This window comes from Micromonospora sp. NPDC005979 (genome assembly GCF_040614415.1).
Taxonomy (GTDB): Bacteria; Actinomycetota; Actinomycetes; order Mycobacteriales; family Micromonosporaceae; genus Micromonospora.
In genome coordinates, this window is sequence record NZ_JBEXUR010000007.1 from 180918 (window position 1) to 296260 (window position 115343).

General features: G+C 71.8%; 97 protein-coding genes and 2 pseudogenes (2 of these 99 cut by a window edge). 41 read left to right on the forward strand and 58 right to left on the reverse strand.

Annotation, left to right across the window (positions count from 1 at the left end):
- Nucleotides 1–38, reverse strand: partial view of a Na+/H+ antiporter gene (locus ABZ272_RS14270; RefSeq protein ID WP_355050371.1) — the 5' portion only. The gene continues 1537 nt to the left of window position 1, outside the view; 38 of the gene's 1575 nt are visible here — the first part of the coding sequence; the start codon lies at nucleotides 36–38; its stop codon lies off the left edge, out of view.
- 115 nt (nucleotides 39–153) lie between these two features.
- A complete protein-coding gene (locus ABZ272_RS14275; RefSeq protein WP_355050372.1) occupies nucleotides 154–3546 on the reverse strand; it encodes a BTAD domain-containing putative transcriptional regulator in 3393 nt (1130 codons plus the stop codon).
- A 64-nt stretch (nucleotides 3547–3610) separates the two neighbouring features.
- On the opposite strand from ABZ272_RS14275, the gene ABZ272_RS14280 reads away from it, so the two are divergent.
- The 3 genes from ABZ272_RS14280 (at nucleotide 3611) to ABZ272_RS14290 (ending at nucleotide 5652) form a co-directional block, all read left to right on the forward strand.
- Nucleotides 3611–4567, forward strand: a complete 957-nt coding sequence (locus tag ABZ272_RS14280) for an alpha/beta hydrolase (protein WP_355050373.1) — start codon at nucleotides 3611–3613, stop codon at nucleotides 4565–4567.
- A gap of 249 nt (nucleotides 4568–4816) precedes the next feature.
- Entirely contained in the window at nucleotides 4817–5266 is a 450-nt protein-coding gene (locus tag ABZ272_RS14285) for a hypothetical protein (RefSeq protein WP_355050374.1), read from the forward strand.
- Nucleotides 5263–5652: a hypothetical protein gene (locus ABZ272_RS14290; RefSeq protein WP_355050375.1), complete on the forward strand. Its 390-nt coding sequence runs from the start codon at nucleotides 5263–5265 to the stop codon at nucleotides 5650–5652. The genes ABZ272_RS14285 and ABZ272_RS14290 overlap by 4 nt, the downstream gene beginning before the upstream one ends.
- Nucleotides 5653–5664: 12 nt before the next feature.
- Here ABZ272_RS14290 and ABZ272_RS14295 read toward each other — a convergent pair whose 3' ends face one another.
- From ABZ272_RS14295 to ABZ272_RS14305, 3 genes are all read right to left on the reverse strand, one after another.
- Nucleotides 5665–7824 carry a hypothetical protein gene (locus tag ABZ272_RS14295; RefSeq protein ID WP_355050376.1) on the reverse strand — a complete coding sequence of 720 codons (2160 nt, stop codon included), beginning with the start codon at nucleotides 7822–7824 and terminating at the stop codon, nucleotides 5665–5667.
- 7 nt (nucleotides 7825–7831) lie between these two features.
- The gene (locus ABZ272_RS14300) at nucleotides 7832–9034 is read right to left on the reverse strand and encodes a low temperature requirement protein A (protein ID WP_355050377.1); all 1203 of its coding nucleotides are present in this window, start codon (nucleotides 9032–9034) and stop codon (nucleotides 7832–7834) included.
- Between the two features lie 74 nt (nucleotides 9035–9108).
- Nucleotides 9109–10029, reverse strand: a complete 921-nt coding sequence (locus tag ABZ272_RS14305) for an SDR family NAD(P)-dependent oxidoreductase (protein ID WP_355050378.1) — start codon at nucleotides 10027–10029, stop codon at nucleotides 9109–9111.
- A 131-nt stretch (nucleotides 10030–10160) separates the two neighbouring features.
- On the opposite strand from ABZ272_RS14305, the gene ABZ272_RS14310 reads away from it, so the two are divergent.
- Nucleotides 10161–10988, forward strand: a complete 828-nt coding sequence (locus tag ABZ272_RS14310; RefSeq protein ID WP_355050379.1) for a helix-turn-helix transcriptional regulator — start codon at nucleotides 10161–10163, stop codon at nucleotides 10986–10988.
- 6 nt (nucleotides 10989–10994) lie between these two features.
- Here the strand turns inward: ABZ272_RS14310 and ABZ272_RS14315 are convergent, their stop codons facing one another.
- The 3 genes from ABZ272_RS14315 to ABZ272_RS14325 form a co-directional block, all read right to left on the reverse strand.
- Nucleotides 10995–11762, reverse strand: a complete 768-nt coding sequence (locus tag ABZ272_RS14315; RefSeq protein WP_355050380.1) for a TetR/AcrR family transcriptional regulator — start codon at nucleotides 11760–11762, stop codon at nucleotides 10995–10997.
- A 91-nt stretch (nucleotides 11763–11853) separates the two neighbouring features.
- Entirely contained in the window at nucleotides 11854–13488 is a 1635-nt protein-coding gene (locus ABZ272_RS14320; RefSeq protein ID WP_355050381.1) for an MFS transporter, read from the reverse strand.
- Nucleotides 13482–14177: an SDR family oxidoreductase gene (locus ABZ272_RS14325; protein WP_355050382.1), complete on the reverse strand. Its 696-nt coding sequence runs from the start codon at nucleotides 14175–14177 to the stop codon at nucleotides 13482–13484. The genes ABZ272_RS14320 and ABZ272_RS14325 overlap by 7 nt, the downstream gene beginning before the upstream one ends.
- 144 nt (nucleotides 14178–14321) lie before the next feature.
- Between ABZ272_RS14325 and ABZ272_RS14330 the strand changes: the two genes are divergently transcribed.
- From ABZ272_RS14330 to ABZ272_RS14340, 3 genes are all read left to right on the forward strand, one after another.
- Nucleotides 14322–15614 (forward strand): sensor histidine kinase, encoded by a 1293-nt coding sequence (locus tag ABZ272_RS14330; RefSeq protein ID WP_355050383.1) that lies wholly within the window; start codon nucleotides 14322–14324, stop codon nucleotides 15612–15614.
- Nucleotides 15602–16267 carry a response regulator transcription factor gene (locus ABZ272_RS14335; RefSeq protein ID WP_355050384.1) on the forward strand — a complete coding sequence of 222 codons (666 nt, stop codon included), beginning with the start codon at nucleotides 15602–15604 and terminating at the stop codon, nucleotides 16265–16267. The genes ABZ272_RS14330 and ABZ272_RS14335 overlap by 13 nt, the downstream gene beginning before the upstream one ends.
- Nucleotides 16268–16367: 100 nt before the next feature.
- Nucleotides 16368–17429 carry a Gfo/Idh/MocA family oxidoreductase gene (locus tag ABZ272_RS14340; protein ID WP_355050385.1) on the forward strand — a complete coding sequence of 354 codons (1062 nt, stop codon included), beginning with the start codon at nucleotides 16368–16370 and terminating at the stop codon, nucleotides 17427–17429.
- A gap of 3 nt (nucleotides 17430–17432) precedes the next feature.
- Here ABZ272_RS14340 and ABZ272_RS14345 read toward each other — a convergent pair whose 3' ends face one another.
- The 3 genes from ABZ272_RS14345 to ABZ272_RS14355 all read right to left on the reverse strand — a co-directional run bounded on the left by ABZ272_RS14345 (nucleotide 17433) and on the right by ABZ272_RS14355 (nucleotide 19597).
- Nucleotides 17433–17675 carry a hypothetical protein gene (locus ABZ272_RS14345; RefSeq protein ID WP_355050386.1) on the reverse strand — a complete coding sequence of 81 codons (243 nt, stop codon included), beginning with the start codon at nucleotides 17673–17675 and terminating at the stop codon, nucleotides 17433–17435.
- 473 nt (nucleotides 17676–18148) lie between these two features.
- Nucleotides 18149–18370, reverse strand: a complete 222-nt coding sequence (locus ABZ272_RS14350; protein WP_355050387.1) for a hypothetical protein — start codon at nucleotides 18368–18370, stop codon at nucleotides 18149–18151.
- Between the two features lie 156 nt (nucleotides 18371–18526).
- Nucleotides 18527–19597: a hypothetical protein gene (locus ABZ272_RS14355; RefSeq protein ID WP_355050388.1), complete on the reverse strand. Its 1071-nt coding sequence runs from the start codon at nucleotides 19595–19597 to the stop codon at nucleotides 18527–18529.
- A gap of 4 nt (nucleotides 19598–19601) precedes the next feature.
- Between ABZ272_RS14355 and ABZ272_RS14360 the strand changes: the two genes are divergently transcribed.
- Nucleotides 19602–20576: a hypothetical protein gene (locus ABZ272_RS14360; protein WP_355050389.1), complete on the forward strand. Its 975-nt coding sequence runs from the start codon at nucleotides 19602–19604 to the stop codon at nucleotides 20574–20576.
- 11 nt (nucleotides 20577–20587) lie between these two features.
- On the opposite strand, the gene ABZ272_RS14365 is transcribed toward ABZ272_RS14360, so the two are convergent.
- Both ABZ272_RS14365 and ABZ272_RS14370 read right to left on the reverse strand, forming a co-directional pair.
- On the reverse strand, nucleotides 20588–23254 hold the full coding sequence (locus ABZ272_RS14365) for a LuxR C-terminal-related transcriptional regulator (RefSeq protein WP_355050390.1): 2667 nt from the start codon (nucleotides 23252–23254) through the stop codon (nucleotides 20588–20590).
- Between the two features lie 86 nt (nucleotides 23255–23340).
- Nucleotides 23341–24432 carry an NYN domain-containing protein gene (locus ABZ272_RS14370; protein ID WP_355050391.1) on the reverse strand — a complete coding sequence of 364 codons (1092 nt, stop codon included), beginning with the start codon at nucleotides 24430–24432 and terminating at the stop codon, nucleotides 23341–23343.
- Nucleotides 24433–24650: 218 nt separating this feature from the next.
- Here ABZ272_RS14370 and ABZ272_RS14375 point away from each other — a divergent pair, with 218 nt between their 5' ends.
- Nucleotides 24651–26690, forward strand: coding sequence for a glycosyl hydrolase family 28-related protein (locus ABZ272_RS14375; RefSeq protein ID WP_355050392.1), 2040 nt, complete (start codon nucleotides 24651–24653; stop codon nucleotides 26688–26690).
- Nucleotides 26691–26731: 41 nt separating this feature from the next.
- Here ABZ272_RS14375 and ABZ272_RS14380 read toward each other — a convergent pair whose 3' ends face one another.
- From ABZ272_RS14380 to ABZ272_RS14395, 4 genes are read right to left on the reverse strand one after another with little or no spacing between them, the layout of a single operon-like run.
- Nucleotides 26732–27361, reverse strand: coding sequence for a hypothetical protein (locus ABZ272_RS14380; RefSeq protein WP_355050393.1), 630 nt, complete (start codon nucleotides 27359–27361; stop codon nucleotides 26732–26734).
- 15 nt (nucleotides 27362–27376) lie between these two features.
- Entirely contained in the window at nucleotides 27377–28471 is a 1095-nt protein-coding gene (locus tag ABZ272_RS14385) for an SRPBCC domain-containing protein (protein ID WP_355050394.1), read from the reverse strand.
- A 48-nt stretch (nucleotides 28472–28519) separates the two neighbouring features.
- Nucleotides 28520–29566, reverse strand: coding sequence for a nitronate monooxygenase (locus ABZ272_RS14390; RefSeq protein WP_355050395.1), 1047 nt, complete (start codon nucleotides 29564–29566; stop codon nucleotides 28520–28522).
- A gap of 34 nt (nucleotides 29567–29600) precedes the next feature.
- Nucleotides 29601–30713: a hypothetical protein gene (locus ABZ272_RS14395; protein WP_355050396.1), complete on the reverse strand. Its 1113-nt coding sequence runs from the start codon at nucleotides 30711–30713 to the stop codon at nucleotides 29601–29603.
- Between the two features lie 279 nt (nucleotides 30714–30992).
- Between ABZ272_RS14395 and ABZ272_RS14400 the strand changes: the two genes are divergently transcribed.
- The 7 genes and pseudogenes from ABZ272_RS14400 to ABZ272_RS14430 all read left to right on the forward strand — a co-directional run bounded on the left by ABZ272_RS14400 (nucleotide 30993) and on the right by ABZ272_RS14430 (nucleotide 38604).
- Entirely contained in the window at nucleotides 30993–31460 is a 468-nt protein-coding gene (locus ABZ272_RS14400) for a hypothetical protein (RefSeq protein WP_355050502.1), read from the forward strand.
- Nucleotides 31460–32851 (forward strand): hypothetical protein, encoded by a 1392-nt coding sequence (locus tag ABZ272_RS14405; protein WP_355050397.1) that lies wholly within the window; start codon nucleotides 31460–31462, stop codon nucleotides 32849–32851. Before ABZ272_RS14400 ends, ABZ272_RS14405 begins: the two co-directional genes overlap by 1 nt.
- Nucleotides 32848–33084: pseudogene (locus ABZ272_RS14410) on the forward strand (VWA containing CoxE family protein); the annotation flags it as partial. The gene ABZ272_RS14405 and the pseudogene ABZ272_RS14410, both read left to right, overlap by 4 nt.
- Nucleotides 33085–33255: 171 nt before the next feature.
- Nucleotides 33256–34317 (forward strand): annotated as a pseudogene (locus ABZ272_RS14415) (VWA domain-containing protein); the annotation flags it as partial.
- A gap of 14 nt (nucleotides 34318–34331) precedes the next feature.
- Nucleotides 34332–35444 (forward strand): AAA family ATPase, encoded by a 1113-nt coding sequence (locus ABZ272_RS14420; RefSeq protein WP_355050398.1) that lies wholly within the window; start codon nucleotides 34332–34334, stop codon nucleotides 35442–35444.
- Complete coding sequence (locus tag ABZ272_RS14425) at nucleotides 35441–38266, forward strand: hypothetical protein (protein ID WP_355050399.1); 2826 nt, start codon at nucleotides 35441–35443, stop codon at nucleotides 38264–38266. Before ABZ272_RS14420 ends, ABZ272_RS14425 begins: the two co-directional genes overlap by 4 nt.
- A 65-nt stretch (nucleotides 38267–38331) precedes the next feature.
- Entirely contained in the window at nucleotides 38332–38604 is a 273-nt protein-coding gene (locus tag ABZ272_RS14430) for a hypothetical protein (protein WP_355050400.1), read from the forward strand.
- Between the two features lie 409 nt (nucleotides 38605–39013).
- Here the strand turns inward: ABZ272_RS14430 and ABZ272_RS14435 are convergent, their stop codons facing one another.
- Nucleotides 39014–39235 carry a hypothetical protein gene (locus tag ABZ272_RS14435; protein ID WP_355050401.1) on the reverse strand — a complete coding sequence of 74 codons (222 nt, stop codon included), beginning with the start codon at nucleotides 39233–39235 and terminating at the stop codon, nucleotides 39014–39016.
- Nucleotides 39236–39445: 210 nt separating this feature from the next.
- On the opposite strand from ABZ272_RS14435, the gene ABZ272_RS14440 reads away from it, so the two are divergent.
- On the forward strand, nucleotides 39446–39655 hold the full coding sequence (locus ABZ272_RS14440; protein ID WP_355050402.1) for a hypothetical protein: 210 nt from the start codon (nucleotides 39446–39448) through the stop codon (nucleotides 39653–39655).
- 84 nt (nucleotides 39656–39739) lie between these two features.
- Here the strand turns inward: ABZ272_RS14440 and ABZ272_RS14445 are convergent, their stop codons facing one another.
- Nucleotides 39740–41008, reverse strand: coding sequence for an Nramp family divalent metal transporter (locus tag ABZ272_RS14445; protein WP_355050403.1), 1269 nt, complete (start codon nucleotides 41006–41008; stop codon nucleotides 39740–39742).
- A gap of 179 nt (nucleotides 41009–41187) precedes the next feature.
- Between ABZ272_RS14445 and ABZ272_RS14450 the strand changes: the two genes are divergently transcribed.
- The 3 genes from ABZ272_RS14450 to ABZ272_RS14460 are packed head-to-tail and all read left to right on the forward strand — an operon-like array spanning nucleotide 41188 to nucleotide 43483.
- Nucleotides 41188–41595, forward strand: a complete 408-nt coding sequence (locus tag ABZ272_RS14450) for a GntR family transcriptional regulator (RefSeq protein WP_355050404.1) — start codon at nucleotides 41188–41190, stop codon at nucleotides 41593–41595.
- A gap of 20 nt (nucleotides 41596–41615) precedes the next feature.
- Nucleotides 41616–42506 carry an ABC transporter ATP-binding protein gene (locus ABZ272_RS14455; protein ID WP_355050405.1) on the forward strand — a complete coding sequence of 297 codons (891 nt, stop codon included), beginning with the start codon at nucleotides 41616–41618 and terminating at the stop codon, nucleotides 42504–42506.
- Nucleotides 42503–43483 carry a transporter gene (locus tag ABZ272_RS14460; protein WP_355050406.1) on the forward strand — a complete coding sequence of 327 codons (981 nt, stop codon included), beginning with the start codon at nucleotides 42503–42505 and terminating at the stop codon, nucleotides 43481–43483. The genes ABZ272_RS14455 and ABZ272_RS14460 overlap by 4 nt, the downstream gene beginning before the upstream one ends.
- A gap of 57 nt (nucleotides 43484–43540) precedes the next feature.
- Here the strand turns inward: ABZ272_RS14460 and ABZ272_RS14465 are convergent, their stop codons facing one another.
- On the reverse strand, nucleotides 43541–44368 hold the full coding sequence (locus ABZ272_RS14465) for an ABC transporter permease (RefSeq protein WP_355050407.1): 828 nt from the start codon (nucleotides 44366–44368) through the stop codon (nucleotides 43541–43543).
- Nucleotides 44365–45330: an ATP-binding cassette domain-containing protein gene (locus ABZ272_RS14470; RefSeq protein WP_355050408.1), complete on the reverse strand. Its 966-nt coding sequence runs from the start codon at nucleotides 45328–45330 to the stop codon at nucleotides 44365–44367. Before ABZ272_RS14470 ends, ABZ272_RS14465 begins: the two co-directional genes overlap by 4 nt.
- Nucleotides 45331–45422: 92 nt before the next feature.
- Here ABZ272_RS14470 and ABZ272_RS14475 point away from each other — a divergent pair, with 92 nt between their 5' ends.
- Nucleotides 45423–45761 (forward strand): hypothetical protein, encoded by a 339-nt coding sequence (locus ABZ272_RS14475; protein ID WP_355050409.1) that lies wholly within the window; start codon nucleotides 45423–45425, stop codon nucleotides 45759–45761.
- Here the strand turns inward: ABZ272_RS14475 and ABZ272_RS14480 are convergent.
- From ABZ272_RS14480 to ABZ272_RS14505, 6 genes are all read right to left on the reverse strand, one after another.
- Nucleotides 45758–46963 (reverse strand): ROK family transcriptional regulator, encoded by a 1206-nt coding sequence (locus ABZ272_RS14480; protein ID WP_355050503.1) that lies wholly within the window; start codon nucleotides 46961–46963, stop codon nucleotides 45758–45760. The two genes, ABZ272_RS14475 and ABZ272_RS14480, sit on opposite strands and share 4 nt — an antisense overlap.
- Before the next feature lie 169 nt (nucleotides 46964–47132).
- A complete protein-coding gene (locus ABZ272_RS14485; RefSeq protein WP_355050410.1) occupies nucleotides 47133–48239 on the reverse strand; it encodes a sugar-binding protein in 1107 nt (368 codons plus the stop codon).
- A gap of 51 nt (nucleotides 48240–48290) precedes the next feature.
- Nucleotides 48291–49589 carry a multiple monosaccharide ABC transporter permease gene (mmsB, locus tag ABZ272_RS14490; protein WP_355050411.1) on the reverse strand — a complete coding sequence of 433 codons (1299 nt, stop codon included), beginning with the start codon at nucleotides 49587–49589 and terminating at the stop codon, nucleotides 48291–48293.
- Nucleotides 49586–51133 carry a multiple monosaccharide ABC transporter ATP-binding protein gene (mmsA, locus tag ABZ272_RS14495; protein WP_355050412.1) on the reverse strand — a complete coding sequence of 516 codons (1548 nt, stop codon included), beginning with the start codon at nucleotides 51131–51133 and terminating at the stop codon, nucleotides 49586–49588. Before mmsA (ABZ272_RS14495) ends, mmsB (ABZ272_RS14490) begins: the two co-directional genes overlap by 4 nt.
- Nucleotides 51134–51184: 51 nt before the next feature.
- The gene (locus tag ABZ272_RS14500) at nucleotides 51185–51409 is read right to left on the reverse strand and encodes a hypothetical protein (RefSeq protein ID WP_355050413.1); all 225 of its coding nucleotides are present in this window, start codon (nucleotides 51407–51409) and stop codon (nucleotides 51185–51187) included.
- Nucleotides 51410–51957: 548 nt separating this feature from the next.
- The gene (locus ABZ272_RS14505; protein ID WP_355050414.1) at nucleotides 51958–53136 is read right to left on the reverse strand and encodes an alcohol dehydrogenase catalytic domain-containing protein; all 1179 of its coding nucleotides are present in this window, start codon (nucleotides 53134–53136) and stop codon (nucleotides 51958–51960) included.
- A gap of 157 nt (nucleotides 53137–53293) precedes the next feature.
- On the opposite strand from ABZ272_RS14505, the gene ABZ272_RS14510 reads away from it, so the two are divergent.
- Together ABZ272_RS14510 and ABZ272_RS14515 are read left to right on the forward strand one after the other, a co-directional pair.
- Nucleotides 53294–54973 carry an ATP-binding cassette domain-containing protein gene (locus tag ABZ272_RS14510; protein WP_355050415.1) on the forward strand — a complete coding sequence of 560 codons (1680 nt, stop codon included), beginning with the start codon at nucleotides 53294–53296 and terminating at the stop codon, nucleotides 54971–54973.
- Nucleotides 54963–56411, forward strand: a complete 1449-nt coding sequence (locus ABZ272_RS14515; protein ID WP_355050416.1) for an aminotransferase class V-fold PLP-dependent enzyme — start codon at nucleotides 54963–54965, stop codon at nucleotides 56409–56411. Before ABZ272_RS14510 ends, ABZ272_RS14515 begins: the two co-directional genes overlap by 11 nt.
- Before the next feature lie 14 nt (nucleotides 56412–56425).
- Here the strand turns inward: ABZ272_RS14515 and ABZ272_RS14520 are convergent, their stop codons facing one another.
- A complete protein-coding gene (locus ABZ272_RS14520) occupies nucleotides 56426–56824 on the reverse strand; it encodes a hypothetical protein (protein WP_355050417.1) in 399 nt (132 codons plus the stop codon).
- Between the two features lie 293 nt (nucleotides 56825–57117).
- Here ABZ272_RS14520 and ABZ272_RS14525 point away from each other — a divergent pair, with 293 nt between their 5' ends.
- From ABZ272_RS14525 to ABZ272_RS14540, 4 genes are all read left to right on the forward strand, one after another.
- Complete coding sequence (locus ABZ272_RS14525) at nucleotides 57118–58374, forward strand: family 16 glycosylhydrolase (RefSeq protein ID WP_355050418.1); 1257 nt, start codon at nucleotides 57118–57120, stop codon at nucleotides 58372–58374.
- Between the two features lie 153 nt (nucleotides 58375–58527).
- The gene (locus ABZ272_RS14530) at nucleotides 58528–59550 is read left to right on the forward strand and encodes a DUF4331 family protein (RefSeq protein ID WP_355050419.1); all 1023 of its coding nucleotides are present in this window, start codon (nucleotides 58528–58530) and stop codon (nucleotides 59548–59550) included.
- Between the two features lie 107 nt (nucleotides 59551–59657).
- Complete coding sequence (locus ABZ272_RS14535) at nucleotides 59658–60203, forward strand: hypothetical protein (protein WP_355050420.1); 546 nt, start codon at nucleotides 59658–59660, stop codon at nucleotides 60201–60203.
- A 16-nt stretch (nucleotides 60204–60219) separates the two neighbouring features.
- A complete protein-coding gene (locus ABZ272_RS14540) occupies nucleotides 60220–61203 on the forward strand; it encodes a hypothetical protein (RefSeq protein WP_355050421.1) in 984 nt (327 codons plus the stop codon).
- Nucleotides 61204–61273: 70 nt separating this feature from the next.
- Here ABZ272_RS14540 and ABZ272_RS14545 read toward each other — a convergent pair whose 3' ends face one another.
- From ABZ272_RS14545 to ABZ272_RS14560, 4 genes are all read right to left on the reverse strand, one after another.
- Nucleotides 61274–61726, reverse strand: coding sequence for a pyridoxamine 5'-phosphate oxidase family protein (locus ABZ272_RS14545; RefSeq protein WP_355050422.1), 453 nt, complete (start codon nucleotides 61724–61726; stop codon nucleotides 61274–61276).
- 123 nt (nucleotides 61727–61849) lie between these two features.
- Entirely contained in the window at nucleotides 61850–64813 is a 2964-nt protein-coding gene (locus ABZ272_RS14550) for a fibronectin type III domain-containing protein (RefSeq protein ID WP_355050423.1), read from the reverse strand.
- A 198-nt stretch (nucleotides 64814–65011) separates the two neighbouring features.
- The gene (locus ABZ272_RS14555; protein ID WP_355050424.1) at nucleotides 65012–65242 is read right to left on the reverse strand and encodes a DUF2188 domain-containing protein; all 231 of its coding nucleotides are present in this window, start codon (nucleotides 65240–65242) and stop codon (nucleotides 65012–65014) included.
- Nucleotides 65243–65314: 72 nt separating this feature from the next.
- Complete coding sequence (locus tag ABZ272_RS14560; RefSeq protein WP_355050504.1) at nucleotides 65315–65974, reverse strand: M23 family metallopeptidase; 660 nt, start codon at nucleotides 65972–65974, stop codon at nucleotides 65315–65317.
- A 101-nt stretch (nucleotides 65975–66075) separates the two neighbouring features.
- Between ABZ272_RS14560 and ABZ272_RS14565 the strand changes: the two genes are divergently transcribed.
- From ABZ272_RS14565 to ABZ272_RS14575, 3 genes are read left to right on the forward strand one after another with little or no spacing between them, the layout of a single operon-like run.
- Nucleotides 66076–68475 carry a PEP/pyruvate-binding domain-containing protein gene (locus tag ABZ272_RS14565; protein ID WP_355050425.1) on the forward strand — a complete coding sequence of 800 codons (2400 nt, stop codon included), beginning with the start codon at nucleotides 66076–66078 and terminating at the stop codon, nucleotides 68473–68475.
- A 22-nt stretch (nucleotides 68476–68497) separates the two neighbouring features.
- A complete protein-coding gene (locus tag ABZ272_RS14570; RefSeq protein WP_355050426.1) occupies nucleotides 68498–69190 on the forward strand; it encodes a hypothetical protein in 693 nt (230 codons plus the stop codon).
- A gap of 13 nt (nucleotides 69191–69203) precedes the next feature.
- Nucleotides 69204–69782: a TetR family transcriptional regulator gene (locus ABZ272_RS14575; RefSeq protein WP_355050427.1), complete on the forward strand. Its 579-nt coding sequence runs from the start codon at nucleotides 69204–69206 to the stop codon at nucleotides 69780–69782.
- Nucleotides 69783–69882: 100 nt separating this feature from the next.
- Here ABZ272_RS14575 and ABZ272_RS14580 read toward each other — a convergent pair whose 3' ends face one another.
- From ABZ272_RS14580 to ABZ272_RS14595, 4 genes are all read right to left on the reverse strand, one after another.
- On the reverse strand, nucleotides 69883–71199 hold the full coding sequence (locus ABZ272_RS14580; RefSeq protein ID WP_355050428.1) for a hypothetical protein: 1317 nt from the start codon (nucleotides 71197–71199) through the stop codon (nucleotides 69883–69885).
- Nucleotides 71200–71212: 13 nt separating this feature from the next.
- Complete coding sequence (locus ABZ272_RS14585; protein WP_355050429.1) at nucleotides 71213–72739, reverse strand: alkaline phosphatase D family protein; 1527 nt, start codon at nucleotides 72737–72739, stop codon at nucleotides 71213–71215.
- Between the two features lie 113 nt (nucleotides 72740–72852).
- Entirely contained in the window at nucleotides 72853–73830 is a 978-nt protein-coding gene (locus tag ABZ272_RS14590) for a hypothetical protein (RefSeq protein WP_355050505.1), read from the reverse strand.
- A 5-nt stretch (nucleotides 73831–73835) separates the two neighbouring features.
- Nucleotides 73836–75110, reverse strand: a complete 1275-nt coding sequence (locus tag ABZ272_RS14595) for an MFS transporter (protein ID WP_355050430.1) — start codon at nucleotides 75108–75110, stop codon at nucleotides 73836–73838.
- 223 nt (nucleotides 75111–75333) lie between these two features.
- Here ABZ272_RS14595 and ABZ272_RS14600 point away from each other — a divergent pair, with 223 nt between their 5' ends.
- Nucleotides 75334–76710 (forward strand): DNRLRE domain-containing protein, encoded by a 1377-nt coding sequence (locus ABZ272_RS14600; RefSeq protein WP_355050431.1) that lies wholly within the window; start codon nucleotides 75334–75336, stop codon nucleotides 76708–76710.
- Between the two features lie 197 nt (nucleotides 76711–76907).
- Nucleotides 76908–77951: a hypothetical protein gene (locus ABZ272_RS14605; RefSeq protein ID WP_355050432.1), complete on the forward strand. Its 1044-nt coding sequence runs from the start codon at nucleotides 76908–76910 to the stop codon at nucleotides 77949–77951.
- A 109-nt stretch (nucleotides 77952–78060) separates the two neighbouring features.
- Here the strand turns inward: ABZ272_RS14605 and mmsB (ABZ272_RS14610) are convergent, their stop codons facing one another.
- The 18 genes from mmsB (ABZ272_RS14610) to ABZ272_RS14695 form a co-directional block, all read right to left on the reverse strand.
- Nucleotides 78061–79311 carry a multiple monosaccharide ABC transporter permease gene (mmsB, locus tag ABZ272_RS14610; RefSeq protein ID WP_355050433.1) on the reverse strand — a complete coding sequence of 417 codons (1251 nt, stop codon included), beginning with the start codon at nucleotides 79309–79311 and terminating at the stop codon, nucleotides 78061–78063.
- Nucleotides 79308–80846, reverse strand: a complete 1539-nt coding sequence (mmsA, locus tag ABZ272_RS14615; protein WP_355050434.1) for a multiple monosaccharide ABC transporter ATP-binding protein — start codon at nucleotides 80844–80846, stop codon at nucleotides 79308–79310. The genes mmsB (ABZ272_RS14610) and mmsA (ABZ272_RS14615) overlap by 4 nt, the downstream gene beginning before the upstream one ends.
- 82 nt (nucleotides 80847–80928) lie before the next feature.
- Complete coding sequence (gene chvE / locus ABZ272_RS14620; protein WP_355050435.1) at nucleotides 80929–82074, reverse strand: multiple monosaccharide ABC transporter substrate-binding protein; 1146 nt, start codon at nucleotides 82072–82074, stop codon at nucleotides 80929–80931.
- A gap of 209 nt (nucleotides 82075–82283) precedes the next feature.
- Nucleotides 82284–83279 (reverse strand): LacI family DNA-binding transcriptional regulator, encoded by a 996-nt coding sequence (locus tag ABZ272_RS14625; RefSeq protein WP_355050436.1) that lies wholly within the window; start codon nucleotides 83277–83279, stop codon nucleotides 82284–82286.
- A gap of 402 nt (nucleotides 83280–83681) precedes the next feature.
- Nucleotides 83682–85817, reverse strand: coding sequence for an RICIN domain-containing protein (locus ABZ272_RS14630; RefSeq protein WP_355050437.1), 2136 nt, complete (start codon nucleotides 85815–85817; stop codon nucleotides 83682–83684).
- 356 nt (nucleotides 85818–86173) lie between these two features.
- Entirely contained in the window at nucleotides 86174–87676 is a 1503-nt protein-coding gene (araA, locus tag ABZ272_RS14635; RefSeq protein ID WP_355050438.1) for an L-arabinose isomerase, read from the reverse strand.
- A 26-nt stretch (nucleotides 87677–87702) separates the two neighbouring features.
- Nucleotides 87703–88695 (reverse strand): galactofuranose ABC transporter, permease protein YjfF, encoded by a 993-nt coding sequence (gene yjfF, locus ABZ272_RS14640; protein WP_355050439.1) that lies wholly within the window; start codon nucleotides 88693–88695, stop codon nucleotides 87703–87705.
- Complete coding sequence (locus tag ABZ272_RS14645) at nucleotides 88692–89762, reverse strand: ABC transporter permease (RefSeq protein WP_355050440.1); 1071 nt, start codon at nucleotides 89760–89762, stop codon at nucleotides 88692–88694. Before ABZ272_RS14645 ends, yjfF begins: the two co-directional genes overlap by 4 nt.
- Entirely contained in the window at nucleotides 89759–91300 is a 1542-nt protein-coding gene (locus ABZ272_RS14650) for a sugar ABC transporter ATP-binding protein (RefSeq protein WP_355050441.1), read from the reverse strand. Before ABZ272_RS14650 ends, ABZ272_RS14645 begins: the two co-directional genes overlap by 4 nt.
- A 187-nt stretch (nucleotides 91301–91487) precedes the next feature.
- The gene (locus ABZ272_RS14655; RefSeq protein WP_355050442.1) at nucleotides 91488–92480 is read right to left on the reverse strand and encodes an ABC transporter substrate-binding protein; all 993 of its coding nucleotides are present in this window, start codon (nucleotides 92478–92480) and stop codon (nucleotides 91488–91490) included.
- A gap of 120 nt (nucleotides 92481–92600) precedes the next feature.
- The gene (locus ABZ272_RS14660; RefSeq protein WP_355050443.1) at nucleotides 92601–93293 is read right to left on the reverse strand and encodes an L-ribulose-5-phosphate 4-epimerase; all 693 of its coding nucleotides are present in this window, start codon (nucleotides 93291–93293) and stop codon (nucleotides 92601–92603) included.
- On the reverse strand, nucleotides 93290–94972 hold the full coding sequence (araB, locus tag ABZ272_RS14665) for a ribulokinase (protein WP_355050444.1): 1683 nt from the start codon (nucleotides 94970–94972) through the stop codon (nucleotides 93290–93292). The genes ABZ272_RS14660 and araB overlap by 4 nt, the downstream gene beginning before the upstream one ends.
- 602 nt (nucleotides 94973–95574) lie before the next feature.
- Nucleotides 95575–96363 carry an ABC transporter permease gene (locus ABZ272_RS14670; RefSeq protein WP_355050445.1) on the reverse strand — a complete coding sequence of 263 codons (789 nt, stop codon included), beginning with the start codon at nucleotides 96361–96363 and terminating at the stop codon, nucleotides 95575–95577.
- A complete protein-coding gene (locus ABZ272_RS14675) occupies nucleotides 96360–97328 on the reverse strand; it encodes an ATP-binding cassette domain-containing protein (protein WP_355050446.1) in 969 nt (322 codons plus the stop codon). The genes ABZ272_RS14670 and ABZ272_RS14675 overlap by 4 nt, the downstream gene beginning before the upstream one ends.
- 32 nt (nucleotides 97329–97360) lie before the next feature.
- Entirely contained in the window at nucleotides 97361–98203 is an 843-nt protein-coding gene (locus ABZ272_RS14680) for a DUF4097 family beta strand repeat-containing protein (RefSeq protein WP_355050447.1), read from the reverse strand.
- Between the two features lie 57 nt (nucleotides 98204–98260).
- Nucleotides 98261–98788 carry a hypothetical protein gene (locus tag ABZ272_RS14685; protein WP_355050448.1) on the reverse strand — a complete coding sequence of 176 codons (528 nt, stop codon included), beginning with the start codon at nucleotides 98786–98788 and terminating at the stop codon, nucleotides 98261–98263.
- Between the two features lie 66 nt (nucleotides 98789–98854).
- Nucleotides 98855–100066: an FUSC family protein gene (locus ABZ272_RS14690; protein WP_355050449.1), complete on the reverse strand. Its 1212-nt coding sequence runs from the start codon at nucleotides 100064–100066 to the stop codon at nucleotides 98855–98857.
- 95 nt (nucleotides 100067–100161) lie between these two features.
- The gene (locus ABZ272_RS14695) at nucleotides 100162–101130 is read right to left on the reverse strand and encodes an SDR family NAD(P)-dependent oxidoreductase (protein WP_355050450.1); all 969 of its coding nucleotides are present in this window, start codon (nucleotides 101128–101130) and stop codon (nucleotides 100162–100164) included.
- Nucleotides 101131–101213: 83 nt separating this feature from the next.
- Here ABZ272_RS14695 and ABZ272_RS14700 point away from each other — a divergent pair, with 83 nt between their 5' ends.
- The 3 genes from ABZ272_RS14700 to ABZ272_RS14710 all read left to right on the forward strand — a co-directional run bounded on the left by ABZ272_RS14700 (nucleotide 101214) and on the right by ABZ272_RS14710 (nucleotide 105217).
- The gene (locus ABZ272_RS14700; protein WP_355050451.1) at nucleotides 101214–102140 is read left to right on the forward strand and encodes an AraC family transcriptional regulator; all 927 of its coding nucleotides are present in this window, start codon (nucleotides 101214–101216) and stop codon (nucleotides 102138–102140) included.
- 162 nt (nucleotides 102141–102302) lie between these two features.
- The gene (locus ABZ272_RS14705; RefSeq protein ID WP_355050452.1) at nucleotides 102303–104498 is read left to right on the forward strand and encodes a hypothetical protein; all 2196 of its coding nucleotides are present in this window, start codon (nucleotides 102303–102305) and stop codon (nucleotides 104496–104498) included.
- A 68-nt stretch (nucleotides 104499–104566) separates the two neighbouring features.
- Nucleotides 104567–105217 (forward strand): class I SAM-dependent methyltransferase, encoded by a 651-nt coding sequence (locus tag ABZ272_RS14710; RefSeq protein ID WP_355050453.1) that lies wholly within the window; start codon nucleotides 104567–104569, stop codon nucleotides 105215–105217.
- 6 nt (nucleotides 105218–105223) lie between these two features.
- On the opposite strand, the gene ABZ272_RS14715 is transcribed toward ABZ272_RS14710, so the two are convergent.
- Complete coding sequence (locus ABZ272_RS14715) at nucleotides 105224–105754, reverse strand: adenylate kinase (protein ID WP_355050454.1); 531 nt, start codon at nucleotides 105752–105754, stop codon at nucleotides 105224–105226.
- Nucleotides 105755–105854: 100 nt separating this feature from the next.
- On the opposite strand from ABZ272_RS14715, the gene ABZ272_RS14720 reads away from it, so the two are divergent.
- The 3 genes from ABZ272_RS14720 to ABZ272_RS14730 are packed head-to-tail and all read left to right on the forward strand — an operon-like array spanning nucleotide 105855 to nucleotide 108413.
- Entirely contained in the window at nucleotides 105855–107198 is a 1344-nt protein-coding gene (locus ABZ272_RS14720) for a hypothetical protein (protein ID WP_355050455.1), read from the forward strand.
- Nucleotides 107195–107803, forward strand: coding sequence for a hypothetical protein (locus ABZ272_RS14725; protein ID WP_355050456.1), 609 nt, complete (start codon nucleotides 107195–107197; stop codon nucleotides 107801–107803). The genes ABZ272_RS14720 and ABZ272_RS14725 overlap by 4 nt, the downstream gene beginning before the upstream one ends.
- A 4-nt stretch (nucleotides 107804–107807) precedes the next feature.
- Nucleotides 107808–108413: a hypothetical protein gene (locus ABZ272_RS14730; RefSeq protein ID WP_355050457.1), complete on the forward strand. Its 606-nt coding sequence runs from the start codon at nucleotides 107808–107810 to the stop codon at nucleotides 108411–108413.
- A gap of 46 nt (nucleotides 108414–108459) precedes the next feature.
- On the opposite strand, the gene ABZ272_RS14735 is transcribed toward ABZ272_RS14730, so the two are convergent.
- Nucleotides 108460–111048 (reverse strand): LuxR C-terminal-related transcriptional regulator, encoded by a 2589-nt coding sequence (locus ABZ272_RS14735; RefSeq protein WP_355050458.1) that lies wholly within the window; start codon nucleotides 111046–111048, stop codon nucleotides 108460–108462.
- 253 nt (nucleotides 111049–111301) lie between these two features.
- Here ABZ272_RS14735 and ABZ272_RS14740 point away from each other — a divergent pair, with 253 nt between their 5' ends.
- Both ABZ272_RS14740 and prfH read left to right on the forward strand, forming a co-directional pair.
- Nucleotides 111302–112489, forward strand: coding sequence for an RNA ligase RtcB family protein (locus ABZ272_RS14740; protein ID WP_355050459.1), 1188 nt, complete (start codon nucleotides 111302–111304; stop codon nucleotides 112487–112489).
- Nucleotides 112486–113148: a peptide chain release factor H gene (gene prfH, locus ABZ272_RS14745; protein WP_355050460.1), complete on the forward strand. Its 663-nt coding sequence runs from the start codon at nucleotides 112486–112488 to the stop codon at nucleotides 113146–113148. Before ABZ272_RS14740 ends, prfH begins: the two co-directional genes overlap by 4 nt.
- Before the next feature lie 13 nt (nucleotides 113149–113161).
- Here the strand turns inward: prfH and ABZ272_RS14750 are convergent, their stop codons facing one another.
- Entirely contained in the window at nucleotides 113162–114055 is an 894-nt protein-coding gene (locus ABZ272_RS14750) for an alpha/beta hydrolase (protein WP_355050461.1), read from the reverse strand.
- A gap of 182 nt (nucleotides 114056–114237) precedes the next feature.
- Between ABZ272_RS14750 and ABZ272_RS14755 the strand changes: the two genes are divergently transcribed.
- Entirely contained in the window at nucleotides 114238–115065 is an 828-nt protein-coding gene (locus ABZ272_RS14755) for a PIG-L family deacetylase (protein ID WP_355050462.1), read from the forward strand.
- A gap of 97 nt (nucleotides 115066–115162) precedes the next feature.
- On the opposite strand, the gene map is transcribed toward ABZ272_RS14755, so the two are convergent.
- A protein-coding gene (gene map / locus ABZ272_RS14760; RefSeq protein WP_355050463.1) for a type I methionyl aminopeptidase crosses the window boundary here: on the reverse strand, nucleotides 115163–115343 show its 3' portion. The gene runs 638 nt beyond the window's last position; only the last 181 of its 819 coding nucleotides appear in the window; its start codon lies beyond the right edge, outside the window; its stop codon occupies nucleotides 115163–115165.

Here is a 115343-nt window from a genome sequence, read left to right on the forward strand (position 1 = left end):
GTGACGCCCAGCACCACGATCAGCACGAGCCCCTGCACGGCGTACCCCCTAGATCCCCGATTGGCGGCGCAGGCCGGTGGTTCCATCTGACCGCACAGCGGTGGCCGGTTCCACAGGAACCGGCAAGTCGCCGGCTGCCGAGCGCGGCAGTGCTCAGGTCGGGTCGACTGCGCGGACGCGCGCGGTCAGCAGGCGGGCGCTCCGTCGGTGCGCGGCGGCCTCCTCGTCGTGGCCGAGCGCGGCGGCGAGGTCGGCGAGGTGCCCGGCGACCGGTCCCGCGTCGAGCACGCCGCTGCCGGCGGCCAGTTCGGCGGCGGCCGGCCGGAGCGCGGCGGCGGCGCGCTCGATGGCGGGCCGGTCGTCCACGGCGAGCGCCGCCCGGGCGACGAGGCACAGTCGCACCTCCCGCAGCAGGTCGTGCGGCCCGTCCGGGAGGGCCCGCAGCGCCGACACGGCGGCGCCGCGGTCACCGGAGTGGGCGAGCAGCAGCGGTCGGACCCACGGCTCGTGCGGGCCCCAGTCCAGTCCCGCCCAGTCCTCGTCGCCGAGACCGTCGACCGGCCGCCCGGCGGCGGGGACCACCCGACCATCCGCCGGGTCGCCGACGGCGTCGGCCAGGCGCAGGCCGAGCAGGGCGAGCGGCAGCAGCCCCTGGGCCAGGCCCGGCATGCCGTCGGTCGGCAACCGCTCGGCGGCGGCCCGGTACGCGGTCACCGCCGCGTCCCGGTCACCGACCCACGTCCGGCGCAGCGCGGCGTACCAGCCGGTGAAGACGCCGACGAGCGGCAGCTCGTACCGCTGCGCGAGGCGGTCGGCGGCGCGCGCGTGCTCGTCCGCGCCGGTCCGGTCGGCCCGCGCACAGCAGGTTTGGAGCAGGATGAGGTGGCCCAGCACCTCGAAGGTCACCAGGTGCCGCCGGGCGGCGAGGTCGACCAGCTCGGCGCCGATCCGGGCCCGGGCGTCGGCCAGCCCGACGCGGTCGAAGGCGTGCATGAAGCGCGCGTTCAGCGCAAAGGCCAGCAGCCCGGGGTCGTCGAGGGTCCGGGCGATCCGTTCGGCCTCGACGGCGGCCCGGCGGCCACGGTCATCGGTGACACCCCGCAGTTCCAGCGCGAGGGTGCTCAGCAGCCGACTGCGGTGCGCCGATCCGGACGGGCCGAGGCCGGTCAGGGCGTGCTCGGCGGCGCGGACGATCCGCTCGGAGAGCAGGTCGTCGTCGTTGCGGGTCCAGATGGCGGGCACGTCGAAACCGGCCAGCACCTGGGCGGTCAGCCGGGCGTCACCGAGCGCCTCGGCGTCGGCGATCGCCTCGGCACGGTGACGCCGCGCCTCGGCCAGGCGACCTGTCACCGCCAGCGAGCGCCCGAGGCCGAGCAGAGCCGTCAGCCGCTCGCGCCGCTCGGTCCCCCCGGCCCGGTCGTACGCCTCGACGACCTGCGCCCACAGCCGCGTGGCCTCGTGCGGGTTGCCGCCACGTTCGGCCCGCTCGGCGGCCGTACGGGCGTAGTCGGCGGCCCGGCGGGCGGCTGCCGGCCCTCCGGCGGACAGCAGGTGGTGCGCGAGCGTGGCGGGGTCGACGGGCTGTTGCCGCTGCAACGCCTCGGCCACCGCGGCGTGCCAGGCCGCGCGACGCGACGCGGACAGGTCGGCGTAGAGCGTGTCGCGGACCAGGATGTGGGTGAACCGTAGCCGCCCGTCGGACGCCCGCTCGGTCAGGAAGCCGGCCTGCAACGCGCGGTCGACGGCGTCCAGCAGCGCGGCCGGGTCGTCGGTCAGCGCGCCGAGCACGGCGGGGTCGACGTCCCGGCCGAGCACCGCCGCCTGCCGCAGCACGGTACGGGTTGGTGGGGGCAGCTGCGCGAGCCGGTGCCGGATGACGTCGCGCACCCCGGGCGGTACCGCCTCCAGCGCCGCGCCGCCCGCCTCGGCGTACAGCTGGGCCAGCTCCCGGACGAAGAACGGGTTACCCGCGCTGCGGCGGTGGATCAGCGCGACGGCGGGCGGGGCCAGTTCCGTGCCGGCGACGGCGCGGGCCAGTTCGCCGGTGGCCTCCAAGGACAGTCCTGCGAGGTACTCCCGCACGGGTTCGAGCCCGGCGGCCCGGGCCAGGGCGGCGGTCAACCCCCCGGTGATCTCGGTGGCCCGGTACGTGCCCAGGACCAGCACCGGGCCGGTGGCGGGTTGCGGGCCGGCGAGCAGTGCGGTGAGCAGGTCCAACGTGTCACCGTCGGCCCGGTGCAGGTCGTCCAGGACCAGCAGCAGCGGGCCCCGGTCGGCGACGGCGGAGAGCACCGACGCCACCGCGCGGTGTCGGCGGAATCGGGCCACGGCGGGATCGTCGACGCTGTCGGCGCCGGCCGTCCCACCATCGGACGGCAGGCCGCCCGGAACGGACTGCACGCCACCCGGAGAGGACGACACGCCGCCCGGAGAGGACGACACGTCCGAGCCGGTGAGCGCCTCGACGATCTGGGTCCACGGCCAGGCGGCCGGGGCGCCCTCGTACTCGGGACTGCGCCCCCACGCCGTGGTCCAACCCTCGGCGGCCAACTGCCGCGTCAGCGCCTCGGCCAGGGCCGTCTTGCCGGCGCCCGGATCGCCGCTGAGCAGAGCGAGCGTGGGCCGCCCGGAACGGGTGGCGGCCTCGGCGGCACGCCGCAGTCGCTCCCGCTCCGCGTCCCGCCCCACGAACGGCCGCCGCGACGCCGATCCGCCGTCGAGAGCGGCTCCGGCCCGGTCCGGAACGGCCACCGTGGGGATGTCGGTGAGGTGTGGGGCCTGCGCGAGGATGTCGGCCTCCAGCCGGCGCAACTCGGGGCCCGGGTCCACCCCCAGCTCCGCCACCAGGACCGCGCGGGCCTCGCGCAGGGCGGCCAGCGCCTCGCCCTGTCGGCCGGCCCGGTAGCGGGCCAGGGCGAGCAGCCGCCAGGCGTCCTCGCGCAGCGGATGGGCGGCGAGGTGGCCGGGCAGGTCGGCGGCGGCCTCGTCCGGCCGACCCAGCGCGAGCAGCGCCTCGGCCCGGCGTTCCACGGCGAGCATCCGCAGCTCGTCCAGCCGGTTGACCTCCGCCACGGCCCAGCCCTCGCCCACGCAGTCCGCGTACGCGGGCCCACGCCACAGCCCGAGCGCCGCGTCCAGCGCCGCGAGGGCCGGCGCGGGCAGCTCCGCCGTCAGGAGCCGACCGGCCTCGCCGACCGCCGCCTCGAAACGGTCGGCGTCCACCGCGTCCGGGGTGGTCCGCAGCGCGTACCCCGAGGGCTCGGTGACCAGGAGGCCGGATGGCTGCCGGGGCGGCCGGTCGGGCTCCAACGCCCGGCGGAGGTCGGCGACGAACGTCCGGATCGCGCCCACCGCGCGCTCCGGCGGAACCTCCCACAGGTCGTCGACGAGACGTTCCACCGGCACCACCCGGCCACCGGCGATCAGCAACCGGGCCAGCACCAGTCGCTGCCGGTGCCCCCGCAGCGCAACCGGACCGGTCCCGGCGACGGCGGTCACCGGCCCGAGCACGCCGAACGTCACCGGTGCCGTCGGCTGCCTGGTCATGGCCTCAATCTAGCCCGCGCTGATCCGACGCTGACCGTCCGCTGATCACCCCCGGGCAGGCTCGATGACGTACGCCGGCGACGGGCATCCCCGCGCCGAACCCGCTCACCAGGAAGGCTCACCCGTGCAGCCGAGGATCAACGGATTCGACTACCAGCGCGTCACCGTCGCCGACGGCGTGACGCTCAGCGCCGCCGTGGGCGGCTCCGGGCCACCGATCGTGCTGTTGCACGGTTTTCCGCAGACCCACCTCATGTGGCGGCACGTCGCGGCCGACCTCGCCGCCGACCACACCGTCATCTGCCCGGACCTGCGCGGCTACGGCGAGAGCGACAAGCCCGTGGACGGCGACGGCACCGCGTACTCGAAGCGGACCATGGCCGCCGACGTCGTGGCGCTGGCCCGCGCGCTCGGCCATGACCGCTTCGCCCTGGCGGGGCACGACCGGGGCGCTCTGGTGGCGTTCCGCGCCGGCCTCGACCACCCGGCGGCGATCAGCCGGCTCACCCTGCTCGACGTGCTGCCCACCCTGGACATGTGGGACGTGCTGCACGGGGTCGACGCCTCCGTCGCCTTCCACCTGTACCTGATGGCGCAGCCGCCCGGCCTGCCCGAGAAGCTGATCGGCGGCAGCCCGGACGCATTCTTCGGCCACTTCCTCGACGTCTGGACCCGGGACCCGGACGCGCTGCCGGCGGACGTGCGCGCCGAATACCTGCGCGCGTCGCGCGAGGCGGTAACCTCGATCGTCGCCGACTACCGGGCGTCCGCGGGGATCGACGTCGCGCACGACGAGGCGGACCGGGCGGCCGGCAATCGGCTGCGGATGCCGGTGACCGTGCTTGCGCAGGACTGGGGGGCAGCTCTCGGCTACGACGCGGCAGCCGTGTGGCGGGCCTGGGCGCCGGACCTCTCGCACCAGACGGTCACCTGCGGGCACTTCATGGCCGAGGAGGCCCCGGCCGTCGTCGTAGGCGCGCTGCGCGCACACGGTGAGTTGGATATCCGACACCGAATGTAACGAGCGGTCGAAGGGTGGCCGGGTTGCCGCAGGCAGCCCGGCCACCGCACTCCAAAGGCTCTGACCTGCGGAAATGTGACGTTACACCAGGTGGACGCAAACCAGTCAGCGGTGATACACAGGCAGATATCGGCGACCAACGACGGCACGTCGGTGAGCTCCTCGACCATCGTCTTTCCACCACCGCCGGTCACGGGCCGACCCATCCCCGTGGCCGGCAGGCGGCAGGGTCTTAGCCAGGGAGTTGCCGTGAAGTATCTGCGTAGCCGGTTCCGCCAGCAGCCGTACGAGGTCGCTGTCCTGGGCATGGCGCCCGTCTGCGGCCTCCTCATGGTGCTCCTCGACGTGCGGCCGACCTCCGTTCAGACGTCCATGCCCACGCCGCTGCAGGTCGCCTGGGAGATCGGTCTGATCACGACGGGTGTCTGTGGGCTGCTGGGCCTGTCGTGGCCGGGCCGGCTCTCCACCGGGCTCGGCATGGAACTCGCGTCGGTCCTGGTGCTCGGCACGATCACCGGCATGTATGCGGTGGCCCTGGTCGCCCTCTGGAGCCAGCAGTCCCTGGTCGCCTCGTCGTTCATCGTCGCGGTGACGGTCGGATCGCTGTGGCGGGCCGGGCAACTCGCCGTCGACCTACGCCGTCTCGTCCGCGCATGTGAATGTGTGAGCTACGAAGAGCTACAGGGAAGTGTCCCGTGAACACCTCGCCGGCCCCTGCCGCGCCACACTGGGTGCAGGTGGCGCTCAGTGTGCTCGGCATCCTCGGCGGTTCGACCGGTCTCGCCGCGATCGCCACCGTGCTGGTGCAGCGGGGCAAGTTCAAGGCCGACGCCGCCGACACCCTCACCGAGGCCGCCCTGACCCTGGTGCAGCCGCTACAGACCCGGATCACCGAGCTGGAGGGCGAGGCGCTGCACGCCCGCACCGAGCTGGGAACGCTGCGCGAGCAGGTCAACCAGTTGCAGTTCGTCGTCCGGGTGCTGACCCGCACCCTGGACCGGTGGCGGGCGGCGATCCGCGCGCCGGACGCCACCCTGCGCAAGGTACGTGCGGTGGTGGCGGAGTCCGACCGGATCCCTGAGTAGTGCCCGCTCTGTTCACGTCGCGCCGGAGCGGCGGAGCTGGCCGACGAGGTCGCGTACGGCCGCCCGGAACGCCGGGTCGGACTCCCCCGGGTGGTGCCCGCGCAGCGGCGGAGGCCGACGCTCGCCGGGTGCCGGCAGCAGGCCATCCGGATCCCGCAGCCGCCGGTCGACGTGACCGGCGGGGTCGGTGGGGTCCGGCGAGGGATCGCCGGGTCGGTGCGCGGCGAAGATCCACCCGCCGACCGGATCGGTGTCCCGCCACAGGTTGACCCACCGCCATCCGACCCGCTCCCCCACCTGACGCAGCGTCCTGTCGTCGAGGTAGGCCGGAAAGAGCCGGGCGTAGAGGCGGTCCAGTGGGGAGCCGTGGGTCAGCAGCGCGACCCGTCGCCGCGCGCCCGGCGGCAGCCGCAGCACCGCGAGCGCCAGCAGCGCCGAGCCGTGACTGTGCCCGCACAGCAGCACTCCGGCGTGCCGCTCGGCCAGGTGGCCGATCCGGTCGGCCAACTCCGGTACCGCCCGGTCGGCGTAGCTCGGCGGCGCGAACGGGTGCGCGGCCCGGGGCCAGAAGGTGCCCAGGTCCCACAGGATCCCGACGTGCCGGCGGAACCACGCCGTCCGGTACGCGAAAAGGCCGCCGGACAGCAGCGTGAGAGCCACCGCGGCGACGAGATAGGTGCCCCCGGCCAGGCACATTTCGACCGCGCCGGCCGGCAGCCCGAGAACCCGCCGCGCCACGTCGTCCGGTTCGTGCCCGAACTGCCCGAGCAGACTCGTGGCCAGCCCGATCAGGGCGAGCACCGCGTAGGTGGCCGCCAGCAGGCCCAGCCACTCGGTGAACCGCGCACGGGCCACGGCCTTCGTCACCTGTCGCGAGCGTCCGGTCGCCTCCGGCGGCGGCGCGGGGAAGTCGCGGGTGGTGATCGCCGCCGCCGCGTGGCGGCGACGTCGCCGCGACAGGAGGGTCAGCGCGACGCCCGACAGCGCCGCCGCGACCACGTGCAGGAAGAAGGCCAGCACCGTCCAGCGGTACGGCAACGGCGGCCCGCCGTCACCGCGATATCCGCCGAGCAGTACCCCGCTCTGGTAGACCAGACCGGAGGCGAGAGCGCCGGCCAGGCCGACCGCGATGGCCGCGATGACCGCCGCGCCCGCGCCTCCCGGCAGCGCCCGGCGACCGCGACCCCGTTGCCCCAACACCAGTGCACTGAGCAGCACCAGCAACGCCATCTGGCCGAACAGCGTGCCGCCCGCGATCCCGCCGTAGCCGGGGAGTCCGGCCGACGCCGGCCAGCCCCGCCCGTCGCCCGCGACGACGACGAGGGTCGCCACGGTCAGGCCGGCCGCCACCACGGCGGTGGCACGCGCGGTCACGGTGGCCGTCCGCGCGGTCGCGGCCCGGTCGATCAGACCGGGGACGGCGAGCAGACCGACGCAGGCCACCAGGACCGCCGCGGTGGACGCCAGCAACAGGTTCGTCCCGGCCGTCGCGCCGCCGGCCCGCCGGGCCGTGAGCAGCAGCAGGTCGAGTACGCCGAGCGCGGCGGCGACGTGGATCGCCCGCAACCGCTCCACCAGCGGCTCCACGGCCCACAGCGGATTGCCGGCCGGCCCGGGACGCCGGGTCCCGAGCAGTCGCAGAAGCCCCACGGCGACGATCGGCAGCAACGCCAGCACCGCCAACCGCTGCCCGACGTGTCGGTCGTTCAGCCCGAACAGCGTGTCGAAGGGTGCCCGGCAGGGTGTCGCGCCCAGACAACGCCAGGCGAGCAGGTCGAGGGCGACCCCGGCGATGGACACCACGTACACCAGGGTGAGGTTGAGCGCGAGGAGCCGGCACAGGACGGTGACCACGGCGGCGCGCTCGCCGGTGGGTCGCATCCACACCGCCGCGTTGCTGAGCATGAACGGCAGCAGCAGGACCATGGAGACCGTCCGGCCCACCGTGCCCGAGGGCAGATCACCCCAGCGGTACGCCTCGAGCGTCAACCCCTCGGGGGCGTCGCGGCCCGGCCCGACCGGCCGGTAGAAGCCGCCACGATCGTCACCCGCGACCTGGCGCGCCGACGCCGAGCCCAGGACGGCCGAGGGCTCCGCCCCCGACACGCCGTGCACCCGCAGCTCCACCACGTCGCCGCGTCGCGCTGGGGCATCCGGCCGCGGTGCTGACATCGGCGGGTTACCCGGGCCGCCGGGGATCGGGCCCGCCGTCCCGCATGCTTCTGGTGGCGTAGCGCCGGAGGCCGGGCATCCCGTCGACCAGGACGATCAGCACCAGCACCCCGGCGACGACGGCGCTGTTGGCGACGTGCGGAAGCCGCTGGGTCGCGAACCCGCACACGATGATGGCCGGCACACCGACCAGGCGTGCCCACGGTCGGCTGCCGTCGACCACCCACGCGAGCAGGATCCGCGCGGTCAGGAACAGCGCTGGACCGACGATACCGAGGGCCAGTTGCGCCGTCTCCTCGGTGCGGGGGTCCTCGATCGTCATCTCCATGGCCACCGAGGTGGCCAGGACGCCGGTGATCATGAGCAGGTGCAGGTAACCGGCCAGCAGCGCCAGCTTGCTGCCGGGCGGGCCGGCCGCCATGATGCTCGCGCCCAGCCGCGAGCCGGCCGGCACCAGGTAGAGCCGGGCGAGGGCCACGGCGGTGACGAACGCCAGGGCGAAGGCCAGGCTGCTCTCCAGGTGCAGGCCGGAGTCGCTGTAGGCGATGCCGGCGAACAGGATCAGCTCACCCAACGCGATGATGAAGATCTGCTGGTACCGCTCGGAGAGGTGGTCACCGTTGACCTGGAGGTCCGGCCACGAGCTACGGCCGAGCCACGGGAACGGCCAGCGCAGCCGGGCCAGGGAGTACTCCAGCACCAGGGCGAGGGTCCAGAGCACCTCCCGGGCCGGGGCGACGGCCGCGCCGACCAGCCACATCGCACCGGAGATCGCGAACCAGATGGCCACCCGCAGGCTCCGCAGTTGCAGCGGGTGACCGCGCAGCGCCGGGATCAGCAGCGCGCCCCGACCGACGTGGATCGCCACGTAGGCCCCGGCGAACAGCGCGGCGTGCGAGTCGAACGCGGTGGGCACGGCCGCGGCCATCAACAGGCCGCCGAACATCACCCAGAGCAGGAGTACGACGATCAGCGGCGCCCGGGGATCGAACCAGTCCGCCGACCACGCGGTCACGAACCACACCCACCAGATCGCCGCCAGCATCACCATGACCTGGAAGCCACCGTTGACGCTGGGGTCGTCGACCACCGCCCGGGACAGTCGGGTCAACGCGAAGATGAAGGCCAGGTCGAAGAAGAGCTCCAGGAACGAGGTCCGCCGGGGGTTCTCCCGCTTCTGGAGCAGCCGTCCGGGAAGCGCGCTCGCCATCGCCCCCCTTCCCGGACGTCACCCGCCGACCCAGTCGTACCATCCGCGGGGCCCTGCTCGGGCGGGTTCCGGGGTCATCGGGCGAGGAGGTCCGCCGTCACGTTCCAGAGGCGCTCGGCGTTGCCCGGGTCGAGGGCGTACGCCGCCACGCCGGTGTAGTCGGCGGGCCGCTCGGTCCGGACGGGGGCCTCGGCGCAGTCCTCGAAGTAGCGTCCGCCGACGCCGTCGAGCAGCGGGGACGCCGCGAGCAGCACCGAGGTGGCGGCACCCTGCTGCGGGGTCTTCTGCCGCTCCTTCGGCGTACGCAGCCCGCCGGTGTGCTTCTGCAGCCCGGTCGCGATCGCGCCCGGGTTCAGGGCGTTGGCGTGGATGCCCTCGGCGGCCCAGCGACGGTTGGCCTCGACGGCGAGCAGGGCCTCGGCGCTCTTGGACTGCCCGTACGCCAGGAGCGGGTCGTACGGCCGGAACGCGAAGTGCAGGTCGTCGAAGATCACCGGGGAGAAGAGGTTGCCGCTGGAGCTGACCGACACGACCCGGGCGCCACCGGCGGCGGCGAGAGCGTCGTGCAGGCCGACGGTCAGCGCGTAGTGCCCCACGAAGTTGGTGGCGAACTGCATTTCCCAGCCCTCGGTGGTGCGCTCCAACTCGGGCAGGGCCATGATCCCGGCATTGTTGATCAGAATGTGCAGCGGCCCGTCCCAGCCGGCGACGAACCGGCGTACCGAATCCTGGTTGGCCACATCAAGCTCGCGGACCGTGACGCGGTCCGCGCCGACGCTGGCCGCGATGTCCCTCGCGGCCTCCGCACCGGCCGGGACGCGACGCACCGCGAGCACCACCTCGGCGCCGGCGGCGGCCAGCGAGCGGGCGGTCTCGATGCCGATGCCGGCGGCGCCGCCGGTGATGACGGCCCGCTTGCCGGTCAGGTCGACTCCGGCGAGCACCTCGTCGGCGGTCGAGGCGAAACCGAATGGCGTCGTGATTCGCTCGGTCATCTCTGTCCCATCTCTCGATCACGCTTACCTGACCCACTGTCACCCGGCCGGTCGGCGATATCCGGGTTACCGGTTTTCCTGGTAGTGGCAGGACCAGGCTGGGCGACGGCGGCCGCTCCTACGATGGGCTGGTGAGCACGGCCGGCCCGTTGGGCGAGTACCTGCGTGCCCGGCGCGAGCTGGTCGGGCCGGGTGACGTCGGTCTGCCGGCACACGGCCGCCGGCGGGTACCCGGTCTGCGACGCGAGGAGGTGGCCCTGCTCGCCGGCATCAGCGCCGACTACTACCTGCGGTTGGAGCAGGGCCGGGACCGCAACCCATCGGCCCAGGTGCTCGAAGCGCTGGCGCGGGCGCTGCTGTTGGACACGGAGGCCACCGCGCACCTACGCCGCCTCGGCGGACACGCCCCGCCCGACCGCCCGGCACGACGGCCGGAGCGGGTACCGGTGGGCATCCGGCAGCTGGTGGGTTCGTGGGCGCAGACGCCGGCCTTCGTGCACGGCCGACACCTAGACGTCCTCTTCGCCAACCCGATGGCGACCGCGCTGACACCGATCTACCGGGTCGGGGTGAACCTGCTGCGCGAGGTCTTCCTGGGCCCGCGCGTGCCCGCGCTCTACCCGGCCCCGGAGGCGGTCGCCGCCAGCGCGGTGGCGGGCCTGCGCGCACAGGTGGGGGCGGAGGTGGACGATCCACGGCTCACCGAGCTGGTCGACGAGTTGACGGCCGGCAGCGAGTTGTTCCGGCGGCTGTGGGCGCGCCACGACGTCACCGCCCGCGCGGGCGGCGGGTTGCGCGTATTCCACCATCCGCAGGTGGGCGAGTTGGAGCTGCGCTACGAGAAGCTGACGATCAGCGGCACGACCCAGTCGCTGGTCGTCTACCACGCCGAGCCGGGCAGCCCGTCCGCCCGCTCCCTCGCCCGGCTCGGCGACGCCGTGCCCGCGCTGGACGGCTAGCGGGGCCTACCGGTCGGCCGCCCGCTCGGCGACCACCACCGAGATGCCGTCGAGGACGCGTTGCAGGCCGAACTCGAAGGCGTACTCCGGGCCGTAGGCGGCGCCGTGCTGCTGGCCGGCCGCGGTGCCGACCCGAGACGCGGTCGGGTAGCTGTCGGGGTTCAGGAACGTCTCCAGCCAGGGCGCGTGCGACTGCCACCACTGGCCGTCGGTCATGCCGGTCTCCCGTTCCAGGTCGACCACCTCGGAGGCGGCGCGCGCGGAACTCTTCACGTGCCCGAGCACGAGGGTGAGCACCGCGTCCATCTCGACGTCGGTGAGCCCGATGTCGGCGACCGCGCCGAGTTCGTGGTCGTACTTGGCCATCAGGTGCGGCCCGAGCACCGGGCGGGTGGTCTCGGCCCGCACCATCCACCGGTGCCGCTGGTAGAGCGCCAGGTTGTCCCGGGCGATCCGTTCCAGCCGGGCCCGCCAGTCACCCTCGACGGCGGAACGCGGCATCTCGCCGTACGCGGTGTCGATCATGACATCGACGAGTTCGGCCTTGCCCGGCACGTACGTGTAGACCGACATGGTGCCCACACCCAGCGCCTCGGCGACCCGACGCATGGTCACCGCGTCGAGCCCCTCGGCGTCGGCGATGTCGATGGCGGCCCGGACGATCCGGTCGACGGTGAGCCCCTGCCCGGCGCCGCGGCTGGTCGGTTCCCGGGTGCGCCAGAGGATCGCCAGGCTGCGGGCCGGGTCCGCGGTCGGCTTGCGCTCAGTCGCCATGGTCCGGCCATCCTAACAACGCGGGCGTACGCGGTACGGTGCCGGCGCGATCCACCTGTGGCGGGCCGCCGGCACCGACGTGTACGACGCGTCAGATCCCTTCGCGGGCGTCGGACAGCCGCGGCCCGGCGGCGGCCGGCACGAGATGACGTGCCTCCGGGACGCCGTCGGTCAGCTCCCGGGCCCGCGCCTCGGCCTCGCGGTCCTCGCCGGTCAACCGGCCCCCGTGCTGGCGCAGGTGCTCGTCCCACGACGGCACCAGGTACACCTCGACGAAGCGGTCCGTCGTCTCGGCCGGCCGGAACAGCCCCCAGCGGATCGCGCCGGTACGCTGCCGGGCGGCGCGCACCACGTCCATTGCCGCGAGGAACGGCTCCGTGCGCTCCGGCCGGACGGTGTACTCGACAGTCACCAGCACCGGTCCCACGCCCGGGTCCGGCTCGTGCGCCAGGTGCAGTTGCGGCCAGTAGGCCGCCGGTTCACGGTTCACCGAGCGCAGTTCCGGCAGCGGCCAGATCCGGCTCGTCACGGTTCCGACGAACATCAACGCCGCCGCCGCGAGGTAGGCGAGGACCAGCCCGCCCATGTCGGCCACCAGACCCCACGCCAGGGCGCCGACGGCCTGCCCGCCAGCGAAACACACCTGGTAGACGGCCAACCCCCGGGCCCGTACCCAGCTCGGCAGGAAGAGCTGCATCTCGGCGTTGACGTTGGCCAGCACCGTCACCCAGGCCATCCCGGCCGGCAGCAGGGCGAGGAGCACCAGCGGTACCACCCGCACGGTGCCGAGAACCGTCAGCGCGCCGGTGAACAGCACCCCGGCGATCAGCAGGAGCTGGTTCGCCGACAGCCGGGTACGAATCACGGCCAGCAGCACGCCGCCCGCGATGGCACCCACCCCGAGGGCGGCCAGCAGCAGCCCGTACCCGCCGGAGCCCAGCCCGAGCCGCCGGGCCGCCACCAGCGGCAGCAGCGCCCACAGCGCGCTGGCCGGGATCACGAAGACCAACGCGCGGCGCAGCAGCCGGCGCACGATCGGCGAGTGACGTACGTAGCGGCTGCCGGCCCGCAGCGCGGCGGCGAACCGCTCGGGCACCTCGACGGCGCGGGCGGTGCCCGGACGCCAGCGCCACAGCGCGTACGCGAAGATGGCGAACGCCACCGCGTTGATCCCGAAGACCGGGGCGACGCCGGTCCGGGCGATCAGGACACCCGCCACCGCCGGCCCCACGGCCCGCGCCACGTTGACGCTGATCGAGCCGAGCGCGGACGCCGACCGCAACTGGTCCTGGGGTACCAACTCCGGGATCACCGCCGACCAGGCCGGCAGGGTGAGCGCCTGCCCGACCCCGAACGCGAAGGTGAGGGTGAGCAGCAGGGCCGGCGGCATCCGGTCGGTCAGGGTGAGCAGGGTCAACGCCACCGCCACCGCCACCAGGAACAGCTGCACGGCGATCAACAGGTGTCGACGGTCGAAGCTGTCGGCCAGCACCCCGGCGGGCAGCGCCAGCAGCAGGATCGGCAAGAGGCTGGCGGTCTGCACCAGCGCGACGAGGGTGGAGGCGTTGGCGTGGTGGATCAGCAGCCACTGCGCGCCGACGGTCTGCATCCAGGTGCCGATATTGGCGGCGAGCAGGGCCAGCCACAGGTTGCGGTAGACGGCGCCGCGCAGGGGCGCCCACGCGGAGGCCGGAGGGTCCCCCGCACCGGTCCGCGCCGTTACCACCGCCCGTCCGCGCGCAGTACGCGCTCGCCGGAGACGTAGAGGTCGTCGGGTTGCAGCAGCAGCAGCCGGACGACCTCGGTGGCGACCTGCTCGGGCAGGGCGTAGATCTCGTCGAGGAACTCGGCGCCGACCCGCTCCTGGAGGCGGGTCGGCATCGGCCCGGGATGCAACTGCATCACCTTGACCCGGTTGCTGTGCTGGGCCTCGGCCAGCGAGTCGACGAGGCTGCTGCCGTAGCTCTTGGTCGCCCGGTAGACCGGGATGCCGGGCCGGGGCGCGGCGAGTGCCATCGCCCCGATGTACACCACGTTCCCGTAGCCCTGCCGCTGGAGATGCTCCAGCGCCTCCCGCAGCAGGTACGTCGTCCCCAGGACGTTGATGTCCACGGCCCGCCGGATGTGCTCCACCGGCAGGTCCCCGAGGTCACCACCGGCCCACATCGACGCGCACGCCGCGACCCCGTCGACGGTGCCGTAGCGCCCCACCACCTCGGCGAACGCGTCCCGGACCTGCTCGTAGGAGGAGACGTCGCAGACCGCGCCGTCGCACCCCAGCTCGTCGGTGGTCGCGGCGACCTCGGCCGGAACATTGCCGAACACCACGACGCGATGCTCGTCGAGCAGCAGCCGGGCCACCGCGAAGCCCAGGCCACTGGTACCGCCGACCACCACGAAGGTTCTGGCACCCATGTCACTCCAGCCGCCGCAGGTAATGCCCCGCGCGTCCTTCCCGTTTCCGGACTCCGCACACCCCCGCCGGTAGTGCTGGGCCTACCTCGAAGAGGGGATCTGGACGGCTGGGACGGCCCCTGGTCGGCGATTAGCGTCAGCGGCATGACCTCGGAACACCCCCGTCACCTCGCCGCCGCCCTGCGAAGGCGCGACTGGCTGATCTCCGCCTGGCCCTGGCGCGCGCTGGCCTACCTGGTCACCACCGTGCCGATCGCCGGTGTGCTCACCGTCGGGCTGCTCGTCATCGGCGCGCCCCTGCTGGCCGCCGCCAACGCGCTGCGACAGCACGGCAGGCCGCCGTCGATACCGCTGATGCTGTTCCTGGCGGTCGGCAGCCTCACCCTGGTGGCTCTCGCGCCGCTCGCGAGCGTTCCGGTCGCCGCCGTCGAACGGTGGCGACTCGGCCTCGTGGACGGCCGCCCACTGCCGCCCGCTTCGCCGTGGTCTTCTCTGACCGCCCGCTATCGCAGCGCGGCCAGCTGGCGGGAGGTGGCGTACCTGTTCTGGCTGGGCGGTGTCGTGCCCGTCGCGTACTGGACGTTCCTGGTCCTGGTGCTGCTGGACCTCGGAATGGTCACCAGCCCCTGGCTGGCCGGCGACGCCGATCCGGTGGTGATCTGGCGCCCGATCGAGAGCACCGGCGAAGCCGTCCCGTACGCGATCGTGGGTGTGCTGCTCGTCCCGGTGCTCTGCTACGCGGCGGGGCTGCTCGCCGCCGCGCAGGCCATGGTCGCCCGGTGGGCCTTGACCAGCCCCGTCGACGCCGCCGCGATGCGCGAGGTCGCCCGATCCCGGACGCGGCTGGTCGGGGCGTACGAGGCGGAACGGCGGCGCATCGAACGGGACCTGCACGACGGCGCGCAGCCCCGGCTGACCAGCCTCACCCTCCAACTGGGCCTGGCCCGGCTGGACGTACCCGAGGACTCCCCCGCCGCCCGGCCCCTCGCCGTGGCGCACGACCAGGCGCGGGGGCTGATGGTGATGTTGCGACAGTTGGTGCACGGCATCCGGCCGCAGAGCCTCACCGACCTCGGCCTCGCCGACGCCGTCCGCGAGGTGGCCGACGCGTCTCCCGTCGCGGTCACGGTGCACGCCGACGTCGACGGAGACCTGCCGGAGAGCGTCGAGACCACGGCGTACTTCGTGGTGTCCGAGGCCTTGGGCAACGTGGCTCGGCACGCCGGTGCGACCCGCGCCGACGTGCGCCTGACCCGGGCCGGCGGCGACCTCGTCGTCGAGGTGTCCGACGACGGGCGTGGCGGCGCCGACCCCGCCCGGGGCACCGGCCTGACCGGACTCGCCGACCGGGTCGCCGCCGCCGACGGCCGGTTGCTGCTCGCCAGCCCTCCCGGCGGGCCCACCCTGGTCCGGGTGGAGCTGCCATGTCGCCGGTGACCCGGGTGGTGCTCGCCGAGGACGAGGTGCTGCTGCGCGAGGGCCTGGTCGCGCTGTTGACCCGCTTCGAGTTCGCGGTGTGCGCGGCCGTCGGCTCCGCGCCCGAACTGCTGGAGGCGGCCCGCGCGCACCAGCCCGACCTGGTGCTGACCGACATCCGGATGCCACCGGGTCGTCGTGACGACGGGCTGCGCGCCGCCGTCGCGCTCCGCGCCGAGCGGCCCGGCCTGCCGGTGGTGGTGCTCAGCCAGTTCGTGCAGACCGGGTACGCGGCGGCGCTGCTGGACAGCGGCGACGGCCAGCGGGTCGGCTACCTGCTCAAGGACCGGGTGGCCGAGGTGACCGAGTTCGTCGAAACGCTGCGCCGGGTCACCGACGGCGGCACCGCCATCGACCCGGACGTGGTGCGGCAACTGCTGCACCGGCCCCGCGACCCGCTCGCCGCGCTCTCCGCCCGCGAACGGGAGGTACTGGCGCTGCTGGCCGAGGGCCGCTCCAACGCGTCCATCGCCGCCCGGCTGCACGTCACCGAGGCCGCCATCGGCAAGCACGTCGGCAACATCCTGCTGAAACTCGACCTGCCGCCCAGCGACGACACCAACCGGCGGGTGCTCGCCGTGCTCACCTATCTGCGCGCCGACCCGGTGGGCTGACCAGCACCGGGCCCGGCCCGGGTCCGGGTCGGGCGCGGCGTAGATTCGACCACCGGCACCGCCGCCGAACCGGGCGCGGGCCAGGAGAAAGGGGTACGGCATGGCGGAGGCGCTGCGGGTCGGTCTGCTGGGGTACGGGCTGGCGGGTCGGGTCTTCCACGCTCCGTTGATCGCCGCGACACCCGGGCTGCGGCTGGACGCCATCGTGACCCGCGATCCACAGCGGCGCGCGCAGGCCGCTCAGCACTTCCCGGACGCCCGCCTGGTGGACGACGCCGGCGAGTTGTGGCGTACCCCCGAAGCTCTGGACCTGGTGGTGGTCGCGACGCCGAACCGGCAGCACGTGCCGATGGCGCGGGCGGCCCTCGCGGCCGGCCTGCCGGTCGTCGTCGACAAGCCCCTGGCACCCACCGCCGCCGACGCCCGAGCGCTCGTCGAGGAGGCCGAGCGGCGGGGCGTGCCGCTGACGGTGTTCCAGAACCGCCGCTGGGACGGCGACTTCCTGACCGCCCGCGCGCTCGTGGAGAGCGGTGAGCTGGGGCGGGTGCTGCGGTTCGAGTCCCGGTTCGAGCGGTTCCGCCCCACGATCAAGCCCGGTTGGCGGGAGCTGGCCGGGGTGGACGAGGCCGGTGGCGCCCTGTTCGACCTGGGCGCGCACCTCGTCGACCAGGCCGTGCAGCTCTTCGGCACGGTCGAGCGGGTCTACGCCGAGGTCGACCGCCGCCGCGCGGGCGCCGAGGTCGACGACGACGCGTTCGTGGCGTTGACCCACACCAACGGCGTGCGTTCGCACCTGTGGATGGGGGCGATCACCGCTCAGCTCGGCCCCCGCCTGCGGGTGCTCGGCGACCGCGCCGGCTACACGACCTACGGGCTGGACGTGCAGGAGGCCGCGCTGCACGACGGCGGCCGACCGGACCAGCCGGGCTGGGGCGAGGTCCCACCGGAGCGGTACGGCCTGCTCGGCGTCGACGGTGACCTGCGCCCGACGCCGACGCTGCCGGGGGCGTACCAGAGCTTCTACGCCGAGGTGGCGGCGGCGCTGCGCGACGGCACGCCGATGCCGGTGGACCCGCGCGACTCGGCCGCCACGGTCGAGCTGATCGAGCTGGCGCACCGGTCGGCGGCCGAGGGTGTGGTGCTGCCGGTCCCGACCGCCTGAGGCTTACTCCGTCACCTGCTCGGAAGGGGCCTCCTCCTGCTCGGAGGGGGCCCTGTCCTGCTCGGAGAGGGCAATTTCCTGCTCCGAGAGAGCTTCTTCCTGCTCGGAGAGGGCATCGTCCGGCACGCGGGCGTCGTCGTCGGTCAGCGCGTCATCCGACGGGGCGACGAGGTCGGCGAGCCGGCGTTCGGCCTCCCGAACCTCCTCGTCGAGCCGAGGGTTCTCCTCGTCGGGACCCTGCGACATGAGCGACCTCCATCGAACGCGGACCGCCCCCGTGTACCCGGCCTGCCGCAGGGAATGCGCCCTCCGGACCCGGCCGCTGGGCTTGATCGAGCGCGCTCGGCTTGATCACTTGATGCTCACCAGTTCCGTGAGTCCTTCTCGAACTGGTAAGCATCAAGTGATCAAGGACTACCAAGGGCGCGCGGATCAGGTGGGCGGTTTCTCCGTCCAGGACCACCGAGCTGTTCACCGCCGAACGCGTACTCGCCGCGCATTGGACGGATGCGCTCAACTCACCGTGGCGGGCAGGTGGGTGCCTGGAGTGCAGGGGCCGTGACAACTGCCCTCAGCTTGAGTGGGCATCGGCCCTCGCGGCAGAGGTCGCCGCGATCATGTCTCAGAAGGGGTGACCTCGGGGCGCGGGAAGGGGGTGGGTCGAGCACCGGGTGGGCCGGGGGGCGCGGGGGGCGTTGCCGGCCCGACCCGGTGCCGGATCAGCGCTGCTTCAGCTCGCGCCAGGATGGGTGCGTACCGCGCCAGGCGTCGGCGAGGATGGTCGCCGAGGCCCGGCTGGGGCACTGCTGCACCCGCTCACGGCCCGACGCCCCACCGATCTGGGCGCGGACCTCCCAACCTTGCCCGTCAGTACGGATGTACACGTCCCGGCGCCCGCGCGGGGTCGTGTCACCGTTCCACCAGTGTTCCTCCACCTTCATTCGCCGACCGTATAGCAATTTCCGCGCCGGGGGTACGGCGCAGGTGGGCAGATACGGGTTCTATAGCCGCAATTCGGGCGCAGATCCACCTGTGTGTCGGCGGGGAGGAACCGCAACGGCGATTCCTCCCCGCCTGAGCGATGGCTCAGGAGCGACTCAGATGCCGTTCAGCACGCTGGCCAGGGTGTTGGCCAGCTTGTCCTGCCCCGATGGACTGGGATGTGGCGACCCTCCCTCGGCGGTGATCTGGATGTCACCCGGTGTGAACGGCGGCGGAAGCGCCACCCGTACGGCCGGGTCGAACGGGACCCCCATCTGGATGGCCCAGTTGAGGTCGCTGATCACGCCCCGCACGGTGCCCACCCAGAGCGGATCGATCAACGGTGACAGCATCGACACCGGTTGCGGCGGTACGTAGGTCAGCAGGGCCGCCGGCAGGTACTGCTTGAGCTGCATCCAGCCGTACTGCCCGATGTCGATGTTGGCCGGCGTGATGTCGTAGTAGAGCATCCACACCACCTTGTCGGCGCCCGCCGCCAACAGGGAGTTGACGATGAAGGTGGCATCGGCGCTGACACCGGCGTACTGGCTCGGGCCGTCGTAGCGGGGCACCTGGACGTTGATGTAGTAGTCCTCACCGACCGGCAGGTCGAGCCAGAAGTTGCAGCCGCCGCCGTTGGTGATGATGCCGGCCTTGCCACCCTGGGCCGCCCACTCGAATCGGAACACGCCGTACGAGTTCAGGGTCTCCGCCGCGAACTCGTAGCCCCGGCACTTCGCCAGTCGGGTCAGCACCGTCGTCCAGTTGGTGTTGTTCACGCCGCCGGTCGTCACGTGGTACGCGTCGTGCTTGTCGCTCTTCGCCTTGGCGATGCGGGCCGTGGCGAGACCGAGCGGACTGGCCACCCGGGCCCACGCGTTGCCGCACGAGTCGGGGCCGGCCCGGCCGGCGATGATGTCGCCGGTGCCGTACCCGGTCCGCGCGTAGTTGTCGTAGTCGACGATGCTGCCGTTCATGTCGAAGTAGCGCCGGGCGTAGCTGTAGACGCCGTTGTTGCCGGGCATGCCCCGATCGTCGAACGAGGTGTTTGGGCAGCCGGGACCCATGAACCCGAAGCCGAACTGGTGGTGCGACGAGCTGATCGAGTCGCCCGTGACGGTGAGGACGGTGTCGTCCTCGACGGTCTGCACCTCGCGGCAGCGGATGCGGTCCTTGTTGGCGTCCACGAGGGTGGGGTTGCCGTTGACCTGCGGGCAGCCGGTCGGCGGTGGCGGTGGCGGCGACCCCGGCCCGCCGGTGGGCCAGGGCGGGCCGTCGGTGGGGTCGGTCGGGTTGCTGGGTGACGACGACCCACTGGGTGAGGCGCTGCTCGACGGTGAGGAGCTGCCCGAGGGCGAGGCACTGCCGGACGGCGAGGAGCTCCCCGACGGCGACGCACTCCCCGACGGCGACGAGCTACCCGACGGCGACGCACTGCCCGAGGGGGACGAACTGCCCGACGGCGAGGCACTGCCCGAGGGAGACGCGCTGCCCGACGGCGACGCGCTCCCGGACGGCGACGAGCTACCCGACGGCGACGCACTGCCCGAGGGAGACGCGCTCCCCGAGGGGCAGGGCGTACCGCTGGGCGACGAGGTGGGCGACGAGGTGGACGAACCGCTGGGCGAGGCCGGCGATGTGGGCGCTGTCGCGGTCGCGGCGGGGGCCCGTTGGGCGACTGCCTGGGCCGTCACCGGCGGCCGGGTCTGCCGGGTCGGCGAGGCCGAGGCCGAGGCCGACGCCGACGGCGACGGCGAACCGGTCGGGGTCGGGCAGTCGTCGGCTGCCGCCCGGTTCTGGGTACGGATCTGCGCGAGGCGCGCCTCGACCTCCGCGGGAAGCTTCCCGCCCGGCTTGACGCACGGGTCGAGCAGCCAGGTCGTACCCTCCAACTCGCGGGTGCAGGGCGCCGCGTCGTACGACTCGGCTGCGGGGGCGGCGCTCGCCGGGGTGGGTGAGGCGCCCCCGGCGGTCGCGGCGACCACCGCGGTGAGCGCGGCCACCGCCAGCGCCATCCCGGCGGCGAAGAGAACGTTCTGGATCGACCTCGTGGGTCGTGGTCCTGGTGGTCCGCTTGGATCCAACTGGCTCATTGCCGTCCTCCAGGGACTGAGTGCACCGGTAGGTTGTTACCGCACGGTAGGGACGCGCGCGGTAACCCGGTAGATCAGTCGGCCTTACCTACTGTCGAGCGGGGATCGCTCGCGGTGACCCTCTGGCGTACGCCCGACCGTCTCGTGACCGAGCACGACGGCCAGCTCCCGGCGGTTGCGGACGCCCAGTTTCGTGAAGACCCGGGCCAGGTTGTTGTTGACGGTGTTGACCGACAGTCCGAGCCGGTCGGCGATGCTGCGGCTGGACAGGGCGACCGCGAGCAGCGCGACGTCCCGCTCGCGGCGGGTCAGCGTCGCCTGTTCGACGCCCGGGGCGGTCGCGGCGAGCAGCGGCGTCCGTACGCCCCGGCAGGCCTCGGCCAGCGTCGCGGCCCGCTGCGCCACCGCCAGTCGAGGTCGACCCCGTCGGGCGTACGCCCGGGCGGCGACGCCGACCGCCTCGGCGGCGAGCAGGGTGTGCCCGCGGGCGACGAGGTCGTCGGCGGCTGCCTCCAGGGCCGGCCCGTCGTCGTGGAGCAGACCGTCGACCGCGCCGGAAAGGGTCGACGCCAAGCCGCCGAGCTGGTCGGCGAGGGTACGCAGCCGGTCCCGGACCGGCTCCGGGGCACCGAGGCGCGCGCACTCGTAGAGCGCCACCGCCTCGATGGTGGGCTGCTCGCTGCCGCGGGCCAGGTCGGCCGCGTGCCGGGCGGTACGGATCGCCGCGGTGAGGTCCCCCTCGGCGACCTGCACCCAGGCGCGGTTCAGCTCCACCCAGGCGTGGAAGATCCGGTTGGCGGTCCGCTCCCGGGCGTCCGCCGCGGCCAGCCAGCGCCGCGCGCCGGACAGGTCGCCGGACAGGGCCCGGACGCCGGCCAGCTCGGCCCAGTACGTCCGTACCAGGTGGTACTGGTCGTTCTCCTCGACCAGGGCGATGGCCTCGCGCAGGTCCGCCTCGGCGGCGTCGAGCTGCCCCTGCGCCTTGCCGATGATCCCCCGGAACCCGGCCCACACGGCGACCATCCCCCGCGCGTCGCTGGCGACCGCGGCGCGGTAGCCCTCGTCGGCCAGCTCGACGGCCTCGGCCAGCTCACCGGCGGCGTACCGGGCGTAGCAGAGCCCCAGCCCGACCTGGGCCTCGTTCCACGGCAGGTGTTCGGGTGCGGCGGCGAGCACGGCCCGGCCCCGCCGCGCCAGCTCCGCCGCGAGCCCGAGGCGGCCGAGCATGCCCGCCGCCGAGGCCGCGCCCATGGTCGCCCAGCTTGCCGCGCGTACGCCGGTGTCGGGGCGGGCGAGCACGGCCTGACCGACCGCCAGGGCCGCCTCGCACCGACCGTCGTAGAACAGCACCCAGGACCGGGTGGCCTCGGCCAGGTCGTGGCCGGGCGAGCCCTCCGGCACCATCCGCAGCGTCTCGTGCGCCTCGTCGATCCGGTCCAGCCCCCAGTACAGCAGCCCGGCCCGGGTGATCGCCCAGATGGCGAGCCGCTTGCTGCCCGGGGGCGGGGCCGGCGGGAGCATGTCGAACGCCTCCTGGCTGCGTGCCTGGTACTGCAACACCCGGGCCAGCAGCCACTGCGCCTCCCACCCCGGCCCGGCGTCGTACGCCGTGCGGGCCAGCCGCTCGGCCAGGTCGATGTCGAACCGGTCGATCGCCTGGCGGGCGGCGGCCAGCGCGATTTCCGGGTGCCGGACGCTGCCGGAGCGCAGTTGCCACACACCGGCGACCAGCGCGTCGTCGCGGCGGCGCAGCGGCATGCTCGCCAACACGTCGGCGAGCTGCCCGAACACGGTCCGGGACCGGCTGGCGGGCATGCTGGCGCGCAGCGCCTCGCCGTAGAGCGGGTGGGCCATCCGCAGGGCCGTACGCGCGCCCGAGCGCTCCGCGACCACCATGCCGCTGCGCTCGGCGGCCTCGATGGCGGTCGGGTCGACGAACCGTTCCAGCAGGGCCAGGGAGAGTGGTTCGCCGCAGGCGACCACCTCCAGCACCTGCCGGGCCGCCGGTTCGAGGGCGCGCAGCCGGGCGCTGACCAGCTCGGCGAGCCGGGGGCTGCCGGAGGCGGTGCCGCGCCAGCGCCAGACGCCCCGCACCTCGTGCAGGCCGCCGGTCTCCATCGCGTCGGCGAGCAACTCCCGCAGCAGCAGCGGGTTGCCGTCGGCGAGCTGCCGCAGCCGACGCCGGCTGAGCGCGTCGAGCGGACCCGGCGCGGCCTCGTCGAGCAGGTGGTCCACGGCGGTGGACGGCAGCGGACGCACCTCCAGTCGCCGACCGGAACCGGTCCACAGTGAGGTGAGCGCGTCGGAGAGGGGTTCGCCCGCGCGGACCGTCGCCACCGCCACCGCCAGACCGTGCACGGCGAGCTGGTGCAGCAGTCCGGCGGACGGTTCGTCGAGCAGGTGCGCGTCGTCGATCCCGATCATGACGGTGCGTCCGGCGCTGCGCCGGGCGAAGTCGCGCTCCACGGTGACGACCAGCCCCATCGGGTCGGCGTGCGGCCGGGTCGGCGCGGGGATGAGGTGCGAGACCGCGCCGAACGGGATCGAGCGGGCCGCACCGGTCGCCGACACCCAGTGGCACTCCACGCCGCTGTCACCGGCGCGCGCCAACGCCTCCCGCAGCAACCGCGTCTTGCCCACGCCGGCGTCGCCCACCAGCACCAGACCGGGTACCCGCGCCGCCACGACGTCCTCGATGGTCTTCAGCTCGACGTCGCGGCCGACGAGTGTCCATTCCCCACGTCCCGGCATGACGACCCTCACCTCGCCCTCGGGGCAGCCCTGCCGTCCACCCTATGGGCAGTCCCGACACTTCCGCTCGACAGCGGTCGATGCAGTCAGGACGAGGTGGTGAGCAGGTAGTCGTCCGCCTCCGGGCTCCACCGCAGGTCGACCGCGCCGCTGGTGGCGGCGGCCTTGCAGAACTGCAGGAAGCTGCGGTAGCCGAGCTTCTTCTCGCTGAAGTCGGGCCGGACCCGGCGGAGCTGGTTCTTCAGGCCGGAGAGCGCCACCGGGTTGCCGGCGCTGCCCAGGTCGCCCACCACGCCCCGGAGCAGGCCGAACGCCACCTCCCGGTCGCCGTGCTCGGGCAGGGACACCTCGGGGTCACCCTTGGCGGGCCCCTCGGCCAGGTCGACCACGTTGTGCTCGGCGAGGTGGCGCAGCAGCTCGCCGAAGGTACGGAAGCCGTAGTCGGACTCGCTGAAGGTCGGGTCCTTGCGCAGCAGGGTGCGCTTGAGCCGGGACGCGGTCACCTCGCCGCTCGCGCTGCCCTGCAGACCGGCCACCGTCTGGGCGACCTGCACGGCGAGCGCGTCGACGTCCCGGCCGGGCTCCTCCCCCACCGGCGGCTCCTCCACCTCCGGCTCCCGCTGCTGCTCCGGCTCGGTCGGCCGCTGATCGGGGCCGGTCTGCCGGACCGGCCGGGCGTGCCGGGCGCGTACGGGCGGGATGTCCACGCCCTCCAGCCGGTCGTAGTACAGGAACTCGTCGCAGGCCGGTGGCAGCAACGCCGACGTGGACCCCTCCACCCCGACGCCGATGACCCGCTTGTTGAGCTCACGGAGCTTGTGGACGAGCGGCGTGAAGTCGCTGTCGCCGCTACAGATGACGAAGGTCGAGATGTAGTCGCGTTCGAACGCCAACTCGATCGCGTCGACGGCCATCTTGATGTCGGCGGCGTTCTTGCGGGACGCCCCCATCCGCTGCGGGATCTCGATCAGCTCCACGTGGGACCGCGTGAGCATCCGGCGGTCCTCGTCGAAGTACGACCAGTCGGCGTACGCCCGGCGCACCACGACCCGCCCACGCTCGGCCAACGCGTCGGCGATCGGCCGGAAGTCGAAGGCCCCGCCGCCACGATGGTCGCGGGCCCCCAACGCCAGGTTCTCGTAGTCGAGAAAGAGGGCGATGCGATCTTCGTGCTCCACGCGGCTCACCCTACGCCGGCCGTACCGGTTCGGGGCGCACTCGACGCGCCGCACCTCAACTCGCTATCCGTCCATTTCTTGCGGTCCAATAGTCGCCTCTTTTCATTCTTCGATTGACGTCTTGCAGTGGGATGTTCGGTGCTGCATCATGACGCTCAATGTCGGGCGTCGGGGGCGCCGGGCGGACCTCCACCACCACCCACCCAGGAGGGTCACCGATGTCTCGCAGCATCCTGCCGGCGCGCGGACGACCGGGCCGCCGCCCGGTCGCCACCGCCGTCGCGCTCGCGACCGGCCTCGCCGTGCTGGTCGCCGGACCCACCGTCGCCGCCGCCGGCCCGGCCACGCCATCCGGCACGCAGCCGGTCGTCACCCGGGCGGCCCTCGATCCGGCACTCGTCGCCGGGCGCGGGGCCGACGTCGACTTCGTCGAACAGGAGGCCGAGAACGCCCGCACCAACGGCGAGATCATCGGCCCGGACCGGTCCGCCTACACCCTGCCCTCCGAGGCGTCCGGCCGCCGGGCCGTCCGACTCACCCCGGGCGAGTACGTCGAGTTCGTCCTGCCCAGCGCCGCCAACGGGATCACCGTGCGGTACAGCATCCCGGACGCGCCGTCCGGCGGCGGGATCACCGCGCCGCTGACGATCGCCGTCAACGGCAAGCACGTGCGCGCCATGACGCTGACCTCGCAGTACTCGTGGCTCTACAACCAGTACCCGTTCACCAACGACCCGCAGGCCGGCCTGCTGCACCCGGACTGGTGGATCACCGAATGCCAGTGCGTGCCGTCGGCCACCACGCCGTACCCGAGCATCAGCACGCCGTTCCGGCCCACCCACTTCTACGACGAGCAGCGACTGCTGCTCGGGCGCACGTACCGGGCCGGCGACAAGGTCCGGCTCACCGCGCCGACCGGCACCGCCGCCGCCTGGACGGTCATCGACCTGCTCGACTCCGAACTGGTCGCGCCGCCGCGCGTACGGCTGCTCGCGGCGAACGTCCTCGCGTTCGGCGCCGACCCGACCGGCCGACGGGACTCCGCCGACGCGATCGACAAGGCCGTCGCCTTCGCCCGCCGCACCCACCTGAAGGTGTACATCCCGCCGGGCACCTACCAGGTCAACCGGCACATCATCGTCGACGACGTGACGATCGAGGGCGCCGGCAACTGGCACACCATCATCAAGGGCCGCGAGGTCGCCCTGTCGACCCCCGCGCCGGACGGCTCGGTGCACACCGGCGTCGGGTTCTACGGCCGCGACGCCGCCGACGGCGGCAGCCGCAACGTGCACCTCTCCGGCTTCGCCATCGAGGGCGACGTGCGGGAGCGCATCGACACCGACCAGGTCAACGCGATCGGCGGAGCGATGAGCGACTCCACCATCGACGGGCTCCACCTGCGCCACACCAAGGCGGGCCTGTGGTTCGACGGTCCGATGCGCAACGTCCGGGTCACCAACACCATCGTCGTCGACCAGATCGCCGACGCGCTCAACTTCCACACCGGCGTGACCGACTCCCTGGTGGCGCACAATTTCGTCCGCAACACCGGCGACGACGGCCTGGCGATGTGGTCGGAGAAGACGGCCAACGCCCGGAACACCTTCGACCACAACACCGTGCAGTCGCCGACGCTGGCCAACGGAATCGCCATCTACGGCGGCACCGACACGACCGTCTCGCACAACCTCGTCGCCGACCCGGTCCGCGAGGGCAGCGGCCTGCACGTCGGCGCCCGCTTCGGCGCGGAGCCGTTCGCCGGATACCTGCGGTTCACCGGCAACACCACGGCCCGCGCCGGCACGTACGAGCTGAACTGGAACATCGGGCTCGGCGCCATCTGGATGTTCGCGCTGGACCGCAGCATCGACGCGGCCATCGAGGTGACCGGTGACGCGTACCTGGACAGCACCTACAACGCGATCATGCTGGTCAGCGACTGGCCGGTGAAGGACCTCTACTCGATCACCAACGTGAACTTCCGCGACGTCCGGGTCGACGGCACCGGCACCTCGGTGGTCAGCGCCCGTACGGCCGGCTCGGCCTCGTTCGCCAACGTGGACGCCCGCAACGTGGGCGCGGTCGGCGTCAACAACTGCGGGTCGTTCCACTTCACCCCGACCGGGTCGGAGTTCACGCTGACCGACCTGGGCGGCAACGACGGCGGCTGGCTCGCCCCGTGGCTCCTGCCCAACACGATCACCTGCGACGACCGGCCGCCGGTCTCGCCACCGCCGCCTCCGGCACAGTGGTGAACGCGGTGGGCGGCCCGGTCGACCGGGCCGCCCACCGCCGTCTAACGCGTGCGGACGTACGCCAGCGGCACCGTCGTCGGCTGCCCGTCCCAAGAACCGCGCAGGGTGCCGCCCCGAACCTCGCCCGCCCCGGCGACCGGCCGGCGGACGACGACCAGCTCCACCGCGTCGGTGACGATGACGGTGTCGTCCCCGTCGACGACCCGCCGAACCGCGCCGACCTCCGGCACGTCCCCGCCGCCGTCGACGTCGATCGTCATCGCCGGCGGTCGCACCTCGCGCCGACCGTCGACCTCGAAGTACTGCTCCGCCTGACCGGCGCCGCTCAGGACGGCGTGGGTCAGCGCCGCCGCGTACACCGGGTCGGCGCAGGCGTCGTACACCCAGCGGCGGCCGAGCGTCGAATGATCGGTGGTACCGACCAGCCACTCGTCGGCGTCGTCGAGCGGCGCGGCGCGGTAGGTCAGTGGAACCTGGTGGACCGGCCCGTCGGCGGCGGCGACCAGGATCGTCTCCATGCCGACCTCGCCGGCCGGGTCGTCGAAGCGGTACGCCCCCCTACTCACCACCTCGACGCCGGCCGGTCCCCGGTACCAGGGTCGGTCGGGCAGCCAGGTCGTCAGCAGTTCGAGCTTCGTGGGGCGCAGTGTCGCCCGGTGCAGCAGTGCCATGCGTCAGGAGCCTAGTCAGAACCCCGCGCACGGGTTGCCGCCTACGGTGCACCCCTCCGGCTCCCGGGCCTTGGGTCGGCTGTCGCGGACGTCGAAGCGGATGGTCCGCGACCCGCCGGCCGGCAGGGCCTCGCCGGTGAAGGTGAGCGCCTGCCCGTCCCGGGACGAGTCGGCCCCGTCGACGTCGTCCACGCTGCTGCCCTCGGCCAGGGTCACCACCACGACCCACTGCTCGACGGGCGCTGGCCCCGGATTGTCCACCACCACCTCCCCGGTGTAGCCGAACAGCCGACTGGAGGCGGTGTCGTACCGCGCGACCAGCGGGGGCGGGGGCGGCGGCCCGGTGGGAGTGGGAGTGGGCGACGGCTTCGCCGACGGGGTACGCGTCGGTCGGGCGCTGGTCGGCGTGGCGGTGCGCGACGGGCGCACGGAGGGCGTGACCTTCGGCTGACCGGAGGTCGCCGCCGCCTCCACGAGGCTCGGCTCCGGTGTCGTCGGCGTCGGCGACGAGGTCGGCGTGGCCACCTGGTCCGGGTCGCCCGGCAGCGTCAGCCACGCCGCCGTACCCGCCGCCAGCACGACCCCGACGAGTCCGGCGACGACCGCCCGCCGACGACGACGCCGGACCGGGCCGGCCGCCGCGATCACCGGCAGTTCGGTGGTCATTCCGGCCTCGCCTCGGCGCAGGTCGACCTGCTGGAACGCGAGCCAGTCCAGAATGGCCGGCAGACGCACGGTGAGCGCCTGACGCAGTTGCTGTTCACGGGCGTCGCGCTGCTCGTCCGACCAGGCGCCGTGGGTCGGCACCTCCCGCACGGCCAGTCGACTGCCCTCTCTGGTGGCGGTGACGGTGCAGGTCAGCTCGCTGAGCCGGCCGGCCTCGTCGCAGCGCAACGCCAGCAGCTCCGGCACCTGCCGCTCGGTCACCTCGACCTCGACGTCGGCGTCGAAGCCGGGCAGGTCGGCCGTGTGCACCAGCAGCCGGTCCGGTACTCCCTCCACCATGTCCGCCTCGGCGAACCAACGGCCGAGCAGCTCCCGATCCGTCAGTGCGAGCCAGACCCGGTCGGACGGGTGGGACAGGTCGACGTGCGCGCCGATCTCGATCACGGCGAGACTCTAACGGGTGGCCAGGAGACTCCGGGGTCGGAGGCCGGCTCAGCCCCAGCGGCCCGCCCGCTCGACGGCCTCCGTCAGCGCCACCCGGGCGGCGGTGCTCAGCTCGACGACCAACTCGGCGGCAGGTACTTCCCGGGCGAGGGGGTGCGCCTGCCCGGCCCACAGGTTCGCCACCGAGGCGTCGCCGTCGCGTCGGGCGGCGGCGAGCAGCGGACGGGTCAGGTGCAGCACCTGCGGGTAGCCGGCCGGCGCCTGCGCGTCGTGCGTCCGCAGGAAGTCGTTGACCACGCCACGGGCCCGCTTGCCGGTGTACGCCCGGGTCAACGCGGTCGGGGCGACGCTGGCCACCGCCGCGCGGTGCAACGGCGAGCTGCCCGCCTCCGGGCAGCGCAGGAACGCCGTACCGACCTGCGCCGCGACCGCCCCGGCGGCCAGCGCCGCCGCCAGCGCGGGGCCGTCGGCGATGCCGCCCGCCGCCACCAGCGGACGGTCGCATCCGGCGACCAGCCGGAGCAGCGGCAGCAGCGCGTAGTCGTCGTCGTCCGGCAGACCGCCGCGGTGCCCGCCGGCCTCGGTGCCCTGCACGATGACGGCGTCGACGCCCAGGCCGGCGGCGGCGGTGGCGGCGTCCGGTCGGGTGACCGTCGCCCACACCTCGGTGCCGCGCTCCCGCAACGCCGTCACGGCGGCGCGGTCGGGCAGTCCGAACGCGAAGGACACGACCGGCACCGGGTCCGCGAGGAGCGCGGCCAGCTTCTCGGGGTACGCGTCGTCCCCGCCCACCGGATCGCCGAGCGTCACCCCGAACTGCTCGGCCTGCGGCGCGAGCCGCCGCGCGTACGCCGAGACGGCGGCCTCGTCGACCTGACCGTCACCGGGTAGGAAGACGTTGACCCCGAACGGCCGGTCGGTACGGGCGCGCACCGCGCCGATGTCGGCGACCAGCCGGCCGGTGTCGATCATGCCGGCGGCCAGGAACCCGAGTCCACCGGCGGCGGAGACCGCCGACACGAGATCCGGCGTGGACGGGCCGCCGGCCATCGGGGCGGCGACGATCGGGTGGCGTAGCGCGGACAGCACGGACATCCACCCATCCTCCCGTACCGCGCCCGGTCCGCCGTCAGCGTCGGTCGGTGTGCCGCCGCCACAGCAGTCCGGCCACGGCGAGGAGCGCCAGCAGCGTCCCCGCGCCGGCCGCCAGCGACCACACCTGACCGCCGCCGATCCCGGCCGCCTGCGCCGCCGGGCTGGCCGCGGCGGGCGACGGCGGGGCCGCCGTGGTGGACTCCGCGGGATGAGCGGCGGGGCCGGCCGTCGTGGGGTACCGCAGGATCGTCGGCCGGGTACCGGCCGGTTGGTCGGCGGACTCGGAGACGGTGAGCAGCGACCGGCCGTCCCGGCTGTAGGTGATCGACTCGCCCTGCGGCTCGTCGGGCAGTGGCGTGATCCGCGGGGTGCCCGAAGTCAGCGCGCCGACCAGGTCGCCGCCGGACACGTCGTACTCGAACGCGTCCGCGTAGCTGCGCAGCACCACCCGGCGGCCGTCCGGCGCGCTCGCCGCGCCGGTCACGACACTCCGGCCGAGAAACGAGTACGGATTACTGGTCGTGGTGGCCGGCAGGACCACCTTGCCCACGGAGGCCAACGGCGTGGTGGCGCCCGGCTTCAGCGCGGTGGTCGGGGCGTACAGGACCACGGTGCCGCTGCCACCCTTGGTGATGATCAGCGGCCGACCGGACGCGTCGATCAGCAGCGCCTCCGCGTCGTGCGGATTGTCCGGGTACGTCATCCGGTACAGCACCGGCTCCTCAGCGCCGGACGCGAGCCGCCACAGCGCGATCGTCTCGCGGTTGCGGTCGTTGTCACCGATGTCGGCCACCCAGAGGGTGCCGTCCCGGCCGACGGCCAGGTCCTCGGTGTCCCGGGGCCGGGTGGGGTAGCGGACGGTCCGCGCCACCGCGCAATTCCTGTCGAGGAAGAAGATCCGTCGGCGGGCCTCGTCGTCGGCGCCGTCGTTGACCACGACGTACCCATCGTCGGTGGTGACCATCCCGGACAGCTCGTTGAGCCGCTCGTCGCGGATCTCGCACACCGGGTCGCCCGCTTTCACGGCACCGGCCGCCGCCGGAGCCGCCGGTAGGGCCACAGCCAGCGACGCCGCGCCCGCGACGAGAGTCGCCAGCGCCGTCGTGCGGACGCGCCGCCCCCGGGTCACCCAGCCGCGTACCCGCATCGTCCGCCTCCTCGTCGGGGCCGGTGGCCCGGCCGTCCCGCCCATCCTGGCCGATCGGGGACGGCGACGGCGACCAAGCGCGCGGACCCGACGGCATCCGCGCTCCGGGCCGCGCGCCGCCGTGCCCGCACCGCAGCCGGATCTGTCGTACCCGTGGTCCATGATCGTGTCGTCGCAGCGCCGCCGACGCCGGCCGCGCGCGCACCACCCTGGATTCTTCTCGATGTGGGAGGCCGTGACGTGACGAACGCCGACGAAGCCGACTGGCGGCGGCGCAGCGTGGTGGCGGTGCTGCCGCCCGCCCGCTCCCGGAAGCTGGCGAAGGTGCCCTTCGTCGAGCTGGCCGACGGACGTCTGCAGGGCGTGGTCTCCAGCGGGTCGGACGTCGAGCGGGTCTACGTCTCGTCGGTCACGGCCGGCACCCACGCCTACCAGTGCAGCACCAACAACAACCGACCGTGCGGTGGCTTGCGCGCCACCCCGTGCAAGCATCTGCACGCGCTCGCGGACGAGGCCCTCCTCCAGTACGGCGTCGACCGCGTCGCCCGCTACCTGCGGGTCGACGTCGGCGACGGGGTGGCCACCGGAGCGGAGCTGCTGGCCCGACTGGACGGTCAGCCCGAGCCGGCGTCGGCGGCGGTGGTGTTCAGTCGCTTCCTGCGCCACCTCGCCTACCTGGAGGTTCCCGTCAGCACGGCCCCGCTGCCCGAGCTGCACTGGTTCCCGGCGACCCGGGCCGGCCGCTGATGCGCGGCACCCAGGTCGCGGCCCTGCGTACGGCCCCGGCCGGGTTGACCGACGCGCTCGATGTGGTGGCCGGCTTCGACGACGCCCTCGTCGACGGTTTCGGCCGGGTCGGCGAACGGGGCGCGTCCGCACTGGCCGCGTTCGCCGACGCGCTCACCGGCACGCCACTGGGTGACCCGGTGGCCGTCGCGGTGGACGCGGTCGTCGCCGGGTCGGTCGCCCCGCAGCACCTCGCCGCGCTCGCCGGCGCGCGCTCGGCGCTGCTCGGCGCGGCACACGACGCCCTGCTCGGGCAGCTCGACGAGACACTCGGCCGCACGCGGTCGTCGTGGACGGCACCGACCAGCGTGCCTCCCGAGGCGCCGGCCGCGCTCGCCGGCGCACGGGCGTGGTGGCACGAGGTGGCGCTCACCGGCTGGCGGGGCGTCGACCACGAGCTGCTCTCCGTCGCCGCCGGGGTGGTCGAGACCAGCCTCCTCGTGCCGGAGCTACGACGCGTCGCGGTGCTGCTCGACGGGCTCGCCGCCGAGCTGCGGGCCTGCGTCCCGGTCGCCACCATGGCGCGGGTGCCGGCACGCCGGTGGGCCGATCTCTGGGCTCGCGGCGTCCTGCTCGCCGAGGGCACGCCGCCGCCCGATGCGACGCCCTCGGTCTCCGGCCGGCTGTTGCCGCTCGGTGTGGACGTGCACAGTCACGACACCGCGGTGCAGATCCAACTGCACGCCATCCTGGAGCCGGCGGACGGCGGCCCGGCGCGGCTGGTCCGCACGGCGGTCACCGCGGCGAAGGTCGACACCATCGTCGGTCCGGCGATCTGGCGGCTGTTGTCGCACCATCCGGCGCTGCTCACCGCGCTGGCCGACAAGCGGGCGTTGACCGTGACCGACCTGCCGCTGCGCGGCGGCGACCTGGGCTGGGTCGACGACCGGGTCCGGCTCGACGAGCCCGCCGACCCGTTCGCCACTGCCCGGGTCCTGTTGCCCGCGGCGACCACGGCCGCGACCGACCCCCTGGATCGACACCCGGCGGGCATCGCCGAGCCCGTCCTCGTGGAGGGACCCGTGATCCGGGACGAGACCGGCGCCCTCGCCGTCGAGGTGGACGGCGAACGGATACCGCTGGCCGTCGACAGGTTGCCGGCCGCCGGTCCGCTGACCGTCGACCTGGTCGCCAGCGCGTCCGCCAGCCTGGGGCTCCTGCGCTGGGACGACGACCGGTGGCAGCTCCAGCCGTTGGCGGTGCTGGGCACGGTGAAGCGGCGGACGGTGCCGGCGCACAACGGCGACTGGGCGTGCGGCGTCACCGATCCGAAGATCGCCAAGGAGGAGGCGCGGGCGGGCGACGCCGTGGCCGTGCTGCGCGAACGCGCGGGACGGTTGCTGCGCCGATGACCACGCCGATCCCCACCGGCGGGTTCGCCGACGCCAACCGCCGTCAGGTCCTCTACTGGCGGCTCTTGTCCCGCCTCTTCGACCGCGACGAGCAGCCCAGCCTGGAGTCGGCGAGCGTCGCCGTCGTCGACGACCTCGGGCTGCCCGCCGCCCTGCTGGACCCGGCCGTCTCGGTGGACACCATCGTGCAGCGCTTCCCGACGCTCGCGGCCGAGCTGCGCGGCCTGCTCACCCCCACCGACGCCGAGCCCGACGCGGTCGGACCCGACGCCATCGGACCCGACGCCATCGGGCCTCGGGCCGTTGGGTCGGACAGCGGGCGGGACGACGCCGCGCCGCACGAAGGCGGGCCGCACGAAGGCGGGCCGCACGAAGGCGGGCCGCGCGCGGATTCGGCCTATCTGCCCGGTGCCGCCGAGGTACGCCGCGCCGCGCTCGTGTCGAAGGTGCTGCTGAACGTGTTCGCCACCGGCTCCGGCCCGGTCAGCGCGACCCAGCTGGCCCGATGGCAGTCCGACGCCGGCTGGTTCGAGCAGGCACTCGGCTGCGAGCCCGGCGAGCTGCGCCGTCAGAGCGGCGGGCTGGGCGGCACCCTCGCCGGGCTGGAGGGTGACCTGGTCCGACGGATGCACCTGCGGGAGGTGCTCGCCGACCCCGCGCTGGCCAGCCAGCTGACCCCGAGCATGTCGCTGATCGAGCAGTTGCTACGGGACAAGGCCAACCTGTCCGGGCTGGCGCTGGCGAACGCCAAGGCGCTGATCCGGCGCTTCGTCGACGAGGTCGCCGAGGTGCTCCGGACGCAGGTGCAACAGACGAGTGTCGGCGCGCTCGACAGGTCGGTGCCGCCCAAGCGCGTGTTCCGCAACCTGGATCTCGACCGGACCATCTGGCAGAACCTGACCAACTGGAGTCCGGACGACGAGCGGCTCTATGTCGACCGGCTCTACTACCGGCACACCGCACGCCGCACCACTCCGTCCCGGCTCATCGTGGTGGTCGACCAGTCCGGCTCGATGGTCGACGCGATGGTCAACTGCACGATCCTCGCGTCGATCTTCGCCGGCCTGCCGAAGGTGGACGTGCACCTGATCGCGTACGACACCCGGGCACTGGACCTCACCCCGTGGGTGCACGACCCGTTCGAGGTGTTGCTGCGTACGCAGCTGGGCGGCGGCACCGACGGCACGGCGGCGCTGACGCTGGCGCGGCCGAAGATCGCCGAGCCGAAGAACACGGTGCTGGTGTGGATCTCCGACTTCTACGAGGTCAACCACCAGGCGGTCTTCGACGGCCTCCAGTCCGTGCACCGCTCCGGCGCCAAGGTCATTCCGGTGGGCTCGGTCAGCAGCTCGGGCCAACAGAGCGTCAACCCCTGGTTCCGGCAACGCCTGAAGGACCAGGGCACCCCGGTCATCTCCGGCCACATCCGCAAGCTCGTCAGCGAGCTGAAGAACTTCCTCACCTAGGAGAGCAGTCCCTCATGTCCGAGATGTTGCGCGCCCCCGCCGAGGTCACGTACGCCGACGAGCTGGATTTCCTCGAGTCGGTCGACACCGGTCCGAAGCCGTTCTCGTGGCGCCTGAGCCCGCGCATGGTCCGGCTGTTCATTCTCGGGTCGGAGCGGGCCGACGGCCTGTCCCGGGAGATCCCGCAGAAGTGGTTCGGCGACCGCAGTTTCGTCGAGCGCGCCATCGTCACCCTCGCCTCGGACCGGGGCCTGCTGCTGATCGGTGACCCCGGCACCGGCAAGAGCTGGCTGGCCGAGTTGCTGGCCGCGGCCATCTGCCGAAACTCGACCCTGGTCGTGCAGGGCACCGCCGGCACGACGGAGGACCACATCAAGTACTCGTGGAACGTGTCCATGGTGATCGCCAAGGGCCAGTCCCGGGAGTCGATGATCCCGTCGCCGATCATGACGGCGATGGAGCGTGGCGTGGTCGGTCGCTTCGAGGAGTTGACCCGCTCCACCAGCGACGTGCAGGACGCGCTGATCTCGATCCTGTCCGAGAAGTACGTCGCGATCCCCGAGCTGGACCAGGACAACATCGTCTTCGCCCAACCCGGTTTCTCGATCATCGCGACGGCGAACAGCCGCGACCGGGGCGTCAACGACCTCTCCTCGGCGCTCAAGCGACGGTTCAACTTCGTCCGGATTCCGGTGGTCACCAACAAGCGCAGCGAGGCCGAGATCGTGCGGTTCCGCACCGAGGAGTTGCTGCGCCGGCACCGCATCGAGCTGGACGTGCCGCCCACCCTGCTGGACATCCTGTTGCAGAGCTTCGCCGACCTGCGCGCCGGTGCCGCGGCGGCGACGAGCGACGACGAGAAGCTGGAGTCGGCACTGTCGACCGCCGAGCAGATCGGCGTGCTGGAGGACGCGATCCTGCACAGCCAGTTCTTCGGCGACCGTACGCTGCGCGCGGCGACGCTCGCCGGGTCGTTGGTCGGGTCGCTGGCCCGGCGCAGCCCGGAAGACCTGGCAATCCTCAACAAGTACCTGCACGGCGTGGTCGAGCCACGGGCCCGCAAGGACGACGACGGCTGGGCGGGCTTCCTGGACGGTGGTCGTCAGGCGATCGCGTCCCTCTCGTGACCGCGTCGACAGTCGCCGGCACGTTCGGCGCGCTCCGCGAGCAGCTCACCGACGCGGCGACCGCGTTCGCGGGCTCCTCCGACGCGCTCGGCGCGATCCTCGCCGGGATGGTCGACGATGTCGACCGGGCGCTCGGCGAGCCGCTGGAGATCTTCCCGGTCTGCCACCACTCGCCGGCCTCCGCGCTGGCCATGGTGCGCCGGCTGCGCGCCAAACAGCCCCGGGTGATCTACCTGGAGCTGTGCGAGGATCTCCAGCCGCTGCTCGGCGAGTTGCGCAACTGCCGCCTGCCGGTGGCGGTTCAGGCGTTCGCGTCGGAGCTGTCCGGCTTTCCGGCCGACTGGGGGCCGCTCAGCGTCGTCGCACCGATCACCGAGGCGTCGGCGGAGTACCAGGCCATCGCGTACGCGTTGGAGACCCCCGGCGTGGAGCTGGTGTTGGTGGACCGCTCCACCGACCACGTCTTCCAGTGGTCACCGCGCGACCAGCCGACCGGCGGGAGCAACGCGAACGGGCCGACCGACACCGCTGCCGAATCGGGGCTGCACGGCGACGCCGTCGGGGTGGAGATCGGCGACCTGCGGCCCCGGTTCGCGGAGCTGGAGGCGTACCTGCTGCATCACGGCAAGGTGCGGCACTGGTCGGAATGGTGGGACCAGTACGTGGAACGCCCGCTGGCCGACGCCGACCACGACACGTACCGGCAGGTGATGGTGCTGATCGGCAGCCTGTTCCGGCGGCTGCGCCCGGCCGACGCGGACCGTCTCGATCGCGACGAGGATCGCGAGCGGTACATGTGGACGCGGATGCGCCAGCACCTGGCCACCTCCGGCGTCGATCCGGCGGACTGCCTCTACGTCTGCGGCGCGTTCCACGCCGCCAGCCGGGTCGAGCAGTTCGGGCTGGGCTCCGCGGCCGACGACTTCGAGATCACCCCGCGCACCGACACCCGCTGGCGGTACGGGCTGATCCCGTCCAGCCACTCGGCGATCGAGGCACAGTTCGGGCTGGCGTCCGGCTCGGTGTCGATCGCTGCGGCGACCTGGGCCAAGGAGGTACGCCGCCACGGGCTGTCGCCGTACCAGCTCGGCGCCCAACGCACGACGGCCGTGCGGGGGCGACGCGGTCGGGTCACGACGGTCCCCTCCCCCGCCGGGCCGGTCGATGACCGACTCACCGGCTTCCTCGCCGCGCCACCGCGCCCGGACGGTCTGGACGAGGCGGAGTTGCGCGGCTGGTGTGTCGACATCGTGCGGTTGGCTCGCCGCAACGGATATCTGGCGAGCACCGCCGACGCCATCGCGGTCTTCGAGACGTCGGTCCTGCTGGCCGGGCTGCGCAACCGGGCCCGGCCCACGCCGTACGACTTCGCCGACGCCGCGGTCACCTGTATCGAGAAGGACGTGGTGCCCGGACGGCGGGACGTCCGACGGCTCTGCGAGATCCTGCTGGGCGGCGACCGGATCGGTCAGGTCGGCTACGACGCTCTGCCGCCGCTGGCCCGCGACGTGTTCGATCGGCTGGAACCGCTCGGCCTGGCCCTGGAGAAGCGGACCGTCCAGCGGGCGCTGCTGGACCTGAACGCCGAGCCGGCGCTGGGCCGCTGCTCGGACCTGCTGTGGATCCTGCGGCATCTGCTGCCACCGGCCGCGGTCCGCCCGATCATGGGTGAGCGGCGGCTCGGTCAGCGCTCGGTCCAGGAGAGCTGGGACCTGGCGCTCGGTCACCATCAGCGGGCGTTGATCGAGCTCGGTTACGAGGGTGTGACCGTCGAGCAGGTCCTGGAGCAACGACTGCGCCGGGCGGTGCGCGGCCCGGACGCCACCGCCGCCAGCGCTCTGGCCGCGGTCGAGGATGCGATCCGGCTGCTCGACAGCCCACGTCTGGTCGACGAGCTGGGGACGCGGGCGGTGGAGCTGCTCGCCAGCGCGCGCACCGTCGACGACGCTCCCGACGTGTTGCGCCGTATCCGACGGTTGCTGGCGCATCACCGGGCCACCGCGTCGACCCTGCCGGCCTGGTGCGAGGCGTTCGTGACGACCGGGTACGCGCACTACTGCACCCTGCTGCCCACCGCGATCACCAGCGACGAGACCAACGTGCGGCAGGTCGGCGCGATGCTCGGCTTCCTGTTCTCGATGGAGGGTCTGGCGCTGTCGTTGGGCTGCGACCGCTCCCAGCTGGAACTGGCCGTCGCGCAGTCGCACCCGACCGCGCCGGCGAAGGTGGCGCTGCTCTGGGCGGGCCGACACCAGCTCGGCCTGCTGTCGGTGGCCGATCTGCGGGCCCGGTGTGCCGAGCTGCTGGCCAACCCGCTGGTGGTGCCGGCCTTCCCGCAGTACCTGGCCGGATTCGTGCACGCGCTGGAACCGGTGCCGGGTCTCGCGCCGTTCGTCGTCGAGACGATCTCCACGGCCTTCGCCCGGCTGCCCGATCCGGTGCTGCTGCCCTGGTTGCCGACCCTGATCACGACACTGCGGGAGCAGGGTCCGGAGCTGGTTCCGCTCCTGATCCGGGAGGCCGGACGCACCTTCCCGGAGGCGCTGCCGGAGCTGGATTCCTGGGTGCCGCCGTGGGTCGCGGCCCCACCTGTCGGGCGGGTGGACGACCAACGCGCCGTGGCCGCGCCGCGGCGGCGGGTCGGTGTCCTCCTCGCCGCGCATCCCGAGGTGGTCGACGCGATCTCCGGTCTGCTCGGGTACGACGGCGGGTGGCTGCCGGCCTACGACGCTCCCGCCGAGCGGGGTGCGGTAGCGGGGCTGCTGGCGAGGCATCCCGAGACGGTCGAGGCCGTGGCCGCGCGGATGGTGCGCCAGGCGTGAGCGCGACGGCGGCGGGTAGGCAGCGGCCCGGCGTCATGTCGACTCCCGCCGGGCAGGAGGCTTCGATGAGCACGTACCGGGACGAACAGGGCGACCAGTTCCCTCCTCCGGAGGCGGACGCCGCCGAGCAGCGGCAGGACGCGTTCGACGTGGGGCCGCCGGACCGGGTCTCCGGCGACGTGGACCCGGAGGCGTCCGAGGCCGACCTGGCCGAGCAGGGCGCGCTGCCGGCCGGCGCCCTGGAGGAGGTGACGTCCCTGCCGGCCGACGCCAACCCGGCGGACGCCCTCGAACAGCGTCAGGAGATCCCGACGCGGGACGAGGGACGCCGCACCTGATCGCGCCGGTCGCGCCCCGCTGGAAAACTCCGCCCGTGACCGGCCGCACTTGACCCCGCCGGTCGCGCCGCATTCGCCGTTGGGGACTGGTGCCCCGACCCTCCGGGCGGCGGTACGTGGCTTAAGAACCAGTGGAAGTGACCGGAGTCGCGGGGTCGGTGGGCGGCCAAGGCCTGCTTGACCCAGCCCAAGAACCGGCGGTAGTGCTCCACCGGATCGGGTGCGGTCCGGTACAAGTCGGTCAGGTCCCTGCTCGCCTCAGTCAGGCAGCCAACCATGTCTACCCCGAGCAGCTTCGGCTCGTCCAAATAGTCGGCCACGAGTTCGACTTTCGCCTGCTCGCACGGCCAGGGATGCACGCAGGACGCGCAGAACCAGAACGGCCGGACCGGGGCGTGCCGTTGGCCACTCACTGCTGACCCCCGTGGTAGCGGACCGGCGACCATCGGCCAGATCGGCGCGGGGTCGACAACTGGCTGTGAATGATCGAGTTGACCGTTCCGAAGATGACGCCGGGTGCCCGCTGGACCCGTTCGAGGTCACCGGTCATTCGCGCGATGGCGGCCAGCCGGCACCGGACATCGAACAGCTCTCGCCGGGCGTCCAGGAGTGACGCCTCAAGCTGGCGCACGCGATCGTGTAGCCGCTCAACCTCTTGTTCCTGTTCCACCGCAGCCTCCGGGGGTGGGTTCGGATGGGGCGGCCGCCGCCGCTGGGCTCCACCTCCAGCGGCGACGGGGCGTAATCGATCCCACCCCAGACGTCACCACCCTGTCAACCTTAGCGCGCATATCTAAGCGCGCTCATGTTGACCTGCTACCGGCGGTCTACCTTCGTTCGCATGGCAGATGGACCGGGTGAACTCGTCGCGGCGGGCGAGATCCTGGCGATGCTCGGGGTGGGCCGCTCACGGTTCCGCCAGATCCAGCAGTCGCCACACTTCCCGGCTCCGTACGCCCGGCTGTCGGTCGGTTCGATCTGGCTCAAGGCTGATGTAGAGAAGTACATCGCCGAGCACCGACGCCCCCGCCCAATAGACGAGGACGAGTAGCCCCGTCCGCCCGTCCCCACCCCCTGAAAGTTGAGCAGTCGCGTCCTGGTGGGGCCGCTACCGGCGGCGGCGTCCCCGGCCGGCTCAGCCGGCGACGACCTGCCACAGCAGGAAGGCGTTGAGCGCGACGACCAGGACGGCGACTCCGGACGCGGCGGCCGTGGTCAGTGGGTGGTTGACGAGGTTGCCCATGAGGTCCCGGCGACGGGTGAAGGCGACCACCGGGATCAGCGCGAACGGGATGCCGAAGCTGAGGATGACCTGCGACAGCACGAGGGCGCGGGTGGGGTCGAGGCCGATGGCGAGCACGGCCACGGCGGGTGCCAGGGTGACCAGCCGGCGCAGCAGCAGTGGAACCCGGCGGCGCAGGAAGCCCTGCATGATCACCTCACCCGCGTAGGTGCCGACGCTCGTGGAGGCGAGCCCGGAGACCAGCAGGGCGACGGCGAACCCGAAGGCGGCGGCCGTGCCGATGCTCTCGCCCAGGCCGGCGTGTACCCCCTCCAGGCTGTCGGCGCCCACCGGCCCGCCGCCCCGGAAGCTGGCCGCCGCGATCAGCAGCATGGCGAGGTTGACCGCGCCGGCCGCCGTCAGGGCGAGCAGCACGTCGGTGCGTTGGCCCCGGAAGAGGGTACGGCGTTCGGCGTCGTCGGTCGCGGGGATGCGGTCGCGGGTCAGCGCGGAGTGCACGTAGATGACGTGCGGCATGACCGTCGCCCCGAGGATGCCGGCGGCCAGCAGGACGCTGTCGGTGCCCTGGAGGCGGGGCACGAGGCCGGCCATGGCCGAGCCCGGGTCGGAGCCGGCGGCGAGGAGGTTTGCCGCGAACGCCAGGACGATGACGCCGAGCAGCACGGCGATGGCGATCTCGAAGGCGCGGAACCCACGCGAGCGCAGGGCCAGCACGACGAACGCGGCCGCGCCGATGATCAGCCCACCGGGCAGCAGCGGGATGCCGAAGAGCAGGTAGAGGGCGACCGCTCCCCCAATGACCTCGGCCAGGTCGGTGGCCATCGCCACCAACTCGGCCTGCACCCACATCATCCGGTTCAGCGGGCGGGGCAGCCGCTCGCGGCACAGCTCGGGCAGGCTGCGGCCGGTGGCCAGGCCCAGCTTCGCGGTGAGCGTCTGCACCAGCATGGCCATCAGGTTGGCCACCACCACGACCCAGACCAGCAGGTACCCGTAGCGGGCGCCGGCCGCCGAGTTGGTGGCGAAATTGCCCGGGTCGACGTACGCCACGGCGGCGACGAACGCTGGGCCGAGCAGGATCAGCCGTCCGCGTACCCGGCCCCGGGCGCGGGCGATCTGTAGCGGCGTCGCCGTCGTCGCCCGGAGGTCGTTGGTGACCATCGAGCACCTCCCCATCGAGTACGGATCGCGTGCCTGTTCCCTTCCCGGGTGGCTGACCCGTCGGTGCCAGTCGGTGGCCCACGGGTGCCACGGTCCGTTCGCGCTTGACAGGCGCCGCCGACCCGACCAAGCTGTCTCATAGTCCTACTGTCGTAGGACAACAGGAAGGATCATCACGAGTGATCGAGTTCGTGCTCGACAGCCGGTCGAAGGTGAACACCTACATGCAGCTCGTGCAGCAGGTGAAGCAGGCGCTGCGCGTCGGTCTGCTCGCACCCGGCGATCAGCTGCCGAAGGTTCGGGACGTCGCTCAGTCACTGGCGATCAACCCGAACACGGTGCTGAAGGCGTACCGGGAGTTGGAGATCGAGGGTCTGGTCGGCGGCCGACCCGGGGTGGGCACGTTCGTCCAGCGCACCCTGGCCGGCGCGTCCCTGCCCAACCAGGCCGAGCTGCGTGACGACCTCGTGGCGTGGTTGCAGCGGGCGCGGGCCGCCGGCCTCACGGCCGAGGACGTCGTCGCCCTGGTGGAGACCACGCTGCGCGCCACCCTCACCGACGACGCCCCACAGAAGGAACCCGCGTGAGCGGTACGAGAGGACAGAGGATGGAAATGGTCTTGGAGGCCGACCGGCTGGGCAAGCGGTACGGCAGAACGTGGGCGCTACGGGACTGTTCGCTGCACCTTCCGGCCGGCCGGATCGCCGCGCTGGTCGGGCCCAACGGCGCGGGCAAGAGCACCCTGCTGCACCTGGCGGTCGGGCTGCTCAAGCCCGATGAGGGCGCGGTGCGGGTGTTCGACAGGTCGCCGTACGGCGACACGGAAGGGCTGGCCGACATCGGGTTCGTCGCCCAGGACACGCCGCTGTACCGGGACTTCACCGCCGCCGAGCTGGTCGTCGCCGGCGGCAAGCTGAACCGGCGATGGGACGCGGCACTGGCCCGGACCCGGTTGGCGCAGCTCGGGATACCGCCCGACAAGCCGGTCGGCAAACTCTCCGGCGGGCAACGGGCCCAGGTGGCGCTCGCTCTCGCACTGGCCAAACAACCCCGGCTGCTGCTGCTCGACGAGCCGGTGGCCAGCCTCGATCCGCTGGCCCGTCGGGAGTTCCTCCAGTCGCTGATGGGCAGCGTGGCGGACTCCGGCACCACCGTTCTGCTCTCCTCGCACCTGCTGGCCGACCTGGAGCGTGTCTGCGACTACCTGATCGTGCTCAACGCGGCCCAGGTGCAGCTCACCGGCTCGGTCGACGACCTGGTTGCCGGGCACCGGCAGCTCGTCGGCCCGCGGCACGACGGCGGACCGATCGGGGGCGTGGCGCACGTGGTCCGGGCCAGCCACACCGACCGGCAGTCCACGCTGCTGGTACGCACCGACGGTCCCGTCACCGATCCCGACTGGACGGTCCGCGACGTCAGCCTGGAGGACGTCGTCCTGGCCTACCTGGCCGACGGCGTCGCGCAGACCAGTCACAGCGAGTGGGGGGTGGCGGCATGATCTGGCTGACCTGGAGGCAACACCGCAAGCTGGCGTTCTACACCCTGCTGGGATTCCTGGTGCTCGCCGCGGTGCTGGTGCCGATCGGCCTGGCGATGCGGCACACCTTCGCTGACCTCGGACTCGCGGGGTGTCTACGCCCGTCGACCCTCAGCGAGACTGCCGCACAGACCTGTGAGGTGGGCCTGCGCCGCTTCAGCGACCGGTACGACAGTTTGAACCTGGTGGCGGTGCTGCTGATCACCCTGCCGGTGCTGGTCGGCCTGTTCTGGGGCGCACCGCTGGTGGCTCGCGAGGTGGAGCAGGGCACCCACCGGTTCGTCTGGACCCAGGGCGTCGGCCGCACCCGCTGGGCACTGGTGAAGTTCGGGCTGGTCGGCGGTGCGGTCGTGCTCCTCGCGGTCGGCTACGGACTGGGCATGTCGTGGTGGGTCGAACCGCTCACCCAGGCCGCGCAGGAGGGTCGACTCGGCGTGATCGTCTTCGACCTGCAGGGCATCGTGCCGATCGGCTACACCCTCTTCGCCGTGGCGCTCGGCATCTTCGCCGGCACTGTCTTCAAGCGGATGCTGCCCGCCATGGGCATCACCCTCGCCGGGTTCATCGGCGTACGGGCGGCGGTGGAGATCCTGGCCCGACCGCACTATCAGCCCGCCAAGACCCAGACCTTCCCGATCGAGGGGGGTGGGATTCCGGAGGGCGACCGGGGCAACTGGGTTCTCGCCGTGGGAATCCGCGACGCCGACGGGACGATGGTCGCGGAGAACACCCGCATCCAGTGCCCGCCGGGCGGCAAGGGCCCGGACGGCCGAGTCTGCGGTGCCGACCTGGGTCTCGGGCCGGGCGCGTACAACTGGGAGATGTACCAGCCGGCCGACCGGTTCTGGCTGTTCCAGAGCATCGAGACGGGCATCTTCGTCGCTCTCGCCGCGCTCCTGCTCTACCTCGCGGTGCGCCGGGTCCGCCGGATCGCGTAACCGGGCGGGTGATCGCCGGAGCCACGGGGGCCCCGGCGATCACCGGTTACGCGTGCCTCAGCGGCCCAGCCGCCGGTAGCGGGCCACCGAGAGCGGCAGGAACACGGCCACCAGCGCGATCGGCCAGGCCACGGCCAACCAGAGGTAGTGCTGCGCGGCCCACGAGTCACCACCCCAGCCCGGGTTGCCGAACAGTTCCCGGGCGGCGCCGACGGTCGCCGACAGCGGGTTCCAGGCGGCCACCGCGCCGAGCCAGGCCGGCATGGTGGACGGCGCGACGAACGCGTTGGAGAGGAAGCCGAGCGGGAACTCCAGGGTCTGCACGGCGGCCACGGCCGTCTGCCCCCGGGTGACCAGGCCGAGGAAGATGCCGACCCAGACCAGGGCGAAGCGCAGCAGCAGGATCAGTCCCACCGCGCCCAGGGCGGCGCCGACGTCGCCGTGTGCCCGCCAGCCGACGGCGAGGCCCGTGGCCAGCAGCACCGCGAGGGTGACCAGAGCGAAGAGCAGGTCGGTGACCGCGCGGGCGACGAGCGGGGCGAGTGGTGCGACCGGCATCGAACGGAGCCGGTCGGTCACCCCACGCTCCAGGTCGTCGGCGACGGCGATCGTGGTGAGGCTGATGCCGAACACCATCGTCATCACGAACATGCCGGGCATCAGGAACTCCCGGTAGCTGCCCCCGTCGGGGACCTGCATCGCCCCGCCGAACAGGTAGGCGAAGATCAGCACGATCAGGATATTGAAGCCGAGCGAGGCGACCAGCGGCCCGGGGTCACGTCGCCACCGGGCCAGGCCACGCCAGACCAGGGCGCCGCTTTCTGTCAGGGCAGCGGGCCGGCCGGGCGTCAGGTCCACGGTCGCGGGCGGGTGTGTGGCGCTCACGCGGTCACCTCCGCGGTGGCCAGACCACCCGTGACGTGCAGGAAGACGTCGTCGAGGGTGGGCCGCCGCAGAGCGATGTCGACCACCGTGACCTGTGCGGCGTCGAGTGCCCGCAGCACCTCGATGAGCGCGCCGGCCCGGTGCCCCACGCCGGCGCTGACCGCCCGCCGGTCCACGTCGACGGTCGGTTCGTCGGCGACCACCCGACGCACCTGCGCGACGGCGATCGCGAGGTCGGCGGGCTCCCCCACGACCACCTCGATCCGGTCGCCACCGAGCCGCGTCTTCAGCTCGTCGGGGGTGCCTTCGGCGACGATGCGCCCGGCCTCGACCACCGAGATCCGGTCGGCGAGCTGGTCCGCCTCGTCCAGGTGCTGGGTGGTGAGCAGGACGGTGGTGCCCGCGCGGACCAACCCGCGGATCGACTCCCACACCTCGTTGCGGCCGCGCGGGTCCAGCCCGGTTGTCGGTTCGTCGAGGAACAGCACGGCGGGGGCCAGGACCATGCCGGCGGCCAGGTCCAGCCGGCGACGCATGCCCCCGGAGTACGTGCTGACCGGCTGCTCGCCGACGTCGGCCACACCGAACCGTTCCAACAGCTCGACCGCCCGCTGCCGGGCCCGGCGACGACCCAGGTGGGACAGCAGGCCGAAGAGTACGAGGTTCTGCCGGCCACTGAGCGCCTCGTCCAGCGCGGGATGCTGCCCCACCAGGCCGATCCGGTAGCGCACCTGGTCGGGCTGGCGGGTCACGTCGAACCCGGCGACCTCGGCGTGACCCCCGTCCGGGCGCAGCAGCGTGGACAGGATCCGTACCGACGTGGTCTTGCCGGCCCCGTTGGGGCCGAGCAGGCCACACACCGTCCCGCTGCCCACCTCCAGGTCGAACCCATCCAGGGCCAACCGGTCCCCGTACCGCTTCCGCAGCCCCCGCACCACTATCGCCGCACCGCTCGTCGTCACACCCGTCCCCTTCCCACCGCCGAACACCGGAGGCCTACCGTACACGATACGGTAGGTCGTACGGGATTGATGGATCGACTAGCGTCCGCGGCATGACGATCTCGTTGGACGGCCGGCGATTCGCCGCGGTGACGGACGTGGTGGCCGGTGAGGTCGGCACCGAGACGGTCTTCACCTACCACGAGCGGGCGGGCGAGGTCTGGGCCGAGTACGCCGGTGGGTCCATCCGACGCGGCTGTCTCGTCGGCACCCGCGACGGCGACCGGTTGGACTTCCGCTACGTCCAACTCAATGCCGAGGGCCAGACATCCTCCGGCCACTGCGTCTCGCAGGTGCGGGTCCGGGCCGACGACCGCCTGGAGCTGCACGAGTCCTGGGCCTGGGAGTCCCGCCCGGGCAACGGCACCAGCGTGGTGCGGGAGATCGGCTAGGGCCGGTCGACGGAGCCCGACTGGCCGGCGACGCCGACGTTGAGCGGATCGGCCAGCAGCTTGTCGAAGGCCAGCTCGGCGGCCCCGATCAGGACGGCGTCCCGGCCGAGAGCCGCAGCCCGCAACCGCAGGTGCTCACGGGAGGCCGGCAGCGGCATGGCGTCCAGCCGACGCCGAACCGTGTCCGCCCCGGCGATGAAGATGTCGCGCAGCGAGCCACCGAACACCACGGCGTCCGGGTTGACCACGTTGACCAGGTTGGCGACGCCGAACCCGAGCCAGTCGGCGACCCGCTCGACGGAGGCGCGGGCGGTCGCGTCGCCGTCCGCCGCCGCGAGCAGCACGTCGGCCACAGCGGCGCGGTCGTCGGGGTCGCGGCCGGCGTGCCGCAGCAGCGCGGCCTCGGAGATCTCGGTCTCCCAGCAACCACGGGAGCCGCAGCCGCACGGCAGGCCGTTCGGGTTGACGACCATGTGGCCGACCTTGCCGCTGTGGCCCCGGTGGCCGATCATCAGTCGGCCGCCGACCACGATGCCGGCGCTGATGCCGAGGTCGCCGTGCAGGTAGATGAGGTCGTCGATGCCGGGGGCCACGCCCCGGATGTGCTCGGCCAGGCCCGCGATGTCGGCCAGATCGCCGGCCACGAATCCTGGGCAGTCGGTCAGCTCGGCCTCGAGGGCGGCGCTCAGGCCCTCCTCGACGCCGACGATGCGCAGACCGCCGTCGGCGTCGCGGGTGGTGTCGGTGACGGCGACCGCGCCGCCGACCAGCAGCGCGTCGGAGGCGGCGCCGCGCTCCATCCCGCGCACGAGGTCGGCCAGGGGGCGGACGGCGTCGACGGCCGACATGCCACCGGGACGGGGTGCCTCCCGCAGGTCGAGGATGCGACCGCCGAGGCCGATCCGCGCCGCCCGCAGTCGGTCCGCGTCGATGCTGAGCGCGTGCGCGTACACCCGGTCGGAGCGGGGGCTCACCACGAGGGAGGGGCGGCCGGCGCGGCGGGTCGTGGCCGGCGCCTCCTCGGTGACCAGACCGCTGGCGGTCAGGTCGGCGGCGAGGGCGCCGATGGTGCTGCGGTTCAGGCCGAGACGGCTGGTCAACTCGGCCCGCGACGTCGGCCCGTGCAGGTGCACGTAGCGCAGCACGGCGCCGAGGTTCTGCCGTCGGATCTCCTCCTGGCTCGCGCCGGGGACCGGGGGCAGTGGGGTGTCGACGGTACGACCGGCGCCGGCTGGCCTGGACCGAACGGGTGTCGCCACGGTCAGACCTCCTTCACGGGTCGGTGCCGGGTGAACGATGGGGCGCGGACGACGATGGGTCCCGGAAGAGGAGATCCGGGACCCATCGGCGGTGCTGCCTACCGTGTGGTGATTACTTGGTGAGCGGCGCGAGCTTCGGGTCGTTGGCGTACGCCTCGGCCGCGTTGGCCTTGGTGACGGCGACCGGCGGGAGCAGGAACGTGTCGACGACCTTGCTGCCGTTGTTGTAGGACTTGGTGTCGTTCACCTGCGGGGTGTTACCGGCCTGGAGAGCCTTGACCATGTTGATGGTCTCCTTCACCAGGTTGCGGGTGTCCTTGTTGATCGTCATGTACTGCTCGCCCTTGACGATCGACTTGACCGACTCGACCTCGGAGTCCTGACCGGTGACGACCGGGGTCGGCTTGCCAGCGCCCTTGACCGAGGTCAGGATCGCGCGGGCCAGGGTGTCGTTCGGGGAGAGGACGCCGTCCAGCTCCTTGTTGCCGTAGGTCGAGGTCAGCAGCTGGTCCATGCGGGCCTGCGCACCCTCGGCCTTCCAGCCCTGGATGGCGGTCTGCTTGACGTCCTTCTGACCCGAGGCGACGACGACGTTGCCCTTGTCGATCTCCGGCTTGAGCACGTCCATCGCGCCGTTGAAGAAGACACCGGCGTTGTTGTCGTCCGGCGAACCGGAGAACAGCTCGATGTTGTACGGGCCGTTCGGCTTCTTGGCCTTCATGCCGTCCAGCAGGGCCTGGCCCTGGAGCTGGCCGACCTTGAAGTTGTCGAACGCGACGTAGTAGTCGAGGTCCGGCGTGTTCGTGATGAGGCGGTCGTACGCGATCACCTTGGCACCGGCGGCGTGCGCCGCGGCGACCTGGGTCGCCAGCTGCGCGGCGTCGGTCGCGCCGATGACGATGACCTTGGCGCCCTTGGTGGTCATGGCGGTGATCTGGGCCTGCTGGTCGGCGACCGTGGTCGACGCGCCGGCGTACTGCACGTCAGCCTGGAAACCGGCCTCCTTGAGACCGTTGGTGAACAGGTCACCGGCGAGGACCCAGTTCTCCGAGGTCTTGGCCGGCAGGGCCACGCCGATCAGCGAGTTCGCCGCGAAGCCCTTGGCGTCGCCGCCACCCGAGCTGCCGGAGTCGCCGTCGCGGCCGGAGCCGCAGCCGGCCAGGGCCAGCATGGCAGCGGCGCTGATGGCCACCACCGACGAGCCGAAGATTTTACGCATGGTGAGGACTTGCCTTTCTGGATGTGAGACGGGTGGAGAGGTCGGTGGCCGTCAGCCGGACACCGCTGCCTTGGCGGGCTCGCGCTCCGCGTCCGGCGGTGAGGCGGGTGGTGCGGAGTCCTCGCGGCGGAACGGCCGCATCAGGCTCCCGATGATGGAGAAGCGCCCCTGGCTCTTGTTGTAGACGTCGATCGCGACGGCCAGCAGCAGGACCAGGCCCTTGATGATCTGGACCTTGTCGGTGCCCACGCCCTCGAGCTGGAGGCCGTTGTTGAGCACGGCCATCACCAGACCACCGACGATGGAGCCGCTGATGGTGCCGATGCCGCCGGCGACAGCCGCGCCACCGATGAAGACAGCGGCGATGGCGTCCAGCTCCCAGCCGTTACCGTCCTGCGGCCCGGAAGCCTGCGAACGGGCCACGAAGATCATGCCGGCCAGCGCGGCCAGGACGGACATGTTCATCATGACGAAGAAGTTGACCCGCTTGAGCTTCACGCCGGACAGCTCGGCCGCCCGGGAGTTGCCGCCCACCGCGTAGATGTGCCGGCCGCCGGCCGTGTTGCGGGTGTAGAAGGAGTACGCGATGACCAGCGCCACGAGGATGATGCCCGAGATCGGGAAGCTGGTGCCGACGCGACCACTGGCGAAGCGCAGCGCCGCGAAGGCGATCACCCCGACCATGACGGCCATCCGCAGGATCGAGATCCACAGGGGCGCCGGGTCGGCGTCCATCGCCCGCCGGGTGTTGCGGGCCCGGATCTCGCGCCACACCACCGCCACCGCGGCGGCCAGACCGAGCAGCAGCGTCGCGTTGTTGTAGCCGGTGTTCGGGCCGAACTCGGGCAGGAAGCCCGAGCCGATCTCCCGGAAGCCCTCCGGCACCGGAATGCTCTGCGCGTTGCCGATGAACTGGTTGCCACCGCGGAAGAGCAGCATTCCCGCCAGGGTGACGATGAATGCCGGCACCCCGATGTAGGCCACCCAGAAGCCCTGCCACGCGCCGATCACCGCGCCGATGGCGAGGCCGAACACGATGGCGGCGGGCCAGGGCAGATCCCACTCGGTCATCGACTTGGCGACCAGGATGCCGGTGAATGCCGCGACCGAGCCGACCGAGAGGTCGATGTGCCCGGCGACGATCACCATGAGCATGCCGATGGCCAGGATCAGGATGTACGAGTTCTGCTGGAACAGCGCGATCAGGTTGTCCGACCGCAGCGTCAGCCCATTGGTCCAGATCTGGAAGATCAAGACGATCGCCACCAGGGTGAAGATCATCCCGAACTGGCGGGCGTTGGAGGTAGTGCCTCCAAACAGGTTCTTCTGAAGGTCTCTGATACGGCTCATCGGGTGGCCAACTTCTTCGTCGAGGTCATCTGCTTCATGAGGGTTTCCGGGTTCGCGTCCGCCCGGGCGATCTCGCCCGTGATGGCGCCTTCGAAGACGGTGTAGATGCGGTCGCAGAGCCCGATCAGCTCAGGCAGCTCCGAGGAGATGACGACAACGCCCTTCCCCTGGTCGGCGAGCCGCTGGATGATGCCGTAGATCTCGTACTTCGCACCCACGTCGATGCCGCGGGTCGGCTCGTCGAGGATCAGCAGGTCCGGGTCGCTGAACATCCACTTGGCCAGGACGACCTTCTGCTGGTTGCCGCCCGAGAGCTTGGAGACGCCCTCGTCGACCGTCGGGGCCTTGGTCCGCAACTCCTTGCGGTACGCCTCCGCCGCCTGGTACTCCTCGACCTCGCTCAGGACGCCGTGGTGCGAGATCTTGGACAGCTTGGCGGCCACCGTCGACGTCTTGATGTCGTCGAGCAGGTTGAGGCCGAGCGCCTTACGGTCCTCGCTGACGTACGCGAGGCCGTGGTCGATGGCGTCCGCCACCGACTTCAGGACGATCTCCTTGCCGTCCTTGATGATCGTGCCCGACTCGTACACCCCGTAGGAGCGGCCGAAGACGCTCATCGCGAGTTCGGTGCGGCCCGCGCCCATCAGGCCGGCGAAGCCGACGATCTCGCCGCGGCGCACCACGAAGCTCTCGTTCTTGCAGACCTGGCGCTCGGCGGAGATCGGGTGCCGGACGTTCCAGTTGCGCACCTCGAAGAAGACGTCGCCGATCTTCGGGGTGTGGTCCGGGAACCGGCTGCTCAGCTCGCGGCCGACCATGCCCCGCACGATCCGGTCCTCGTCGACCCCGTCCGCCTTGACGTCGAGGGTCTCGACGGTCTTGCCGTCCCGGAGGATGGTGATCTGGTCGGCGATCGCCTCGATCTCGTTCAGCTTGTGCGAGATCATGATCGAGGTGATGCCGCGGGAGCGGAAGCCACGCAGCAGGTCCAGCAGGTGCCGGGAGTCGGCCTCGTTGAGCGCGGCGGTCGGCTCGTCCAGGATGAGCAGCTTGACGTCCTTGGCGAACGCCTTCGCGATCTCCACGAGCTGCTGCTTGCCGACGCCGATGTCCTTGACCAGGGTGTCCGGGTCCTCCTCCAGACCGACCCGGGCCATCAGGTCCAGCGCCATCCGGTTGGCGGCCTTCCAGTCGATCGCGCCCCGCTTGCGCGGTTCGTTACCGAGGAAGATGTTCTCGGCGATCGACATCCCGGGAATGAGCGCCAACTCCTGGTGGATGATCACGATGCCGGCGCCCTCGCTCGCCCGGATGTCGGAGAACTTGCTCTCCGACCCCTGGTAGACGATCTGGCCGTCGTAGCTGCCGTACGGGTAGACCCCGCTGAGCACCTTCATCAGCGTGGACTTGCCCGCACCGTTCTCGCCACAGATGGCATGGATCTCGCCGGCGCGAACCACCAGGTTGACGTCGGAGAGGGCCTTGACTCCGGGGAACTCCTTGGTGATGGAACGCATCTCAAGGAGGATCGGCACGTCGCTCATCGCTCGTACCACCTCGCCAACGTCATCGGTTGCCTCCGGAAGGTTGAACCTTCACTTGGTTTTGTTGTTGACGGCAACGTATTGCGGTGAGCAGGCCATCCGCAAGGCGAGGCGGTGTTGAAAATGTAACAATCCGGCAATATAGACGAAGCAGAGTATTCGCCCGTCACGCCGGTCCCACAAGTCGCCGATGGCACCATGGACCGCTCCTGGCAACGTTGTCAAATCCGGAGTCGACGTCCCATCCGCGCCGATCACCGCAAGCAGGCTCGCCACCAGGCACGATCCGCTCCAGCAGGCGCGGACACCCGTGCGCCCCGGCCGAAGTGCCATCGAACGGTGATGATCGAGCCATGAGGCCGGCGACCCGTCCAGCATGCCTCGGCCGGCCCCGCCCTGCGATGTGACCCACGCCTCCACCGAGCAAAGCGATCAACGGCCGCCGCCCCACACGCCCCCGCCCCACCCCGCCCCGCCTCGCCTCGCCTCGCCTCGCCTCGCCTCGCCCCGCCGATCATGGAGTTGTGGTGGGTGACAAAGCGCGCGTCAATCTCCAAACCCGGCGCCACAACTTCATGATCGACGGGGGCGCGCGGTGATCGCCCACGATCTTGCACTTACTGTCGCGGCATAGCGGGCATTCCGCTCATGTCGACGACAGAAAGTGCAAGATCGGCGGGGCGAGGGCGGGGGTGGGGCGAGGGCGGGGGCGGGGGCGGCCGGGGGCGGGCGGGTGGGCGGGCGGGTGGGTGGGGGCCGGGCGGGATTCCGTCTGCGGAGGGGGCTGATGGCCGGTTGGTCCGGGTCGGTGGGGGGTCGATCGGTCAACTGGGGTGCAGCACCGCCTTGATCACCCCGTCCTCGCGGCGGTCGAAGCTGCGGTACAGCCCCGGCGCGTCGTCGAGGACGCCGTGGTGGGTCACGATCACACCGGGCCGGGCGTGACCGGCGACGACCATGTCCCGCAGCAGCACCGTGTAGCGACGATCGTGCGTACGACCGAACCGCACGGCGACGCCCTTGGTGAACAGCGTCCCCCAGGGCGCGACGAGATCCTCGCGGCCGCTCGCGCCCGACCGCGGGTGCAGGTCCTTCTCGGGGTAGACGCCCGCCACGGCGATCGAACCGGCGGGATTCACCAGCCGGGCGGCGTCGGCGATCACCTGGTCCGGGCGTTCCTGGTCGGGGTGCTCCCGGTCGCGCGCCTGGAAACCGACCGCGTCGATGACCCGGTCGATCCCGCCCAACTTCTCCTCGCCCAGCGGCAGACCGGCCCGCGCGCGGTCGGCGCGGATCTGCTCCACCGGGTCACCGAGGCGGAAGTCGACCGGAACCGCGCCGAGCTCACCGGCCTTGTCGAGCCGGGCATCCACCCCGTCGACGCAGTAGACGACCCGAGCGCCCCGCAGCAGCGCCGAGTACGCGCCGAGCAGACCGATGGTGCCGGCGCCGAACACGGCCACGGTGTCGCCGGCCTGCACCTCGGCGAGGGTCGCCGCGGCGTGCCACCCGGTCACGAACGCGTCGGCGAGCAGCACGAAGTCGTCCTCGTACGCGTCGCCCGGCTCTCCCGGCACGGGCACGCAGTTCGCGTCGGCCCACGGCACCCGCAGCAGGTCGGCCTGGGCGCCCCGGTACGGACCCATCCCGGCGTAGCCGTAGGCGGCGCCCGGCCCCTCGGCCCGCGCCCGGAGACAGGCCGCCGAGAGCCCCCGGGAGCACATCACGCAGGTGCCGCAGAACAGGTGCGTGGGGATCACCACCCGGGTGCCGGGACGCACGGTCTGCACCGCCGAGCCGACCTCCTGCACCACACCCAGCGGCTCGTGGCCGAACACCAACCCCGGTTCGGCGCCGGTGCGCCCGTCATACATGTGCAGGTCCGTGCCGCACAGGGCGGTGGACGTGATCCGCACGAGCGCGTCCGTCGACGCCTCGATCCTCGCGTCGGGCACCTCCCGTACCGCGACGTCCCGGACGTCCACGTAGACGACGGCCCTCATACCGGCTCCCCCTCAGGTGGTGGAGCGTCGGTCTTCCCCCGGTCGGCCGATTCATGCCAGGGCGATCGACGGGTGGGACGGTTCGCCGCGCGACGTAGCATCGGCGAAGCACGATGTCAGGGGCACCACCTCGCCGACCGGATCGGGCACCTTCGACATGACGACCGAACAGACCACGGCTCCACCGCGCATCGGCGTCGGCATCGTGGCCCGTGACCTGGGGGCGACCGTCCGAGGTGGACGCCGCGTCCTCGACGACATCTCCCTGACCGTCGCGCCGGGCGAGCTGGTCGCGATCATCGGGGTCAGCGGCGCGGGCAAGACCACCCTGTTGGAGACGCTGGCCGGGGTCCGCCGACCGGCGGCCGGCACCGTGACGTACGACGATGACGGTGTCCCGGGCACGGTCGGCTTCGTTCCGCAGGACGACATCATCCACCGCGAGCTACCGCTGGCCCGCACCCTGCGGTACGCGGCCCAGTTGCGCCTGCCGTCGGGGACCGGCCCGGCCGAGGTGTCGCGCCGGGTGGCCGAGGTGCTCGCCGAACTGCGGCTCAGCGAGCGGGCCGACGTGCCGGTGGGCCGCCTCAGCGGCGGCGAGCGCAAGCGGGCCAGCATCGCCGTCGAGCTGCTGACCCGGCCCGGCGTGTTCTTCCTCGACGAGCCCACCTCCGGGTTGGATCCGGCGATCGCCGTGGACCTCCTGCGGGCGCTGCGGACGCTCGCCGACGCCGGCGCGACCGTCGTGCTCACCACCCACCAGGTCACCGACGTGGACCGTTGCGATCGAGTGGTCGTGCTGACCCGCGAGGGCCGGTTGGCGTTCGTCGGGACCCCCGCCGCCGCCCGGGAGTTCTTCGGCCTGCGGTCCCTCGCGGAGGTCCACCTGCTGCTCGACGAGGAGTCCGACCAGGCCGTCTGGCCCGAGCGCTTCGCCGCGTCCCGCGCCGTTGGACCGACCGCCACCACGGGCGACCCAGGCGGCAGGGGTCCGGGGCGGCCGGTCGGCCGGCTGCGCCAGTGGTGGGTCCTCGCGGCGCGCAACGCGGAGATCGTCGCCCGCAACCGGCTGACGCTGGCGATCCTGCTCGGCTCACCACTGATGGTGCTGGGGATGTTCGCGCTGCTGTTCCGACCCGGTGCGTTCGACCCGGCGAGCCCGAGCCCGACCGTCACCGTGATGATCGTGTTCTGGATCGCGTTCGGCGGCTTCTTCTTCGGCCTGACCTACGGTCTGCTCCAGATCTGCACGGAGCTGCCGATCCTGCGCCGGGAGCGCCTGGCGGGTGTCCGGCTGCTGTCGTACCTGATGGCGAAGATCGCGGTGCTGCTGCCGCTGCTCGCCCTGGTGGACCTGGCCCTGCTCGGGGTGCTGCGCGGCATGGACCGACTGCCGCCGGTGGGCGGCGGCGACTTCGCGGCCCTGTACGCGACCCTGCTGCTCTCCTCGGCGGCCGCGCTCGCGCTCGGCCTGCTCTGCTCAGCGGCCGTCTCGGACGCGGCCCAGGCGACCCTCATGCTGCCGATGCTGTGCTTCCCGCAGGTGTTGTTCGTCGGGGCGATCCTGCCGGTGCCGGCCATGGCGGACGGCGGCCGGTGGCTCAGCTACGCGATGTCGAACCGCTGGGCGTTCGAGGGGTTGGGGCACACCGCCGGGGTGGAACGGCTGTGGCGCGAGGGCGCCTCCCCGCTCGGCCCGCCGCTGCTTGCCACGTACGGCGACAGCTTCTCCCGGCCGGTCTGGGTCGACTGGCTGGTACTCGGCGGGTTCGTGCTGCTCTCGCTCGCCGCCACCTGGGCGGTGCTGGTGCGGCGGGAGGCCCGCCGTGCGGCCTGAGCACGCCCCTGCCCTCTCGCCGACGGCCCTGCCCGGGTACGCGGACACCGCGCGGATCGACGAGTTGCGCGCCACCGAGTACCCGCACCTCGACCGGAACGGTCAGGTCTACCTCGACTACGCCGGCGCCGGGGTGTGCGCACGGGCCCAGGTGCGGGCGCACCACGACCGGCTGCTGGCGGGCCCGTACGGCAACCCGCACTCGGAGAGCCCGACCAGCGCGGCGGCCGGCTCGCTGGTGGAGTCGGCCCGGCGGGCGGTGCTCGATTTCTTCTCCGCCGACCCCGCCGAGTACGCGGTGGTCTTCACCCCCAACGCCAGCGGCGCGTGCCGGCTGGTCGGCGAGGCGTACCCCTTCGGACCGACCGCAGCCTTCGCGCTGACCTGGGACAACCACAACTCGGTCAACGGCGTCCGCGAGTACGCCCGGGCGGCCGGCGCGGCGGTGCGGTACGTGCCGTTGAACGGCCCGGAGTTGCGGGTCGCCGAGGCCGACCTGGTCTCGGTGCTCGACGCCGGCAGCGGGGTTCGGTCCGGCCGCCGTGGGCTGTTCGCCTACCCGGCGCAGAGCAACTTCTCGGGCGTGCAGCATCCTCTGGAGTGGGTCGAGCTGGCCCACCGGCACGGCTACGACGTGCTGCTGGACGCCGCCGCGTTCGCCGCCACGAACCGGTTGGACCTGCGCGTCGTCCGGCCCGACTTCGTCTGCCTGAGCTGGTACAAGCTGTTCGGCTACCCGACCGGCGTCGGCGCGCTGCTGGCTCGTCGTGACGCGCTGGCGCGACTGCGTCGTCCGTGGTTCGCCGGCGGCACCATCCGGGCGGTCAGCGTGCAGGGTGACTGGCACCGCTCGATGGACGACGAGTCGGCGTTCGAGGACGGCACGCTCAACTTCCTGAGCATCCCGGACGTGGAGTTCGGACTGCGGTGGCTCGACTCGATCGGCGTGGATCTCGTGCACACCCGGGTGGGCCTGCTCACCGCTTGGTTGCTGGGCCGCCTGACCGCGCTGCGGCACCGCACCGGCCAGCCGCTGGTGCGGGTGTACGGGCCGGCCACGGGCGAGGGCCGGGGCGCGACCGTGACGTTCAACGTGCTGCGGCCGGACGGCACGCCGGTCGACGAGCGGCTCGTCGCCCGGGAGGCCGCCGCGGCGGGCTTCTCCCTGCGGACCGGGTGCTTCTGCAATCCGGGTGCCGGCGAGGGGGCGTTCGGGATCACCCGGCAGACGCTGCGGCGACGTCTGCTCGCCCAGATCGGCACGATCGACGAGTACCTCGACGCGCTGGCGCTGCCGACCGGCGGCGCGGTCCGGGTGTCGTTCGGGCTGGCGTCGACGGCGGCCGACGCAGAACGCCTCGTCGCCTTCGTGGAGTCGTCCTACCTGGATCGGGACGGTGATGCCGGGCCGCCGCTGCCGCCCCGGCTCCGCTGCTGACGTGCCCTTCGGGGCTAGCCGACCTGGGCCACCGGCGCCGGGCGGTGCGTGATCTCCTCCATGAACGCGAACCGGGCGGTCAGCTCGGCGAGGGTCGCCCCCTCCCGCCAGGCCGAGGCAACCTGGGCGACCTGGACCAGGTCCATGCAGTCGCCGCGGGCCAGCACCTCGCCCGCGGAGCGGACGTCGATCATGAAGTATCGGGCCTGCGAACCCAGCCCGACACAGACCACGCCCTGATCGGAGTGCAGCTCGGCGCAGGTGAACCGGGCACGTCCCTGCTCGGGTGCGGTCACCCGGCCGATGTCGAGCCGGTGGCGGTCGGCGGTCTCGATGAGCGCGGGGGCCAGGCCACCCCGCTCGACCAAATCCGGGTAGAGGCGCACACCCAGCGCCGTCGACGCGTCGCTCATGACTGACTCCCACTTCCTTGTGACAGAGACCAGCAGCACGCAGGTTACGGGGAGGTTTCCTGCGGACCTCGTCATCCTGTCCCGCGTGGACGCTCCACGGCAATAGGAAGTGTCGATTCGACCGCTATCGAGGGGTGCGATCGGGCGGTAACGGACCGTCGCGGCATTGGAAACACTCTTGACAGAAAGGGCGCCACATAGACATGCTTCGCTTGGAGAGCGCTCTCCGCGCTCCTTCGCCGCGCCGCCTCCGACGCGCCGTCCCCGCTACCCACCTCGCCGAGGAGCCTCCCGTGTTCACAGCCCGACCAACCTCCCGCAGCCGCCCCCTCCTCCTCGCGGCGGTCGCCCTCGTCACCACTCTCGCCGCACTCACCGTCCCGGGTCAGTCCGACCGCGCCGAGGCCGCCATCGGCGGAATCACCTGGCAGGACGAGTTCAACGCCCCGGCCGGTACGCCCGTCGATGCGAACAAGTGGCGCTTCGACATCGGCGGCGGGGGCTGGGGCAACAACGAGCGGCAGTACTACACCAACAGCACCAGCAACGCCGTACATGACGGCCAGGGCAACCTCGTCATCACCGCCCGCCGGGAGAACCCCGCCAACTACCAGTGCCACTACGGCCGCTGCGAGTACACCTCGGCCCGGCTGCTGACGGCGGCGACCTTCACCCAGACGTACGGCCGCTTCGAGGCCCGCATCAAGATCCCGCGCGGTCAGGGCATCTGGCCGGCGTTCTGGATGCTCGGCACGGGCGGCGGGTGGCCCGACTCCGGCGAGATCGACGTCATGGAGAACATCGGCCGGGAGCCCAACACCGTCTACGGCACCATTCACGGCCCCGGCTACTCCGGCAGTGGCGGCATCACCGGCAGCCGTACCATCGGCAGCCCGCTCGCCGACGGCTTCCACGACTACCGGGTCGACTGGGAGCCGGGTGCGATCACCTGGTACCTGGACGGGGTGCAGTACCACCGTGTCGACCCGGCCCGCCTCGGCGGCAACCGCTGGGTGTACGACCACCCGTTCTTCATGATCCTCAACGTGGCGGTCGGCGGAAACTGGCCCGGCTACCCGGACGGCTCCACCCAGTTCCCGCAGCAGATGCTCGTCGACTACGTCCGGGTGTCGAGCTACACCTCCGACGGCGGTAACCCGCCGTCCGGCACCACGCGGATCCGGGGAGCGCAGAGCGGACGCTGCATCGACATTCCGAGCGCCAACCCGGTCGAGGGCGCCAAGCTCCAGATCTGGGACTGCAACACGACCGCGGCGCAGGCGTGGACCTTCGCCTCCGACGGGACCGTCCGGGCGATGGGCAAGTGCATGGACCCGGCCTGGGCCGGCACGGCCAACGGCACCGAGGTCAACCTGGTCAGCTGCAACGGCAACCCGGCCCAGCGCTTCACCCTCAACGGCGCGGGCGACCTGGTCAACCTCAGCGCCAACAAGTGCGTCGACGTACGCGAGGCGAACCCCAACAACGGCGGCAAGCTGCACCTGTGGGACTGCCTCGGCGCGTCCAACCAGAAGTGGTCCCGCTTCTAAGCGGACCGGCGTGAGCGAACGGGCCGTCCGACGGCAGCCTCGGACGGCCCGTTCACGTGCGCGACAGTGCCCCGAACCCGATTCGGTCGGGCGACCACACCGCGACCGCTATGTTCGGTTTAGTCCGGATATAGCCATCACGGGAGTGAGCCCATGTCACACCACCTCGACACCCCCCTCGCCGCCCAGGGAGGTCAGCTCTACATCGACGACCTCTACGTCTTCGACGGCGACCGCGCCACGGTGTTCGTCATGGACGTCAACAGCTCGGTGACCAGGGCCGACATCAAGCGCGGCTTCCACGCGGAGGCCCGCTACGAATTCAAGATCCACTTCAACGGGGCGGACACCGAGGAGTTGAGCTACCGGTTCGCGTTCGGCGAGCCGGACGGCAACGCCATGCAGGCCCTCCAGCTGTACGAACTCACCGGCGCCGACGCCCGGGACGACGCCGCCATGGGCACCCCCATCGCCGAGGGCAGGACCGGCGAGGTGACGACCGGGCAGCGCGTCCGGGTCTGGGCGGGCCGGATCACCGACCCGTTCTACATCGACCTCGACGAACTCGCCACCATCAACGGCGCGGTCAAGAACGGGGCGAAGGTGGACCGCTCGGCGTGGCGGGCCGACCAGGCGAAGAACAGCTTCGCCGGCACCACCGTCGAGTCGATCGTCCTGGAGGTCTCCCACGACGAGCCGCTACTGCGCGAAGGCACCGAGATCGGCGTCTGGTGCCGGACGCTGCTCGCCACCGACGCGGGCGGATGGCGGCAGATCAACCGCGCCGGCCATCCCATGATGTGGCCCGTGTTCTGGCCGCACGACACCGACTTCTCGGACCCGGCGAACTTCCGGCACCCCAAGCAGGACCTGCCCGAGGACGGAGAGGAGATCGCCAAGGCGGTCGCCGGGGTCGTCGCGGCGAACGGCACCGCGCCCGACCCCCAGGCGTACGGCTGGAGCGTCGCCCGGGCGCTCTACCCCGACGTGCTGTCGTACACGGTGGGCACGGCCGCGAACTACGGCTTCGCGGTCCGCAACGGCCGCACCATGGCCGACAACGCCCCCGAGGTGATGTTCTCCCTGGTCCTCAACACCGGCACGACCTCGGGCCTCACCGCCGACGTCACGAAGGCGGCCCGCGCCGACGCGTTCCCGTACGTGGTACCGGCCTGACCACGGGGGACCCAGCCGGGTGACGGTGGTGCCTTTTGACCGTTTTGCGGAGTTATGGGTAGTTAGTCTCTGACTCGCATCCGTTGGGCGATTCGATAGGAGACTTGATGCACAGGAAACTTCTGGCGGGCGTGGCCGGCATCGCCGCCACCCTCGCTCTCGCCGGACCGGCCCACGCCGACACGACGGGCGACACGATCGTGACCCTCACCGTCGACGCCGCCGGTGGCCTCTCGATCACGGTACCGGCCACGGCGAACATCGGGCACGGCGTCGAGGGCTCGTCCGTCACCGGCCTACTCGGCCCGGTCACCGTGCTCGACCAGCGCGGCTCGCTCACCCCCAACTGGACCGCCAACGTCATCTCCACCGACTTCACCACCGGCGGCGGCAGCTCCGGGGAGACGATCCCGAACATCAACGTCCTGTACTGGTCCGGCCCCACCACGGCGACCGCCGGTGGGGGTACTTTCACTCCGGGGCAGCCCACCGCGGCCCAGCAGGTGATCATCAACGTGCCCCGCACCGCGATGAGCCACACCGGCGGTACGGGCAACAACTTCGCCACCTGGAACCCGACGCTGGTGGTGAACATTCCGGTCGGCACCGTCCAGGGTGTCTACACCGGGACGGTGACACATTCGGTGTTCTGACCCGCTCGGCCGGCTGGTGCTGCTGGCCTCGGTCGCCCTCGTGGCGCTCGGGGTCTCGGCGGCGCCAGCCGTCGCCGTGCGGGAGCAGCGCCAGGATCCCGCCGACGAGGCCGCGATCAGCATCCGCATGCTGGACATCCCTGCGAGTCGGGTGCAGGATCCGCGTGCCCAGGTCTACATCGTGGATCACCTGAAGCCGGGCACGACGATCCACCGCCGGGTCGAGGTGCAGAACACCTCGGACGAGACGCAGAAGATCGACTTCTACTCCGGGGCGGCGTCGGTGGAGAACAACGCCTTCGCCGTTCCCGAGGGGCGTACGGGCAACGAACTCAGCGGGTGGATCCGACTCAAGACCGCCAGGCTGGAGTTGGACCCGGGCGAGCGCCAGCCGGTCGAGGTCGAGATCGCCGTGCCGAGCAAGGCGTCCAAGGGTGAGCGGTACGCCGCGATCTGGGCACAGGTCACCAGCTCCAAGGAGCGCGCCGGCAACGTCACGCAGATCCACCGGGTCGGTATCCGGGTCTACCTGGACGTCGGCCCCGGCGGTGAGCCACCGACGGACTTCCGCATCGACGGGCTCGCCGCGGAGCCCGGCAGCGGCGGGTTCCCGGTGGTGACGGCCAAGGTCACCAACACCGGCCAGCGCGCCCTGGACATGACCGGCACCGTGTCGCTGCGCAAGGCGGCGGTACAGGCCGGTCCGTTCAAGGTGACCAACGGCGTGACGATCCTGCCCGGCCAGAGCGGCCAGGTCCGCGTCGAGGTCAACCAGTCGCTACCCGCGGGCACCTGGGAGGTGCACGCGAAGCTCGCCAGCGGCACCGTCGAGCGCACCGCGACGGGCACGATCGTCCTGCCCGTCGCCGCGCCGATGGCGGTCGCGGCGGCTTCCGGCCCGAGCTGGCTGGTCTACACCGTCGGCGGGCTCGCCGTGCTGGTCCTGGTCGTCCTCGGCGGCTGGTACCTCGTCCGTCGGCAACGGACCCGGCTGGCCTGACCGGCCGACACGCGAGACGCCCGGCCGTTCCCAGGGGGAACGGCCGGGCGAGGTCGTTCCGGCGCAACCGTCAGACCAGCCACCGACCGCCACGCATCAGATCACGACCGGCGATCTCGTCCTCCTCCCGCCACGCCTGGATCCGGCGCGGTGTCACCCGGAGGTACGCGTACCGGATCGCGCCGAGCCGCGCGTCCCAGAACCTCGCGGCGAACGCGTCCGCCAGATCGACGGGCACGGTCTCGCGTGAGAACGTCTCCACGGCCCCCTCGATGATGACCACGTCGCGCGTCTGACCGAGGGCCGTGCGCACCTGCCCCGAGGTACGCAGGTTGCGGGCGGTCGGAGTCGTCTCGGCGGTGGCCAGGGTGAGCGCCGCACCATCCCAGAGAAAGGAGAGCGGTACCAGGTGGGCGTTGCCCTCCCGGTCCGCCGAGGCGACCCATGCATCCAGGTCGTGGTCGAGCCGGGCCAACGTGTCCTGCTTGCGTCGCGTCGGACTGCGCGGTGGTTCGGGCTGCACGTCTGCACCACCCTTCCTGTGGCCGTGACGGCGCGCTCATCGCGCCCCGGGCAGTCTCGATGTTGAAGCCCGCTTCACCGCAAGAGCCCGCCGATCAGGCGAGGCACCGCGATCCCCGCCGTGCTAGATGACCGAGTGCGTCACGACGGCCACGTAGTCGCCGACCACCAGCCCGTCCGGGAGCCGCACCACGAGCGTCGGATTCCAGGTGACGGAGTTCGCACCGCCGGTCTGGCCGGACCAGCCGGCGGCCGTCTGCGGCGTGTCCAGTACCGCGCCGGGCTGCGGGAGAAACGTCCCGTCGCCGGTGGTGAGCAGGGCCGGCCCGGAGGCGTACGTGATGTTGCTGTTCGGAATGGTCTGGCCCGGCGTGCCGGAACCGGTGGTGAAGTTCGTGGTCGAGACGACGCTGACCCACCGTCCGGAGAAGGGGCCACGGTCATCGGTGACCGCGACCGGGCCGAGTTGACCCGAGACACCTGTCGCATCCGAGGTGACGGAGCCGAGTGAGGAGATCGTCGGGACGCTGATGGAGAGCCCGCCAAGCGGACTGATGACCAGTTCCACCGCCCTCGTGTCGGACTGGTTGAACGAGTCGGTCACCCGCACGGTGAACGGGAACGTGCCGGACGCCGTCGGTGTGCCGGCGAGCAGGCCGGTGACCGGGTCGAGGCTCAGGCCGGCGGGCAGGCTTCCGGAGCTGACCGACCAGACGAAGGGACTCGTGCCCCCGGTCACGGTGAGCTGGTACTGGTACGGCACGTACGCCTTGCCCGGTGGTGGCGGTGCGAAGCTCAGCGTCGGCGGCGGGTTGACCGTCACCGAGGCGGACGGGGCCGACTGGGGGCCGGTACCGGCCGCGTTGATCGCGGCCACCCGGAAGGTGTAGGTGGCGCCGCCGGTCAGCCCGGTGACGACCTGGGTCGTGGCGGTCCCGCTGAAGGTCTGGGGGGCCTGCGCCACCCCGTTGAGGTAGGGCGTCACCGTGTAGCCGGTGATGGGCGAACTGCCGTTGGCCGGGGTCGTCCAGCTCAGCCTGGCGGCGGTGGTCCCTCCGGTGACCGAGGTGATCGTCGGAGCGCCCGGCAGTGTGTACGGCACCACCGCCGCCGAGGCCGGGCTGGCCGCGCTGGTGCCGTACGCGTTCACCGCAGCGACCCGGAAGGCGTACGAGGAGCCGGCGGCCAGCCCGGTCAGTGTGCGGCTTGTGGTGGAGGCGTCGAACGAGAGGGTCGGTTGGGTGACGCCGTCCCGGATCGGGGTGACGAGGTACGCCGTGATCGGGCTGCCGTTGCTCGCCGGCGCGGTCCAGCTCACGGTGGCGCTGGTGGCACCCGCGACGGCGGTGGGCGTGGCCGGCGTGGCGGGCGCCGAGGCGTAGACGTAGTTCGCCGACCCGGCGGCGCCTCGGGTGACGACGCTGACCGTGACGGTGGCCGCGCTGGACCGGGCGGGCATCGAGGAGATGCCGAGGGTGCCGTCGGGGTTGACGGTGAAGCAGCCGGCCGCCGGACCGGAGGTGCACGGCAGCAGGAGCACCGACGTGCCGGCCTGCTGTTCGGCGGTCGTACCGATGGTGATCGCGGTCGCTCCGGTGAGGTTGCTTCCGCCGACGGTGACGGCGATGCCCCCGGCGATCGAGCTCTGCGCCGGGTTGACGGTCACGGCGGAGGGGGCGGTGGCTGGTGCGATGCCGGTGGCGATGCTGGAGTAGCCCGGGTTCGCGTCGATCGACGACGAGGTCGCCACCGTGGCCGTCTGGATCAGGGCCGGCGTCACCCCGGCCGCGGTGACGGTAGCGACCACCGTGATCGGTGGCAGGGAGGTGCCGCCGGGGAACGGGCCGTTGCTGTTGGTGCAGGTGATGGTCTGGCCCGATGGTGCGCCGCAGACCCACCCGGTGCCGAACGCGCCGCGCGGCGTGACGCCGGCCGGAACGGTCTGCGTGACGGAGATCGGCGACGTCTCGGTGGCGCCGGCGTCGACCCCCGCGGTGATCGAGTAGGTGACGGGGTCACCGGGCTGCGGGCTGGGGCCGACCGCGCTGGTCTGTGACACGTTGAGGTCCGGCACCTGGTTGAAGCTGACCGCCCGGGCCTCGTCGATCTCGTGGAAGTCGGTGACCGATCCGGTCGAGCCCACCCACCCGAAGGCGAGTTGCCGGGGGTAGCCGTCGGCGTTCAGCCAGGTCGGCGACGGGTACAGGTTCGATGGCACGACCGGGAGCGCGCCCTGAAGCGTCCGCGCCGAACCGCCGACCGGGGTGAAGCGGATCCGGTACTGCCCGGCGGGGGTGGTGATCCCGGTGTCCGTGGTGTACGGGGAGGCGGTGGTGTTGACGACGACCTCGACCGGCACCACGGACGCCGCCCGGGTACTGGCCCGCAGCGTCAGGGCGGGAGCCGAGGTGCTGTCGGCGGTGCTGTTGATCGCGCAGTAGCCGACGCCGTTGCGGCCCGGGCCACGGACCACGACCTGCCCGGGGACCTTCCCGCCGGTGGTCGAGATGTAGGGCGGGTTGGTGCAGCCGGTGCCCTGGTAGGTGCTGCTGCTGAAGTTGCCGAAGACGTCCAGCCCGATGCCCAGGTAGCCGTTGGACAGGCCGGCCGACACGCCGTTGAACGCCGCCGAGTAGCCCAGCGAACCGCCCGTCTGACCGAGGGTCGACGGTGACCTCGGGTTGGCGGGGTCGACCGCCGCCAGCGCGAAGGCGAGCCCGTCCGCGCCCGGGTTGGAGCCGCCGTACTGGTAGGTGTTGAAGGTGAGGTGCAGACCCTGCGAGGTGGGCACGCTGACCGCGCCGAACACCCCGCCCTGGCGGTTGACGGTGGCGGGGGTGAGGCGCAGCTTGCCCGCGCCCTGCGGGTCGGTGGAGGTGGTGCAGCTCAGCAGCGGACCCGTGGTGGAGTTGCCGGCCGCGCTCAGACAGGCGGCGTTGGTCGCGCCGGCCGCGGGCACGCCCGGCAGCACCACCGGGCCGATGCCGTTCGCGGTGTTGTTGTGAAAGGGCTGGTCGAACAGGACGGACCCGACCGCCGACGCCGGTAGCGGCGTGAGCGTCAGGGCTCCCAGGGTCACGACGACCACCAGCGCCAGGGTGCTTGTCGGACGAGACCGCCGCCTCCGAAACGCCATGCTCACCCCCGCCGCCACTCCAGTCCCAAAAGGGACTTTAGCTCCCAAAGTCCCCATTCGCTCCGGGTACTCGGAATCGGCGGAACCCGCACAAGACGGGCCGGCTCTCCCGGTCACACCGAGAGAGCCGGCCCGCAGACAGGTAGGTGATCAGCCCGCGATGTCGCGGGGGTCGCGGCTGCGCGGGTAGGTGTTCTTCTCCCCGATCGTGCCGTCCTGCTTCTTGATCACGTGCTCGACGCCCCGGTCGGCCGCCATCTCGCGGCCCTGTTCCTGCGCGTCGGCCTTGGTGTCATGCGTGCTGCTGGCCCGGTCGTTGCCCTCCGGGCGGTTCTTCCACTGCCCGTTCTCCTGGTAGGTGTCGACATCGCCCTTGGTCATCGCCAGCTCCTCCCCTGCGTCTACGCGGTCGCCTCTTCAGTGCCCCGAGCGGGGGTGGGCAAACCGCCGTCCTCAGGAGACGGCCGGACAGTTGTTGCTCACCCGACGGAGGATCTGTTCGCGGTCGTCGGTCGTGATGCCCGACGGCGTGCCGTCGAAGTGGGTCTCCACCTTGTCCCAACCTCGGCGCTGCTCGAAGTGCAGGTGCGGAGCGCCCGAGTTGCCGGTGCTACCGAGTCGGCCGATCTGCTCGCCCTGGGCGACCTTCTGACCGACCGTGACCAGCGGCGGTTCGAGCAGGTGCAGGTACTGCGTCTCCCACTTTCCGCCGTGGTCGATCTTCACCCAGTAGCCACCGCCGCGTCCGCGCGGACCTTCCGGGTTCTCCGGCGTACGACCACCCAGCGAGCCGTTGATGCCGGCCACCGTGACGGTGCCGCCGTAGGAGGCGAGGACGGGACGCCCCCACGACTCGCCCTCGATGGGGAAGAAGTCGACGTCGTAGTCGTCGTGGCCGGGGTAGGTGCTGAGCTGCCACGTCTCCCCGCAGGTCACGGGCATCTGGAAGAGCGGGCGTGGACCGACCGATCGCAGCATCGGCACGACCACCACGGCGACGCCGGCGACGGCCGCCGCCGCGACGAGCGCGAGCAGGATGACGAGGATTCGCCGGCGGGGGCGGCGATGGGTGCGGACTCTGGTGGGGCGGCCGGTCGTCACCGGCCCGAGCATGGCAGAAGTCGGCAATCCTCGGCCACCGGCGATGCGTTGCAGTTGCATCGTCAACGCGCTACGGTGGATGCAATGCAGTCGTATTGCAACTGGGGGTCGGCGTGTACGTGCTTCCGCTGTCCGAGGTGACCGCCGAGATGAGTGACCTGGCCGGCGGGAAGGCAGCCGGGCTGGGCGCGCTGATCCGGCACGGCGAACGCGTCCCCGAGGGGTTCTGCGTCACCACCGAGGCCCACCGACACGGCGTCGTACCGGTGGCGGAGATCATCTTGGCGTACGAGCGGCTCGGGGCCGGCCCGGTGGCCGTACGCTCCAGCGCCACCGCCGAGGATCTTCCGCACGCCAGCTTCGCCGGGCAGCAGGAGACCGTCCTGGGCGTCACCGGCGCGGCGGAACTCATCGCCGCCGTCGAGAAGTGCTGGGACTCCCTGCACAGTGACCGCGCGACCGCGTACCGCGAGGCCCACGAGATCGACCAGCACGGGCTGGCGATGGCGGTCGTCGTGCAACGCATGGTCACGCCCGCCGTGGCGGGGGTCCTGCACACCGCCAACCCGCTGACCGGCCGGCGGAACGAGATGGTGGTCGACGCCGCGCCGGGACTCGGCACCGCCGTGGTGGACGGCGCGACCGCCGGGGACCACTACGTCCTCGACGGCGTCGCCCGCGACGACACCGGGTGCCTGACGTCCGCGCAACTGGAGAGGCTGCGGGCGGCCGGCGAGCGGCTGGCCGGGCACTTCGGCTCCCCCCAGGACGTCGAGTGGGCGATCGACGCCGACGACGTGCTGTGGCTGCTTCAGTCGCGCCCGATCACCAGCCTGTTTCCCCTGCCGCCGGCCGCCACCGGCAAGCCCCTCCCCCGCGTCTATCTGGAGTTCGGGCACGTCCAGGGCATGCTGCGACCGGTCACCCCGATGGGCATGGCGTCCCTGCGGGCACAGATCACCGCGATGCTCGCGGCTCTCGGCGTCCGGGTGGAGATCGTCGACATCGGCGGCCGCCTCTACGGCGACCTGACCGACCTGGCCCGGAGCAAATCGTCCCGGAAACGACTGGTCAAGCTGATGGCCGTCGACTTCGGCCCCCGGGCGCAGGCCGTGATGCGGCACGTCCTGGCCGATCCGCGATTCGCCCCGACCAGGGGCGGGCGCGGCGCGGCGCAGCAGGCGGCGTCACTACGGACCGCCGGCCGGGCGGCGGTGGGAATCGTGCGTGCCCTGGCCCGCCCGGACACGGCACGCATCCGGATGTTCGAGGCGGTCGATCAGCTCCGAGCCCGCTCGGTGGCCCCCGACGACCTGCGGACCACGGCCGAGCGACTGCGCTTCGTCGAGGCGCGCGACGACACGGATCACAGCGACGCCATCATGTGGCCGATCGTCGCCGGCATGCTCGCCACGGCGCTGCCGTCCCCGCTGCTCAAGGGCATCGCCGGTCCGGACGAGATCCACGCCGTGCTCGGCGGGATGCCACACAACGTCACCATCGAGATGGACCTGGCGCTGTGGCGACTCGCCCAGGGCGTGGGTGAGCACCGGCGACTGCTGCTCGACACACCACCGGACGAGTTGGCCGCCCGCCACCTGCGCGGAGCGCTGCCCGACATCGGCATGGCGGACTTCCTGGACGCGTACGGGCATCGCGGTGCGGCCGAGGTCGACCTCGGGGTGCCGCGCTGGGCCGAGGACCCCACGCCGGTCTTCGCCGCGCTCGCCAACTACCTCCGGGTCACCGACCCGGAGCAGGGCCCCGACCAGCGCTTCCGCCGGGCCGCCACGACGGCGGAGGCGGCGCTGAGAGACCTCGTCGCGCGGGCCCGCCGACAGCGACCGGTACGCGGCCGGATCGCCGGTTTCCTGCTGGGCCGCGCCCGCTCGCTGGCGGGCCTGCGCGAGGCCGGCAAGTTCGCCGGGCTGTATTCACTGCGGGAGACCCGTCGACAGTTGCTGCTGATCGGAGCCGACCTGACCGACGCCGGGCTGCTGGACCAGCGCGACGACATCATGTTCCTGACCCTCGACGAGGTGCGTGTCGCCGTACACCAGGGTGTCGACAAGCGCGACGTCGTCGCGTCCCGGCGGGCCGTGCACCGCCGCGAGCTGCGTCGCCGGTCGGTGCCGGTGGCCCTGCTGTCCGACGGCACCGACGTCGAGACCGTCCTGGCGCGGGCTCAAGCCGGTGACGGGACGCTTGTCGGCGTGGGCGCGTCCGCGGGTCGGGTCACCGGCCCAGCCCGCGTCGTGCACGACCCGGCCACCGCCCACGTCGAGCCCGGCGAGGTCCTGGTGACCGCGACCACGGACCCCGGTTGGACCCCGCTGTTCCTCACCGCCGCCGCCCTGGTCAGCGAGACGGGCGCGATCATGGCGCACGGTCCCACGGTGGCGCGGGAGTACGGCATACCCGCCGTCATCTGCGTGCCGGATGCCACCCGAACGATCACCACGGGTCAACTCGTCACCGTCGACGGTGGCGCGGGCGCCGTGACCGTCCACTGACCACCCGACCCCGAGGACGACGATGACCGAGACGAGGACGCCGACCAGGGCGGCCGTGGGGCCGCTGCTGCGCCGGGCGGTCGTGACCGAGGCGGCGATGTGGCGCAGCCTCTACCTGTGGGCGCGGCGCCGTCCCCTGCCGCTCGGGCCGGGCGACGAACCGTTCGGCTACCTCGGCGTGGTCAAGCCGATCCTCGGGATCTTCATCGCCCTGTCGGCCGTCGAGGTCCCGATCTTCGACCTGATCGTCAGCCACGTGGTCCCCTGGCGGCCGGCCCGCTGGATCGTGCTCGGCCTCGGTATCTGGGGTCTGCTCTGGATGGTGGGCCTCTGGGCGAACATGACCATCCACCCGCACATCGTCGCCAACACCGGGCTGCGGGTACGCAACAGCTCCGGCATCGACATCTGGATCCCGTGGTCGGACGTGGCCGCGCTGCGCAAGCGTCACCGCTCCCTGCCGTCGAGCAGGACGGTCCAGGTCGAGCAGGAGGGTGCGCGCCAGATTTTGAACGTCTCGGTCGGCAGCCAGACGAGCATCGACGTACTGCTGCGTCGGCCGACCACCTTCGACCTGCCCCGCGGTCGGTCCGCGCCGATGGACGAGCTGCGACTGTACGCCGACGACCCCGACGGCCTGCTGCGCAGCGCCCGGGGCACGCCCGCGCCGGAGACCGACCGCCGCGCGACGGCGGCTCCCGGCCACCCGCTGTGAAACGATCGAGGCCATGCCCAAGAAGGTGGATCACCAGCAGCGACGCACCCTCATCGCGGACGCGTTGATGCGGGTCGCCGCGGATCAGGGCCTGGAGGCGGTCAGCCTCCGTCACGTCGCCACCGAGGCGGGCGTGTCCGCCGGCATGGTCCAGCACTACTTCCGCACCAAGGACGAGATGATGGCGTTCGCGTTGAGCGTGGTCCGCGAACGCAGCCAGATCCGGGTCACCGAGGCGGTGGCGCGGCTCGGCGAGGCCCCCGCCCCCCGGCTGCTGCTGCGTACGATCATCGCCGCGCTCCTGCCGCTCGACGCGCACACCCGCGACGACGGTCGGGTGGCGCTCGCGTTCCTCGCCTACACGGCGGTGCGCCCGACGGCCGCGACCGGCCTGCGGGAGGGCACCGCGCAGCTCACCGCCTTCATCGCCAGCGTCCTGCCCACCAACGACGTGGCCGCCGCGGCCGGCCTGCTGGCGCTGATGGAGGGGCTCGGCGTCTACCTGCTGGGTGGGCAGTACACCGCCGAGCAGGCGCTGGACGCCCTGGACGCCCAGCTGGACCTGCTCTTCGGCACACCGGCCACGGCGTGATCCACCCGGTTTCGTGAAGTCGCGGTGTCCCCGGTAGCGGGACACCGCGACTTCACCGAACCCGACCTTCCTGCGGATGACGCCCGGCGCGGCGCCCGGCTCAGTGGGTCGGGACGCCCGCCCGCGCCTTGCGCTGACGCAACTCCTCGGCGGTCATCTGCCAGGTCGAGTTGGTCGCCCCGAGACCGAGGAGCACCTGGTCGAAGCCGTTGCCGTCGTTGTCGTCGGTGTAGCAGAGGCTCACCTCGCCCCACGGGGACGCGGCGATGGCCAGGTCTTCCTGGCGACCGGTCGTGGTCTGGCTCAACGCCTGCGCCGCCAGCCGACCCGTGGTGCTGCCGTCCGGGTTGAGGCCGCGCGCCCAGACGTCCGGGTTGGCGCCGGACACCGTCCAGCCCACCACGACGTTGTCCTCGTCGTCGACGCCGACGCCGGGGGCGACCGCCCCGGTCCCGGTGGACACCGGGACCTCGTCGTGGCGGGCCGCGCCGGACGCGCTGAACGAGCGGGCCCAGACGCCCTTCGTGCCGGTGTGGTCCGACTCCCAACCGACGGCGAAGTCACCGGAGTAGGTCGACGCGACCGAGGCCCGCCGCTGCTGCCCGCCGCTCTGCGCGTTGGCCGTCCGCCGGGACAGCACCACCGCGCCGTTCGCGCGGGCCAACCGGGTCAGACCGATGTTGTACGACCCGTTCGCGTCGGCGTCCTCGTCCCAGACCACCAGCGCCTCGCCGGAGGCGGACACGGCCACGTCGGGGCGGTGGTGGCTGCCGGTCGTCTGCGAGGCCGTCACCTCGTACCCCTTGGTGGTGGGGCCGGTGAAGCCGGCGGCCTTGACGGTGGCCGGAGCGGTTCCCTGTACGTCCTCCCAGACGACGGTGAAGCCGACGGCCGCGCTGGTGGGCGCGCCGTCCGGGTCGACGGCCACCTTCGGCCAGATCTGCTGGCCGGCGTCGCTGGCGTTGGCCTGCCCGGAGCCGAGCATCGCGCCGGCCGGCGACACCACCCGGTACTGGATGTTGTAGACGCCGTTGCCGTCACCGTCGGCGGCCCAGACGACCACGGCGTTGCCCCGGTCGTCGAGCCCCACGTCGGGGCTGATGTGTCGCCAGGTCGCCCCGCTGGTGCCGCCGGTCGAGAGCTTCAGCTCGTAGCCGGGCGTGCCGTCGCGGAACAGGCGCAGGTAGATCTCGCTGTGGGTGTCGTCTTCGGGGGCCGTGCTGTCCCGGTCGTCCTCCCAGGCCACCGCGACCTGCCCGTTACGGTTCATGGCGATGGCGGCCAGGTCCTGGTCGCCGGTGGCGACGCTGTTGGCGGTGGTCCAGGTGACCGCGTCGGCGGTCATGGCGGTCGGAGCGGGCGCCACGGCGGTCGGCAGCAGCAGGGACGCGGTGAGCAGTGTCGTGAGTGCGGTCATCGGGGTGCTCCTTCTACCCGGCCTGCAGGCCGGGCTGGCCGTCGAGGATGACGAACGAACGCACCGTCGACGCGGCCGCTCCGTGCTCGGTCACCGTGTTCACCGCGCGGAAGTCCGCGCGGACCTGGCTGCGGCTGATCGTGGTACGGACGTAGCCGCGCCGGTCGGAGTAGAACTTCAGGTGCGGGTTGGTCGTCGCGTTCGGGATGGTGGTGCTGCCGGTCCCGTTGCCGGTCGAGGTGATCGAGGTGCAGACCAGCTCGGTGCCGATCGTGGCGGATGACGGGTTGGCGTAGTCGGCCTTCAGCTCGTTGGCCCACGACTTGTGCACGTCGCCGGTGAGGACGAGCGGGTTGCGCACGCCGCGCTGCTGCCAGCCGGTCTGGATGCGGCTGCGCGACGCCCGGTAGCCGTCCCAGGCGTCCATGTTCGCCGCCCCGCTCGCCTCGAACTGGCGGGCGAAGAACACCTGCTGGCCGAGGATGTCCCAGGTGCCGTAGTGCTGGGCCAGCCCGTCGAGCAGCCACGCTTCCTGGGTCGCGCCGGTCAGCGACCGGGAGGCCAGGTCGGCGTCCGTGCAGACCTTCCAACCGTCACCGCACGCCTGGTCGTCGCGGAACTGCCGGGTGTCGAGCATGTGGAAGGTGGCGAGCTGCCCCCACCGTACGCGGCGGTAGAGTCCGATGCTGTTGCCGCTCGGTGCGGAGGCCGGTCGCAGCGGCATGTTCTCGTAGTAGGCGCGGTACGCGGCGGTACGGCGAGCGGTCCACTGGGCGGCGGTCAGCGTGGGACTGCTGTCGGCGCGGACCATGTTCGCGTAGTTGTTCTCCACCTCGTGGTCGTCCGGCACCACCAGCCAGGGCGCCGCCGCGTGCGCCGCCTGCAGGTCCGGGTCGGACTTGTAGAGGGCGTACCGGCGGCGGTAGTCGGCCAGCGACACGATCTCCGCGCCGACGTGCTGGCGCACCGCCGAGGTGTTGACGCCGCCCTCGTAGATGTAATCGCCCAGGTGCAGGATCAGCCCGGGGTTCTCCTCGGCCATCCGCCGGTACGCCGTGTAGTAGCCGGCTTCGTAGTGCGCGCAGGAGGCGAACGCCATGACCAGGTCACGGCCGAACGTGCCCGCCGCCGGTGCCGTCCGGGTACGCCCCACCGGGGAGATCTGCCCCTGGGCCCGGAAGCGGTAGTAGTAGTCCGAGTCGGCCGCCAGGCCACCCGCGACGACGTGCACCGAGTGGGCGTCGGCGTACCGGGCGACCACCGAGCCGGACGCGACCAGCGACGAGAAGCGATCCGTGGTGGACACCTGCCACTCGACCGTCACGTCGGCGTTGGCCATGCCGCCCTGCCCGTCGGCGTTGAGCGGCGACGGCGCCAGGCGGGTCCACAGGACCACGCTGTCGGGGTCCGGATCACCGGAGGCCACACCGAGTTTGAAGGGGTACGGCGCCGCGGCGCTGGCACCCTGTGCGGGGGTGACCGCGGCGCCGGCGGCGGCGAGTCCACCGAGGACGAAGATGCGACGACTGAGCCTTGTCATGGTCAATACCTTCGGGGCCGTCGATGAACGGCGATGGCTGTGGCGCGGAAGCCGACATGACGGGACGTTGGCCGCGTCAAGGCCGTCAGGTGTCGCGCCCCGCGGCCGGGTCGTCAGGTCAGCGGCGACGGCGACTCGGCGTTGGGGATCAGCAGTTTCGGCCTGCCGGAGCCGTCGGCGGGGACGCCGAACACGTCGGGCCGGCCGTCACTCTGGCGCAGCGTGTAGGCCAGCGTCGCGTCGTCGAGCCAGGCCGCCTGGTCGTCCACGCTGGTGGTCTCCGCCGTCGCGGTGATCCGCCCCGAGGCCAGGTCGAGCACGCTCAGCCGCCAGCCCTTCGCGGGGTCGGCGTCGATCGCCTGCTTGAAGGCGATCCGGGTGCCGTCGGGCGACAGCGACGGGCACTCGACGTTCTCCCGCAGCGTCTCCACGCTCCGGGCGGCCACGTCGCCGCGTACCAGGTAGCGCTTGCCGCCGGTCGACATGGTCGCGTAGAACCGGTTGTCGTCGGCGGTGAAGGTGACGCCCCAGTAGTTGACGTCCGGGCTGCGGTAGGCGCGGCCGTCGCGCGTGACGGCGAACCCCTCCAGCGACGGAACGGTCGCCCCGGTGACCGTGTCGAGGATGCCGGTGCGGGTGGAGAAGCCGCTCGCCGTGTAGGAGTCGCCCCCGACGAACGTCGTCCAGGAGACCATCCGGCCCGACGCCGAGACCCGGGCCCGGTTGGGCAGGCCCGGCACGCTCAGCGTCCGCTTCTGGTTCAGCGCCGCGTCGAGCACCACCACCTGGTACGACCACGCGGTCGCAGGCCGCAGGCAGACACCGGTGCCGGCCGCCGCGTACACCCGCAGGCATTCCAGACCCGAGACGGTACGCGGCCCGGCGGGGTCGGCGGTGGCGACGCTGGAGACGTACCGGTCGGTGACGGCCAGCAGGCGCGGGCCCGGCGTCAGCGTGACCGCCTGGTCCCCGACGGCGGCCGGTGGCGGGGTCCGGGGCGGCTCGGCGGCGAGGGCCGCGTAGCCCACCGCCCCGCTGGCCAACAGCACCGCCGAGGCGGCCACCACACCGAGCTTGGCCCGGGTCGACATCGCGGTCACGAGGACACCTTCCGAGGGATCAGGCGGGACGGGGAGGCCAGCAGGAGCACGGTGACCACCAGGACGCCGGCGACGGCCACGGCCGCCGCGAGGACCGCCGTCCGTGGCCCCCAGGCCTGCCAGGCCAGACCGAACAGGACCGAGGAGACGAGGTACGCGAGCGCCTGTCCGGTCTGGACCAGCGCGATCCCGGTGGTCCGCAGCCGCGGTGGCAGCACCGGTCCGGCGAGCGCGATGAGCACGCCGTCGGTGGCGGCGTAGAACGCGCCGTAGAGCGCCAGCGTGAGCACGAGCGCCGGCCAGCCGTGCAACGGTCCGGCCAGCAGCAGGTAGGTCGCGCCGAGGGCGACGTAGCCGCCCACCACGACCGGCAGCCTCCCGACCCGGTCGGCCAGGACACCGAGCGGGGCGGCGAGCAGCAGGTACGCGAGGCTGGTGCCCACCGCCAGCAGGGGGAACCACCGCAGGCCCAGGTCCTCGCGGCGTTGCAGCACCAGGTAGACGAAGCCGTCGCCGATGGTGGCCAGGCCGAGCATCGTCGCGGCCAGCAGCAGCCGGCGGGCCGGACGGCTGCGCAGCAGGCCCCACGCCTCGCCGACGGAGACCCGGGGCTCGTCCGGCGCGTCGGCGGGCTCGCCGCTCGGGCGCTCCCGGACGAACAGCACGAGCACGACGACCGCCAGGGCGGCGACGCAGAAGCTGGTGACGAAGACCGCGTCGTACGACTGCCCGACGGCCAGCAGGACGGCGAACGCGGCGAGCGGCCCGAGGAACGCGCCGACGCTGTCCATGGCCCGGTGCACCCCGAACGCCCGACCCAGCGCCTCGGGCGGGCTGGAGAGCGTGATCAGCGCGTCCCGGGGCGCGCTGCGCACGCCCTTGCCGAGCCGGTCGACGGCGATGACCGCGCCGATGGCGGGGACCGACCGGCCGGCGAGCAACAGGCCGAGCTTGGCGACCGCCGAGAGCGCGTAACCGACACCGGCGACGAGTTTGCGCCTCCGGAACCGGTCGGCGACGAAGCCCCCGACGACCCGCAGCAGCGCGGTCGCGCCGGTGTGGACGCCGTCGAGCACACCGAAGGCCACCGGGCTGAGTTGCAGGCCCAGCACCAGGTAGAGCGGCAGGACGGCGGCCACCATCTCGGCCGAGACGTCGGTGATCAGGCTGACCGTGCCGAGCGCGACCACGTTGCCGCTGACCAGGGCGAGCCGGCGGCGGCGCGGCCCGGGTGGGTCGGAGACCGGACGGGAGACGGTCGACAGGTACACGCGCATCTCCTGGACATCGGTGGGCGACGGTCAGCCATCGTGACGATCCGGCGCGAAGGGCCACAAGAGAGCACGGGCTGCGGGCAGGCGTGCGGTGGGTGAACATCGGACAAACATCGAGATGTTTCGCTGCCTGAGCGTACTGTTCATCTGGCGGCAGTGCGCCGGTTCATCGACCTTCCTACGTTCCTTGCGCTCAACACCCGCAACGAAGGGGTCCTGGATGGACATTCGAATCGCCCGCCCACCGGTGACGGTCGGTACGGTCGCGGTGCTCGTCGCCGCCACCGCCGCCGTCGTCCTGACCGGCTCGGGCACGGCCTCCGCGGCGAGCGTGACGTTCACGCCGGTCGCCGACACCTACGTCCAGAGCGACACGGCATCCACCAACTACGGCACGTCCACGCAGGTCGTGGTCGACAACTCGCCCGCGCGGCGCATGTTCCTGCGCTTCACGGTGAGCGGCGTCAGCGGCACGGTCACCAGCGCCAAGTTGCGGTTGCGCACGATCAGCGGCAACAACGGCAGCGACGCCGGCGGCACGTTCCGGAGGATGTCCAGCACCACCTGGTCGGAGACCGGCACCACCTGGAGCAACCAGCCGGCCATCGACGGAGCCACCCTCGGATCGCTCGGCGCGGTCTCCGACAACACCTGGTACGAGGTCGACGTCACCTCCGCGGTCACCGGCAACGGCACGTACAGCTTCGGCGCCACCTCGGCCAGCGGCGACGGCGCGTACTACGACACCCGCGAGAGTGGCGGCGACGCCCCGCAACTGGTCGTCACGACCGGGACCACGACGCCGCCGTCCGGTGACCCGGTCCTCGTTGGCGCCGGCGACATCGCCACCTCCGGCTCCGGCGACACGGCCACCGCCGCGCTACTCGACAACATCTCCGGCACCGTCTTCACCACCGGCGACAACGTCTACGACAGCGGCACCGCGTCGCAGTTCGCCAGCTACTACGAGCCCACCTGGGGCCGGCACAAGAGCCGCACCCGCCCGTCGCCGGGCAACCACGACTACAACACGTCGGGCGCCACCGGCTACTACAACTACTTCGGTACGACCGCCGGCCCGAGCGGCCGGGGCTACTACTCCTACGACCTCGGCAACTGGCACGTCGTGTCGCTGAACTCGAACATCAGCATGTCGGCCGGCTCCGCCCAGGAGCAGTGGCTGCGTGCCGACCTCGCGGCCAGCAGCAAGCCGTGCACGATCGCGTACTGGCACCACCCGCTCTTCACCTCCAGCTCCGACCACTCGCCGTCCACGGCGACGCGCCCGCTGTACCAGGCGCTCTACGACTACAACGCCGACGTCGTGGTGTGGGGCCACAACCACGTCTACGAGCGGTTCGGCCCGATGAACCCGTCCGGGAGCTACGACGCCAGTCGGGGAATGCGCAGCTTCGTCGCCGGCATGGGCGGCGCGGACCACTACGGCTTCGGCACCATCCAGCCCAACAGCGAGGCGCGCAACAGCTCCGCGTGGGGCGTCCTGAAGTTCACCCTGCACTCCGGCAGCTACGACTGGCAGTTCGTGCCGGTCGCCGGCCAGACCTACGCCGACAGCGGCACCGGCAACTGCCACTGACGGTCGCGATCCCGCTGCGCCGTTCGCGGCGCAGCGGGATTCTCCGTACCTCAGCACCACCGTGACCAGCGCCTGCCCGACAATGCCGTGACCTGCGGCAAACAGGCCCAAAGTTGTCCAAGAGCCGGTTGAACCGTCGCCGGGCCACCCCGTAGTACCTCGGTACCGATCAGGACACCTATCCGGGAGGTCTACCAGTGGCGGCACCATGGGAAGAGTACAACCAGAGCTGGTTCCAGTACGACGGGCAGGGAAGTGTCGTCGACACCCGGAATCGTAATCCCGACGTCAGCCCACGAGACACAATGGTCGCTCTCTGGGAGAACATCGACGTGACCCGGCAGCTGGCCATGGCCGTAAACCTCAGCCAGCAGGCCATTGCCGAGTTCAACAACGTCAGACACCTTCCGGAAGACGCCACGCAAATCCTGGAGCGCCCCGACCTCAGCAACGATCTATTGAACGACGCTGCGGCAAGGTTGGGGGAGAGCGTCGCAGGAATCGAGCGGGCGGCCTCTGCGATGGAGACGTCCGTCCGCTTACTCAACATGGCTGGGGAGCGGTGGAACTCTCACCAAGGCGACTCACCGTACAACGACAATATCGTGACCCTGCAAGCGGCGCAGTCGAGGGATGCGATCAACTCTATCAATACTTTTCTGAGCATAAACCGGATCGCCACCGGGGCGATCGATGAGGCGAGAACGCGTGGTGTGCAGCATCCGGATTTCGACCAGGCGCGCCAAGCGGCGATCCGGAGCCTCGACGATGTCCACCTGATGTCATCTGATGCCAATGTCCTCCTGTACACGAACGAGCGCGATGTGCGCGGGGTGTCCGACCTGGGCTGGCAGACGACGCCCACCCAGAACGATCTACCTGACCAAACAGTCGACAGGCTGGCGAACACACTCAGCGGCGGGGTCTACACGGACTCCAACCCGCACGGCGCACAACACTTCTCCACCACCGCGAGGAATGCGCAGGTAGCACAGGAGGCCATCAACATCCTGAGTGATGCGGGCTTCGGCGAGCACGCGATGGCGTGGCAGGCGTATCACGCCCGGCAGCAGCACATGGCCGACACATTTCCGAGCGTCCAGTTCTACCCCGAGGGCCAATGGTCGGGGCAGGCGAACAGCCAGTCGATCGGCAGCCCGGCGGGCGAGTCCATCGCCGACGAAACTACGACCAGCCAGCAGCATGGTGCCAGACGGCGGGGTGCACGGCGCCGGCGATGACCTGACCGCGTGGGCTCACAGCCCAGTCTGTGACGGGGTTCGGCGACCGAGCGACGTGTGCCCCTGCCCGTCGTGACGGGCAGGGGCACACGTACGTGCGGTCAGTGCGTCAGCGGGTGCCGGCCGCGCGGCGCTTGTTGTAGACGTCGAACGCGACGGCGACGAGCAGGACGAGCCCCTTCACCACCGACTGCGTCGACTGGTCGACGCCCATGAGCTGCATGCCGTTGCTCATCACCGCCATGATCAGACCACCGACCATCGCGCCGACAACGGTGCCCACGCCGCCGGTGACCGCCGCGCCGCCGATGAAGGCCGCCGCGATCGCGTCCAGCTCGAACATGTTGCCGGCCGCGGGCTGCGCGCCGTTGGACCGCGACGAGTAGATGACGCCCGCCACGGCCGCGAGGAAGCCCATGTTGACGAACATCCAGAAGTTGACGGTGCGGACCTTCACGCCCGACAGCGCCGCCGCCGAGAGGTTGCCGCCGATCGCGTAGACCTGACGGCCGAAGACCGTGCGCCGGGTGAGCAGACCGTAGACCAGCACCAGCACCGCCAGGATGATCAGCACGATCGGCAGGCCCCGGGCGTGCGCCAACTGCCAGGCGAAGTACATGATGACCGCGCCCACCAGGACGACCCGGGCCACGAACAGCGGGAACGACTCGACCGGCTGCTGGTAGCGGATGCGCGCCAGGCGGGTGCGGAAGCCGCTCACCGCGTACCCGGCCACGGCGATCGCGCCGATCAGCAGCGTGAAGGCGTCGAAGCCGTTACCGCCGAGCAGGCCGTTGAGGAAGCCCGCCGCCACCTTCTGGTACTCGGCCGGGAACGGCGACAGCGAGATGTTGTCGAGCACCCGCAGGGTGAGACCCCGGAACAGCAGCATGCCGGCCAGGGTCACGATGAACGCCGGGATGCCGGCGTACGCCACCCAGAAGCCGTGCCACGCGCCGACCGCGATGCCGACGGCCAGCGCCGCGAGGACACCCAACCACCACGGGTGGCCCTGCTGGATCACGAGGACTGCGGACACCGCGCCGGTCAGCGCGACCACCGAACCCACCGACAGGTCGATGTGCCCGCCGATGATCAGGATGACCATGCCGATCGCGAGGACCAGGATGTACGAGTACTGCAGGACGATGTTGGTGATGTTGCCGGGGCTCAGTGACACCCCGTCGGTCAGTACCGCGAAGAGCGCCAGGATGACGACCAGGGCGACGTAGATCCCGCTCTGCCGGAGGTTGTTCAGCACCAGGGCCCGCAGGTCGCTCGTCCCCGTGTGCAGAGCGGCGGCCGGCGCGGTGTCCGACGGTGTCGGGCGCTCCGTCGAAGGGGTTTTGATGCTGGTCATCCGACGAGCTCCTTGTCCTTTGTCATCAGCTCCATGAGGCTCTCCTGGGTTGCCTCGCTCACCGGCTTCTCACCGGTGATCCGGCCCGCGGCGAGGGTGTAGATGCGGTCACACATTCCGAGCAGCTCCGGCAGCTCGCTGGAGATGACGATCACCGCTTTGCCGGCGGCCACCAGCCGGTTGATGATCGTGTAGATCTCGAACTTGGCCCCGACGTCGATCCCGCGCGTCGGCTCGTCCAGGATCAGCACGTCCGGGTCGGTGAAGAGCCACTTCGACAGCACGACCTTCTGCTGGTTGCCGCCGGAGAGCTTGCCGACGACCGCCATCACGCTCGTCGTCTTGATGTTCATGTCCCGCCGGCTCGACTCGGCGACCTTGATCTCCTCGTTGCCGTTCACCCAGCCGTACTTGGCCAGCCGGTCCAGGGCGGCGGCGGAGACGTTGCGCCGGACGTCGTCGATGAGGTTGAGGCCGTACCGCTTGCGGTCCTCGGTGACGTACGCGATGCGGTTGTCGATGGCCTCCGCGACGTTGCGGGCGTTGACCTCCCGACCGTGCATGAAGAGCTTGCCCTTGATGTCGCGGCCGTAGGAGCGGCCGAAGACGCTCATCGCCAACTCGGTCCGGCCGGCGCCCATCAGCCCCGCGATGCCGACCACCTCGCCGGCGCGCACCGACAGGTTGACGTCCTCGACGACCATCCGCTCCTGGGTCGGGTGCCGCACCGACCAGTCCTCGATCCGCAGCACCTCCTCGCCGGGCGACGATTCGCGGTCGGGGTAGAAGCTCTCGATGTCGCGGCCGACCATGCCCCGGATGATGCGCTGCTGGTTGACGTCGTCGGCGCGCATGTCCAGGGTCTCCACCGTACGACCGTCCCGGATGACGGTGGTCGAGTCGGCGATCGCGGTGATCTCGTTGAGCTTGTGCGAGATCATGATGCAGGTGATGCCCCGCTCCTTGAGCTGCCGGAGCAGGCCGAGCAGGTGCGCCGAGTCGACGTCGTTGAGGGCGGCCGTCGGCTCGTCCAGGATGAGCAGGCGCACCTTCTTGGACAGCGCCTTGGCGATCTCCACGAGTTGCTGCTTGCCGACGCCGAGCTGGATGACCGGGGTCACCGGGTTCTCGTGCAACCCGACGGACGCCAGCAGCTCCGCCGCCTCGGCGTTGGCCTTGTTCCAGTCGATCAGGCCGGTACGACCCCGCCGCTCGTTACCCAGGAAGAGGTTCTCGGCGATCGACAGGTAGGGCACCAGGGCGAGTTCCTGGTGGATGATGACGATGCCATTGGCCTCGCTGTCCCGGATGCCCCGGAACTGCATCGGCTTGCCGTCGAAGAGGATCTCGCCGTCGTACGAACCGGATGGGTGGACGCCGGAGAGCACCTTCATGAGGGTGGACTTGCCGGCGCCGTTCTCGCCGCAGATGGCGTGGATCTCTCCCCGACGTACCGCGAGGTTGACGTCCTCCAGCGCGGTCACTCCGGGGAAGGTCTTCGTGATACGACGCATCTCGAGGATGGTGTCGTCCATGGTCACTGTCCTCTGTCGGTCTGGACGTTGCTCGATCACGGCGTCGGGCCCGGCGGTCGCCCGCCGAGCCCGACGAGGTGACCTACTTCTTGGCCTGACCGGCGGCGACCTCTTCCGCCGTCCAGTAGCCGGAGTCGATCAGCGTCGCCTTGATGTCGTCCTTGTAGACGGTCGCGATCGGCAGCAGGTACGACGGGACAACCTTGACGCCGTTGTTGTACGTCTCGGTGTCGTTGGCCTGCGGCGTCTTGTCCTGCAGGAACGCCTCGGCGGCGTTCGCGGCCTGGTCGGCCAGCAGGCGGGTGTCCTTGAAGACGGTCGAGTTCTGCACACCGTCGTTGATCAGCTTGATCGAGGCGATCTCGGCGTCCTGGCCGGTCACCACGGGCAGCTTCTTGTTGCCGGTGGCGCTGTAGCCGGCGTTCTGCAGGGCGGTGATGATGCCCCGGGAGATGCCGTCGTACGGCGAGAGGACCCCGTTGACGACCGAGCCGTCGTTGTAGCTGGAGGTGAGCAGGTCCTCCATGCGCTTCTGCGCGGTCTCCTGCTGCCAACGCAGGGTGGCCACCTGCTCCTTGGTGGTCTGCTTCGACTTCACCTTCAGCGTGCCCGCGTCCATGAACGGCTTGAGGGTGTCCATCGCGCCGCCGAAGAAGTACTGCGTGTTGTTGTCGTCCAGCGAGCCGGCGAACAGCTCGATGTTGAACGGACCCTTGGCCGTGCCCTTCGAGCCGTCCTTGTTCTGCAGGCCGAGCCCGACCAGGAGCGCGGTGGCCTGCGCCACGCCGACCTTGTAGTTGTCGAAGCTGACGTAGAAGTCGACGTTCTTGCTGCCGCGGATGAGCCGGTCGTACGAGATGACCGGGATCTTCGCGTCGGCGGCGGCCTGCAGCTGACCGCTGAGCGCCGTGCCGTCGATGGCCGCGATGATCAGGACGTCCGCGCCCTGGGTGATCATCTGGTCGACCTGCTGCGACTGGGTCGGGATGTCGTCGCCCGCGTACTGCAGGTCGACCTTGTAACCCTTGGACTCCAGCTTCGACTTCACCGCGTTACCGTCGGCGATCCACCGCTCCGAGGTCTGCGTCGGCATCGCGACGCCGATCGTCAGGTCCCCCGGCTTCTTGTCGCTGGTGTTGTCGCCGCTGCCGGCGCCTCCACCACTGCACGCCGCCAGGCTCAACGCCAACGCCGCGCTACCGAGAGCAACCAGGAATTTCCTGCTCACGGGCCGTCTCCTCTCCCGATTCCCCCCGCCGACCGCCGGGGCCACCTGTCATCTTTCGGGTAGTGTTAGCGCTCACATAGGGCACGTCAACACCTGATCCGAAATACCGGTGTCACGGTCTCGTAACGGAGACTTCCCCAACCGCACGACCTCGCGCAACCCCTCCCGACAGTTGATCGGCTGGCGCAGGTCACGAGGCATCGACGTGCTCAGCGGCGCGGCGGAGCGACGCTGTCACGGGCGACGAGTGTCGGCGCGATGGTCTGGCGCAGGGCGCCGCCGCCATTGCCGTTGCCCGACTCGATCTGGGTCAGCAACATCTGCAGACTCGCCCGCGCCACCGCGTCGAAATCCGGTCGGACGGTGGTCAACGGCGGAATGAAGTACGCCGCCTCCGGCACGTCGTCGAAACCCACGACGCTGATCTCGGTCGGCACCTTGCGCCCGAACTCGTGCAGCGCCCGCAGCACGCCCAGGGCGAGGTGGTCGTTGGCCGTGAAGATGGCGGTCACCTCCGGCATCCGGGCGAGCATCTGCCCGCACCGGTAGCCCGACGCCGCCGACCAGTCCCCGTGCATGAGCGGCGGTGGCTCCACCCCCGCGGCGAGCAGCGCCGCACGCCAGCCCTCGATACGACCGGCGCTGTCGAACCAGTCGGACGGCCCCGACACGTGCCACACCGTGCGGTGCCCGGCGTCGAGGAGATGCTGGGTCACCGCCCGCGCGCCCGCCACCTGGTCGACCGTCACCAACGGCACCGGACGGTGCGGGTCACCGTCGACCGTCACCAGTGGAACGTCCTTGGGGAGCCGCTCCAACGCCTCGCCGGCCGACTCCACGGGCGCGATGACCACGATGCCGGCGACCCGGTGCGCCAGGTGCCGCTCGACCGCGGCCGAGATGGAACGGTGGTCCAGGTCGCGCACGCTGCCGACGCTGACGGCGAAGCCCTCCGCCGCAGCGGTCTGCTCCAGGGCGGCCAGCAGCGACGCCGGACCGTAGAGGGTCGTGTTCTGTGCCACCACGCCGATGACCTGGGACCGGCCGGTCACCAGGGCGCGCGCCGCGCCGTTCGGGCGGTAGCCGAGTTCGGCGATCGCCGCCCGCACCCGCAACCGGGTCTGCTCACGCACGTTGGGGTGCCCGTTGAGCACCCGCGACACCGTCTGATGGGAGACACCGGCCAGACGAGCGACGTCTGTCATCGCGGGACCGTGGACGGCCATTTCACTCCCCCCGCCTTCAACCCGACCCGCGGCCCGTCGACGTTGACTGGAGCGGCCCGGCCCGATCCCCCTCGCTCAGCCACCACGCCGGTGCTGAATCGCAGGTGACCAGCGCTGGATCGCCGACAGTCTACGCCAGCGATCGCCCCGGACACGGCACGGCTGAACGCGAACGACACGACGTGTGCCAGGTCGCGGCGGAGTTCCGCCCGCACGTTCGCGCCGCAGCCCTTTGCCGGAGGTGACGGCAACGGGCCGCCGCCCCGCTCCACGCTCCTGGACAGAGCGTGGAACAGGGCGGCGACTGATCTGCTGCGACGACACGGACCCTCCACCTGCGGGGTGGGCGACGCCGTCACCTCACTCGTTGTGTGACCGGCGTCACGGTGTGGTCAGGTCGAAGCGGCGGACGGCGACCGAGCCACCGAGCGCCTGGGTCGCGTGGTTGAAGATGGCGAACCGGTAGCCCATGAAGAACTGCCAGTTGTTCGCCAACGTCAGGGCGTTGCCGAACGACGTGAAGTTGACGCCGTCCGTGCTGTACGAGAAGCGTGCCTGTCGACCCGAGCCCGGTCTGATGTCGGCGTTGGCGCGCAACCAGATCCGGCCACCGGAGATGGCGGTGCTCGCCGCCTCGCTGCCGGTGCTGGTGGTGTTCCAGTTGCCGTCCATCGTCAGACCGTTCTGCATCACCAGACGGGTGGATCCGTTGTCCCGCTTGATGCCGATCCAGGCGGACGAGTTGCGCAGCACCGCCAGACCGGTGCGGTCACCGTCGCGCATCGTCGAATAGTCCAGCTCGATGGTGGCGGTGGAGGTGGGGCCCTGGATGCGGTGTGTCAACGTGTTGCGCGCCGCGTACAGGTCGCCGGTCACCGTGGCGGTCTGCAGGTTCAGCCCGTTGTTTACCGACCACCGGCTGTTGTCCGGGTTGTGGTTCCACTCCCACTGCGGGCCGAGCGTGGTGCCGGCGAACGTGTCGGTGCCCGTCAGCGGCTTCACCGCACGCGGCGGTGTGGGCAGGTTCGGCTTCGGGTAGGAGCTGCCCCAGGCGCCGTTGACGGTCTGCAGCACCGGCCAGCCGTCGCTGGTCCAGGTGATCGGCGCCAGGGCCGGCATCCGACCACCGGGGTACGCGTCGACGAACGACATGTAGTACCAGTCGCCGTTCTGGGTCTGCACGAGACCGCCCTGGTGGGGCACGCCGCCGCCCGAGATGGGACCGGGCAGGTTGAGCAGCACCTGACGCTGCTCGTACGGGCCGAACGGGCCGTTGGTCGACTTCAGCACGTACTGGCCGTTGGCGGGCCGGGTGAGCCAGATGTAGTAGGCCCCGTTGCGCTTGTAGAACCGGGCGCCCTCCAGGGTGCCGATGCTCGACGGGGTCTGGTACACCTGCTGGGCGCGTACCTGGGACTTCCCGTCGGCGGACAGCTGGGCGACGCTGATCGTGGTGTTGCCGTACGCCACGTACATGGTGTCGTTGTCGTCGATCAGCATGCCCGCGTCGTAGTAGCAGTTGGGGATGGTGGTGTGCTTGCTCCAGGTGCCGTCGACGGCCGACGCGGTGTAGATGTGCGTCTGCGCGAAGTCGATGCACCCGGCCCAGTAGTACGTGCGGTTGCTCGGCCGGTAGTTCAACGTCGAGGCCCAGATCCCGTCGACGTACGCGTTGCCGCCGCTCATGTCGTACTTCGAGCCGAAGTCGAGCCGGGGCACGGCGTGCCCGGCGTACTCCCAGTTCACCAGGTCATACGAGCGCAGGACCGGTGCGCCGGGCGAGTAGTGCATGGTGGACGACGTCAGGTAGTAGACGTTGTCCACCCGGATGATGTCGACGTCGGCGAAGTCCTGCCAGATGGCCGGGTTCGAGAACGTGCCGTTCGACGGTGGCGGAGTGGTGGGGGGCGGCGTGGTGGGCGGGGGCGTGGTGGGGTTGCCCCCGCCGTCGACGCGCACCAGCTGCCACTGCTGGTTGGTGCCGTTCCAGTCGTCGTACTGCACGATGTTGCCGCCGTCGGCGGTCGAGGCGCTCTGCACCTCCATGACCTTGTTGCTGTTGCGGTTGACCAGGCGCACGTAGCCGCCGTCGGAGTCGGCCAGCCGGAACTGCTGGTTGGTGCCGTTGTTGTCGGACCACTGCACGATCGCCCCGCCGTTGGCGGTCGAACGGCCGGAAACGTCCAGCACCTTGCCCGACAACCGCGACTTGACCCGGTAGTAGCCACTACCGGAATCCACGAACTGCCACTGCTGCTGGTTGCCGTTGTTACGCGTCCACTGCGTGATCCGCGCACCGTCGTTCGTGGCCAGGTTGTAGACGTCCAACGCCTTGCCACTGTTGCGGTTCACCAGGACGTACCACGCGCTCGTGTCGACCGTGGCCGCCGACGCGGGCGCCGCGGCCACCGCCACGGCCGCGCCACCGACCACCAGAGCCGTCGCGGCGACGGCCAATCTCGACAGCCAGTTGCGCCGGCGTGGCGCACCCCGGGGAACCCGACCGATGGAAAGCATGATCCTCCTCTGCTGACGCGAACTGTGCGGTCTAAGCCGGCGTCCGCGGCACCGGGCGGGGCACCGAGCTGACCACGCCCGGCCATGTGATCGCTAACAGCACACCCCAGGCGTCACGGCAGCACGATGCCGACGACGAGGGGTTAGGACGCGCGCACGGCCGGACCAGGCAACGACATCGACCACCTTGGTTATAGACTGTGAGCGATAACATGCTCTTAGTCAAGGCGTAACACAAGCGGCCCGCAGGCCTGCTAACGCACGCGGCAGAGGTCGGACGCAGACCCGAACGGGTGGTCCATCCCGGCCCGCAGGCAGGGGTGGACCACCCGGTTCACCAGAGGTTTCGGCGCAGGTCAGAAGCCGCGCGCCAGCCGGTAGTAGGCCTGGTTCCAGCGGATCTCGTCGGCGAAGCGGCGCGTCGTGGTCTCGGCGTCGATCACGACCAGCTCGGTCCGGCTCATCTCGGCCAGATCGTGCAGCTCCTCGGCGCCCACCGCCTGCGAGAGCACCGTGTGGTGCGGGGCGCCGGCGGTGATCCAGGACTCGGCGGAGACCGGCAGGTCGGGACGCGGTCGCCAGACGGCGCGCGCCACCGGCAGCCGGCGCAGCGGCTGGGGCGGCGGCACGACGTCGATCTCGTTCGCCACCAACCGGAACCGCTCCCCCATGTCGGCCAACCCGAGCACGACCGCCGGACCGGGCGCGGCGTCGAACACGAGCCGCACCGGATCCTCCCGGCCGCCGATGCTCAGCGGGTGGATCTCGACGTTGGGCACGTCGGACGCGATGGTCGGACAGACCTCGAGCATGTGCGCGCCGAGCACCAACTCCTGGCCCGGGGTCAGGTCGTAGGTGTAGTCCTCCATGAACGACGTGCCGCCCGAGACCCCCACGGACATCGCCTTGATGGTGTGCACCAGGACGGAGGTCTTCCAGTCGCCCTCGCCGCCGAAGCCGTAGCCGTCCGCCATCAGCCGCTGCACGGCGATGCCGGGGAGCTGACGCAGGCCGCCGAGGTCCTCGAAGTTCGTGGTGAACGCCCGGAACCCACCGGCCTCCAGGAAGGCACGCATACCCAACTCGAGGCGGGCCGCGTACCGCAGCGAGTCGTGCCGCTCACCGCCGGGAAGCAGCTCGGCGCCCACGCGGTAGGTGTCGCCGTACTCCTTGACCAGCTCGTCCACGTCGGCGTCGGCGACCTCGCCGACAACCTCGACCAGGTCGTTCACGCCGTAGGTGTTGACCGACACCCCGAAGCGCAGCTCCGCCTCGACCTTGTCGCCCTCGGTGACCGCGACGTCGCGCATGTTGTCGCCGAAGCGGGCCAGGCGCAGCGACCGCATCGCCGACCAGCCGGTCGCCGCGCGGGCCCAGGCGCCGACCCGGGCGGTCACCCGCGGGTCGCTGACGTGCCCGGCGACCGTCTTGCGGGCCACACCGAGGCGGGTCTGGATGTACCCGAACTCACGGTCGCCGTGCGCGGCCTGGTTCAGGTTCATGAAGTCCATGTCGATGTCGTCCCACGGCAGCAGGACGTTCGCCTGGGTGTGCAGGTGCAGCAGCGGCGTCTGCAACGCGTCCAGCCCGGCGATCCACATCTTCGCCGGCGAGAACGTGTGCATCCACGCGATGACCCCGATCGCGCCCTGGGCGGCGGCCTCCCGGCAGACCCGCAGGATCTCGCCGCTGTTGGTCAGGACGGGCTTCCAGACCACCCGGGCGGGAATCTGCGGCGAGTCGTCGAGCGTGGCCGCGATCTGGCGGGACTGCTCGGCGACCTGCCGGAGCGTCTCCTCGCCGTACATGCCTTGGCTGCCGGTGAGGAACCAGATCTCGGGTTCGGGGTGTGGTGCCATGGGGTTGCCTTCCGCGAGAGGGGCGGTCACTTGTAACGGATTCCGATGAGTCGCTGCAGGAGGATGAACGCGAAGAGCAGGCCGCCGATCACGATCTTGGTCCACCAGGAGTTGAGGCTGCCGTCGAACGTGATGAGGGTCTGGATCACACCCAGGACCAGCACGCCGAGCACGGTGCCGAAAATGTAACCCGCGCCGCCGGTGAGCACCGTGCCGCCGATGACGACGGCGGCGATGACGTCCAGCTCCATGCCGACGGCGATCAGCGGCGCCCCGGAGAGGGTGTAGAACGACAGCAGGATTCCGCCGATCGCGGAGCAGAGCCCGCTGATCGTGTAGACGGCGATCCGGGTACGCCCCAGCGGCAGGCCCATCAGCAGCGCCGACTGCGGGTTGCCGCCGATCGCGTAGACGTTCCGTCCCAACCGGGTGTACGCCAGCACGTACGCGGCTATGAGCACCACGGCGAAGGCGATCAGCACGCTGATCGAGACGAAGTTGCCCCGGGGATCGCCGATCCGCTCCTGCGACATCCTGGTCCAGAATCCGTCGGTGATCGGGATCGACGAGTCCGAGATGAACGTGCACATGCCCCGGGCGAAGAACATCCCGGCGAGCGTGACGATGAACGGCTGGATGTCGAAGAAGTGGATGACGCAGCCCATCAGCAGGCCGAGCGTCGGCCCGATGAGCAGCGCGATCACGAGCACGAGCGCCGCCGGCAGGCCCTTCTCCAACAGCGATGCCGACACCATCGCCGTCATGGCGACGACGGACCCGACCGACAGGTCGATGCCGCCGGTGAGGATCACGAAGGTCATGCCGACCGCGACGACGAGCAGGAAGCCGTTGTCGATGAAGACGTTGAAGATGACCTGCACGTTGGAGAACGCCGTGTACTGGGACACGCCGATGCCGTACATGACCAGCAGCAGGGCGAGCGTGGCCAGCACCGGCACCTGCCGCCGGGGCAGCCGGAACCGGGTGCGGCGGGGGGCGGTGAGCGATCCGGTGGTCATGCCGGCACCTGCTCCTTCGGCTTGTCGGCGACGGGGCGCGGCGGCGGGGTGCTCTTCCGTCGCCGGCTGAACCGGGCCCGGAAGGCCGGCGCCTGGATGAGGCACACGGCGATGACGACCACCGCCTTGAACAGCAGCGACGTCTGCGGCGAGATGTTCATGGCGTACACCGTGGTGGTCAGGGTCTGGATGATCAGCGCCCCGAGGATGGTGCCGCTGAGGTAGAACCGGCCACCGGCGAGGGACGTACCGCCGATGACGACCGCCAGGATGGCGTCCAGCTCCACCCAGAGGCCGACAGCGTTGCCGTCGGCGCTGGACACGTTGGCCGTCATCATGAAACCGGCGATCGCGGCACAGGCGGCGCTGAGCACGTACACGAGGAAGATGACCCGGTTGGACCGGATGCCCGCCAGCCGGCTCGCCTCGGCGTTGCCGCCCACCGACTCGACGATCATGCCGAGCGCGGTGCGACGGGTGAACGCGGCGACGAGCAGGGCGGCGGCGAGCGCGATGAAGATGGCCAGCGGCAGGGTCAGCAGGTGACCCAGCCCGATGGCCCGGAACGGCCCCGAGTTGATGGTGATGATCTGGCCCTGGGTGATCAGCTGGGCGAGGCCGCGACCGGCCACCATCAGGATCAGCGTGGCGATGATCGGTTGGATACCGATCACGGCCACCAGGACCCCGTTCCAGGCGCCCAGCACCAGCGAGATACCGAACGCCATCGCGAGGGCGGTCAGCACCACGACGAGGCTGTTCTGGTCGGTCTGCTTGCTGATGTACATGCAGGCGACCGCGCCGCTGATCGCGCAGATGGAGCCGACCGACAGGTCGATGCCGCCGGTCGAGATGACCAGGGTCATGCCCAGCGCCACGAGGATCAGCGGCGCGCTCAGCCGCAGGATGTCGATCGGCGTGCCGTACAGGTGCCCGTCCTTGAGCTCGATGGACAGGAACCCGGGCCGGTAGATCGTGTTCGCCGCGAGCATGACCACCAGCACGGCGACGGGCCAGAACAGCCGGTGACCGATCATCGTCCGATAGCGGCCCTTCGTGTCGTTCATCGGTCCGCCTCCTCCCGGTGGGATCCACTCGCGATCGTCTGCATGATGCGCTCCGCGTCGAGGTCCTCGTTGTTGGCGAGCTGCGCGACCATCTGCCGGTCCCGCATGACCGCCACCTTGTGGCTGAGGCGCAGCACCTCCTCCAACTCGGCCGAGATGAACAGCACCGCCATCCCACCGTCGGACAGTTGCGCCACGAGCCGCTGGATCTCGGTCTTCGCGCCGATGTCGATGCCGCGGGTCGGCTCGTCCAGGATCAGCAGCCGTGGTTCGGTGATCAGCCAGCGGGCGAGGAGCACCTTCTGCTGGTTGCCGCCGGAGAGGTTGCGGACCGGCACCTCCGGGTCCGCCGGACGGATGTTGAGCGCCTTGACGTACTTGTCGACCAGCTCGTCCTGTCGGCGGCGCGGGATGGGCCGCAGCCAACCCCGGGCGGCCTGCATGGCGAGGATCATGTTCTCGCGGACCGACAGGTCGGGGACGATGCCCTCGGCCCGACGGTTCTCCGAGCAGAAGCCGACGCCCTGGTCGATGGCCTGCGCGGGGGTACGCAGGCTGCTCGACGTGCCGTCGATCGCGACCTGCCCGCCGTCGGCCCGGTCGGCGCCGAAGAACAACCGCGCCACCTCGGTACGCCCCGAGCCCAGCAGGCCGGCGAGGCCCACCACCTCACCGGGGTGGATGGTCAGACTGAACGGCTCGACCGCGCCCGCCCGGCCCAGCTTCGACACGGCCACCAGGGGGGTGCCCTCCTCGATCGCGGCCAGGTCGCGCCGGGAGTGCTCCTCGATCCCCTCGAGGACGTCGAGCTCCTTGCCGATCATCTTCTCGACGAGGCCGAGTTGGGGCAGCTCGGCGGTCAGATACTCGCCGACGAGTCCGCCGTTGCGCAGCACCGTGATGCGGTCGGCGATCTCGTAGACCTGGTCGAGGAAGTGCGTCACGAACAGGATCGCGATGCCCTCGTCGCGGAGCTGCCGCATGATGCGGAACAACTGCGCGACCTCACCCGCGTCGAGACTGGACGTCGGCTCGTCCAGGATCAGCACCCGGGCCTGGATGTCGATCGCGCGGGCGATCGCGACCATCTGCTGGATCGCGAGGGAGTACGAGCCCAGCGGCGCGCTGACGTCGAGGTCGAGGTCGAGGCGGCTCAGCAGCGCGCGGGCGCGACGGCGGACCTCGCCCCAGCGGACGGCGCCGAACAGCCTCGGCTCACGTCCGATGAAGATGTTCTCCGCCACCGAGAGGTTGGTGCAGAGATTGACCTCCTGGTAGACGGTGCTCACCCCGGCGGCCGTCGCCTGCATCGGCCCGCTGAAGGACACCGGCTCACCGCCGAGGGTGATCGTGCCGTCGTCGGTGTCGTAGACGCCGGTCAGCACCTTGATGAGGGTCGACTTCCCGGCGCCGTTCTCGCCCATCAGGGCGTGCACCTCGCCGGGGAAGAGCCGGAAGTTGACGTCGTGGAGTGCACGCACCCCGGGGAAGGACTTGCTGATCCCGGTCATCGTCAGGACCGGACGGCTATCCGTCATCCCATCAGACCTCTTCTGGGGGTTGTCGACGCGGATGGGCCGTTGCGCTCCCACCGCGCCCGCCCGGCCCTTCACCTGGGCTCGGGCGGGCGTGGCGCGGGTCGTCGCGGGTCATGCCCGGTCCGTTCGGGTTTACGGGGCGACGCGGCGGGGCCGCCACGCGAGCGCGGCGACCCCTCCTCGTCGATCAGTACTTGCGGTTGGGCAGAGCCTCCTTGGCCTGCTCCTGGGTGAAGGTGGTCTCCTCGGTCTCGATCCGGGCCGGCACCGTCTCACCCGCGTGGACCTTCTTGGCGAGGTCCATCAGCTGTGGGCCGAGCAGCGGGCTGCACTCCGCGATGAAGTTGAACTTCCCGTCGGCGAGCGCCTGCATACCGTCCTTGACGGCGTCGACCGTGATGATGGTGATGTCCTTGCCCGGCACCTTGCCGGCCGCGGTGATCGCCTCGAGAGCACCCAGACCCATGTCGTCGTTGTGCGCGAACAGCACGTCGATCTTCGGGTTGGCCTTGAGGAACTGCTCCATGACCTGCTTGCCGCCCGCCCGGGTGAAGTCACCCGGTTGCGAGGCGATGATCTTCAGGTTCGGGTTGACGGCGATCGCCTCGCCGAAGCCCTTCTTGCGGTCGTTCGCCGGAGCGGCACCCGTGTTGCCCTGCAGCTCGACGATGTTGACCGGGCCCGTGGCGCCCTTCTTCTGCTCGACCAACCACTCGCCCGCGAGCTTGCCCTCCTTGACGAAGTCCGAGCCGAGGAAGGTCTTGTAGAGGGTCTTGTCGGCCGAGTCGACCGAGCGGTCGGTCAGGATGACCGGGATGCCGGCGTCCTTGGCCTCCTTGAGCACGGTGTCCCACCCGGACTCCACCACCGGCGAGAAGGCGATGACGTCCACCTTCTGCTGGATGTAGTTGCGGATGGCCTTGATCTGGTTCTCCTGCTTCTGCTGCGCGTCGTCGAACTTCAGCTCGATGCCCGCCGCGGCAGCCGACTCCTTGATCGAGGTGGTGTTCGCCGTACGCCACCCGCTCTCGGCGCCGACCTGGGAGAAGCCCATCGTGATCTTGCCGTCGTCCTTGGACCCGCCGCCGCCGGTGTCGCTGTTGCCGCAGGCCGCCACGCCGCCGATGAGCAGCACACTGGCGAGGACCGCGATAGCGCGCTGCGTTCGCATCTTTCTCATCAGATCTCCTTGGCTGGGTGTGGTGGGGACCGCGTCAGCCGCCGACGAGAGGAGGTGGCGTACGCGGGTGGTGCGTGCTGGTGCGTCGGTGGAGCAGACCGGCGGGCCGTGTGGAGACGGTCAGGAGCCCGCCGGTGCGACTGGTTGTTGGCCGTAGACGTTCTGGTATCGGTGGTAGAGAGCGTCGATGTCGGCCTGCGCGATCGGCACGGGCTGCCCGAGGGTGCGCGCCAGGTACGAGGTACGGGCCACGTCCTCGCACATGACCGCGGCCTTGACCGCCGCGCGGGCGTTCCGGCCGATGGTGAAGACGCCGTGGTTGCGCATGAGCACGGCGGGTGAACGGTGCCCGGAGAGCGTGGCGACGATGCCCTTGCCGATGTCGTCGCCGCCGATCAGCGCGAACGGGCCCAGCGGGATCTCCCCGCCGAACTCGTCGGCCTGCGCGGTGAGGTGGCAGGGGATCGCCTCGCCACAGGCGGCCCAGGCGCTGGCGTACGAGCTGTGCGTGTGCACCACGCCGCCGACCTCGGGCATGGCGCGGTAGACGTACGCGTGGGCGGCCGTGTCGCTGGACGGTGCCAGGTCACCCTCGACGAGGGTGCCGTCGAGGTCGCAGACGACCATCGTCTCGGCCGTGAGGTCGTCGTAGCCCACGCCGCTCGGCTTGATGACCATGAGGTCCTGGCCGGGCACCCGGGCGGAGACGTTGCCGGACGTCCAGGCGACCAGGTTGTACCGGGTCAGCTCGCTGTGCAGGCGGGCGACGGTCTCGCGCAGTTCACCGATCTGCCGGCTCACCTCGGCGTTCATGCGACGACCTCCAGCGTGGCCTCGTGCGTGGGCGCGGCGGCCTCTACCGCCGCGTTGCGGATCGCCCGGAGGCGGAGCATGACGTCGTTGCCGCCGCGACCGAAGTGGTCGTGCAGCGCCCGGTACTCGGCGTACAGGCCGTCGTAGGCACGGGCCCGCTCCGGGTCCGGCGTGTAGACGGCCTCGTGCACCCGCCCCATCGCTTGGGACGCCTCGTGGATCGACGGGTACGCCCCGGCGGCGACGGCGGCGTGGATCGCCGAGCCGAGCGCCGGCCCCTGCGCGGACGCGATGATGTTCAGCGGGCGCTTGGTCACGTCGGCGTAGATCTGCATCAGGAGCTTGTTGTTGGTGAGGCCGCCGGCGATCACCAGGTCGTTGACGGGCACCCCGGCCTCGACGAACGCGTCGATGATCATCCTGGTGCCGTACGCCGTGGCCTCCAGCAGCGCGCGGTAGATGTCCTGCGGGCGGGTGGCCAGGGTCATCCCGACGATCATCCCGCTCAGGTCGTGGTTGACCAGCAACGAGCGGTTGCCGTTCCACCAGTCCAGCGCGACCAGGCCGTGCGCGCCGACCGGCTGGCTGGCGGCCAGTTCGGTGAGGCGTTCGTGCGAGTCGAACCCGGCCGGTGCGCCGTGCTCGACGAACCACCCGAAGATGTCGCCGACACCGCTCTGGCCGGCCTCGTAGCCCCACGCGCCGGGGCTGATGCCGCCGTCGACCACGCCGCACATCCCGGCGACCTCGGCCGGGTGCTCGCCGTTGACCACGTGGCAGGTGGACGTGCCCATGATGGCGACCAGCCGACCGGGCTGAACGGCCTGGGCAGAGGCGGCGGTGACGTGCGCGTCGACGTTGCCGACCGCCACGGCGATCCCCTCCGGGAGACCGGTCCAGGCGGAGGCGCGGGCGCTGAGCGTGCCGGCTCGCGCGCCGAGCGGCAGCAGCGGACCGTCGAGCTTGGCCACGAAGTCGCCGAAGTCGGGGTTGAGCGCGGTCAGGAAGCTCTCGGACGGGTACTGCCCGTCCTGCAGGATGCCCTTGTAGCCGGCCGTGCAGACGTTACGGGTCTCGGTGCCGCTGAGCTGCCAGACGATCCAGTCGGCGGCCTCGATGAACCGCTCGGCCCGGTGGTAGATCTCCGGGTCCTCCTCCAGGATCTGCAGACCCTTGGCGTACTGCCACTCGGCGGAGATCTTTCCGCCGTACCGGCCGATCCACGGCTCCGACCGCTCGTGGGCCAGCGCGTTGATCCGGTCGGCGTGCGGCTGCGCGGCGTGGTGCTTCCACAGCTTGACCCAGGAGTGCGGCCGGTCGCGCAGCTCGGGGTCCTCGCAGAGCGGGGTGCCGTCGGCGCGCGTCGGGAGCACCGTGCAGGCGGTGAAGTCGATGCCGATGCCCACCACCGCCGCCGGGTCCACCCCCGCCGCGGCGACCGCGGCCGGAACGGCGTGGCGCAGCACGTCGCGATAGTCGTCCGGGTTCTGCAACGCCCAGTCCGGGGGCAGCGACCGACCTCCGGGCAGCGTCTCGCTGATGACCCCGTCGCCGTACTCGTGCACCGCGGTCCCGAGCTCGGCACCATCAGAAACCCGGACCACCAGGGCCCGCCCGGAGAGGGTGCCGAAATCGACACCCACGACGTAGCTTTCGGCAGCTCCGCCCACACGCTCCATGTTCACCTCCACCGTTAACGGGGATAGTGTTAACGCTCACATCCAGCCTCGTCAAGACATCTACCTGCAACAGCTCCGTAACGGAACGCGGAGGCCGCACCGACTCGGGCGCGTCGATACCGGACCCGCGCGACGCCCGCGTCCCGCAGTTTGCGGCCGCGAACCGCCGCAGCGCGCGGATGTCAGCGATAACATCGACAGCCCTGCCGCCCCTGCGTGATCAGGCCCGCCGAACGGGTTTCCGCCCCGTCCGGACCCCATGACCCCGCACTCCGACGCCAACGGTCGCGGCAGAGCACCGGCCGGCGCAGAATGTTATCGATAACATTCGATGTCCCGACTGCGGCTGACGCGGGTCGATCATGGAGTTGTGGTGGGAGACCAAGCGGTTGAGTCAACCTAATCCGGGCACCACGAGTCCATGATCGGCCCGTTAGGGGGGTCGGCGGAGGCCAGGTCGGTGAGCCGGGCCGACGAGTCCTTGATGCCGGCGCCGACGACCACCCACCCGTGAGCGCGCGCAGGGACCGCTCGGCGACACCGACGACCGACGACCCGGCCACGTCCGGGCCGGGTCGTCGGTCGTCAGAGGACGTTTGGGGTCAGGCCGTGCGCGGACGGTTGTAGAGCGCCTTGGCCCAGCAGAAGCAGCCGACCGTGATGACGGCGCACCAGGCGACCGCGAGGAGCCCGTTGACACCGATTCCGCTGCCGAGCAACAGGCCGCGGAGCGTCTCCATGACCGGGGTGAAGGGCTGGTAGTCGGCGAACAGGCGGACCGGCGTCGGCATCGAGTCGGTGGGGACGAACCCGCTGCCGAGGAACGGCAGCAGCACCAGCGGCATGGGCAGGTTGCTGGCCGTCTCGACGCTCCTGGTGACCAGGCCCAGGGCGACCGACAGCCAGGTGACGGCGAAGGTGACCATGGTCAGCACGCCGATCGCGGCGAGCCACTCGACGGCGTCGGCCGTGGGGCGGAACCCGACGAGCAGTGCGGCGCCGGTGACGGCCGCCAGGCTGACCATGGTCTGGAGAACGCTGCCCACGACGTGGCCGGTGAGAACCGACGGTCGGAAGATCGCCATGGTACGGAAACGGGCGATGATGCCCTCGGCCATGTCCATGGCGACCGAGATCGCGGTGCCCTGTGCCGCGCTGGCCACCGTGATGAGCAGGATGCCGGGGGTGACGTAGTTGGCGTACTCGGCCCGGCCACCGGTCGGCCCGAGGCCGGCGCCGAGCGTGCCGCCGAAGACGTACACGAACAGCAGCAGAAGGATGACCGGGATGCCGATGAGCATGAGGGTCAGCGACGGGTAGCGACGCATGTGCAGGAGGTTGCGCCGCAGCATGGTGTTGGAGTCGCGCAGGGCGAGGGTGAGGGTGCTCATCGCGCGGTGGCCCTTTCACGGCTGGAGGGGGCGTCGGGTTGGCCGGTGAGGGCGAGGAAGACGTCGTCGAGGTCGGGGGTGTGCACAGCGAGGCCGGCCACGGTGATGGCGCTCCGGTCGAGGTCGTCGAGGAGTGACCGCAGCGAAGCGACCCCGCCGTCGCTCGGCACCTCGAGGGTCAGCGCGTTGTCGTCCCGGGTGGCCGTCGCGAACGTACGGGCCGCCGAGTCGAGTTCGTCCTGGTCGGCGAAGCGCAGGACCACGTGACCCCCCGGAATGAGCCGCTTGAGCTCGTGCGGGGTGCCCTCGGCGATCAGCCGACCGTGGTCGAGGAAGGCGACGCGGTCGGCGAGCTGGTCGGCCTCTTCCAGGTACTGGGTCGTCAGCAGGATGGTGACGCCCTCGGCGGCCAGCGCCTTGATGATGTGCCACATGGCGCGGCGGCTGCGCGGGTCGAGCCCGGTCGTCGGCTCGTCGAGGAAGATGACGCGGGGATCGCCGACGAGAGTCATCGCGAGGTCGAGTCGACGGCGCGTGCCGCCGGAGTACGTCGCGGCCGGCTTGTCCGCCGCTTCGGTCAGGTCGAACTGGTCGAGCAGGTCGGCGATCCGGCGGCGACCCGCTGCCCGGTCCAGGCGACACAGATCGGCCATGAGCCGCAGGTTCTCCCGGCCGGTGAGCAGGCTGTCCACCGCGGAGAACTGGCCGGTGACGCCGATCGACCGGCGTACCGCGTCGGCCTCGCGGGTCACGTCGTGGCCGAGGACGCGGGCGTGGCCGCCGTCGGCGGGAAGGAGGGTGGAGAGGATCTGCACGGTGGTGGTCTTGCCGGCGCCGTTGGGGCCGAGCAGCGCGAAGATCGTTCCCTCGGTGATCATCAGGTCGATCCCGTCGAGCACGACCTTGTCGCCGTAGGACTTGCGCAGCTCGGTGGTGACGATCGCGGGTCTGCTGCTGCCGGTCATGGTCTCCTCATTCGTGGTGGGGTCGGGGCGCGTCAGGCGCGGCGGATGGTGATGTCGCCGTAGGAGGTGTTGGCGCGGATCTCGACCGTCTCGTCGGTCTCGGCCGGGCTGTCGGCCGCGTCGAGGGCGTTGTGGACGCGGCCGTGTCGGGAGCTGACGTCGAGCCAGGCGGCGGTGCCACGCCGGACCCCCACCTCGATCGCGCCGTAGGAGGTCTGCGACTCGATCGACCCGCGCACGACCTCGCCCAGCCGCACGTTGCCGTACGCGGTGCGCGCCGCCACCGAGGCGGTCGACGCGTCGACGGTGATGTCGCCGTACGCGGTGTTGATGCGGACGTCGCCTCCGCTGCGACCGATCCAGCAGTCGCCGGAGGAGTTCTTGATCTCGGCGGTGCCGTCGACCGCGCCGAGGCGCACCTTGCCGGACGACGCCTTCACCCGGGCGGAACCGGTGACGCGCTCCACCGCGACCTCGCCGTGGCTGCTGTCGATCTCCAGCGACCCGGTCTCCTCCAGCCGAATCGTGCTCCCGGTCTTGATGTGGCACTCACCGAGCCGACCCTCGCCGCGGAAGGCCGCCCAGGCCGCCTCGGCGTGCAGCCGCGTGCCGCTCGGAACCTCGATCAGGACGTCGACCGACGGTCCGGAGCCGAAGCCGTACCGACGCCAGCTCTTCGGCACCCTGATGCGCAGGTGCCCGGCGGCGAAGTCGACGGTGGTCTGCTCGGCCGCGTTCACGTCGGCCTTGCTCGACGGGTCGCGGGGCCGCACCCGTACCACCGTGTCGGTGCGGTCGGTCGCGGCGATCCAGGCGTCCCCGATGGGCAGCTCGACCTGGACGGAGATCGGTTCTGGCGTGTCGAAAACAGGCATGGTGGTCTCCCGGGAGGTGTTGGCGGAGGCGGAAGGAGCTACGGGTGGGCGTGCGGGTCAGCGCGCCCAGCCGGTGACGTGCTGGCCGGACCTCGGGGGCTCCGGCCGGCGAGGCGGTTGACGGTCGGGGCCACCGGCCCCGACGGCGCCGGCGACGGCGCGCACCAGCCACGCGTTGACGGAGAGCCCGGCGCGACTCGCGGCCTCGTCGACGCTGGCCTTGAGGTGGTCGGGCAGGCGGAGGTTGATCCGGGACGTGCCGCCCTCGTCGCCCTCGGGTGGCAGCAGAGGCGCCGGGGCCGGAGCTGGCGCGGCGGGCTCGCCCGGACCGTCCGTGGACGCGGTGGCGGGCGCCACCACGAAGTCGGGCTCGCGTCCGCGCAGCCGGACGTGCACCGACCCGGGGGCGAGATCGCGGGTGATCTCGTCGGCCGCGTCGGACAGCGCCTCGAGCAGCGTGAGGTGGGTCGCCGCTTCGAGCTGGGTGAAGAGTCGTTCGGCCAGCGCCCGACTCTCCGGATCCACGCCCTCGGCTGCCACGGCGAACTCGTTACGCAGGTTCTCGACGTACGGCCTCAAGTCCATGGCACCATCATGGCACCATTTTGGCTCAGCATGCAACACCTGTGGCTCACATTGCTGCCATGCTGGTCATCGGCGCTGCTCAGCACGTGTGTCAGCGGTTGCGAACGCGCGGCGGACCACCCGGTTCGCGACCTCCTGACTCAGACCGGTGGCCACCAGCAGGTCGCTGGCGGTCGTCCGGACCTGCGCCACCACGACGGCCCCGGAGAAACCGACCCCGTCCCGGTAGGCGTCACCCGCGGCGCAGACCGCCCGGAGCGCCCGCTCGCGCGCCTGAACGGGTTCCTGGCCGGCGGCGAACTGCCGCTGGAGCAGGCGTACCGCCTCGGACAGGTCGGCGACGGCCGTGGGCAGGGGTTCCGGGACGGGCTCACCGTCCTCGATCAGGGTCACCGCCCGGCGGATCAGCGTGCCCGCGTTGCGCATGGCCCGGTCGACCGGCTCCGCCGTCTGCGCGTACCGGGCCACCGGCCCCTGCCGCTGATGCCAGTGCACCGGCGAGAGGGTGCTGGCCTCCCGGGCGCCCTGCGTCGCCTCGATGAGCGCACCCAGTTCGTCCTTGTTCTGCCGCAACCTCGCGCGGGCGGTCAGCGCGCGGGCGATGTCCCGGTCGGCCAACGCGCCGGCGGTGGCCTCGAGTTGGGCGCTGAGCAGGTCCAGCGCCGGTCGCGCGGCCCGGTTGAGCACCCGCAACGGGCTCAACGGCAGCAGGACGGCGGTGACCAGCAGCGCCACGGCGCCCCCGACGAGAGCGTCCACGAAACGGGGGATCTCCAGGTCGCGCACGGCCGGGCTCAGCGTGGCGATGAGCACGGCCGTGGCGCCCGCCTGGATCACCACCGCCGCGCTGCCGACGAGGAACAGCGCGACGAGGATCGCCAACACGACGATCAGGGCGAGCTGCCACCACCCGGTGCCCATCACCCCGAGCAGCAGGTCCCCGACCAGCACCCCGACCGTGACACCGATGATCAGCTCGATGGTGCGGCGCAGGCGTTGCCCGACCGACGCCGCGAGGGTGGAGACCGCGGAGATCGGCGCGAACACCGGCTGCGAGACGTGCAGCACCTCGCGCACCACCAGCCAGGACAGCGCTGCGGCCACGCCGGCCTGCAGGGCCAGCCCCCCGATACCCCGAACCCGCCGCGCTCGATCCCGCAGCGTGCCCGACAGCTGGCCCCGCAGCCGCGCGACGGTCGACGTCGGGCGGGGCTGTGCTGCCCCGTCGGCGCGCGTCGACGCGTCCCCGTCCGTACCGGGACGACCGGCAGCGACCATGGCGGGCGGCTACCCCGCCGTACCCCGATCAATCCTGAACGCCGGGCGCGGCCACGCGGGCCCGCGCCGCGCCCGACGCCGGACGGTGGTCCGGCTCAGCGCTCGGCGAGCGCTTTCTCGGCGTACGCCCAGAGCTCGTCCGCGGCCGCCGGGTCGACCGCGTGGTCCGCGACGCCGTCCGAGGCGTCGGGGCCGCCGGGAACCACCTCCATCTCCTGGTTGTCGACGAAGTACCGGCCGCCGATGCCGTCGAGCAGGGGCGACGCCGCGAGCAGGACCGTGGTCGAGGCGCCCTGGGCGGGCGTCTTGTAGTAGTCCGGCACCACGAGGTTGCCCGCCTCGTCCATCCCGCCGAGCGCGCGCATCGTGTCGTCGTCGAGGTGGCGCTGGAGGTTGGTGTGGATGTAGCCGGGGTTGAGGGCGTTGGCGGTGATGCCGTCCGCCGCCCACCGCCGGGTGATGCCCACCGCCAGCAGGACGTCCGCCGTCTTGGACTGCCCGTACGCCGTCCACCGGTCGTACGGCCGCCGCTCGAAGTGGGGATCCGCGGCGTCGAACGGGGCACTCAGGTGTGCGCCGGAGCTGACCAGCACGACCCGCGCCGCGCCCGCCGCCCGCAGGTTGTCGTGCAGTCCGACGGCCAGCGCGAAGTGCCCCAGGTAGTTGGTCGCGAGCTGGAGCTCCCAGCCCTGGGCCGAGAGCTGACGGGTCGGCAGCGCCATGATGCCGGCGTTGGCGACCAGCGCGTGGAGCGGGCCGTCCCAGGCCGCGACGAACGCGTCGACCGACGACAGGTCGGCGAGGTCGAGCGCGGCGGCCCGGACACTTCCCCGCGCGGCGTCGCCGGCGAACTCATCGACGAGCCCCGCGGCGCGAGCCGGGTCACGGACGGCGACCGTGACCTCCGCGCCGGCGCCGGCCAGGGCGCGAACCGTCTCGACACCGATGCCGGAGGCGCCGCCGGTGACGATCATCCGACGCCCGGTCAGGTCCATCCCGTCGAGGATCTCGGCGGCGGTGGTACGGGCGGTGAATCCAGTGGTGAGGCGTGCGTGCGCTGTCATGTCCACCACGCTATGCAAGCTCCCTCTGGACTGCCTATAGTCTGGAATCCTTCATACTTTCGCCAGCGTCCAGGACGGTGTGGATGGACCCGCTCGAAGACGTGCTGGCACTGCTCGGCGCCACCGCGCACCTGTCCGCCGGTCTCGTCGCCGGTGGGCGCTGGGCGGTCCGGTTCGACCCGCCGGCCGGCGCCAAGTTCAACGCCATCCGACGCGGCAGCTGTCACCTGCGGGTGGAGGGCGAGGCGGAACCGATCGCCCTCCACGAGGGCGACTGCTACCTGTTGACCCGGCCGGTGGCGTACACGCTCTTCAGCGATCCCGACGTGCCGGCCCAGCCGGCGTACCCGATCTTCGCCGCCGCCGGCGACGGCGTGGCTCACGCCGGTGAGGGTGCCGACATGTTCCTCATCGGCGGCGCGTTCTCCCTGGGCGACCGGGGCCGCAGCCTCCTGCTGGACGGCCTTCCGCCGGTCATCCACGTGCCGGCCGACGCTGGAGAGGCCGCCACCATCCGGTGGGCCCTCGACCAGATCGACATCGAGCTGCGGCGGCCCCAGCTCGGGTCGAGGCTCGTCGCGGAACACCTGGCGCTCGTCCTGCTGATCCAGGTCCTGCGTGTGCACCTCGCCCGCGACCCGCAGCACACCTCCGGTTGGCTGGCCGGGCTCGCCGACCCGGTGGTCGCCCCGGCGCTGCGGGCGATGCACGCCCGGCCCGCGCAGCAGTGGACGGTGGATGCGATCGCCCGCACCGCCGCCGTCTCCCGCTCCACGCTCGCCGCCCGTTTCCGGAAGGTCGTCGGCGTCGGTCCGCTGGAATACCTCACCGGATGGCGGATCGAACTCGCGGCGGACCGCATCCGGCACGGCTCCGACCCCGTCGCGGCCATCGCCCGAGCCGTCGGGTACGGCTCGGAGAGCGCCCTCAGCGTGGCCTTCAAACGGGTCACCGGCGTCTCACCACGCGCCTACCGCCAGGGGGTGGCCGGGAGCGTTCCGGGCGGGTAGGTGACGCGGCAGGCACCGACCGGGGGCGAGCCCGGGCGATTGGGCGCTGTCGGGCGGGGTAGACCCCGGTCCGCCACACCGGTGGCGGGCCACCCACGGACCGATCGCCGGCACCGGGCGGTCGGGGTGTCTCGGGGGGCGGTGGCGGATGGATCAGCGCGGATGAGCGGCCCCGACACCGACTCCGACATCGTGGAGCTACGGGTGCACGGCGTCTCCGGCGCGAGCACCGAGCAGGTGCTGGGCCTGGCGCGGACGGTGCAGGTCGCGGGCGACCACATGGGTGGCTTCGTCCGGGTCCGGCCGCGCTGGGCGACCCCCGAGGCGCGCGGTGTGACGCTGGAGGCGTACCGCTGGGGCGACCTGCCCTCCGGAACCGTCGCCCGCACCCTGGCGCTGGTGCTGCTACTGCCGTTCCTGCTGGTCAACGTGGCGATCTGGATGCGGCCGGCGAACCCCCGCTCGGAGAGCGTGGTCAAGTCCCTCTGCCGGGTGCTGGCACTCACCCTCACCGTGCTGTACGTGCTCGCCATCGCCGGCGTCGCCCTCGACCTGCTCGCCTGGCACTGCCTGAACTCGCCCCGCTGCCTGGCCGGCCGCAGCTGGTTGTCCTGGTTCAGCGGTCAGCCCGTCGGGCGACGACTGGCGGTGTTCGCGCTGGTCCCGGCCGTCGCGATCGGCCTGGTGTGGCGGCTCAGCAACCGGCCCGGGCGGTCGTTCGAGGCGTTCCGCGCGCCCGACGAGGAGGTCGCCGGGCATCGGCTCAGCACCGTCGGCACGTGGGACGCGGAACCCCTGGTGGGGCGGCTGCGGTCCGTGCACGTCGCAGCGGCGTTCGGGACGTTGAGTCTCGTCCTGCTCACCGCTCGCGCCGCGCGGGGCGCCTCGGTCGCCACGATCGCGTTGGCGGTGGTCACCGGCGTGGTCCTGGCGGCCTGCGTGGCGCTCCTCTGCACGCCGGCGCTGATCGACCGGTCCCCCACCGACCGGCGGCTCGACACGATCACCACCGCCCTGCGCACGACCGCGACGGTCCTGGCGGTCGTGGTCGCCGCCCACGTGGCGACCAGCCCGGCCGGCTGGCGCGAGGACGCCGCTCTGCCCGGCTACGACAGGACGCTGGTCTGGCTGTTCGCCACCCAGACGATCCTGCTGGCCGCCCTCGGGGTGATCCTGCTCTGGCGGCGCCGGGGCAGCCCTCTGTTCGGGCTGGGAGCGCTGGTCATCGCGGCCGCGGCGATCAGCACGGCGGTGGGGTACTCCGCCGAGCTGGTCTACCGGGTGGCGGACTACCTCGACCGCGACCTGCCGACCGGGGAGGGCATCGCGTCGGGCCCGCCCCGGGCGTACACCTGGGCGATCTTCGGTTTTCTCCGCACCGCGCTGGTCACGGTCGTCGTCGCCGTGCTGGTCGTCGCGGTCTCCCGCCCCGGTCGTCGCCGCCGTGCGGCGGCGATCGTCGCACGCGACTTTCCGGACGCTCCGGCCGAGGCCCGTCCACGGCTGCGACAGGTACGCGACGCGGTGGCCCGGGCCAGCTTCACCGAACGCCTGGTGCTGCTGGGCGTGATCTTCGGTTGCCTCGCCGGGGTCGGCTCCGCCACCACCACCCTCGGCCTGCTGGGCGTGTTCCCGGGCGACGTCGTCGAACGGTTCACCCGGTTGCCGGCGGGCGCGATCACCTTCAGCATCGCGTTCACCAGTTGGGTGAAGGCGGTGGGCCTTCTCGGCCTGGTGCTCGCCGGTATCTTCGCCTACCGCACCACCAGCTTCCGGCGGCACGTCGGCGTCATCTGGGACCTCGGCACCTTCTGGCCCCGGGCCGCCCACCCGTTCGCGCCGCCCTGCTACGCCGAACGGGCCGTGCCGGAGCTGACCCGGCGGATCACCTACCTGGTGGAGCGCGGGGACCGCGTGCTGCTCTCCGGGCACAGCCACGGCTCGGTCCTGCTCGCCGCCGCGGTGCTCCAGTTGCCATCCCGGATCGGCGACCGGGTCGCGCTGCTCACGCACGGGTCACCGCTGCGCCGGCTCTACGCGCGACTCTTCCCCGCCTACCTCGACGACGCGGTGCTGCGCGAGATCGGCAACCGGGTGGGCTGGCGGTGGGTCAACCTCTGGCGGGACACCGACCCGATCGGCGGGCGCGTCTTTCCCGACCGGGGACCCGAGGCGTCCGCCGGTGACCCGGCCGCCGCTGTGGACCGCCGGGAGGTCGACCCCAGCGACGTGGTGACCCCGCCCGGCGACAGCGTTCCGCCGCCGATCCTCGGGCACTGGCCGGCCGAATCCGACGAGCGGTTCGCGGCGGTGGTGCGCGAGTTGACGCACCGCCTGCGGCGCGCCCCACCGGGGTGAGCCGGACCGGCGCGGTTGACATCGCGACCCATGATTGTCCTCGCCGCCCGCGAATCCTGGAGGTCGACGTGGCCGCTGTGTCCCATCCGGTGTTCGCGCGGGTCTACGAGCGACTCAGCGTCGCCATGGACCGCGCCGGCACCGCCGAGTTCCGCCGCGACCTGGCCGCTGGCCTGAGTGGCCGGGTGGTCGAGGTCGGCGCCGGCAACGGACGCATGTTCGCCCACTACCACCGCGCCGTGACCGAGGTCGTCGCGGTCGAACCGGAACGTCGCCTGCGTGCCGCCGCCGTCCGCGCGGCCGCGGGCGCACCGGTGCCGGTCAGGGTCGTCGACGGCCTGGCCGAGGCGCTGCCCGCCGCCGACGGCGAGTTCGACGCGGCAGTGGTCGCGCTGGTGCTGTGCACCGTACCCGACCAGGCGGCAGCGCTCGCCGAGATCCACCGCGTGCTGCGCCCCGGCGGGCAACTGCGCTTCTTCGAGCACGTCGCGGCCGAGGAACCCAGCCGCCTGCGCCGGGTCCAGCGGCTGTCCGACGCCACGCTGTGGCCGAAGCTGTTCGCCGGCTGCCACACCGGCCGCGACACCACGGCCGCCATCGCGGCGGCGGGGTTCGCCGTCGAGGAGCTGCGACGCTTCCGGTTCCCGACCGGCAGTTCCAGCCCCTCCTCGCCGTGCGTCGTGGGCCGGGCGACCCGCCTCGACGAGTTGGCGGGCTGAGCGCGCTCACCGGGTCGGCAGGCTCGACAGCCAGTCGTCCAGGGCCGCGGGGTGCGTGAACAGGAGAACCGGCGGGCCGGCCGGATCGGCCTGCCAGGTGCGCATCCGCCGCCGCGCGCGCCCGAACGCGGCGACGTGCCAGAGCAGGATCGAGTCCCGGGACAGCACACTGCCGACCGATTCGCGGTTGCCGTTGCAGATCACCTCGCCTGTCCACAGGCGACGCAGCGTACGACGCAGCAGACGCCCGAACGAACGCCACCGCGGGTAGTCCAGGGCCACGACCAGGTCGGCGCGCGCCAGTGGTACGTCCCGCCACCCGTGGTACGCGCCGTCGAGGATCCAGGCGTCCCGGCAGCAGATCTTCTCGATGCGGCGACGCTGCTCGGCGACCGGCACCTCGACCCAGCCCGGCAGCCACAGCAGGTCGTCCACCGGATACCACGGCACGCCGAGGCGCTGCGCCAACCGCGCGGCCAGAGTGGACTTGCCCGCGCCGTACACCCCGTAGACCAGGATGCGACGCGGTGTGGCCATCGCGGCAGCGTACGCCGGCCGGCGACTACGTAGTCGGGTGGGCCAATCTACGTAGCGGCTGCGGACGCCCGACCACCCGGCTCGCGGCTGCAATGGACACATGACCAGCAACGAGGCCGCGAAGGCCAGCAACCCGGACAGCGCCGAGGCGATCGCCCGGCCCACCACCGCACCGACCACACCGCCGCAACGGACCACCCCGGACGAGGCTCCGGCCCGGGCGGACGTCGCCCCACCGGCGCCGCCGCCGGTCCGGGCACCCGCGCCGGCCCGCGAGGCCGAGCAGGCGCAGCGCGCCGACGGATCGCCCGCCACGGCGACACCGCCGGCCAAGGGTGACGCCCCGGCGGCACCGGCCACGCCGACGGCGACACCGCCGACGACCATCACCGCCGACACCGTCGCCGCCCGGGCCGTCGTGCTCGACGGCGCCGACAACGCTCTCGTACTCACCAACTTCACGACCCGCGCGTACACGATCGGGATGAACGGCGGCACCAGCACCATCAGCCTGGCGAACGACAAGCGCGCCTACACGACCGTTCTGGACGGGCAGAACGGCAACCTGTGGGCCGCCAACAACGTCAACAGCCGGAGCTTCAACGCCAACCAGGTCGACCTGGACGGGCCGGGCAACCACATCAAGTTCTGCCACAGCAAGACCCGCACGTACACCATCGGCATCGACGGCGAGCACAGCTCGATGTCCTTCGCCCACCCCGACACCCGGCAGTACCGGCTGCTGCTCAACGGCACGACGGGCGACGTGTGGGCCGCCAACAACGTCAACAGCCCCAGTGTCACGGCGACCAACGTGTCCGCGACCAACGCGGTCAGCTCCAAGGTCGTCGCGGCGAACGAGGTCGACCTCGACGGCGCCAACAACCACATCAAGTTCTGCCACAGCAAGACGCGCACCTACACGGTCGCGATCAGTGGTGACCAGAGTTCGATGTCCTTCGCCAACCCGGACACCCGGGCGTACACCGTGGTCATCGACGGCGTGCACGGCGACATCTCGCTCAGCAACGCCGACCTGGCCGAGGAGTTCGACGTCGCGGCCGGTCACCTGCCGTCGGCGATCCCGGGCGCGGTGCTCGTGATCGGCGAGACCGGCGCGTTGGAGCTGGCCGACAAGCCGTACGACACGGCGGTGGCCGGCGTGGTCTCCGGCGCCGGCAGCTTCGCGCCGGCGATGGTGCTGGACCGGCGACCGGACAGCGAGCAGCGTCGTCCGCTGGCCCTGGCCGGCAAGGTCTACTGCCTGGTCGACGCGGCGCACGGCGCGGTGCGCCCCGGCGACCTGCTGACCACCTCCCCCACCCGGGGACACGCCATGCGGGTGGCCGACCCGCTCAAGGCGGTCGGGGCGATCCTGGGCAAGGCGCTCGGGCCGCTGCAGACCGGACGGGCACTGGTGCCGATCATGGTGACCACGTCGTGAACAGCCTGCGTCAGAAGGCCGGAAAGTACCTCCGGTTCGAGGCGCCCCTGACGGTGCGGGAGGTCGGCACGGAGCTCGGCCACCCCACCGGGTCCACCCGTCGGCTGCTCGTACAGCTCGAACAGACGTCGAGCGAGTGGTTCTCCGGGAGCCTGCTGCCCTCCAGCGTCAAGGGTTCGGCGTGGCTGCGGCTGTTCAGCGACGGCGGCTACATGTTCGACGGGCACGTGCACGAGAACGGCGCCGTCACGCATAACTGGTCGCTGGTCGCCACGCCGGGCTTCGTGGACGATGACGGCAACGCCTTCGTCTTCTCCGCGAGCGGCAAGGTGTCGGACAACCACAGCAGCGACGACTTCGCCGAGCACGGGCAGGACCCGCGGATCGCGCAGTACTGGGATCAGCTCAGCACGGCCAGCGTGAACTTCCGGCTGAGCGTGTCGATGAACGTGGCAGAGCTGATCGGCAACATCCTGAAGTGGATTCCGGTGGTGATCTTCGGCGCGGTGGTCGCCGGGTGGGTCGCGTTCTTCGGCCAGCCGGGCAAGGTCCACGCGTACAAGGACGAGAACGGGACCACCCACTTCTGGAAGTCGAGGGAGTGAGGTCATGACCAGCGTCCGTACCGCCGCCGGCCGGTACCTCGACATCCGTGCGCCGCTGACGCTGCGTCAGGTGGGCGCGCAGGTCGGGCATCCGGCCGGGTCGACGAGGGTGGCGATGGACCGGCTGGAACAGGAGTGGACCGAGACGTTCTCCGGCAGCCTGCTGCCGTCGAGCGTGAAGGGCACGGCCTGGCTGCGGATGGCCAGCGACGGCCACTACTGGTTCCAGGGGCACGTACACGAGAACGGCTTCCTCAGCCACAGCTGGAGTTTCGCCGCCGGCCCGAACGTCGTGGACCAGCACAAGCAGGTGTTCGTGGCCGTCGCCACCGGCCGGGTGACCGACGACCACAGCAGCGACGACTTCAGCATCACCGGCCAGGATCCGCGCATCGCCGAGTTGTGGGAGCAGATCCGGTACGCGCCGGTCAGCTTCCGGCTCGACGTCACGGCCAACTTCGCCGAGGTCGCCAAGAAGGTGGGCATCGGTATCCTGACCGGATTGGGCTTCACGTTCCTGGTCGGCAGCATCAACGTCCTCGGCGCCAAGGGCGCGGACTGCCGTGAGGACTCCAACGGCCGGGTCACCTGCTACACGAAGAACTCCTAGCGTGGTGGCTGGGGCGCGCGTCGCGCCTCGGCCACCGCCGGTGGCCTCAGCCAGCCGGCCGCAACGCGTCCGACAGGTCCCGCCGGGAGGTCACCGCCAGCTTGCGGTAGGCCCGTCCCAGATGCGTCTGCACGGTACGCACCGACAGCACCAACGCCTCGGCGATCTCCCGATCGGACAGGCCCCGGGCGGCGAGCCCGGCGATCTGCCGCTCCCGCGCGGTCAGCCCCGCCACCCTCGCGGGGTCGTCCCGCACCGCCGATCGCAGCCGGGCACGCAGGTCGACGGCGAGCCGGACGGTGTCGCTGACCCCGGCCCGCCGGCCGACCTCGCCGGCCACCTTCAGCGCCTCGCCGGTCATGTTCATGTCCACCAGGCGGTGCGCGTGCTCCAGGATCACGGTGGGATCACGTTGGGCCAGCGCGATCACCGCCCGGCCGGCGGCCACGAGCCGCTTGGCGTCCACGTGGACGAGAGCCTCGGCGATGCGGTCCGCGTAGCGGGCCGGACCGGCGACCGGGTCCAGGTGCGCGGCGTAGATGAGATAGCCCAGTTCCACCAGCCAACTGCCGGAGGCGTGCGCGACGACGATCGCCTCGTCCATCAGCTCGCCCGCCTGGACGCGCCGACCGGTCGCCGCGGCGACCGCCGCCAACGCCCACGGGCGCAGCCCCGGTATCAGCGCGACCGCGTCGACGGGGTGCTCCCGCAGCACCGCCTCCGCCTCGTCCGGGCGGCCATCCTCGGCCAGGGTGACGGCCAGCCAGCCGGTCGCCTCGGCGCGGAACATGCCGTTGCCACCGGCCTGTTGCGCGACGGCGTCCCGGAGCCGGCTGATGGCGCCCGCCCGATCCCCGCTGACTCGCTGGGCGTACCCGTCGAAGAGGGGCCAGGCGGTGGGGGACAGACCGGAGACGAGCGGGTCCGGGGGCAGCGGCCACCGACCGGCGGCCGGGTCGGTGACCGGACCGGTCGGGGTGGGCTGACGCCACAGCTCGGCCAGTGCCAGCGCGGCCCCGGCCATGCCACGGATCTGCGGCATGGCCGACGAGCCGGACCGCTCGACCGCCTCGACCACCGTGCGGCCCACCCGTACCGCCTCCTCGGTGCGGCCGGTCAGCACCAGCGCCGCGACCGACGCCAGCGTGACCCGTAGCCGCGCGCCGCGCGGGAGCGACTCACCCAGGAGCTGACGAGCGCTCGCCAGCGCCCGCGCCGACCCGCCGCTGAACAACTGGACCAGCACGCCGTGCGCGGCCAACTCCGCCCGACCGGCCGCATCGGCGTCCGCGCGCAGTCGCCGCAGGTCGTCGTACGCCTGTCGGGGCTCCCGCCCGACCCAGAGGCGGTGCGCGGCCAGGGCCACGCCCGCCGTCACCCGGGCGGTCGGGTCACCGGCCACGTCGGCGTCCCGGGCGGCGGTACGCAGCGTCTCGTACGCCTCGACGGCGCGGCCCTGCTCGGCGAGGGCGGCGCTGAGCGCGACCGCCGCCGACGCCCCACCACCCTCCTGCCAGGCTCGCCGGGCCAACTGTTCCGAGGCCGCCGGGTCGGCGTACAGGCACAGGCCGGCCGACCGCACCAGCTCCGGCGGGTCGACCGGTTGCCCGGCGTGCACCGCCCAGAGCGCGCGGGCCACCGCGTGCGAGCCGTGCGGCGTGGCCCGCCGTGCGCCGGTCAGCAGCGTGGCGGCGATGCGGCGACGCCGGGCGGGCGACATGCGTCGGCGTACCGCCGCGCCGAGCATCGGGTCGCGCAACCGCACCAGGACCTCGTCGCCGCGCTCCTCGCTGCGGACCAAACCGAGCTGTTCGAGGTCGGCGAGCAGCTCCGGCGACGCGGCGGCCTCCGCGACCGGCAGCGGCAGCGGCCCGCCGAGTGCCATCGCGGCCAGCGCCTCCTCACCGGTGCGGCCGACACGGTCCAGCTCCCGGTCGAGCAGGTCCGCCACCTGTGCGGGCACCGCCAGGCCGGCTCGCCAGCGCCACTGGTCGCTGTCGCGGGCCAGCGAACCGACCTCCTGCCCGTGGTCGAGCAACGCCACCGCCAGGTGGGGCAGTCCGCCGGTCCACTGCCACAACAGGTGGGTGGTGGAGCGGCTGACCGGACCCGCCAACCGCTCCGCCGCCAGCGCGCCGACCTCGGCCTCGGTCAGGGCGGGCACCACCAGTCGGGACAGTCCGACGTCCTTCCACAGCGCGACGACGGCGTCGGGCACCGGGACCCCCGACCGGACGGTGAGCAGGGCCCGGGCCGCTCGGGCCTGCACGAGGCCGAGCAGGACACCGGCGGACGGACCGTCGAGCAGGTGGGCGTCGTCGACGACCAGGACGGGCGTGCGGGCCGGACCGCACCGCTCGACCAGGCTGGTCAGGACGGTGCTGTGCACCAGGGCCGGGTGCAGGGCGGGGTGACCGCCCGTGAGGAGTCGACCGAGCGCGCCGAAGGGCACCTCCTTGCTCGCCTCGGTGGCGGTGATCCACACCGCGGCGAACAGCCGCGGCGGCAGGTCGGCGACCACCGCGCGAGCGAGGGCCGTGCGACCCACCCCCGCCGGACCGATCAGGACGGCGCCGTCGGCCCGCACCAGCGCGGCGCGGGCCTCGGCGAGCGTGCCGTCACGCCCCGTCAGCATTCCCGGATGATGACGGGTGAGCCGCGTCCCGGGCCATCACCCATCCGACAGATGGCGAGCGGCGTCAATCGTGCCGGGTCGGCAGGTGCCCACGCCCCACCGATAACCAGTTGCCGTTCGCAGCGGACATCGCCACAGTGGTGCCCATGACGTACTGACGGACACCACCTGAGCACCGCGCCGAGGCCATTTCACGCCGCCCGGTGCCGTACCGCCGTCCGTCCACTTACGACTCGTCGAGAAGTGAGCGTCGTTGTCCGAGCACCACTCCCCCGGGGAGTCCCTGTCCCTGTCCACTCCCGCCACCGTCACCGTGTTCGCGTCCGCCTCGAGTTGGATCGAGTCCGCGGCGCTCGACCAGTGCCGGCAGGTGGCCGCCCTCGACGGCATGGTCCACGTCGCCGGCATGCCGGACCTGCACCCGGGCAAGGGCGCCCCGATCGGCGCGGCCATGGCGTCGACAGTCCTGTACCCGTTCCTGGTCGGCTCCGACATCGGCTGCGGTATCGCCGTCTTCCCGATTCGACTCCGGCGCGTCGTACCCGAGCGGCTGGCCGCCCGGTTCCCCGACCTCGACCGCGCGCTGGACCCGGAGCGGGACGCCGACGACCCCGCCTGGTCCGTCCTCTCCGGCGATGTTCCCGCCGGCCACCTGGACGGGCTCGGTACGGTCGGCCGCGGCAACCACTTCGTCGAGCTGGCCCGCGTCGACACCGTCTTCGCGCCGGAGCACGCCGACCGTCTCGGGCTGGCAACCGGTGACCTCGTCCTGGTCGTGCACAGCGGTTCGCGAGGCCTGGGTGAGCGGATCCTGCGGACGCACACCGAGACGCACGGGGCGGGCCCCGCCCCCGACCCGGCCGCCTACCTGGCCCGACACGACGATGCGGTGCGCTGGGGCTCGCTCAATCGGCGGCTGCTGGCCGCCCGGGTCGCGTACGCCCTGGGGGCCGAACCGACCGAGCCGGTCGTCGACCAGTGCCACAACCTGGTCGAGGTGCGCGACGGCGTCTACCTGCACCGCAAGGGAGCGGCGCCGGGTGACGCTCGCGATGTGCTCGTCGCCGGTACGCGGGGCACCGCGTCGTACCTGGTGGCCGCCCACGCCGGGGCGGACGCCAACCACTCGGTGGCGCACGGCGCGGGTCGCAAGATGTCCCGCGCCGACGCGCTCCGCCGGGGCCGGGCCAAACACACGATCGAGGAGCTACGTCGTACCCCGGTGGGTTCGCTGGTGGTGTGCGGCGACCGGCAGTTGCTCTTCGAGGAGGCGCCCACCGCGTACAAGCGGATCGAGCAGGTGATCGGCGATCTCGTCGCGCACCAGCTCGCCACGCCGGTGGCCACCACGATCCCGCTGGTCACCTACAAGACGCCGGACGTCGGGGCCGCGCCTCGCTCGGACCGGCGGGAACAGCGTCGCGGGCGGGGTCGGTCGTGAGCCCGGCTCTGTTGCTGTCCGCCGGCCGTGGGCCGCGGGAGTGCGCGTGGGCGCTGGCCCACCTGCTGCGCCGTCTGGAAGAGGACGCCATCCGGCAGGGCGTGGCGGTCCAGCGGGTCCACGTGGTGCCCGGCGACCGGCCGGGCACCTACCGGTCGGTGCTGATCCGGCTGTCCGGCGTCGACGTCGAGGCGTTCGCCGCCTCCTGGACGGGGACGTTGTGCTGGCAGGCGCCCAGCCCCTACCGGACGAGCGCGGGTCGAAAGAACTGGTACGTGACGGCGCAACCGCCGCCGAGCGACGCTGCGCCGACGACGTTCGCCGAGGCCGACGTCGACATCGTCGGCTGCCGCACCGGCGGTCCCGGCGGCCAGCACCGGAACAAGGCCAGCACGGCGGTACGCGCCACCCACCGCCCGTCGGGCATCGTCGTGGTGGTGGACGACGAACGGCAGTTCAGTCAGAACCGCCGCATCGCTCTGGACCTGCTGCGCCAACGTGTCGAGCGCGGCGACGAGGCGGCCCGCCGCGCGGTCACCACAGCCAGGTGGCGCATCCACGACGACCTCGTGCGGGGCGACCCGACCCGCGTCGAACGCCCGGAGCCGACCTCGACGCCGGGTCGACGGCGGCGCGGACGGACGGCCTCCGCGCACTGACAGCGGCCCGGCCTCACACCTCGAGGACCGCGTCGGCGAACGCCCGCGGCGCCTCCTGGGGCAGGTTGTGCCCGACGCCACCACCGACGGTCCGGTGCTCGTACCGGCCGGAGAACTGCTTGCCGTAGACGCCCGGGTCCAGGTGGGGCGCGCCGTTGGCGTCACCCTCCAGGGTGATGCTGGGCACCGTGATCTTCGGCTTGCCGGCGAGGCGCTTCTCCACCTCGGCGTACTGCGGTTCGCCCTCGGCCAGGGCCAGCCGCCACCGATAGTTGTGGATCACGATGTCGACGTGGTCGGGATTGTCGAACGCGGCCGCGCTGCGGTCGAACGTCGCGTCGTCGAACGTCCATTTCGGCGATGCCGTCTGCCAGATGAGCCGGGCGAAGTCGCGGCGGTTGCGGTCGTACCCCTGCCGGCCGCGCTCGGTGGCGAAGTAGTACTGGTACCACCAGGAGAACTCGGCCTTCGGCGGCAGCGGCACCCGACCCGACTCCTGACCGTCGATCAGGTAACCGCTCACCGATACCAGGCCCGCACAGCGCTCGGGCCACAACGCGGCCACGACGTCGGCCGTACGCGCTCCCCAGTCGAACCCGGCCAGCTTCGCGCTGTCGATGCCCAGGGCGTCCATGAGGGCGACGAGGTCGAGCCCCATGGCGGCCGGCTCACCGTTGCGGACGGCGTCGTCGGCGAGGAAGCGCGTCGTGCCGTACCCCCGCAGGTACGGCACGACGACCCGGTGACCGGCGTCGGTGAGCAGCGGCACCACCTCGGCGAAGCTGTGGATGTCGTACGGCCAGCCGTGCAACAGGATCACGGGCGGCCCATCCGGCGGGCCGGCGTCGACGTACCCGACGTTCAGGACCCCGGCGTCGATCTGTCGCACGTCCTCGAAGACCGCCATGGAACCGGTACCTTTCGTTCAGGCTGTTGGCGCGTGGCATCGGCGCGCCGGCCGCTCCGACAGCGTAGGAAGCTCCGAGCGCCCCGACGGCGCGTTGGGCGAAGAGGCCAGGACCGGCCGGCGGATGGCTAGGATGCGTCGCCTGCCCCGTCGGGGCGTGCCGCTGGTCGTAGGGTGATGACATGGCTGAGCGATCCCTGACCCTGATGGCGGTGCACGCGCACCCCGACGACGAGGCGACGAGCACCGGTGGCGTCCTCGCCCGGTACGCCGCCGAGGGTGTCACCACGGTCCTCGTGACCTGTACCGACGGGCGGTGCGGCGACGGGCCGGGCGGGGTCAAGCCCGGCGAGCCCGGTCACGACCCCGCCGCCGTCGTGGCGATGCGTCAGGCCGAGCTGGAAGTCAGCGCGGCCACCCTGGGAATCACCCATCTGGAGACGCTCGGCTACGCCGACTCCGGGATGATGGGTTGGTCGACGAACGACCAGCCCGGTTCCTTCTGGACGACGCCGGTGGCGCAGGCCGCGGACCGGCTCGCGGAGCTGATCCGCCGGTACCGGCCGGACGTCGTCGTCACCTACGACGAGAACGGCTTCTACGGTCACCCCGACCACATCCAGGCGCACCGCATCACCATGGCCGCCGTGGCGCAGACCGACGTCCCCGCGAAGGTCTACTGGACCACCGTGCCCCGCACGGCGTTCGAGGAGTTCGGCCGGATCATGAAGGAGCTCGGCGTCGAGTGGGCCGACCCGGACGAGTCGTCGGACATGCCGGAGCTGGGTCTCCCCGATGACGAGATCACCACCTGGGTCGACACCCGCGCCCACGGTGCGCAGAAGTTCGAGGCCCTGGCCGCGCACGCCAGCCAGACCGAGAACATCTTCTTCCTCCAGCTCGGCCAGGAGCGGTTCACCGAGTTGATGGGCGTGGAGACCTTCGTCCGGGTGCGGGACACCACCGACGCGCCCGTTCCCGAGGACGACCTCTTCGCGGGCCTGCGCTGACGCGGCCCCGCCTGCGGCCGCTGGGCCCCGCCACGGCGCGTGAAAGGAAGGGCCCCTGTTAGCCGGGGCTAATAGGGGCCCTTCCTTTCACCAACGGTCAGGACGCCGTGGCCGACTGTCCGCTGCGACGGCCCCGTTCCGAGTCCTCCCCGGGGCGGGACGTCAGCACCCGGGGACCGGACTCGGTGACCGCGATGGTGTGCTCGGAGTGGGCCGAGCGCGAACCGTCCGAGGATCGAATCGTCCAACCGTCCTGGTCGAATTTGATCTTGTCGGTG

Excerpts from the sequence above, each read along its gene's own strand:
- ABZ272_RS14720 (WP_355050455.1), top strand. The coding sequence starts at position 105,855 with ATGACCAGCAACGAGGCCGCGAAGGCCAGCAACCCGGACAGCGCCGAG.
- ABZ272_RS14690 (WP_355050449.1), bottom strand. The coding sequence starts at position 100,066 with ATGGTCGCTGCCGGTCGTCCCGGTACGGACGGGGACGCGTCGACGCGC.
- ABZ272_RS14630 (WP_355050437.1), bottom strand. The coding sequence starts at position 85,817 with ATGCTTTCCATCGGTCGGGTTCCCCGGGGTGCGCCACGCCGGCGCAAC.
- mmsA (WP_355050412.1), bottom strand. The coding sequence starts at position 51,133 with ATGAGCGACGTGCCGATCCTCCTTGAGATGCGTTCCATCACCAAGGAG.
- ABZ272_RS14460 (WP_355050406.1), top strand. The coding sequence starts at position 42,503 with ATGATCTGGCTGACCTGGAGGCAACACCGCAAGCTGGCGTTCTACACC.
- ABZ272_RS14715 (WP_355050454.1), bottom strand. The coding sequence starts at position 105,754 with ATGGCCACACCGCGTCGCATCCTGGTCTACGGGGTGTACGGCGCGGGC.
- ABZ272_RS14675 (WP_355050446.1), bottom strand. The coding sequence starts at position 97,328 with ATGACCGGCAGCAGCAGACCCGCGATCGTCACCACCGAGCTGCGCAAG.
- yjfF (WP_355050439.1), bottom strand. The coding sequence starts at position 88,695 with ATGACCACCGGATCGCTCACCGCCCCCCGCCGCACCCGGTTCCGGCTG.
- ABZ272_RS14590 (WP_355050505.1), bottom strand. The coding sequence starts at position 73,830 with ATGTCGACCCGGGCCAAGCTCGGTGTGGTGGCCGCCTCGGCGGTGCTG.
- ABZ272_RS14485 (WP_355050410.1), bottom strand. The coding sequence starts at position 48,239 with ATGCGTAAAATCTTCGGCTCGTCGGTGGTGGCCATCAGCGCCGCTGCC.
- ABZ272_RS14340 (WP_355050385.1), top strand. The coding sequence starts at position 16,368 with ATGGCGGAGGCGCTGCGGGTCGGTCTGCTGGGGTACGGGCTGGCGGGT.
- ABZ272_RS14305 (WP_355050378.1), bottom strand. The coding sequence starts at position 10,029 with ATGACCGAGCGAATCACGACGCCATTCGGTTTCGCCTCGACCGCCGAC.
- mmsA (WP_355050434.1), bottom strand. The coding sequence starts at position 80,846 with ATGGACGACACCATCCTCGAGATGCGTCGTATCACGAAGACCTTCCCC.
- ABZ272_RS14670 (WP_355050445.1), bottom strand. The coding sequence starts at position 96,363 with ATGAGCACCCTCACCCTCGCCCTGCGCGACTCCAACACCATGCTGCGG.
- ABZ272_RS14645 (WP_355050440.1), bottom strand. The coding sequence starts at position 89,762 with ATGAACGACACGAAGGGCCGCTATCGGACGATGATCGGTCACCGGCTG.
- ABZ272_RS14395 (WP_355050396.1), bottom strand. The coding sequence starts at position 30,713 with ATGCGGGTACGCGGCTGGGTGACCCGGGGGCGGCGCGTCCGCACGACG.
- ABZ272_RS14570 (WP_355050426.1), top strand. The coding sequence starts at position 68,498 with ATGACCGAGACGAGGACGCCGACCAGGGCGGCCGTGGGGCCGCTGCTG.
- ABZ272_RS14735 (WP_355050458.1), bottom strand. The coding sequence starts at position 111,048 with ATGCTGACGGGGCGTGACGGCACGCTCGCCGAGGCCCGCGCCGCGCTG.
- ABZ272_RS14325 (WP_355050382.1), bottom strand. The coding sequence starts at position 14,177 with ATGGGTGCCAGAACCTTCGTGGTGGTCGGCGGTACCAGTGGCCTGGGC.
- ABZ272_RS14580 (WP_355050428.1), bottom strand. The coding sequence starts at position 71,199 with ATGACCGCACTCACGACACTGCTCACCGCGTCCCTGCTGCTGCCGACC.
- ABZ272_RS14280 (WP_355050373.1), top strand. The coding sequence starts at position 3,611 with ATGACGTACGCCGGCGACGGGCATCCCCGCGCCGAACCCGCTCACCAG.
- ABZ272_RS14535 (WP_355050420.1), top strand. The coding sequence starts at position 59,658 with ATGCACAGGAAACTTCTGGCGGGCGTGGCCGGCATCGCCGCCACCCTC.
- ABZ272_RS14390 (WP_355050395.1), bottom strand. The coding sequence starts at position 29,566 with ATGTCCGTGCTGTCCGCGCTACGCCACCCGATCGTCGCCGCCCCGATG.
- ABZ272_RS14365 (WP_355050390.1), bottom strand. The coding sequence starts at position 23,254 with ATGCCGGGACGTGGGGAATGGACACTCGTCGGCCGCGACGTCGAGCTG.
- ABZ272_RS14560 (WP_355050504.1), bottom strand. The coding sequence starts at position 65,974 with ATGCTCGGGCCGGTGACGACCGGCCGCCCCACCAGAGTCCGCACCCAT.
- ABZ272_RS14520 (WP_355050417.1), bottom strand. The coding sequence starts at position 56,824 with ATGAGCGACGCGTCGACGGCGCTGGGTGTGCGCCTCTACCCGGATTTG.
- mmsB (WP_355050411.1), bottom strand. The coding sequence starts at position 49,589 with ATGAGCCGTATCAGAGACCTTCAGAAGAACCTGTTTGGAGGCACTACC.
- ABZ272_RS14695 (WP_355050450.1), bottom strand. The coding sequence starts at position 101,130 with ATGACAGCGCACGCACGCCTCACCACTGGATTCACCGCCCGTACCACC.
- ABZ272_RS14650 (WP_355050441.1), bottom strand. The coding sequence starts at position 91,300 with ATGACGGATAGCCGTCCGGTCCTGACGATGACCGGGATCAGCAAGTCC.
- ABZ272_RS14655 (WP_355050442.1), bottom strand. The coding sequence starts at position 92,480 with ATGAGAAAGATGCGAACGCAGCGCGCTATCGCGGTCCTCGCCAGTGTG.
- ABZ272_RS14375 (WP_355050392.1), top strand. The coding sequence starts at position 24,651 with ATGTCTCGCAGCATCCTGCCGGCGCGCGGACGACCGGGCCGCCGCCCG.
- ABZ272_RS14685 (WP_355050448.1), bottom strand. The coding sequence starts at position 98,788 with ATGGACTTGAGGCCGTACGTCGAGAACCTGCGTAACGAGTTCGCCGTG.
- ABZ272_RS14700 (WP_355050451.1), top strand. The coding sequence starts at position 101,214 with ATGGACCCGCTCGAAGACGTGCTGGCACTGCTCGGCGCCACCGCGCAC.
- ABZ272_RS14600 (WP_355050431.1), top strand. The coding sequence starts at position 75,334 with ATGGACATTCGAATCGCCCGCCCACCGGTGACGGTCGGTACGGTCGCG.
- ABZ272_RS14755 (WP_355050462.1), top strand. The coding sequence starts at position 114,238 with ATGGCTGAGCGATCCCTGACCCTGATGGCGGTGCACGCGCACCCCGAC.
- ABZ272_RS14335 (WP_355050384.1), top strand. The coding sequence starts at position 15,602 with ATGTCGCCGGTGACCCGGGTGGTGCTCGCCGAGGACGAGGTGCTGCTG.
- ABZ272_RS14730 (WP_355050457.1), top strand. The coding sequence starts at position 107,808 with ATGACCAGCGTCCGTACCGCCGCCGGCCGGTACCTCGACATCCGTGCG.
- ABZ272_RS14430 (WP_355050400.1), top strand. The coding sequence starts at position 38,332 with ATGAGCACGTACCGGGACGAACAGGGCGACCAGTTCCCTCCTCCGGAG.
- ABZ272_RS14330 (WP_355050383.1), top strand. The coding sequence starts at position 14,322 with ATGACCTCGGAACACCCCCGTCACCTCGCCGCCGCCCTGCGAAGGCGC.
- ABZ272_RS14445 (WP_355050403.1), bottom strand. The coding sequence starts at position 41,008 with ATGGTCACCAACGACCTCCGGGCGACGACGGCGACGCCGCTACAGATC.
- ABZ272_RS14380 (WP_355050393.1), bottom strand. The coding sequence starts at position 27,361 with ATGGCACTGCTGCACCGGGCGACACTGCGCCCCACGAAGCTCGAACTG.
- ABZ272_RS14505 (WP_355050414.1), bottom strand. The coding sequence starts at position 53,136 with ATGAGGGCCGTCGTCTACGTGGACGTCCGGGACGTCGCGGTACGGGAG.
- ABZ272_RS14585 (WP_355050429.1), bottom strand. The coding sequence starts at position 72,739 with ATGACAAGGCTCAGTCGTCGCATCTTCGTCCTCGGTGGACTCGCCGCC.
- ABZ272_RS14350 (WP_355050387.1), bottom strand. The coding sequence starts at position 18,370 with ATGAAGGTGGAGGAACACTGGTGGAACGGTGACACGACCCCGCGCGGG.
- ABZ272_RS14625 (WP_355050436.1), bottom strand. The coding sequence starts at position 83,279 with ATGACAGACGTCGCTCGTCTGGCCGGTGTCTCCCATCAGACGGTGTCG.
- ABZ272_RS14315 (WP_355050380.1), bottom strand. The coding sequence starts at position 11,762 with ATGGCGACTGAGCGCAAGCCGACCGCGGACCCGGCCCGCAGCCTGGCG.
- ABZ272_RS14510 (WP_355050415.1), top strand. The coding sequence starts at position 53,294 with ATGACGACCGAACAGACCACGGCTCCACCGCGCATCGGCGTCGGCATC.
- ABZ272_RS14275 (WP_355050372.1), bottom strand. The coding sequence starts at position 3,546 with ATGACCAGGCAGCCGACGGCACCGGTGACGTTCGGCGTGCTCGGGCCG.
- ABZ272_RS14440 (WP_355050402.1), top strand. The coding sequence starts at position 39,446 with ATGGCAGATGGACCGGGTGAACTCGTCGCGGCGGGCGAGATCCTGGCG.
- ABZ272_RS14345 (WP_355050386.1), bottom strand. The coding sequence starts at position 17,675 with ATGTCGCAGGGTCCCGACGAGGAGAACCCTCGGCTCGACGAGGAGGTT.
- ABZ272_RS14555 (WP_355050424.1), bottom strand. The coding sequence starts at position 65,242 with ATGACCAAGGGCGATGTCGACACCTACCAGGAGAACGGGCAGTGGAAG.
- araA (WP_355050438.1), bottom strand. The coding sequence starts at position 87,676 with ATGGCACCACACCCCGAACCCGAGATCTGGTTCCTCACCGGCAGCCAA.
- ABZ272_RS14420 (WP_355050398.1), top strand. The coding sequence starts at position 34,332 with ATGTCCGAGATGTTGCGCGCCCCCGCCGAGGTCACGTACGCCGACGAG.
- ABZ272_RS14575 (WP_355050427.1), top strand. The coding sequence starts at position 69,204 with ATGCCCAAGAAGGTGGATCACCAGCAGCGACGCACCCTCATCGCGGAC.
- ABZ272_RS14295 (WP_355050376.1), bottom strand. The coding sequence starts at position 7,824 with ATGTCAGCACCGCGGCCGGATGCCCCAGCGCGACGCGGCGACGTGGTG.
- ABZ272_RS14705 (WP_355050452.1), top strand. The coding sequence starts at position 102,303 with ATGAGCGGCCCCGACACCGACTCCGACATCGTGGAGCTACGGGTGCAC.
- ABZ272_RS14680 (WP_355050447.1), bottom strand. The coding sequence starts at position 98,203 with ATGCCTGTTTTCGACACGCCAGAACCGATCTCCGTCCAGGTCGAGCTG.
- ABZ272_RS14750 (WP_355050461.1), bottom strand. The coding sequence starts at position 114,055 with ATGGCGGTCTTCGAGGACGTGCGACAGATCGACGCCGGGGTCCTGAAC.
- ABZ272_RS14455 (WP_355050405.1), top strand. The coding sequence starts at position 41,616 with ATGGAAATGGTCTTGGAGGCCGACCGGCTGGGCAAGCGGTACGGCAGA.
- ABZ272_RS14475 (WP_355050409.1), top strand. The coding sequence starts at position 45,423 with ATGACGATCTCGTTGGACGGCCGGCGATTCGCCGCGGTGACGGACGTG.
- ABZ272_RS14660 (WP_355050443.1), bottom strand. The coding sequence starts at position 93,293 with ATGAACGCCGAGGTGAGCCGGCAGATCGGTGAACTGCGCGAGACCGTC.
- mmsB (WP_355050433.1), bottom strand. The coding sequence starts at position 79,311 with ATGACCAGCATCAAAACCCCTTCGACGGAGCGCCCGACACCGTCGGAC.
- ABZ272_RS14300 (WP_355050377.1), bottom strand. The coding sequence starts at position 9,034 with ATGGCGAGCGCGCTTCCCGGACGGCTGCTCCAGAAGCGGGAGAACCCC.
- araB (WP_355050444.1), bottom strand. The coding sequence starts at position 94,972 with ATGGAGCGTGTGGGCGGAGCTGCCGAAAGCTACGTCGTGGGTGTCGAT.
- ABZ272_RS14405 (WP_355050397.1), top strand. The coding sequence starts at position 31,460 with ATGCGCGGCACCCAGGTCGCGGCCCTGCGTACGGCCCCGGCCGGGTTG.
- ABZ272_RS14530 (WP_355050419.1), top strand. The coding sequence starts at position 58,528 with ATGTCACACCACCTCGACACCCCCCTCGCCGCCCAGGGAGGTCAGCTC.